This is a genomic window from Vibrio sp. J502 (assembly GCF_025397955.1).
GTDB lineage: Bacteria > Pseudomonadota > Gammaproteobacteria > Enterobacterales > Vibrionaceae > Vibrio > Vibrio anguillarum.
In genome coordinates, this window is the sequence record NZ_CP104554.1 from 2,018,501 (window position 1) to 2,133,843 (window position 115,343).

General features: G+C 44.9%; 96 protein-coding genes, 3 tRNA genes, 3 rRNA genes, 1 riboswitch and 1 other annotated feature (2 of these 104 running past the window's edge). Of the genes, 30 read left to right on the forward strand and 72 right to left on the reverse strand.

The features are described from left to right. On the forward strand, positions 1 to 674 hold the 3' portion of the coding sequence (locus N5E84_RS09335; protein WP_019282099.1) for a D-amino acid dehydrogenase. The gene continues 586 nt to the left of window position 1, outside the view; only the last 674 of its 1,260 coding nucleotides appear in the window; the start codon falls outside the window, past its left edge; the stop codon is at positions 672 to 674. 298 nt (positions 675 to 972) lie between these two features. Beyond that, positions 973 to 2,517: an alanine/glycine:cation symporter family protein gene (locus N5E84_RS09340; protein WP_017043180.1), complete on the forward strand. Its 1,545-nt coding sequence runs from the start codon at positions 973 to 975 to the stop codon at positions 2,515 to 2,517. A gap of 92 nt (positions 2,518 to 2,609) precedes the next feature. Here the strand turns inward: N5E84_RS09340 and N5E84_RS09345 are convergent, their stop codons facing one another. The 5 genes from N5E84_RS09345 to guaB form a co-directional block, all read right to left on the reverse strand. Beyond that, a complete protein-coding gene (locus tag N5E84_RS09345) occupies positions 2,610 to 3,218 on the reverse strand; it encodes an acetate uptake transporter (protein ID WP_010320388.1) in 609 nt (202 codons plus the stop codon). A 179-nt stretch (positions 3,219 to 3,397) separates the two neighbouring features. Beyond that, positions 3,398 to 5,086: a chitinase gene (locus tag N5E84_RS09350; protein WP_019282100.1), complete on the reverse strand. Its 1,689-nt coding sequence runs from the start codon at positions 5,084 to 5,086 to the stop codon at positions 3,398 to 3,400. A 280-nt stretch (positions 5,087 to 5,366) separates the two neighbouring features. Further along, positions 5,367 to 6,224 carry a bifunctional hydroxymethylpyrimidine kinase/phosphomethylpyrimidine kinase gene (thiD, locus tag N5E84_RS09355; RefSeq protein ID WP_019282101.1) on the reverse strand — a complete coding sequence of 286 codons (858 nt, stop codon included), beginning with the start codon at positions 6,222 to 6,224 and terminating at the stop codon, positions 5,367 to 5,369. A 100-nt stretch (positions 6,225 to 6,324) separates the two neighbouring features. Further along, a riboswitch (TPP riboswitch) is annotated at positions 6,325 to 6,435 on the reverse strand. 49 nt (positions 6,436 to 6,484) lie between these two features. Continuing rightward, positions 6,485 to 8,038: a glutamine-hydrolyzing GMP synthase gene (gene guaA, locus N5E84_RS09360; RefSeq protein WP_017044245.1), complete on the reverse strand. Its 1,554-nt coding sequence runs from the start codon at positions 8,036 to 8,038 to the stop codon at positions 6,485 to 6,487. A gap of 81 nt (positions 8,039 to 8,119) precedes the next feature. After that, positions 8,120 to 9,583: an IMP dehydrogenase gene (gene guaB, locus N5E84_RS09365; protein ID WP_029388205.1), complete on the reverse strand. Its 1,464-nt coding sequence runs from the start codon at positions 9,581 to 9,583 to the stop codon at positions 8,120 to 8,122. A gap of 230 nt (positions 9,584 to 9,813) precedes the next feature. On the opposite strand from guaB, the gene xseA reads away from it, so the two are divergent. Beyond that, positions 9,814 to 11,145, forward strand: a complete 1,332-nt coding sequence (gene xseA / locus N5E84_RS09370) for an exodeoxyribonuclease VII large subunit (protein WP_069212136.1) — start codon at positions 9,814 to 9,816, stop codon at positions 11,143 to 11,145. Positions 11,146 to 11,149: 4 nt separating this feature from the next. On the opposite strand, the gene N5E84_RS09375 is transcribed toward xseA, so the two are convergent. Further along, positions 11,150 to 11,404 carry a zinc ribbon domain-containing protein gene (locus N5E84_RS09375; RefSeq protein WP_019282103.1) on the reverse strand — a complete coding sequence of 85 codons (255 nt, stop codon included), beginning with the start codon at positions 11,402 to 11,404 and terminating at the stop codon, positions 11,150 to 11,152. A 380-nt stretch (positions 11,405 to 11,784) separates the two neighbouring features. Between N5E84_RS09375 and N5E84_RS09380 the strand changes: the two genes are divergently transcribed. Next, positions 11,785 to 11,919 carry a hypothetical protein gene (locus N5E84_RS09380; RefSeq protein WP_261676493.1) on the forward strand — a complete coding sequence of 45 codons (135 nt, stop codon included), beginning with the start codon at positions 11,785 to 11,787 and terminating at the stop codon, positions 11,917 to 11,919. Positions 11,920 to 11,995: 76 nt separating this feature from the next. Here the strand turns inward: N5E84_RS09380 and der are convergent, their stop codons facing one another. The 18 genes from der to trmJ all read right to left on the reverse strand — a co-directional run bounded on the left by der (position 11,996) and on the right by trmJ (position 28,925). Further along, on the reverse strand, positions 11,996 to 13,483 hold the full coding sequence (gene der / locus N5E84_RS09385; RefSeq protein ID WP_029388206.1) for a ribosome biogenesis GTPase Der: 1,488 nt from the start codon (positions 13,481 to 13,483) through the stop codon (positions 11,996 to 11,998). Between the two features lie 149 nt (positions 13,484 to 13,632). Then, positions 13,633 to 14,793, reverse strand: coding sequence for an outer membrane protein assembly factor BamB (gene bamB / locus N5E84_RS09390; RefSeq protein WP_026027694.1), 1,161 nt, complete (start codon positions 14,791 to 14,793; stop codon positions 13,633 to 13,635). Between the two features lie 12 nt (positions 14,794 to 14,805). Next, positions 14,806 to 15,420, reverse strand: a complete 615-nt coding sequence (locus N5E84_RS09395; RefSeq protein ID WP_013857490.1) for a YfgM family protein — start codon at positions 15,418 to 15,420, stop codon at positions 14,806 to 14,808. A 38-nt stretch (positions 15,421 to 15,458) separates the two neighbouring features. Continuing rightward, entirely contained in the window at positions 15,459 to 16,727 is a 1,269-nt protein-coding gene (gene hisS / locus N5E84_RS09400; RefSeq protein WP_019282105.1) for a histidine--tRNA ligase, read from the reverse strand. Between the two features lie 25 nt (positions 16,728 to 16,752). Then, positions 16,753 to 17,877: a flavodoxin-dependent (E)-4-hydroxy-3-methylbut-2-enyl-diphosphate synthase gene (gene ispG, locus N5E84_RS09405; protein WP_010320399.1), complete on the reverse strand. Its 1,125-nt coding sequence runs from the start codon at positions 17,875 to 17,877 to the stop codon at positions 16,753 to 16,755. A gap of 8 nt (positions 17,878 to 17,885) precedes the next feature. Further along, on the reverse strand, positions 17,886 to 18,830 hold the full coding sequence (rodZ, locus tag N5E84_RS09410; RefSeq protein WP_081245283.1) for a cytoskeleton protein RodZ: 945 nt from the start codon (positions 18,828 to 18,830) through the stop codon (positions 17,886 to 17,888). Positions 18,831 to 19,131: 301 nt separating this feature from the next. Next, entirely contained in the window at positions 19,132 to 20,253 is a 1,122-nt protein-coding gene (locus N5E84_RS09415; RefSeq protein WP_026028096.1) for a bifunctional tRNA (adenosine(37)-C2)-methyltransferase TrmG/ribosomal RNA large subunit methyltransferase RlmN, read from the reverse strand. Positions 20,254 to 20,462: 209 nt separating this feature from the next. Next, positions 20,463 to 20,888 (reverse strand): nucleoside-diphosphate kinase, encoded by a 426-nt coding sequence (gene ndk, locus N5E84_RS09420; RefSeq protein ID WP_013857494.1) that lies wholly within the window; start codon positions 20,886 to 20,888, stop codon positions 20,463 to 20,465. 72 nt (positions 20,889 to 20,960) lie between these two features. Continuing rightward, the gene (pepB, locus tag N5E84_RS09425; protein WP_026028095.1) at positions 20,961 to 22,256 is read right to left on the reverse strand and encodes an aminopeptidase PepB; all 1,296 of its coding nucleotides are present in this window, start codon (positions 22,254 to 22,256) and stop codon (positions 20,961 to 20,963) included. Positions 22,257 to 22,440: 184 nt separating this feature from the next. Continuing rightward, positions 22,441 to 22,635, reverse strand: a complete 195-nt coding sequence (iscX, locus tag N5E84_RS09430) for a Fe-S cluster assembly protein IscX (protein ID WP_010320404.1) — start codon at positions 22,633 to 22,635, stop codon at positions 22,441 to 22,443. Between the two features lie 50 nt (positions 22,636 to 22,685). After that, on the reverse strand, positions 22,686 to 23,024 hold the full coding sequence (gene fdx / locus N5E84_RS09435; protein ID WP_010320405.1) for an ISC system 2Fe-2S type ferredoxin: 339 nt from the start codon (positions 23,022 to 23,024) through the stop codon (positions 22,686 to 22,688). 11 nt (positions 23,025 to 23,035) lie between these two features. Continuing rightward, positions 23,036 to 24,889 (reverse strand): Fe-S protein assembly chaperone HscA, encoded by a 1,854-nt coding sequence (gene hscA, locus N5E84_RS09440; protein ID WP_019282106.1) that lies wholly within the window; start codon positions 24,887 to 24,889, stop codon positions 23,036 to 23,038. A gap of 21 nt (positions 24,890 to 24,910) precedes the next feature. Beyond that, positions 24,911 to 25,426: a co-chaperone HscB gene (gene hscB / locus N5E84_RS09445; protein WP_026028094.1), complete on the reverse strand. Its 516-nt coding sequence runs from the start codon at positions 25,424 to 25,426 to the stop codon at positions 24,911 to 24,913. 66 nt (positions 25,427 to 25,492) lie between these two features. Beyond that, a complete protein-coding gene (gene iscA, locus N5E84_RS09450; RefSeq protein ID WP_010320408.1) occupies positions 25,493 to 25,816 on the reverse strand; it encodes an iron-sulfur cluster assembly protein IscA in 324 nt (107 codons plus the stop codon). 62 nt (positions 25,817 to 25,878) lie between these two features. Further along, positions 25,879 to 26,262 carry a Fe-S cluster assembly scaffold IscU gene (iscU, locus tag N5E84_RS09455; protein ID WP_010320409.1) on the reverse strand — a complete coding sequence of 128 codons (384 nt, stop codon included), beginning with the start codon at positions 26,260 to 26,262 and terminating at the stop codon, positions 25,879 to 25,881. Positions 26,263 to 26,318: 56 nt separating this feature from the next. Further along, on the reverse strand, positions 26,319 to 27,533 hold the full coding sequence (locus N5E84_RS09460; RefSeq protein WP_013857499.1) for an IscS subfamily cysteine desulfurase: 1,215 nt from the start codon (positions 27,531 to 27,533) through the stop codon (positions 26,319 to 26,321). Between the two features lie 26 nt (positions 27,534 to 27,559). After that, positions 27,560 to 28,081, reverse strand: a complete 522-nt coding sequence (gene iscR / locus N5E84_RS09465; RefSeq protein WP_026027698.1) for a Fe-S cluster assembly transcriptional regulator IscR — start codon at positions 28,079 to 28,081, stop codon at positions 27,560 to 27,562. Positions 28,082 to 28,196: 115 nt separating this feature from the next. Further along, on the reverse strand, positions 28,197 to 28,925 hold the full coding sequence (gene trmJ, locus N5E84_RS09470; RefSeq protein ID WP_029388207.1) for a tRNA (cytosine(32)/uridine(32)-2'-O)-methyltransferase TrmJ: 729 nt from the start codon (positions 28,923 to 28,925) through the stop codon (positions 28,197 to 28,199). Between the two features lie 177 nt (positions 28,926 to 29,102). Between trmJ and suhB the strand changes: the two genes are divergently transcribed. After that, a complete protein-coding gene (gene suhB, locus N5E84_RS09475; RefSeq protein WP_013857502.1) occupies positions 29,103 to 29,906 on the forward strand; it encodes an inositol-1-monophosphatase in 804 nt (267 codons plus the stop codon). A 174-nt stretch (positions 29,907 to 30,080) separates the two neighbouring features. On the opposite strand, the gene secF is transcribed toward suhB, so the two are convergent. The 5 genes from secF to queA form a co-directional block, all read right to left on the reverse strand. Then, positions 30,081 to 31,028 (reverse strand): protein translocase subunit SecF, encoded by a 948-nt coding sequence (gene secF, locus N5E84_RS09480; RefSeq protein WP_013857503.1) that lies wholly within the window; start codon positions 31,026 to 31,028, stop codon positions 30,081 to 30,083. Positions 31,029 to 31,042: 14 nt separating this feature from the next. Next, a complete protein-coding gene (secD, locus tag N5E84_RS09485) occupies positions 31,043 to 32,899 on the reverse strand; it encodes a protein translocase subunit SecD (protein WP_017044259.1) in 1,857 nt (618 codons plus the stop codon). A gap of 19 nt (positions 32,900 to 32,918) precedes the next feature. Further along, positions 32,919 to 33,251: a preprotein translocase subunit YajC gene (gene yajC / locus N5E84_RS09490; protein WP_013857505.1), complete on the reverse strand. Its 333-nt coding sequence runs from the start codon at positions 33,249 to 33,251 to the stop codon at positions 32,919 to 32,921. 107 nt (positions 33,252 to 33,358) lie between these two features. Then, a complete protein-coding gene (gene tgt, locus N5E84_RS09495; protein WP_026027700.1) occupies positions 33,359 to 34,489 on the reverse strand; it encodes a tRNA guanosine(34) transglycosylase Tgt in 1,131 nt (376 codons plus the stop codon). A gap of 128 nt (positions 34,490 to 34,617) precedes the next feature. Further along, the gene (queA, locus tag N5E84_RS09500; RefSeq protein ID WP_029388208.1) at positions 34,618 to 35,670 is read right to left on the reverse strand and encodes a tRNA preQ1(34) S-adenosylmethionine ribosyltransferase-isomerase QueA; all 1,053 of its coding nucleotides are present in this window, start codon (positions 35,668 to 35,670) and stop codon (positions 34,618 to 34,620) included. 228 nt (positions 35,671 to 35,898) lie between these two features. Here queA and N5E84_RS09505 point away from each other — a divergent pair, with 228 nt between their 5' ends. Beyond that, positions 35,899 to 36,345, forward strand: a complete 447-nt coding sequence (locus N5E84_RS09505; protein ID WP_043004349.1) for a CBS domain-containing protein — start codon at positions 35,899 to 35,901, stop codon at positions 36,343 to 36,345. Between the two features lie 93 nt (positions 36,346 to 36,438). Here N5E84_RS09505 and aceA read toward each other — a convergent pair whose 3' ends face one another. The 3 genes from aceA to N5E84_RS09520 all read right to left on the reverse strand — a co-directional run bounded on the left by aceA (position 36,439) and on the right by N5E84_RS09520 (position 41,014). Beyond that, entirely contained in the window at positions 36,439 to 37,749 is a 1,311-nt protein-coding gene (gene aceA / locus N5E84_RS09510; RefSeq protein WP_013857509.1) for an isocitrate lyase, read from the reverse strand. A 135-nt stretch (positions 37,750 to 37,884) separates the two neighbouring features. After that, on the reverse strand, positions 37,885 to 39,519 hold the full coding sequence (gene aceB / locus N5E84_RS09515) for a malate synthase A (RefSeq protein ID WP_029388209.1): 1,635 nt from the start codon (positions 39,517 to 39,519) through the stop codon (positions 37,885 to 37,887). A gap of 592 nt (positions 39,520 to 40,111) precedes the next feature. Further along, entirely contained in the window at positions 40,112 to 41,014 is a 903-nt protein-coding gene (locus N5E84_RS09520; RefSeq protein ID WP_013857512.1) for a hydrogen peroxide-inducible genes activator, read from the reverse strand. Between the two features lie 196 nt (positions 41,015 to 41,210). On the opposite strand from N5E84_RS09520, the gene N5E84_RS09525 reads away from it, so the two are divergent. Together N5E84_RS09525 and N5E84_RS09530 are read left to right on the forward strand one after the other, a co-directional pair. Beyond that, entirely contained in the window at positions 41,211 to 41,822 is a 612-nt protein-coding gene (locus N5E84_RS09525; protein WP_010320425.1) for a peroxiredoxin C, read from the forward strand. A gap of 256 nt (positions 41,823 to 42,078) precedes the next feature. Continuing rightward, positions 42,079 to 42,816, forward strand: coding sequence for a copper homeostasis protein CutC (locus tag N5E84_RS09530; RefSeq protein ID WP_029388210.1), 738 nt, complete (start codon positions 42,079 to 42,081; stop codon positions 42,814 to 42,816). Between the two features lie 66 nt (positions 42,817 to 42,882). On the opposite strand, the gene phoU is transcribed toward N5E84_RS09530, so the two are convergent. From phoU to N5E84_RS09550, 4 genes are read right to left on the reverse strand one after another with little or no spacing between them, the layout of a single operon-like run. Beyond that, complete coding sequence (phoU, locus tag N5E84_RS09535; protein WP_010320427.1) at positions 42,883 to 43,581, reverse strand: phosphate signaling complex protein PhoU; 699 nt, start codon at positions 43,579 to 43,581, stop codon at positions 42,883 to 42,885. A gap of 36 nt (positions 43,582 to 43,617) precedes the next feature. Continuing rightward, positions 43,618 to 44,436 (reverse strand): phosphate ABC transporter ATP-binding protein PstB, encoded by an 819-nt coding sequence (gene pstB / locus N5E84_RS09540; RefSeq protein ID WP_010320428.1) that lies wholly within the window; start codon positions 44,434 to 44,436, stop codon positions 43,618 to 43,620. Positions 44,437 to 44,438: 2 nt separating this feature from the next. Then, a complete protein-coding gene (gene pstA / locus N5E84_RS09545; protein WP_019282111.1) occupies positions 44,439 to 46,085 on the reverse strand; it encodes a phosphate ABC transporter permease PstA in 1,647 nt (548 codons plus the stop codon). A 39-nt stretch (positions 46,086 to 46,124) separates the two neighbouring features. After that, complete coding sequence (locus N5E84_RS09550; protein WP_019282112.1) at positions 46,125 to 48,326, reverse strand: ABC transporter permease subunit; 2,202 nt, start codon at positions 48,324 to 48,326, stop codon at positions 46,125 to 46,127. Positions 48,327 to 48,575: 249 nt separating this feature from the next. Between N5E84_RS09550 and ppk1 the strand changes: the two genes are divergently transcribed. Both ppk1 and ppx read left to right on the forward strand, forming a co-directional pair. Further along, complete coding sequence (gene ppk1, locus N5E84_RS09555; protein WP_013857518.1) at positions 48,576 to 50,675, forward strand: polyphosphate kinase 1; 2,100 nt, start codon at positions 48,576 to 48,578, stop codon at positions 50,673 to 50,675. Next, entirely contained in the window at positions 50,656 to 52,161 is a 1,506-nt protein-coding gene (gene ppx, locus N5E84_RS09560) for an exopolyphosphatase (protein ID WP_019282113.1), read from the forward strand. The genes ppk1 and ppx overlap by 20 nt, the downstream gene beginning before the upstream one ends. Positions 52,162 to 52,205: 44 nt before the next feature. On the opposite strand, the gene N5E84_RS09565 is transcribed toward ppx, so the two are convergent. From N5E84_RS09565 to phoB, 3 genes are read right to left on the reverse strand one after another with little or no spacing between them, the layout of a single operon-like run. Continuing rightward, positions 52,206 to 53,165: a PstS family phosphate ABC transporter substrate-binding protein gene (locus N5E84_RS09565; protein ID WP_010320433.1), complete on the reverse strand. Its 960-nt coding sequence runs from the start codon at positions 53,163 to 53,165 to the stop codon at positions 52,206 to 52,208. After that, the gene (phoR, locus tag N5E84_RS09570) at positions 53,162 to 54,463 is read right to left on the reverse strand and encodes a phosphate regulon sensor histidine kinase PhoR (protein WP_019282114.1); all 1,302 of its coding nucleotides are present in this window, start codon (positions 54,461 to 54,463) and stop codon (positions 53,162 to 53,164) included. Before phoR ends, N5E84_RS09565 begins: the two co-directional genes overlap by 4 nt. Before the next feature lie 20 nt (positions 54,464 to 54,483). After that, positions 54,484 to 55,173 carry a phosphate regulon transcriptional regulator PhoB gene (gene phoB, locus N5E84_RS09575; RefSeq protein WP_019282115.1) on the reverse strand — a complete coding sequence of 230 codons (690 nt, stop codon included), beginning with the start codon at positions 55,171 to 55,173 and terminating at the stop codon, positions 54,484 to 54,486. A 190-nt stretch (positions 55,174 to 55,363) separates the two neighbouring features. On the opposite strand from phoB, the gene rdgC reads away from it, so the two are divergent. The 3 genes from rdgC to N5E84_RS09590 all read left to right on the forward strand — a co-directional run bounded on the left by rdgC (position 55,364) and on the right by N5E84_RS09590 (position 58,098). Next, on the forward strand, positions 55,364 to 56,278 hold the full coding sequence (gene rdgC / locus N5E84_RS09580; RefSeq protein ID WP_019282116.1) for a recombination-associated protein RdgC: 915 nt from the start codon (positions 55,364 to 55,366) through the stop codon (positions 56,276 to 56,278). Between the two features lie 162 nt (positions 56,279 to 56,440). Next, positions 56,441 to 57,841, forward strand: coding sequence for a tRNA 5-hydroxyuridine modification protein YegQ (gene yegQ, locus N5E84_RS09585; RefSeq protein WP_019282117.1), 1,401 nt, complete (start codon positions 56,441 to 56,443; stop codon positions 57,839 to 57,841). 2 nt (positions 57,842 to 57,843) lie between these two features. After that, positions 57,844 to 58,098, forward strand: a complete 255-nt coding sequence (locus tag N5E84_RS09590; protein WP_019282118.1) for a YfhL family 4Fe-4S dicluster ferredoxin — start codon at positions 57,844 to 57,846, stop codon at positions 58,096 to 58,098. Between the two features lie 40 nt (positions 58,099 to 58,138). Here the strand turns inward: N5E84_RS09590 and nfsA are convergent, their stop codons facing one another. From nfsA to rluD, 10 genes are all read right to left on the reverse strand, one after another. Further along, entirely contained in the window at positions 58,139 to 58,861 is a 723-nt protein-coding gene (gene nfsA, locus N5E84_RS09595) for an oxygen-insensitive NADPH nitroreductase (protein ID WP_019282119.1), read from the reverse strand. A gap of 221 nt (positions 58,862 to 59,082) precedes the next feature. Further along, a tRNA-Trp gene (locus N5E84_RS09600) sits at positions 59,083 to 59,159 on the reverse strand. Positions 59,160 to 59,219: 60 nt separating this feature from the next. After that, positions 59,220 to 59,296: transfer RNA gene (locus N5E84_RS09605), tRNA-Asp, on the reverse strand. A 29-nt stretch (positions 59,297 to 59,325) separates the two neighbouring features. Next, positions 59,326 to 59,441, reverse strand: a 5S ribosomal RNA gene (gene rrf / locus N5E84_RS09610). 87 nt (positions 59,442 to 59,528) lie between these two features. Beyond that, a 23S ribosomal RNA gene (locus N5E84_RS09615) occupies positions 59,529 to 62,419 on the reverse strand. A 298-nt stretch (positions 62,420 to 62,717) separates the two neighbouring features. Beyond that, positions 62,718 to 62,793: transfer RNA gene (locus N5E84_RS09620), tRNA-Ala, on the reverse strand. A 64-nt stretch (positions 62,794 to 62,857) separates the two neighbouring features. After that, a 16S ribosomal RNA gene (locus tag N5E84_RS09625) occupies positions 62,858 to 64,402 on the reverse strand. Together the 16S, 23S and 5S rRNA genes with 3 tRNA genes alongside form the textbook arrangement of a ribosomal RNA operon. 522 nt (positions 64,403 to 64,924) lie before the next feature. Next, positions 64,925 to 67,501 (reverse strand): ATP-dependent chaperone ClpB, encoded by a 2,577-nt coding sequence (gene clpB / locus N5E84_RS09630; protein WP_026027339.1) that lies wholly within the window; start codon positions 67,499 to 67,501, stop codon positions 64,925 to 64,927. A 107-nt stretch (positions 67,502 to 67,608) separates the two neighbouring features. Next, positions 67,609 to 68,334, reverse strand: a complete 726-nt coding sequence (gene pgeF, locus N5E84_RS09635; RefSeq protein ID WP_029388326.1) for a peptidoglycan editing factor PgeF — start codon at positions 68,332 to 68,334, stop codon at positions 67,609 to 67,611. Continuing rightward, the gene (gene rluD / locus N5E84_RS09640; protein WP_013857530.1) at positions 68,334 to 69,308 is read right to left on the reverse strand and encodes a 23S rRNA pseudouridine(1911/1915/1917) synthase RluD; all 975 of its coding nucleotides are present in this window, start codon (positions 69,306 to 69,308) and stop codon (positions 68,334 to 68,336) included. Before rluD ends, pgeF begins: the two co-directional genes overlap by 1 nt. 155 nt (positions 69,309 to 69,463) lie before the next feature. On the opposite strand from rluD, the gene bamD reads away from it, so the two are divergent. The 6 genes from bamD to yjjX all read left to right on the forward strand — a co-directional run bounded on the left by bamD (position 69,464) and on the right by yjjX (position 76,492). Continuing rightward, entirely contained in the window at positions 69,464 to 70,189 is a 726-nt protein-coding gene (bamD, locus tag N5E84_RS09645; RefSeq protein WP_013857531.1) for an outer membrane protein assembly factor BamD, read from the forward strand. 461 nt (positions 70,190 to 70,650) lie between these two features. Beyond that, entirely contained in the window at positions 70,651 to 70,977 is a 327-nt protein-coding gene (hpf, locus tag N5E84_RS09650) for a ribosome hibernation-promoting factor, HPF/YfiA family (protein WP_029388327.1), read from the forward strand. A gap of 108 nt (positions 70,978 to 71,085) precedes the next feature. Then, positions 71,086 to 71,205 (forward strand) — a sequence feature (Phe leader region). 12 nt (positions 71,206 to 71,217) lie between these two features. Beyond that, the gene (gene pheA / locus N5E84_RS09655; RefSeq protein ID WP_026028348.1) at positions 71,218 to 72,396 is read left to right on the forward strand and encodes a prephenate dehydratase; all 1,179 of its coding nucleotides are present in this window, start codon (positions 71,218 to 71,220) and stop codon (positions 72,394 to 72,396) included. Between the two features lie 215 nt (positions 72,397 to 72,611). After that, the gene (locus tag N5E84_RS09660) at positions 72,612 to 73,658 is read left to right on the forward strand and encodes a spermidine/putrescine ABC transporter substrate-binding protein (protein WP_019282722.1); all 1,047 of its coding nucleotides are present in this window, start codon (positions 72,612 to 72,614) and stop codon (positions 73,656 to 73,658) included. After that, complete coding sequence (locus N5E84_RS09665; protein WP_019282723.1) at positions 73,642 to 75,993, forward strand: putative bifunctional diguanylate cyclase/phosphodiesterase; 2,352 nt, start codon at positions 73,642 to 73,644, stop codon at positions 75,991 to 75,993. Before N5E84_RS09660 ends, N5E84_RS09665 begins: the two co-directional genes overlap by 17 nt. Then, positions 75,965 to 76,492, forward strand: a complete 528-nt coding sequence (gene yjjX, locus N5E84_RS09670) for an inosine/xanthosine triphosphatase (protein ID WP_019282724.1) — start codon at positions 75,965 to 75,967, stop codon at positions 76,490 to 76,492. Before N5E84_RS09665 ends, yjjX begins: the two co-directional genes overlap by 29 nt. Positions 76,493 to 76,516: 24 nt before the next feature. Here the strand turns inward: yjjX and trpR are convergent, their stop codons facing one another. Together trpR and N5E84_RS09680 are read right to left on the reverse strand one after the other, a co-directional pair. Continuing rightward, entirely contained in the window at positions 76,517 to 76,816 is a 300-nt protein-coding gene (gene trpR / locus N5E84_RS09675; protein WP_013857539.1) for a trp operon repressor, read from the reverse strand. Between the two features lie 58 nt (positions 76,817 to 76,874). Then, the gene (locus N5E84_RS09680) at positions 76,875 to 78,824 is read right to left on the reverse strand and encodes a transglycosylase SLT domain-containing protein (RefSeq protein ID WP_043004629.1); all 1,950 of its coding nucleotides are present in this window, start codon (positions 78,822 to 78,824) and stop codon (positions 76,875 to 76,877) included. A 259-nt stretch (positions 78,825 to 79,083) separates the two neighbouring features. On the opposite strand from N5E84_RS09680, the gene ettA reads away from it, so the two are divergent. Together ettA and N5E84_RS09690 are read left to right on the forward strand one after the other, a co-directional pair. After that, positions 79,084 to 80,751, forward strand: a complete 1,668-nt coding sequence (gene ettA / locus N5E84_RS09685; RefSeq protein WP_010319161.1) for an energy-dependent translational throttle protein EttA — start codon at positions 79,084 to 79,086, stop codon at positions 80,749 to 80,751. Positions 80,752 to 80,941: 190 nt separating this feature from the next. Further along, the gene (locus N5E84_RS09690) at positions 80,942 to 81,319 is read left to right on the forward strand and encodes a PilZ domain-containing protein (RefSeq protein ID WP_019282726.1); all 378 of its coding nucleotides are present in this window, start codon (positions 80,942 to 80,944) and stop codon (positions 81,317 to 81,319) included. Between the two features lie 45 nt (positions 81,320 to 81,364). On the opposite strand, the gene tyrA is transcribed toward N5E84_RS09690, so the two are convergent. Together tyrA and N5E84_RS09700 are read right to left on the reverse strand one after the other, a co-directional pair. Then, a complete protein-coding gene (gene tyrA, locus N5E84_RS09695; RefSeq protein WP_017043283.1) occupies positions 81,365 to 82,492 on the reverse strand; it encodes a bifunctional chorismate mutase/prephenate dehydrogenase in 1,128 nt (375 codons plus the stop codon). An 11-nt stretch (positions 82,493 to 82,503) separates the two neighbouring features. Further along, entirely contained in the window at positions 82,504 to 83,583 is a 1,080-nt protein-coding gene (locus N5E84_RS09700) for a 3-deoxy-7-phosphoheptulonate synthase (RefSeq protein ID WP_019282727.1), read from the reverse strand. 375 nt (positions 83,584 to 83,958) lie between these two features. Here N5E84_RS09700 and N5E84_RS09705 point away from each other — a divergent pair, with 375 nt between their 5' ends. Both N5E84_RS09705 and btsR read left to right on the forward strand, forming a co-directional pair. Further along, positions 83,959 to 85,638: a sensor histidine kinase gene (locus N5E84_RS09705; RefSeq protein ID WP_029388328.1), complete on the forward strand. Its 1,680-nt coding sequence runs from the start codon at positions 83,959 to 83,961 to the stop codon at positions 85,636 to 85,638. 9 nt (positions 85,639 to 85,647) lie between these two features. Further along, complete coding sequence (btsR, locus tag N5E84_RS09710) at positions 85,648 to 86,364, forward strand: two-component system response regulator BtsR (protein WP_017047891.1); 717 nt, start codon at positions 85,648 to 85,650, stop codon at positions 86,362 to 86,364. A 54-nt stretch (positions 86,365 to 86,418) separates the two neighbouring features. Here the strand turns inward: btsR and nagZ are convergent, their stop codons facing one another. Then, positions 86,419 to 87,405, reverse strand: coding sequence for a beta-N-acetylhexosaminidase (gene nagZ / locus N5E84_RS09715; RefSeq protein ID WP_043004631.1), 987 nt, complete (start codon positions 87,403 to 87,405; stop codon positions 86,419 to 86,421). Between the two features lie 98 nt (positions 87,406 to 87,503). Between nagZ and N5E84_RS09720 the strand changes: the two genes are divergently transcribed. Both N5E84_RS09720 and murQ read left to right on the forward strand, forming a co-directional pair. Then, positions 87,504 to 88,616, forward strand: a complete 1,113-nt coding sequence (locus N5E84_RS09720; protein ID WP_029388329.1) for an anhydro-N-acetylmuramic acid kinase — start codon at positions 87,504 to 87,506, stop codon at positions 88,614 to 88,616. 15 nt (positions 88,617 to 88,631) lie between these two features. After that, on the forward strand, positions 88,632 to 89,561 hold the full coding sequence (gene murQ, locus N5E84_RS09725; protein WP_019282731.1) for an N-acetylmuramic acid 6-phosphate etherase: 930 nt from the start codon (positions 88,632 to 88,634) through the stop codon (positions 89,559 to 89,561). On the opposite strand, the gene N5E84_RS09730 is transcribed toward murQ, so the two are convergent. Both N5E84_RS09730 and N5E84_RS09735 read right to left on the reverse strand, forming a co-directional pair. Beyond that, a complete protein-coding gene (locus N5E84_RS09730) occupies positions 89,558 to 91,354 on the reverse strand; it encodes a cation:proton antiporter (protein WP_019282732.1) in 1,797 nt (598 codons plus the stop codon). The two genes, murQ and N5E84_RS09730, sit on opposite strands and share 4 nt — an antisense overlap. A gap of 51 nt (positions 91,355 to 91,405) precedes the next feature. After that, a complete protein-coding gene (locus N5E84_RS09735; RefSeq protein WP_029388330.1) occupies positions 91,406 to 91,747 on the reverse strand; it encodes a DUF2799 domain-containing protein in 342 nt (113 codons plus the stop codon). A gap of 243 nt (positions 91,748 to 91,990) precedes the next feature. Here N5E84_RS09735 and N5E84_RS09740 point away from each other — a divergent pair, with 243 nt between their 5' ends. Further along, positions 91,991 to 93,475: a carbon starvation protein A gene (locus N5E84_RS09740; protein ID WP_019282734.1), complete on the forward strand. Its 1,485-nt coding sequence runs from the start codon at positions 91,991 to 91,993 to the stop codon at positions 93,473 to 93,475. A gap of 95 nt (positions 93,476 to 93,570) precedes the next feature. Here N5E84_RS09740 and ispH read toward each other — a convergent pair whose 3' ends face one another. The 6 genes from ispH to murJ all read right to left on the reverse strand — a co-directional run bounded on the left by ispH (position 93,571) and on the right by murJ (position 101,178). Beyond that, positions 93,571 to 94,533: a 4-hydroxy-3-methylbut-2-enyl diphosphate reductase gene (gene ispH / locus N5E84_RS09745; protein ID WP_013857553.1), complete on the reverse strand. Its 963-nt coding sequence runs from the start codon at positions 94,531 to 94,533 to the stop codon at positions 93,571 to 93,573. A gap of 26 nt (positions 94,534 to 94,559) precedes the next feature. Beyond that, the gene (gene fkpB, locus N5E84_RS09750; protein ID WP_013857554.1) at positions 94,560 to 94,991 is read right to left on the reverse strand and encodes an FKBP-type peptidyl-prolyl cis-trans isomerase; all 432 of its coding nucleotides are present in this window, start codon (positions 94,989 to 94,991) and stop codon (positions 94,560 to 94,562) included. Between the two features lie 168 nt (positions 94,992 to 95,159). After that, positions 95,160 to 95,669 carry a signal peptidase II gene (lspA, locus tag N5E84_RS09755; protein ID WP_026028078.1) on the reverse strand — a complete coding sequence of 170 codons (510 nt, stop codon included), beginning with the start codon at positions 95,667 to 95,669 and terminating at the stop codon, positions 95,160 to 95,162. 17 nt (positions 95,670 to 95,686) lie between these two features. Beyond that, positions 95,687 to 98,545, reverse strand: coding sequence for an isoleucine--tRNA ligase (gene ileS, locus N5E84_RS09760; protein ID WP_019282735.1), 2,859 nt, complete (start codon positions 98,543 to 98,545; stop codon positions 95,687 to 95,689). A gap of 63 nt (positions 98,546 to 98,608) precedes the next feature. Then, complete coding sequence (gene ribF, locus N5E84_RS09765; protein ID WP_026028079.1) at positions 98,609 to 99,544, reverse strand: bifunctional riboflavin kinase/FAD synthetase; 936 nt, start codon at positions 99,542 to 99,544, stop codon at positions 98,609 to 98,611. A 71-nt stretch (positions 99,545 to 99,615) separates the two neighbouring features. Beyond that, on the reverse strand, positions 99,616 to 101,178 hold the full coding sequence (gene murJ, locus N5E84_RS09770) for a murein biosynthesis integral membrane protein MurJ (protein ID WP_026028080.1): 1,563 nt from the start codon (positions 101,176 to 101,178) through the stop codon (positions 99,616 to 99,618). A 257-nt stretch (positions 101,179 to 101,435) separates the two neighbouring features. On the opposite strand from murJ, the gene rpsT reads away from it, so the two are divergent. Continuing rightward, positions 101,436 to 101,696, forward strand: a complete 261-nt coding sequence (gene rpsT / locus N5E84_RS09775; protein ID WP_026027444.1) for a 30S ribosomal protein S20 — start codon at positions 101,436 to 101,438, stop codon at positions 101,694 to 101,696. Between the two features lie 152 nt (positions 101,697 to 101,848). Here rpsT and N5E84_RS09780 read toward each other — a convergent pair whose 3' ends face one another. Both N5E84_RS09780 and nhaR read right to left on the reverse strand, forming a co-directional pair. Then, a complete protein-coding gene (locus N5E84_RS09780) occupies positions 101,849 to 102,142 on the reverse strand; it encodes an ArsR/SmtB family transcription factor (protein WP_026028082.1) in 294 nt (97 codons plus the stop codon). 274 nt (positions 102,143 to 102,416) lie between these two features. Then, the gene (gene nhaR / locus N5E84_RS09785) at positions 102,417 to 103,307 is read right to left on the reverse strand and encodes a transcriptional activator NhaR (RefSeq protein ID WP_026027442.1); all 891 of its coding nucleotides are present in this window, start codon (positions 103,305 to 103,307) and stop codon (positions 102,417 to 102,419) included. Positions 103,308 to 103,678: 371 nt separating this feature from the next. Here nhaR and N5E84_RS09790 point away from each other — a divergent pair, with 371 nt between their 5' ends. Further along, complete coding sequence (locus N5E84_RS09790; RefSeq protein ID WP_019282736.1) at positions 103,679 to 104,824, forward strand: Na/Pi symporter; 1,146 nt, start codon at positions 103,679 to 103,681, stop codon at positions 104,822 to 104,824. A gap of 102 nt (positions 104,825 to 104,926) precedes the next feature. Here the strand turns inward: N5E84_RS09790 and N5E84_RS09795 are convergent, their stop codons facing one another. From N5E84_RS09795 to rppH, 5 genes are read right to left on the reverse strand one after another with little or no spacing between them, the layout of a single operon-like run. Next, complete coding sequence (locus tag N5E84_RS09795; RefSeq protein WP_017043268.1) at positions 104,927 to 105,778, reverse strand: thymidylate synthase; 852 nt, start codon at positions 105,776 to 105,778, stop codon at positions 104,927 to 104,929. Positions 105,779 to 105,793: 15 nt separating this feature from the next. Then, positions 105,794 to 106,597, reverse strand: coding sequence for a prolipoprotein diacylglyceryl transferase (lgt, locus tag N5E84_RS09800; protein WP_013857591.1), 804 nt, complete (start codon positions 106,595 to 106,597; stop codon positions 105,794 to 105,796). Between the two features lie 43 nt (positions 106,598 to 106,640). After that, positions 106,641 to 107,432: a sulfite exporter TauE/SafE family protein gene (locus tag N5E84_RS09805; RefSeq protein WP_069211891.1), complete on the reverse strand. Its 792-nt coding sequence runs from the start codon at positions 107,430 to 107,432 to the stop codon at positions 106,641 to 106,643. Between the two features lie 8 nt (positions 107,433 to 107,440). Further along, entirely contained in the window at positions 107,441 to 109,687 is a 2,247-nt protein-coding gene (gene ptsP, locus N5E84_RS09810) for a phosphoenolpyruvate--protein phosphotransferase (RefSeq protein WP_069211892.1), read from the reverse strand. A gap of 2 nt (positions 109,688 to 109,689) precedes the next feature. After that, positions 109,690 to 110,208 (reverse strand): RNA pyrophosphohydrolase, encoded by a 519-nt coding sequence (gene rppH, locus N5E84_RS09815; RefSeq protein WP_010319133.1) that lies wholly within the window; start codon positions 110,206 to 110,208, stop codon positions 109,690 to 109,692. Positions 110,209 to 110,812: 604 nt separating this feature from the next. Here rppH and mutH point away from each other — a divergent pair. Next, positions 110,813 to 111,478 (forward strand): DNA mismatch repair endonuclease MutH, encoded by a 666-nt coding sequence (gene mutH, locus N5E84_RS09820; protein WP_010319132.1) that lies wholly within the window; start codon positions 110,813 to 110,815, stop codon positions 111,476 to 111,478. Between the two features lie 134 nt (positions 111,479 to 111,612). Continuing rightward, entirely contained in the window at positions 111,613 to 112,647 is a 1,035-nt protein-coding gene (locus tag N5E84_RS09825) for an NADP(H)-dependent aldo-keto reductase (protein ID WP_013857595.1), read from the forward strand. Between the two features lie 37 nt (positions 112,648 to 112,684). On the opposite strand, the gene N5E84_RS09830 is transcribed toward N5E84_RS09825, so the two are convergent. From N5E84_RS09830 to lysS, 3 genes are all read right to left on the reverse strand, one after another. Further along, on the reverse strand, positions 112,685 to 112,936 hold the full coding sequence (locus N5E84_RS09830) for a hypothetical protein (RefSeq protein ID WP_010319130.1): 252 nt from the start codon (positions 112,934 to 112,936) through the stop codon (positions 112,685 to 112,687). A gap of 500 nt (positions 112,937 to 113,436) precedes the next feature. Then, the gene (gene vpsR, locus N5E84_RS09835) at positions 113,437 to 114,771 is read right to left on the reverse strand and encodes a cyclic-di-GMP-binding transcriptional regulator VpsR (RefSeq protein WP_017043264.1); all 1,335 of its coding nucleotides are present in this window, start codon (positions 114,769 to 114,771) and stop codon (positions 113,437 to 113,439) included. 262 nt (positions 114,772 to 115,033) lie between these two features. After that, on the reverse strand, positions 115,034 to 115,343 hold the final stretch of the coding sequence (gene lysS / locus N5E84_RS09840) for a lysine--tRNA ligase (protein ID WP_013857598.1). The gene runs 1,223 nt beyond the window's last position; the window shows 310 of its 1,533 coding nt (coding positions 1,224-1,533); its start codon lies off the right edge, out of view; the stop codon is at positions 115,034 to 115,036.

The window sequence follows — 115,343 nt, forward strand, 5'->3', positions numbered from 1 at the left end:
AAACCGGGGACTGCTATCTGTTTTGCCAACAATTAACAGAGCTCGCGAAAAGCCGTGGGGTGCAATTTCTGTTTGATACACAAATAAAAACATTAACCACTGAAGGCAAAAAGATCATCGCTGTCCAAACCGATAAAGGTGAACTGAAAGCAGACAAATATGTCGTCGCACTCGGCAGTTACTCTACCGCTTTACTGGCGACATTGGGTATCTCCATTCCTGTTTATCCAGTGAAAGGGTACTCACTAACGCTGCCGATTGTCGACGCCGAATTGTCCCCGCGTTCAACGGTAATGGACGAAACATATAAAGTGGCCATCACTCGTTTTGAGGATCGAATTCGTGTCGCGGGCACGGCAGAGTTAGCCGGGTTTGATCCTGCCTTGCCTGATGCGCGCAAAGCAACCATTGCAAAAGTCGTGACCGATCTCTTTCCTCAAGGCGGTGATTTAGCACAAGCTAAATTCTGGACAGGCTTTAGACCAATGACGCCTGACGGGACCCCGATTATAGGCTCCACTCCATTTGAAAACCTCTACACCAATACCGGACATGGAACCTTAGGGTGGACGATGGCTTGCGGATCTGGACAGCTTCTTGCCGACATTGTCAGTGAGCAAACTTGTGCTTTACCAATTCATGAGTTGAATCTCTCTCGCTACCTCATCAACTAGCCACAATAGAAAATGCTTATTATTAGCTAAACCTTAGTGGAAAGTTATTATGCATAATGATTCACCCGAGAGAATTTAATTTCCAACCTTTCGGGTGACCAACCCATATGCGCTGAAATTTTAGCCAATTCTAATTAACCCACCTATTATTTAACATTTCGTTAGCATTTTGTGTTCCTCATCACGCTAACGATTATTCACAGACAAATAAATTAACATCTAAGTTACAAAAAGATTAATATGTTGCCCACAAAGCAAACACAACACTCACCAAAACTACTAAAACAGGGAAATGCATATGCAGTCATTTGTTGATTTTCTGAATGGAATAATCTGGAGCCCGGCGCTAATTTATTTATGCCTTGGTGCGGGTTTATTCTACTCAATTGTGACCCGATTCGTTCAGGTCCGTCACTTTTTTGAAATGTGGCGACTTCTTCTTTCCGGAAAAAGCTCAACCAAAGGGATATCCTCTTTCCAAGCTTTGGCCGTTTCACTTTCGGGACGCGTCGGTACGGGTAATATTGCAGGCGTAGCCGCAGCAATTGGTTTTGGTGGCCCTGGTGCTATTTTCTGGATGTGGGTAGTGGCCTTTTTTGGTGCCGCGACTGCTTATGCTGAGTCAACTCTGGCACAAATTTATAAAGAAGAAGATGAAGGTGAATTCCGTGGTGGTCCCGCTTATTACATCGAAAAAGCGATGGGACAAAAATGGTATGCATGGATCTTCGCCATTTCCACCATCTTTGCTTGTGGTGTTCTTTTACCTGGCGTGCAATCCAACAGCATTGGTAATGCCGTAGAAGCGGCTTTTGGGGCTGGCCCAATCATTGAAACCACTATCGGTAGCTTCACTTTTGCTAAGATTTTTACTGGTACCGTAGTGTCAATTATTTTAGCTTTCATCATCTTTGGTGGTGTTAAGCGTATCGCTAACTTCACACAGGTCGTGGTGCCATTTATGGCTTTGGCCTATGTGATTACTGCGTTTGTTATCATCCTGCTTAACATCAGTGAAGTACCACGTATTTTTGCCATGATCATTGGTGATGCGTTCACACCAATGGCAGGTATTGGTGCTGCGATTGGTTGGGGGGTAAAACGAGGTGTTTACTCAAACGAAGCAGGCCAAGGTACTGGACCGCACGCTGCGGCTGCCGCGAGTGTTGATCACCCAGCGCAGCAAGGTTTAGTGCAAGCATTTTCTATCTATATTGATACTCTGCTGGTCTGTTCCGCAACCGCGTTCATGATTCTGATCACTGGTGCTTATAACGTACACGGCGGCGCAGAAGGTGCATTTTTAGTACAGAACATCGCGGCGGATATTAGTGCCAATGGCCCAGTATTTACCCAAATGGCGATTGAGAGCGCACTACCGGGCGTGGGTAAACCTTTTGTTGCGTTTGCTCTGTTCTTCTTCGCCTTTACCACGATCTTGGCATACTACTATATTGCTGAAACGAACATTGCTTACATTCGCCGCACCTTTAAAGTCGATGGCCTGATGTTCCTTCTTAAAGTAGTGATCATCGCAACGGTATTCTACGGCACAGTGAGAACCGCGAACCTTGCTTGGGCAATGGGTGATGTGGGCGTGGGTTTGATGGCGTGGCTAAACATAGTCGGGATTTTGATCATCTTCTTTATGGCTAAACCAGCTATTGCAGCACTCAAAGATTATGAAGAGCAACAAAAACAAGGTGTCGATGAGTATCTTTTCAACCCAGTAAAACTCGGCATTAAGAATGCGACATATTGGGAAGGAAAATATAAACGCAAAACGGGACAAGAACCAACCGTAGAAGAGAGCTCCGTGGGTGTTGAACAACCATCATCCTAACGGATTAGCTAAACTCATCAGCAAAAAGCATTCAAGGTAAACGCAAAAAGGGTTAGCAAACGCTAACCCTTTTTCTTTTTCATCAACCCGTATTAGGCTGCGATTTCTTGTGTCGTCAACTTTTCGACAACAGCGTTTTGCGCTTTCTTTTCACCAATCGGCAAAATAACACGGCCGTATTCGTTATTCAGAACTTGAGCCATTGCAAAATAAATCGCACTTGCGCCACAGAAGATACCTTCAAAGCCGGCAATCGTGCCGATAAGCTCGCTACCAGTGAAATCACGCGCCGCTAGCAAAGCAAATAGAATGGTCAGTGAGCCGAATACCACTTGTTTAGCTCGTGGGTAGCACAATGAACCGATAAACATGAAACCAGTGAAAATACCCCACAACGCTAAGTACCAACCCATAAAATGAGCAGGGCTTGCTGGTAGTCCCATGTATGGCATGACAATCAGTCCAACCAATGTGAGCCAAAATAGACCGTAAGAGGTAAACGCTGTGGTGCCAAAAGTGTCACCACGTTTGAAACACATGATACCCACGATGACTTGACTTAAACCACCGTAGAAAATACCCATCGCCAAAATCATAGAGTCGATAGGGAAAAAGCCTGCGTTATGGATATTAAGCAGGATAGTCGTCATGCCAAAACCCATTAGGCCTAGCGGCGCTGGATTGGCCAATTTAGTAGACATTCGCGAGTACCTTAAAAAATGTTGATAAAAATTACGCGCGGATTTTAGTGGAGTAGCACACAAAATGGAAAGAACGTTAACGAAAACTAAGATTGTAAATTTAACCACTTGATTATTCAAAAAGAGAGCAGAACAACCGAATTCGATCGTGCTGCTCTCCTTTTGCTAAATGTTACTCTCTATTGACAGTTTATTTCATCCCAAAACCAGTTACTTTGCGTGGGTGATTCCCATACTCCGGGGTTATTTTTAGCCATAAAACACTTTCCATTATGCGTAATTTTATCGCCATTTTTTGCAACAGTAACCCCTGCAACCCAGCTTGAAAAATCACTGCTTGGTGGCGTAGGCTCTGGCGTGACGGGCGGTTCTGGCTCGGTGACCACTGGTGGTGGCTCAACAGGGTCAGGTGTTATGGGCGCTGTTGGTTCACCCGTAATAAGCTTCCAAGGATCACCTTGAGTGGGTTCATTACCTTGTGACCACCACTTAGCTTCATAAGTAGCGCCTTTATAGCTCACTTTATCGCCCGTGTTATATACCTTTGTTGCTTCCCAGCCGACGATGCCATCCACTGGTGGCTCTGGTGGCGTACCGGGATCAATCGCATCCACAACACGCACTTGGGGCCAGCTAGAATGTGAACCATAAAAGTTAGTCACACATTTTTCGTAATCACCAGCAACAAGGGCTGAATACGCGGTTTGGAAACCAACCAGTTCACATTCAAACGAGTAGCCACCTGGGCGATCAGAGTAATATTTCCAGTTGCCATCCCAATTGGTGTACAGCACGTCAGTCGCACCGTTCAAATTTAAGCTACCGTAAGGCGTTTGCTGCCAACAGGTATTCTTTTCATCAGACTCAATCGGTATTTGATAATGATCGGCTAGCCCTTCCCAGTAGCGAATACGATTAACCGGTTGACCTTTATCTTTGTTCTGTTCACCGCACTCAATGCCACCATTGATAACGTTAATTGTGGTGCCAAAACCATAACCAATACCAGCATCGCTTTCACGCTGCGAAGGTGTCCATGTACGGTCAATTACGTGCAACATTGCCGGTTTCGGTGCTTGAGGTGTTAAAAAAAACCAAATCGCTGAAGCTAAGTTCAACCAAGAATCAGCGACTAATCCGGGGTTATTGAGCAGTACTTTGGCATCACCATCAAACATCACTTCAGAAAAAGCGCCATAGTTGAAATGATAAGAGAGCTGCTTCGCGCCTCGACCAAAATACCCTTGCCCGGCGGCGCACGGCCAACGAGCATTTTGCCAATCATTTTGGCCACAACCGGTTGTATAGCCACTTTGCCCTTCAGACCACCCCATTTCACGTACATGAACCAGTGCTTGCTGCCACTCTTCAAGCCCATTAGGGTTATCAGATACGTTGTCTTTCGCAATGTGGCCACCCGTTTCTTGTGAGAAATGAGCAAAAGCCGTCACGATGGATTTTTTACAAATTGCGTCTGAATCTCGGCCATCCGTATATTCGCCACAAAACGCGGGGAATTTGCCTATTGCCCGTAAGAAGCGCGTATAGGTGTATTCGGGAGCCGCCATTTGAGTTAAGAAATCCCACTCGTACTGTGGAAATACCCGTTCAACACGCTTGACGTTTTCAGGGTTAGAACTTAACCCCAGTACTATTGCTTCAACAATCGCATTCGAACGCGTTTCTAGTGCTTCCGACCAAATAGCATACATAGGATCCGCTGTTTTGGCTTTTTCTGCCGCTTGTAGCTCTACTTTAGAGACAATATAACCCGCGGAATTTTCAGGGTCAGGTAAGATATTTAACGCGTAACTGTTTGCGGCTAAGACACTGCTAATCAGCACGGCTAAATGCTTTGTTTTCAACATATCAATCCCTTATTTTTTGCTTAGTGGGTACGGTGAAAATAGTATGGATAGCCGAGCCATTGTTGACAGTGAAACTTATTAATTAAATGTCAAAATGCGAGTGGTTTCATCATGATGTAAACCAATTATCGTACGGCGACATCGCCCTTTGAAGGCAAGTCGATAAATATGAAAAAGCCTCAAAAAAGCTTGAGGCTTTTAGAGTTCAATCTATTTTTCATCAGGTTAAGTGAACAACCAATGCCTCAAATTTCTCAAGCATCATCGCACCGGCAATGGCTTAGCGCACATGAGTGTGGCCAGTAAAAAAGTGATGAACTGGGCCGCGACCTTGGCCAACATCCAGTTCATCGGCATAGCCAATGGCTTGCGATATGTACTGCTTAGCCAAATACACGGATTTGTGCAGGTTATTTCCTTGAGCAAGATAAGAAGCGATCGCAGAAGAGAGCGTGCAACCCGTCCCATGGGTATTTGGGGTTGGAAAACGCTTCGCACTGAGTAATTCTGACGAATATTTCATGATCAAAAGATCATTGCTGTTTTCAGCGTGTTCTAAATGCCCACCTTTTAGCAACACCGCCTTTGCACCCAACGCTCGTAAGTCAGCCACCATGTCGTTCATTTCTGCTTCAGACTGAGGAACCGGCTTGCCAGTAAGCACTGCTCCTTCAAATAAATTGGGGGTAATGATGTCAGCCAAAGGGATCAACGTTTCTTTTAATGTGCTGATTGCCGATTGCTCAAGTAATAAATCACCACTGGTCGCCACCATCACGGGGTCTATCACAAGGCTCTTGGGTTGGTATTGCTGCATTTTTTTGGCAACGATCTTGATGATACCGGCATCGGCTAGCATGCCAATTTTAACGGCCACGATCTTCAAGTCGCTAAAGACAGCATCTAACTGGCTTTCAATATGATCAAGTGGAATGGGGAAAATGGCAGAAACGCCTTGAGTATTTTGTGAGGTAATGGCGGTAATAACGGAACACGCGAAACTGCCGGTTGCCGATATCGCTTTGATGTCGGCTTGAATGCCTGCCCCTCCACCGCTGTCAGACCCTGCGATAGTGAGTACAACAGGTATGTTTAATAGCGTCGTTTCTTGTGTGTGTTTCTGTATTGGTTGTGCCATGGTCGCTCCTATGACAAGACATACAGGAACTGACTTTGACCGTGGTTTGGAAAGTTCGGTAATCGAATTTACAAAGGTTAGCCGTTGTTATTCGGCTCGTGACAAAGTGCTCATAGTTCCCTACGTCAGTATTAACTGAATCAGGTTCGACGGGTCTCGAATTTCGATCTCAGCCTATGCAGAATCTGCATCGGCTCCCCGACTATTTCGCAGCAATCATAACAGGGCACTCACCGAAGGAGTACGCTTTTTTAGAGGAATTATTCCCACTCAATGGTGGCTGGTGGCTTACCTGAAATATCGTAAACCACACGAGAAATACCATTCACTTCATTGATGATACGGTTAGAAACCTTACCCAAGAACTCATAAGGCAGGTGCGCCCAATGTGCTGTCATAAAGTCAATGGTTTCCACAGCGCGTAGCGATACAACCCAATCGTATTTACGTCCATCACCCATAACGCCTACTGAACGAACAGGTAAGAAAACCGTGAAAGCTTGTGACACTTTGTTATACAGATCAGCGGCATGCAGCTCTTCAATGAAAATAGCATCGGCGCGGCGCAGCAAATCACAGTACTCTTTCTTCACTTCGCCCAACACGCGTACGCCAAGGCCAGGACCAGGGAACGGATGGCGGTAAAGCATGTTGTAAGGCAGGCCAAGCTCTAGGCCAATCTTGCGTACTTCATCTTTGAAAAGCTCACGCAGTGGTTCAACCAATCCCATTTCCATATCATCAGGCAAACCGCCAACGTTATGGTGAGATTTAATCACGTGCGCTTTACCTGTTTTAGAGGCAGCCGATTCAATCACATCTGGGTAAATCGTGCCTTGCGCAAGCCATTTCGCATTTTTCAATTTCTTTGATTCTTCATCGAAGATATCAACAAACACATGGCCGATGATTTTGCGTTTCGCTTCCGGATCAGACTCACCTTGCAGTGCGTTGAGGAAACGATCTTCTGCATTAACATGAATGATGTTTAAACCAAACTTGTTGCCAAACATATCCATTACTTGCTGAGCTTCATTCAGACGCAATAGGCCGTTATCAACGAATACGCAGGTTAATTTATCGCCAATCGCTCGGTGAGCCAGCATCGCCACAACTGACGAATCTACACCACCCGATAGGCCAAGGATCACCTCATCGTCGCCGACTTGCTCTTTAATACGAGCAACTGCATCTTCGATGATAGACTCAGCCGTCCATAGACGCTCACAACCACAAACGTTGAGAACGAAATTCTCAAGCATTTTTAGACCGTTTTTGGTGTGCGTGACTTCTGGGTGAAACTGCACGCCATAATATTTTTTCTCTTCATTCGCCATTGCCGCATAAGGACAAGTTTCCGTTTGCGCTGTTTTAACAAAATCAGCCGGAATTTGCACCACTTTATCACCATGGCTCATCCAAACATCTTGCGTTAGCTCAAGGTCGCTAAACAGGGCCGATTCACCCATTAGCTGTACAGCTGCATAACCAAATTCACGTTCCTCAGAACTGGCCACTTTTCCGCCCAACTGTTCAGCCATGGTTTGCATGCCATAGCAAACACCAAACACAGGTACGCCAGAATCAAACACATATTGTGGCGCACGCGGAGAGTTGGCTTCAGTCACACTTTCAGGACCACCAGAAAGAATAATGCCATCTGGGTTGAATTCACGGATGTCTGCTTCTTCAACATCCCAGCTCCACAGCTCACAATAAACACCGATTTCGCGAACACGGCGGGCAACCAGTTGTGTGTACTGAGAGCCGAAATCTAAGATCAGAATACGTTGGTCATGGATATCTTTAGTCATTTAAGGTCAATCTCAATCATTAATGTAGTGGATGGGGAGCATCGCGCTCCCCATAAGCTTCAAGCTATTCGTGGTTCGTCATTAACCCAAGCGGTAGTTTGGCGCTTCTTTGGTAATTTGAACGTCGTGCACGTGTGACTCTTTCATACCTGCACCAGAGATACGAACAAACTCGGCTTTAGTGCGCAGATCTTCGATAGTGGCCGAGCCAGTTAAGCCCATGCTTGAGCGTAAACCACCCATTTGTTGATGAACGATCTCTTTTAGACGGCCTCGATAAGCGATACGACCTTCGATCCCTTCAGGTACAAGCTTGTCAGCTGCATTGTCAGATTGGAAATAACGATCAGAAGAGCCTTGAGACATTGCACCCAGCGAACCCATACCGCGGTAAGCTTTATATGAACGGCCTTGGAACAAAATAACTTCACCCGGAGCTTCTTCAGTACCCGCAAACATGGAGCCGACCATCACACAAGATGCACCAGCAGCAATCGCTTTACAAATATCGCCAGAAAAGCGAATACCGCCATCAGCAATCACAGGAATACCGTATTGATCAGCCACTTCAACTGCATCAGAAATCGCCGTAATTTGAGGAACACCAACACCCGTTACAATACGCGTTGTACAGATTGAACCCGGGCCAATACCGACTTTGACCGCGCTTACGCCCGCGTCAATTAGAGCTTTCGCACCGGCACCCGTTGCAACATTGCCGCCGATAATATCGAGATCAGGATAAGCGGCGCGCGTTTCACGAATACGGTTAAGTACACCTTCTGAATGGCCATGAGAAGAGTCAATCAGTAGAACATCCACTCCCGCTTCCACTAATGCTTTTACGCGCTCTTCATTGCCAGCACCGGCACCAACAGCCGCACCAACACGTAAACGCCCTTGTTCATCTTTACAAGCATTCGGTTTGCGTTCTGCTTTATGGAAATCTTTCGCGGTGATCATACCAGTCAGTTTGAATTCATCATTCACTACCAAGACTTTTTCAACACGCGCTTTGTGCATGCGCTCTTGTACATCCTGACGAGATGCACCCTCTTTAACTGTGGCTAAGCGATCTTTTGGTGTCATGACTGCTTCAACTTTTTTTGTTAAATCAGTAACAAAGCGAATATCGCGGCCGGTGATGATACCGACAAGCTCATTGTGATCGCTCACCACAGGGAAACCGGCAAAACCATGTTTCTCTGTCAAAGCAATCACATCTTGAATGGTTGCATCAGGGCGAACTGTTACTGGCGCAGTGACTACACCCGCTTCAAAAATTTTGACAAGACGGACTTGTTCAGCCTGCTCTTCAATGGGCATATTTTTGTGGATAAAACCAATACCACCCTCTTGGGCAAGAGCGATCGCAAGGCGAGCCTCTGTCACTGTATCCATAGAAGCTGAGATCATCGGAATGTTCAGTGTGATATTTTTGGTCAGCTGAGTATGGAGATCGGCTGTGTTTGGGAGAACGGTGGAGTGTGCTGGTACGAGAAGAACATCATCGAATGTCAGCGCTTCTTTGGCAATTCTTAGCATTTGCAATATCTCACAATTAAGAGGAGTGAATAAAAGGTAAATCCAAGTTGTCTCAATTTGCCCTAATACACAATGAACAGGATAAATCGATTTGGATTTGATATTGCGGTCGGATTATACGCCCGAGGCAATCGCTTGACCACTCATTTTTTAATTTTTAATTTGCATTCCAACCCTTGATATGTATTATATTGCCGCTAATTTCCATACCCTCGTCTAGGGGATTAGCCTTGCCTTCTTTGACCAACGAAAACATCTACACTGTCTCTCGTCTCAATGCTGAAGTACGCCTGTTACTTGAAAATGAAATGGGCATTGTGTGGCTCGTTGGTGAAATATCGAACTTCTCCGCTCCGGTTTCTGGCCATTGGTATCTCTCACTCAAAGATTCTCGCGCGCAGGTAAAATGTGCGATGTTCAAAGGCAATAATCGCTTTGTGAGCTTCAAACCTAAAAATGGCCAGCAGGTACTTGTTAAAGCGCGTCTTTCTCTTTATGAACCCAGAGGTGACTACCAAGTCATTATCGAGAGTATGCAACCCGAAGGGGATGGTCGTCTCCAGCAAGAGTTTGAAAAGCTGAAGATGCAGTTGGCCGCGGAAGGGCTGTTTGCACAATCCAATAAGTGCCCCTTGCCGGAAAATCCTCAATGCGTCGGAGTTATTACTTCAAAAACTGGCGCAGCCCTGTTTGATATTCTTGATGTGCTCAAGCGGCGCGATCCAAGCTTGCCCGTCATCATTTATCCTACACTGGTTCAAGGCGAACAAGCGGCCATTCAAATTGCTCAAGCAATTGGTAGAGCAAATGCGAGGCAAGAGTGTGACGTATTGATTGTGGGTCGCGGTGGCGGTTCTTTAGAGGACTTATGGTGTTTTAACCACGAGATCGTAGCGCGCACAATTGCCGCGAGTCAAATCCCAATTATCAGTGCCGTCGGGCATGAAATCGATGTGACGATTGCTGATTTTGTGGCTGACGTACGTGCCCCAACCCCCTCCGCTGCTGCAGAATTAGTCAGCCGAGACAACAGTAATAAGCGGCAAGCTTTCGCCTCATACCAGCACAAGCTACAAAGTGCGATGCGCTATTACACCAGTCAACAAGCGCATCATTTACGCGCTTTGGTTCACGCGCTAGAGAAACAGCACCCCACTTATCGCTTGCAGCGTCAAAGCCAACAACTTGATGACACAGAAATGCGCCTACAGCGGGCGATACAGCGCTATATTTCGACTCAGCGCGAGCACATTGGCCAGCAATACCATCAACTGCAGTTGCATTCTCCCGTACAAACCTTGGCGAAGCAGCAGCATCGACTAGCCAAAAGCGAGCAACGATTACTGGACGTAATGGAGAAAAAACTCCTGCGCACAGCACACCGTTTAACGCTAGCCGCAGAGAAGCTTGACGCAGTAAGCCCATTAGCGACACTAAAACGAGGCTATTCGATCACGCGAGATAGCTCAGGCAAAGTGATTCACCGCGCTCGTGATCTAAAAACCGGCGATCAATTGATCACGCGAGTGGCGGATGGCGAAGTTTTCTCTACCGTCAATTAATCACTTAATCCTGTGCTTGAAACTCAAATCGAATCTTAGATTTTGATTTGAGCTCATTGCATGAATTACAGAAAAAATTTGCCGCGCCACACGCCTGCAATTTCTCCAGCTCCGAATCACACTCAGGGCAAAAACCAATTTTGTTAAAGTGATGTTTGCACTGAGTACAATGGTAACGCCCATCCCATGCCAGTGGATTTTGGCAACAAGGGCAAAGATTTTCCTGCATATTGATCCCATCTCTCTTTGTGTCTTTCACATAACATCTTTCACATAGTGTGATTTTGGTAGATGTTTTATATCGTTCGTTTTAATAGATAGCTCGTTTGCGTAGATAGATCGTGCATGTGATAGCCGACACTTCATCAAACGGCACGTATGGTCTCGGATTATCGAGAGTTCAGCTTTGATCTCTATCACAATACCTTCAGGCTCACCAACCACCTCATACACATTAGGCTATGATCGATAAAAGATCTCAGCCTGATCATTTGCTTTATCTGCTCCGTTCAGCGATCTACTCTCAAAAGAACATTTATATAACCACGCACCGAAAGCATAAGTTACATATTCTGTATATGGATTTATAACGATACAAAGCTCTACGTAATAACTAAAAAATCAAAGGAATCAGGATATATGGAAATGATCTTTTGGCGAAATATTCTACTCATTTTGTTTGATAGTTATACAAAGCAGCAACGTTGCCATGCTCTGTTTTTCTCTCAATCATTTTGGTACTGCACTTCATTTCCAGACCGCCACGTTAAGTGAGGCTCTATCGCCAATGATAAATTTTAGGCAAAAAAATACCCAAGTCTAAGCTTGGGTATTTCAGTTATGAGGAAGGCTACTTGCTGCGTCCTTTCATCATCGTCATTAAGCGTTTACGTTTACGCTCTTGAGATAAGGTCAGCTTATTCACTTTTCCTTCAAATGGGTTATCACTGCTTTGGAACTGGATACGAATAGGCGTACCCATGATTTCTAAAGACTTACGGTAATAGTTCATCAAATAACGTTTGTAAGAATCTGGCAGCTCATTCACCAAGTTACCGTGTACAACGATAATCGGCGGGTTATAACCACCTGCGTGAGCGTATTTAAGTTTTACGCGGCGGCTACGAACCATAGGCGGTTGGTGATCATCGGTTGCCATTTTAAGAATGCGAGTCAATACCGATGTGCCGACACGTGTTGTCGCCGATTTGTATGCTTCTTGAACCGACTCAAATAGATGACCAACACCTGTACCATGCAGTGCAGAGATAAAGTGGATACGAGCAAAATCGACAAAACCTAAACGGCGATCGAGCTCTTTCTTGACACGTTCTTTGACGTCGTTATCGAGCCCATCCCACTTATTGACTGCAAGCACTATCGAACGTCCGGCGTTTAGTGCAAAACCTAGCAGGCTAAGATCTTGATCTGAGATATTCTCACGAGCGTCAATGACTAACAGAACAACGTTTGCATCTTCAACGGCTTTTAAGGTTTTGACGACCGAGAATTTTTCAACCGTTTCGTTAATGCGAGTACGACGACGCACGCCAGCAGTATCAATCAATACATACTCGCGCTCATCACGCATCATCGGGATGTAGATGGAGTCTCGCGTCGTTCCGGGCATGTCGTAAACCACAACACGCTCTTCACCGAGAATGCGGTTGGTGAGTGTCGATTTACCGACATTCGGACGGCCAATGATCGCCAGTTTTATCGGCTGATCTTGCAGACGTTTGTATTCAGCTTCGGCTTCTTCTTCGGTGTAATCTAACTTTTCTTCTTCGGCATCTTCAAAGTCGGTTAGATCTTCGATTTCGCCTTCAGCCTGCTCGATCATTTCTTCAGCAAGTGGATTCAAAGCTCGGTCGATAAGGATCCCAACACCACGGCCATGAGCGGCAGCAATTTGGTACATTTGATCGACGCCCAATTGCCAAAACTCAGCACTTGCAGCATCAGCGTCAATGCCATCCACTTTATTCACGACTAAAATAGCGCGCTTTTCAATCTTACGCAGATGTTGGGCGATCACTTCATCAGCCGCCGTTAAACCAGCGCGACCATCAACCATAAATAGCACAACATCAGCTTCATCAATCGCGGCCAATGACTGTTGAGCCATTTTCGTTTCTACACCCTCTTCACTACCATCAATACCGCCGGTATCGATAACAATGAAGTCGTGCTCACCCAATTTAGCTTGGCCATATTTACGGTCACGCGTTAAACCGGGGAAATCCGCCACCAACGCATCGCGAGTGCGAGTTAATCGGTTAAACAACGTAGATTTACCGACATTGGGACGCCCAACAAGAGCAACAACAGGAACCATACTAACCTCTACAATATTTTCTCTTATGTAGTTATAGGTAAACACTTGCTAGCAAGCATTAAATTTTTACCTATAACCACATCTACTTATTCAATAAAACGGCCCCTAACTGTTACCAGCCAGGAGCCGAATGTGAATTATATCACGATTTATTTTTTAATCGTCAGTTTCTTTACATTGCCATTACGGGTCATGCTGACATAACCATCATCTACAGCGAGAGGACTCACCGCAAAACCGCTCTTATCAACCAACTGTTGGGCAACGAATTCACCACTGCTGCGATCAATCCAATGTAGATACCCTTCACTGTCACCTAGCACAAGGTAGCCATTGATAATCGCTGGTGCAGTTAGCAAACGGTGTTCAAGCTGTTTGTTGCTCCAAAGTTCGGTACCGCTTCTTGTATCCACAGCCACCACATGATCTTTGTCGGTCACCACAAATAATCGGCCACCATCGCTAGCCATGTCTGTTGCTGAAGAGTAATTCCGCTTCCAAGCTGGTTTGCCCGAACGCAGATCAATGGCGATCAACTGGCCATTAAAACCAACCGCATACAGCATGCCGCCAATCACGATAGGTGAGGCATCAACATCGACTAGACGGTCAATTTCAGTGGCACCTTTAGGCATACCAATCGGTTGTTGCCAAATCAACTGTCCACGCTCAACGATAGCGGCAGCAAGACGGCCACCTGAGGTTCCCCAAAAAACACCGCCCGATACCGCAACAGGTTTGCTGTCACCTCTCAACGTTAAATTAGGAACTTCAGTACTGATGGTCCATTTTTGCTCACCCGTCGCTTGGTCTAAACTCACCAAAGTGCCACGACTGGTATTAACAATGATCATGTTCGCATCTGCAGCCGGAGCTGCTAGCACTTCACCGTCGACTTTAACTTGCCATACAAGCTCACCCGTAGCTTCATTAAGCGCAGTGACTAAACCGTTTTCACTACCAATGTAAATTTGGCTATAGGCCGCCGCTATACCGCCGGATAAACGCATGGTGCCATCTTGTTCAAGATCGGTTTTCCACAGCTCTTTACCCGTTTTAGGGTTTAAGGCTTTCACCAAACCATCACGGCTAGCAATAAATACTTTGTCGTAAGCGTATTCTGGAGATAACTTTGAGAAGTAATGCCCTACGCCATCACCGATCGATGTGCTCCACTGAGTTGTGGGCGTAAATTCACTCGTTACCATTGGCACAGGAGCCATAATAATGGTGTCTTCTTCACTAGCACACCCTGCAAGTGCTCCAAGCACAACGGCAGAAACGAGCACTTTGTTGAACAACTTTTTCATCAACTTGTGCCCTTATTTGGCAAGATCGTCCAGTTTCATCTGTAGCGTTTGGCTTGCATCGTCAGCTTGTTGTGCTTCCGTGTATGCCGCATAAGCCGCGTCCGTGTCGCCTTTACGCAGTGAGATATCACCACGCAGTTCCGCAATGCGTCCCGCCCACCCTTTCTCTGTGATGGTCGTAAGATCAGCTAAGGCGGCATCAAACTGGCCTTGTTCCGCTTTAATACGGGCCACGCGATAGGTCGCTAACGGTAGAATAGCATCATCTTTGGTGTTTGCTTTTGCCCATTCAAGCTGCGCTAAAGCTTCATCAATTTGACCCGCTTCTACTTGAACTTTTGCAAGTTGTAGTGCGGCTAAGACGGCATATTCTGTACCTTTATTACTATCAATAAAGCTCTCAACAACCATCTCTGCTTCTGCGCCTTTTGCAGCTAACTGAGTTACCGCTTTGCTATAACTTTCAGAAGCGGCTTCTTGCGCAGCAATAACGCTATCTTGGTAGTAACGCCAACCAAACAAGCCACCAAGGCCAATTACAGCACCAAAGATCACGGCTTTACCGTTCTCTTTCCACCAATCTTTTATCGCTTCAACTTGTTGTTCTTCAGTATCGTAGAGTTCCACTTCCTGTCCTCTTTAATAGATGTCTCAAATGCGCTTGCTTACACAAGATGCGTCAGTTTGCTCGCGACTTCAGTTTGAGAAATCGTAATTTGTTCACCACCGATAAGATCTTTGAGAACTACTGTGCTTTCTGCGACTTCATCTTCGCCTAATACCAAAGCCACCGCAGCGCCCACTTTATCAGCACGTTTAAATTGTTTTTTGAAGTTACCACCACCAAAATGGTTCATAACACGCAGCCCCGGAACCTGTTCACGCAACTGCTCAGCAAGTTTCATTGCTGCCATCATAGTGCCTTCACCCGCACTGACCATGTACACATCGACACTGCGACGCACGTCGGTCAGTTCCAGTGTTTCCATCATCAGCACTAAGCGCTCTAACCCCATGGCAAAACCCACTGCCGGTGTCGCTTTGCCACCCAGTTGTTCTACCAAGCCATCATAACGTCCACCGCCACAAACCGTACCCTGAGCACCTAAGCTTTCAGTGATCCACTCAAATACGGTGCGGTTGTAGTAGTCTAGGCCGCGCACCAAGCGCTCGTTAACTTGATATTCGATACCCGCAGCAGTAAGAAGTTCACATAAGCCTGCAAAATGTTGCTTGGATTCTTCATCTAGATACTCAGACAATTTGGGTGCGTCACCTAAAATCGCTTGAATATCTGGATTTTTAGTATCGAGTACTCGCAGTGGGTTGGTGTACATGCGACGTTTGGCATCGTCATCCAACACCTCTTGATGCTGCTCTAAATAGTCAATCAAAGCGGTGCGGTAATTGGCACGCGCTTCAAGAGAACCAATTGAGTTCAGTTCCAAACGAACATGTTTGTCGATGCCCAATTCACGCCACAAACGCGCGGTCATCATAATCAGCTCGGCATCAACATCAGGGCCATCCAGGCCAAACACTTCAACCCCACATTGGTGGAATTGACGGTAGCGCCCTTTTTGCGGACGTTCATGACGGAACATCGGCCCCATGTACCATAAACGTTGCTCTTGGTTGTAGAGCAAACCATTTTCGATACCAGAACGGACACAACCTGCGGTACCCTCAGGGCGAAGCGATAAACTGTCACCATTGCGATCTTCAAAAGAATACATCTCTTTTTCAACCACATCGGTCACTTCACCGATCGCACGGCTAAATAGATGTGTCATCTCAACGATAGGCATACGTACTTCATTGTAGCCATATGCACTAATCACGTTTTTCACTGTGCCTTCCACTTTTTGCCAAAGTGGAGACTGAGTTGGGAGGCAGTCGTTCATGCCTCGAATTGCTTGAATTGTTTTTGCCACAATACTTACCGTAAGGTCGTTGAGATTAATTTTGTTCGATTTGAGTCACGTTGATTCGGTTCTTCTCATCGAGAATAGAGGCCTTCGCGCGAATTTTCGCTTCGAGTTGGCTGACCAGATCATCGTTATCAAAACGCTCTTTCTGGCGGACGCCGTCTTCGTAGAATGCACTTTTCTTGTTGCTGCCAGCCAAACCAAGATGAGAAGCTTCAGCTTCACCTGGGCCATTAACCACGCAACCGATGATCGAGACATCCATAGGTGTCAAAATATCTTCCAGACGTTGCTCTAACGCATTGACTGTGGCGATCACATCAAACTCTTGACGTGAACAACTTGGACAAGCGATGAAGTTAATGCCTCGCGAACGAATACGCAGCGATTTAAGAATATCAAAGCCGACTTTGATCTCTTCGATCGGATCCGCAGCCAGTGAAATACGCAGCGTATCACCGATGCCTTCGGCAAGCAGCATACCTAAGCCCACTGCCGATTTAACTGCACCGGCTCTTGCGCCTCCTGCTTCCGTAATACCAAGATGCAGAGGTTGGGCAATCTGTTTAGCCAGTAAACGGTAGGAATCAACGGCGAGAAAAACATCCGATGCTTTAACGCTGACTTTGAATTGATCAAAGTTGAGTCTTTCAAGAATATCGACATGACGCATCGCTGACTCGACTAAAGCGGCCGGTGTTGGCTCACCATATTTCATTTGGATCTCTTTTTCGAGCGACCCACCATTCACGCCAATCCGAATGGGTATGTTCTTGTCACGTGCGCAATCGACCACGGCGCGAATACGTTCTTCGTTGCCAATGTTACCAGGGTTGATACGCAAGCAATCAACGCCATATTCGGCGACTTTCAACGCAATGCGGTAATCAAAATGGATGTCAGCCACCAGCGGGATGGATACTTGCTGCTTGATCAACTTGAACGCTTCTGCCGCGTCCATTGTCGGTACAGAAACTCGTACGATATCAGCCCCGACTTTTTCTAACGCTTTAATTTGAGCGACCGTTGCCGCAACATCGGTAGTGCGCGTGTTGGTCATAGATTGAACAGCAATAGGAGCACCATCACCGATGGGCACATTACCGACATAAATACGCGTCGATGAACGACGCTTAATTGGAGATTCGTGTTGCATAGTATTTTCTAAGGTAAGGTGAATCGAGCGACTTTACCGGAAGTATACCCAGAAAGGTCTACAGGTTCACTTGCAAATGTCATTGAAACGCTTTCAGGCGCGCCAAGAATGATTTGAAACGGAGCTTCACCTTGCAAGGTTACGGTTTGCCCTGATTTTTTAATCCCAGTGGAAAGGGTTTTACCTGCTGCATCTTTCACCTGAATCCAACAATCTGCGCTGAATGTGAGTGTGAGAGGAGCGTATGGATTCGTTGCATCCTGCGGTGGCGTCTTCTCCAATACAGGATCGTCGCTCGCACTCAGGTCGGCTTCGGCTGTATCATCTTCAGGTGAAGGGATAAGTTCTGCAGCCTGAGTGTTGATTTCTACAGGGGCATCCACCGCTTCTGCTTCTACTTGAGATTCGTCAACCGTAGGCACTAATTCAGGAACGGTCGTGAAATCCTCATCTCGCAAACGCTCAACCGATGTCGACGTGATTGATGGTGAACTCTCAACCACAACATTCTCTTGTTCTTGGTTTTGCCACCACCATAATGAGGAAATACCAATAATGATGGCAAAAATACCCCATGTCAGCGTCATAATACGGCTATCGTGTTTCTCTCGCTTGGTTTTCTTTGAAAAACTTTGCATCGGTTGTTCAGCGACAACCGTAGGATAGCAATCATCAAAGGAAGCTAAAATAACTGACTCTTTGATCCCGACGGCCTTCGCATAGGAACGTAAATAACCGCGAGTAAACGTCGCCACTTGGTCCGAGGCGAAGTTATTCTCTTCTAAACTCTGAATGATAGAGAGACGTAACCGCAACCTATCGGCAACTTGCTTTTGCGTTAATCCCAACGCTTCACGCTTTGCCTTTAATAAAGTACCGGGTTGCACCGTGTCTGTTTTTACATCTGCAATAATCTGTTCTTGTTCAGTAGTCATCCGTTTTGTACATCTCATTATGTTATGGCTCGAATGGCACCGTCATCACTTTTATTGTTATTAGTTCGTAGTAATAAAATGGTGCATTCCAACACGGTGAAAAATTTGCATTCATTGATGCAGGCGACAGTTCAAATTTAACATTACGTCAGTTAGCAATTCTAATGGATATTTGACGTTAAACAACATGGCTTTAGGAAAGAAATTACAGCTAGGTCAATATTTTTCATAAAATTGACGTCAAAATCGCGGAAAATTATTTCAAATGGTAAAAATGCACAAAGCCAGAGGAATCTCTGGCTTTGCTTTATCATCCGATTTAGACCGATTTGACAGGAATGACATCGCCACCCATTTGTTTCATTTTGGTCCGTTTGGTTCTATCAATCACATCACCCACTAGCTGCCCACAAGCGGCATCAATATCATCACCACGAGTTTTACGCACCGTCACTGTGTGTTCATACTGCATCAGTGTTTTTTGAAAACGGTCAATACGTGAATTACTCGGTTTTTTATAAGGTGAACCGGGATAAGGGTTAAATGGGATCAGGTTAATTTTGCACGGCGTGCCTTTCATCAACTTAGCCAATTCGTGCGCGTGGTCCATATCGTCATTGACGTGATCCAGCAACACATATTCCACCGTAACCTTGCCACGGTTTGCATTTGAAGTGGCGATATAACGACGCACTGAGGCCAAGAAATCTTGAATATCCCAGCGATCATTGATCGGCATAATTTCGCTGCGTAATTTGTCATTGGGTGCATGCAATGAAATCGCTAATGCAACATCGATTTGCCCTGTCATTTGATCAAGACCAGAAACCACGCCCGAAGTCGACACGGTGACACGACGTTTTGACAAGCCAAAACCTAAATCATCCAGCATGATCTCTAACGCTGGGATCAAGTTTTTCATGTTGAGCAAAGGCTCGCCCATCCCCATCATTACTACGTTAGTAATCGGACGACGACCCGTCTCTTTCTCAAGGCCAATTTCTCTCGCTGCGCGCCAAACTTGCCCGATAATTTCAGACACTTTGAGGTTACGGTTAAAACCTTGCTGAGCCGTTGAACAGAATTTGCATTCCAGAGCACAGCCAACTTGGGAAGAGACGCACAAAGTCGCTCGGTCTTCCTCTGGGATGTAAACCGTTTCAACATCTTGATCTCCTACACGCATCGCCCACTTAATCGTACCATCAGACGAATGTTGTGCTTGTGAAACGATCGGCGCGCGAATTTCACAGCGTTGCTGCAGTTGCTCACGCAGTTTCTTGTTGATATTGGTCATTTGTTCGAAGTCATCACAACCAAAATGGTAGATCCACTTCATGACCTGATCAGCGCGGAACGCTTTTTCACTGAGCTCTTCAGCAAAAAATTTACGCAGACCTTGGCGATCAAAATCAAGCAGATTGACTTTTTCAATAGTCATGTGGCCTCTCAACGACGGAAACAATAAATAAGGGCGCGAATTGTACAGCCTTTATGCAGTAACAACAAGAGTTGTACAACCCTTCAATTACTAAGTCATTCAATGCTTGGCGGATTGTTTTTACTCTACAGCTCCCAATCATACGAGTATAAAAAAGCCTCACAACGTGAGGCCTTAATCGAAATAATTTGGCATAGAAAACGCCAAGATTAACGAGAGAAAATCTCTGATTCTGGGAAGAAAAAAGCGATTTCACGTGCCGCCGATTCAGGACTATCACTGCCATGAACTGAGTTATGGCGCATGCTTAATGCGTAATCAGCACGAATGGTTCCACATGCCGCTTCTTCTGGGTTAGTTTTACCCATTAATTCGCGGTAACGAGCAATAGCATCTTCACCTTCAAGCACTTGAGCCATGATAGGCCCAGAGGTCATAAATTCTTTTAGTGCTGGAAAAAACGCTTTGCCTTCATGCTCAGCATAAAAGCCGCTCGCTTGCTCTTCGTTCAAATGTACCATTTTCGCAGCGATAATACGCAAACCTGATTTTTCGATACGGTGATAGATTTCACCAATCAAGTTACGTTCTACCGCATCGGGTTTAATGATAGAAAATGTTCTTTCTAGAGCCATAAGGTTATCCTTTTTCTTTTGTTTTTTTAGTTATAGTGAACCGCCCAAAACAGAGAGTTGAGCAGTTTTTCATTATTGAGCTTGGTCGGTCAAAATGCGTGCTAATGTACGCACCCCCATCGCCGTTGCACCTGCGGCCCATTTATCGCTTGCTGATTTGCGGTAAGTACCAGCGCAATCAAAGTGCAGCCACCCTTTTTTGTAATCTTCAACAAAGTAAGAGAGGAAGGCCGCTGCGGTACTTGCTCCCGGAGAATAGTCACCTGAGCTGATGTTAGAGAGATCCGCAAAGCTTGAAGGTAACATAGAGCGATGAAACTCAGCCAAAGGCAGAGGCCATAAGCCTTCTTTCTCTTGGTGAGCTGCCACCAATGCCTGCTGGGATAAGCTCTCATCAAAGCTGAGTAGTGCATGGTAATCATTGCCGAGTGCATTTTTAGCGGCACCCGTTAATGTCGCGCAATCAATAATAAGCTGCGGTTTTTGCTCGTTGGCATAAATCAAGCCATCGGCCAATACTAGGCGGCCTTCTGCATCGGTGTTCATTATTTCAACTGTGGTGCCGTTTTTATAAGTGATGATATCACCCAGTTTCAAGGCGCGTCCGGAAACCATATTTTCTGCACAACACAAAATGAGTTTCACACGTTTATTAAAACCACGCATGATAGCCAAACCAAGACCACCGGTGATCGTTGCAGCGCCCCCCATATCCGCTTTCATCGCCGACATAAAGTTGGACGTTTTTAAACTGTAACCACCAGAATCAAAAGTAATGCCTTTGCCAATTAAGCAAGCAAAAACAGGAGCACTCTCTTTTCCTGTCGGATTGTAATCGAGTTGCAGCATAGCTGATGTGCGCTCGGAGCCACGCCCAACCGCATAAATACCTTCCCAACCTTCGGTGAGTAGATCTTTATCTTTGACAATGCGGTAGCTGACATGCTCAGGCGCTAGCGATTTGATGAACTCAGCCGCCATGGTCGCTAACTGACGCGGCGCGACTTCTTCGGCGCTTTTATTGATGATATCGCGCGTCCATTCCGTCGCTTTAATACGATATTCTAACTCGGCTTGATCTGACTCACTCAGCGGTTGCCATTCTAGTGTGTTGAGTTTTTTCGCTTCACGATAACCTTGGTAGAAAGCCCAAATATTTTCTAAGTGCCAACCGTCACCTTGTAGGCTGATAGCTCTGATAGCTTGCCCATCAAGCTTACGAGCCGCGCGCTGAACCGCGCTGAGTTCATGCTCACTCTCAATAGCATGAATTGTGGCACCATTTTCTGAAAACGAAACAATCGCCTTTTCTCCCCACTGAGGCTGGGCAGCTTGTTGGCTGATAAATACGGACATCTTTGTAGACATGGTTTCTCCTTGCCTGAATATGGCCTCACCTGTGCCATTACGATTAAATAACCAAGGGATGTTAGCATTTTGTAGGGTCAAAATGTCAACTTGATAAAAAAACGGACCATTCGGTCCGCTCTTTTTAGTTAAAATTGTTAACTCTGTGATGTTTTACTGAATAACCATCATGTTAGCAATAGTCTTAGTCGATCTCTTCCATCCAACATAGAATAATCGCTTCGAGAATTTTTTCGTTGGAACGGTTTGGCTCATCATCAAACTCTTCCAGTTCCATCACCCACTGGTGTAGATCCGTAAAACGTACATTTTTAGGATCTACGTCTGGGTATTGCTCACAAAGCTCGATCGCAATGTCACGAGAATCGGTCCATTTCATTTTGCTTTCCTTTTACAAACAGTCAACGGGCGTTAATACGCTCAATAGGATTAATGATCTTCAGAAGCCAGATTGAGTGTATACTTTGGAATTTCAACCACTAAATCTTCGTTAGCGACTCTAGCTTGGCAGCCAAGGCGAGATTCAGGTTCAAGACCCCACGCTTTATCAAGCATGTCATCTTCCAACTCATCACTCTCATCAAGTGAGTCAAACCCTTCGCGAACGATAATATGGCAAGTCGTGCATGCGCAGGATTTTTCACACGCATGTTCAATAGCGATACCATTTTTCAGCGCCACATCCAGTACGGTTTCTCCTGCTTGCGCTTCCAGAACGGCACCTTCAGGACAAAGCTCTTGGTGAGGTAACACAATAATCTTAGGCATAATTTTTCTCTTTAAATATCATCTACCGATTGACCAGCAAGTGCACTGCGAATGGATTTATCCATACGGCGTGAAGCAAAATCTTGGCTGGCTTTGTCTGTCTCTTTAATTCCTTGCTCGATGGCATCGGCGCTATCACCATTACGCAGCACAATTAAATCTTCTATTGCATTCAGAAGGATCTGCTTTTCTGACTCAGATAACAATTCATCACCATCGGCCTGTAAGGCAGAGATCAAACCTTCGATAACACGATCGGCTTCTACACGTTGCTCTGCCAGAGCGCGAGTCTGCATATCTTGTTTGGCAAACGTCATCGAATCTCGCAGCATATTTGCTACTTCATTATCACTCAGTCCATACGAGGGCTTAACTTGAATTTCCGCCTGAACTCCCGTACTTTTTTCCATCGCTGTCACGGAGAGTAAACCATCTGCATCAACTTGATAAGTTACGCGGATATGCGCGGCACCCGCCGTCATTGGTGGAATACCTTTTAGTGAAAAACGAGCCAATGAGCGGCAATCGTCTACCATCTCACGTTCGCCCTGCACCGTATGGATGCTCATGGCTGTTTGACCATCTTTGAAGGTGGTGAATTCTTGAGCTTTCGCAACAGGAATGGTGGTGTTACGTGGGATGATTTTTTCCACTAAGCCACCCATGGTTTCAATACCCAGCGACAGGGGAATGACATCCAGCAGTAACATTTCTGAATCGGGTTTATTACCCACCAAAATGTCGGCTTGAATTGCTGCACCAATCGCGACAACTTCATCAGGGTTGATGCTAGTTAGTGGTGTGCGACCAAAAAATTCACCAACTAAATCTCGAACCAATGGCGTACGAGTTGAACCGCCGACCATCACCACTTCCAACACTTCATCTGCAGTAATCTCGGCATCTTTGAGTGCTCGACGACACGATAGTAAGGTTCTTTTTACTAGTGGCGTGATGAGTTGGTTAAACTCATCGCGAGTTAAACGCCCTTGCCAACCCAGCACAGAAACCTCGATACTATCAGTATCAGATAAGGCAATTTTCGCTTCGGTGGCCGCATCAAGCAATGCTCGTTGCTGCTCAGCAGTGAGCGGTTCAGCTAAGCCGATTTGGCTCAAAAAATGGTCAGCAATCAAATGGTCAAAATCATCACCACCGAGCGCGGAATCGCCACCAGTCGCGAGTACCTCAAACACGCCTTTCGACAGACGTAAGATAGAGATATCAAACGTACCGCCACCTAAATCATAAACCGCAATCACACCTTCTTGCGCTGAGTCTAAGCCATAGGCAATCGCTGCTGCGGTAGGTTCATTGAGTAAACGCAGTACGTGCAAGCCGGCAAATTGAGCGGCATCTTTGGTGCCCACGCGTTGCGCATCATCAAAATAAGCAGGTACGGTAATCACCACGCCCGCTAATTCACCACCTAACGACGCTTCGGCACGCTGAGCAAGAGATTGAAGAATATCGGCGGAAACTTGAATCGGGTTCTTATCACCTTGCGCCGTTTGCAAAATAGGCAAACCGTTGTCACTGGCTTTGAAGCGATAAGGCAATGTGGGATAACGCGCCTGAATGTCAGCCAGTGAACGGCCGATCAAACGCTTCACAGAAATGATGGTATTGGCAGGATCAACTTGCGCGTGTGCTCTGGCATCAAAGCCTACGCAACGCTCTTGAGCCGAATAGTGGACCACCGAAGGGAGGATCGAGCGTCCTTGTTCATCAGCAAGCGTCGTCGCATTACCGCTTCGAACCGATGCGACTAATGAGTTGGTTGTCCCCAAGTCGATACCCGCTGCGAGTTTATGCTGATGCGGCGCTGAGCTTTGACCGGGTTCTGCAATTTGAAGTAATGCCATGGGTTGGTCCTTATTATCGAACTAGCCGAGTAACTGTTCTTCGACTCTTTCTATTTCATTTTTGAGCTTGGCAATAAATTTAAGCTTGCGAACCGTATCAGCCGCAAGGTTCCATTGAGCCTGATTAAGTTGTTGCTCAACCAAGGTAAGATGCTGTTTATACATCTTGCTAACTCTGTTTTCAAAATCGAATAACGCACTTTCAACATCAGACTGTGAGGCGATGGCTTCAAGCTCTTCTCGCAGCTCCATTTGCTCCATTAAAAACAGCGGATCTTGCATGGTTTGGTGTTCTGCGCGTAACTCTATGCCTTGTTCAAGCAACAAGTATTCTGCGCGACTGATCGGCGATTTTAATGTTTGATAAGCATCATTGATTTGTGAGGCGTTTTGCACAGCAAGCAGGCGATCTCGCTCAGACGCAGTGGCAAAATTGTCGGGATGAAACCGTTTTTGCAGCGCACGAAACTGAGAAGAAAGAAGGCTACCATCCAGTGCAAACTGACTTGGTAGCCCAAATAATTCAAAATAGTTCATTAACACATTGCTCCTAGTGCTCGACACTAGGCTCAAGTGAGCCTAGTCACGCCGAAAGCCAATCCGTTACACGTTGAAGCTTTCACCACAACCACATTCGCTTTTTGCATTCGGGTTGTTGAACTCAAAACCTTCGTTTAGCCCTTCTTTGACATAGTCAAGCTGTGTGCCATCAAGGTAGACGAGGCTTTTCGAATCGATAATCACTTTGACACCATGATCTTCAAACACTTCGTCTTCTTCGTTAACGTCATCAACGAATTCAAGCACGTAAGCCATACCCGAGCAGCCTGTTGTTTTCACTCCAAGACGTAAACCTACGCCTTTGCCTCGGTTATCTAGGAATGCTCGAACGCGATGCGCTGCTGTTTCAGTTAAGGTAATGGCCATACTACAACCTTAGATTCTTAGTTTGAACTTATGGGAGTGAACCATCATTCACTCCCTTAATATTATTGTTGGTGTTTCTTTTTATAATCGGCAACGGCAGCTTTGATCGCATCTTCCGCCAAAATCGAACAGTGAACTTTCACTGGTGGAAGCTCTAGCTCTTCCGCGATTTCAGAGTTCTTAATGGCTGCCGCTTCGTCAATGCTCTTGCCTTTCACCCATTCAGTAACCAGTGAGCTCGAAGCAATCGCGCTACCACAACCGTAGGTTTTAAATTTTGCATCTTCAATGATGCCTTCTGGCGTCACTTTAATTTGTAGCTTCATTACATCGCCACAAGCTGGAGCGCCAACCATACCACTACCAATGGTTGGATCTTCTTTATCAAAAGAGCCAACATTACGTGGGTTTTCATAGTGATCAATTACTTTTTCGCTGTATGCCATGATAGTTACCTCTAATCCTCTATTTCCTTGGGAATAAACCAGTGCCTTTTAAAGGACTAGTGATGTGCCCATTCAACGGTGTTTAAATCCACACCCTCTTGATACATATCCCATAGAGGAGACATGTCACGTAATTTGCTTACGGCTACGCGGATTTGTTCAACGGCGTAGTCCACTTCTTCTTCGGTCGTAAAACGGCCAAATGAGAAACGAATCGAGCTGTGCGCCATTTCATCGTTCAAACCAAGCGCACGCAATACATATGACGGCTCTAAGCTGGCCGACGTACAAGCACTACCTGATGATACCGCTAAGTCTTTTAAAGACATCAGTAGCGATTCGCCTTCAACAAAGGCAAAACTAATATTCAGGTTGTGCGGAACACGCTGATCTAAATCGCCATTCACACTCACGGCTTCCATGTCTTGTACACCAGCGAGTAGACGGTCACGCAATGCTTTTGCGTGGTCAAAATCTTTTTGCATGTCTTGCTTAGCAATACGGAATGCTTCACCCATACCTACGATTTGGTGCGTTGGTAATGTGCCTGAACGGAAACCACGTTCATGGCCGCCACCGTGCATTTGCGCTTCAAGACGGATACGAGGTTTACGGCGAACATATAATGCGCCAATCCCTTTAGGTCCATACGCTTTATGCGCTGAAAGGGAGATAAGATCCACTTTCATTTCTTGCACATCAAGGGGAATTTTACCGGCAGATTGCGCTGCATCTACGTGGAAAATTATCTTGCGTTCACGGCAAAGCTCACCGATCGCCATGATGTCCTGAATTACGCCAATTTCGTTATTCACGTGCATGATCGACACCAAAATTGTGTCATCACGCATTGCCGCTTCTAATTTTTTTAGATCAATCAAGCCATTCGATTCTGGCTCAAGATAGGTCACTTCATAGCCTTCACGCTCAAGCTGACGACATGGATCAAGCACCGCTTTATGCTCGGTTTTACAGGTAATGATATGCTTACCTTGCTTGGCATAGAAATGCGCCACACCTTTGATCGCGAGGTTGTCTGACTCTGTCGCACCGGATGTGAATACGATTTCGCGAGGATCAGCATTAAGCAGTTCAGCAATTTGCTCACGCGCAGTGTCTACGGCTTCTTCTGCCTGCCAGCCATAACGGTGCGATCGCGATGCTGGATTACCAAAAACACCATCCATCGTCATGTACTGAACCATCTTTTCAGCCACGCGAGGGTCAACTGGACAGGTAGCTGAATAGTCAAAATAAATAGGCAGTTTCATTTTCTACTCCAATGTAAACATTGCCGCTATGAGCGGGCATTAAGACCTACGGGCACCGAGCCGATAATCACGGTATTGGTATTTTTATTGGTTAACCCGTGGTTCACCGTCAGGCCCAAGCCTTGGCGGTCAGAAATTTCTAGTACTTCATTATCAATCATTAACTCGCCAAGAGTAATGTTGTTCAGAAAGTCACTAATGCGAGAGCTAAGATCTCGCCATAACGTATGTGTTAAGCAGCGAGTGCCACCTTGGCAGTCGGCTCTTCCATTACATTTTGTTGCATCAACTGATTCATCAACAGCGGCAATCACAGTACCAATCGAAATTGAGCAGGCATCTGCACCTAAGCGGTATCCACCACCTGGACCACGCACACTAGCAACTAGCCCCGCTTTACGCAGTTTAGAAAACAGCTGCTCAAGGTAAGAGAGCGAAATGCCTTGCCGTTCGGAAATATCCGCCAGCGGCACTGGGGTTTGTTGCGAATGCAGAGCCACATCTAACATGGCTGTAACCGCATATCTTCCTTTAGATGTAAGTCTCATATCACCGTATCCACATTGATTATGTGGTTGGAATTTTTCCATACCCGATTAAATAGGTCAAGTATTTATTTGACTAATTTAGTCAGGTATTTAACCCTATTATTAATCTGGATAATTATTGATTGTTGCGATGCTTCTCAATTGAGGTCAACACACCACGTAATATATTGATTTCTTGAGACTCTGGACGCGAACGAGAAAATAGCCGACGGAGTTTATTCATGATCTGTCCCGGCTGTTCCTTTGAAATAAACTGTGTCTGTATCATTACCTTTTCAAGATGCTGATAGAACATTTCTAATTCGTGATGCAGAGGATACGCTTCTTCTGGCTGGGCTTGATAACCTTTTTTTTCATTATTTAGATAGGCAACACGCACCTCATAACTCAATATTTGTACGGCCATAGCAAGGTTTAACGAACTGTATTCAGGATTAGCCGGAATGCACACATGAAAATGGCATTTTTGCAGTTCATCGTTGGTCAGCCCGGTTTTTTCTCGGCCAAATACTAAAGCAACCGGGTATTGCTGCCCCTCTTGCGCCAATTTTTCCCCACATTCACGCGGTTCAAGCATTGGCCATTCTAAAGTTCGTGAGCGAGCACTTGACCCAACCACCAGGCCACAATCTGCGACAGCCTGCTCTAGCGTATCCACGACCTCCGCATTTAAAGCGATGTCGCTTGCTCCAGCAGCTAGAGCGATCGCTTGAGCGTCTACCTCGCATTGAGGCGAAACCAAAATCATTTTACTTAGGCCCATGACCTTCATCGCTCGGGCAGCAGAACCAATATTTCCTGAATGAGATGTCCCTACTAAAATGATTTTTACATTGTCTAGCATTACGTTGTACGCCACTCTATTTTAAACGACAGAATACTAACATAAACCTGACTAAAATGGTCAGGTCCTTTAGCTACACATAAACAACCGAGCAAAAAATAGCCACTTCCTTTTTAATAAAACTTTGTTATACTGCTGCCCGCTTTTTCGTTCTTTAACATCCGTTGGGAAAACTGTATGCATCCAATGCTAAACATTGCTATTCGCGCTGCGCGAAAAGCTGGTAACCATATTGCTAAATCACTAGAAAATACTGAGAAAATCGAAACAACTCAGAAAGGGACTAATGACTTTGTTACTAACGTAGACAAAGAAGCAGAAACTATGATCATCGATACAATCAAAAGTTCTTACCCAGAACACAGTATCGTTGCTGAAGAAAACGGGCTTATCGACGGTAAAGATAAGGACGTTCAATGGATCATCGACCCACTGGATGGCACAACAAACTTCGTCAAAGGTTTACCCCACTTCGCCGTTTCCATCGCGGTTCGCATTAAAGGCAAAACAGAAGTTGCTTGTGTTTATGACCCAATGCGCAATGAGCTGTTTACCGCTCAACGTGGTGCTGGTGCGCAATTAAACAACTCACGCCTTCGTGTTAAACAGTTAAAAGATCTTCAAGGCACTATTCTCGCTACTGGTTTCCCATACAAACAAAAGCAACATGCCGAATCTTTCATGAAAATCATGTCTGCACTGTTTGTTGAATGTGCTGATTTCCGTCGTACCGGTTCTCCTGCGCTTGATTTATGTTACCTAGCTTCAAACCGTGTCGATGGTTACTTTGAACTGGGTTTAAGACCTTGGAATTTAGCCGCTGGCGAGCTGATCGCTCGTGAAGCAGGCGTTATTCTTACCGATTTCTCTGGCGGTACTGAATACATGAAATCGGGCAACATTGTAGGTTCAAGTGCCCGTGGTGTTAAAGCGATTCTGAAACACATTCGTGATAACGGTAACAGCGCTATTCTTAAATAGGTTGCACTAAATACCATCAACACCGTCAAAATTGATTCAAGCCTCGTATAGCAATATACGAGGCTTTTTTAGTTTCGTTTTATACTTTGCTACTTAGAGTGACAGCGGTGAGATGGTTAGAAAAAAGCCGCAGAATATTCTGCGGCTTTGGCTATTTAAGAAACTTTCAGTCTGCTAAGGAAGTTCGTCGAACTCCGCACCCTCTTTTTCCACTTGAGGTGGAAGTAGGTGCTCACGGGTAATTCCTAATTTCAATGCCAACGCTGATGCGACATAGATAGATGAATAAGTACCCACGGTGATACCGAGCAGTAAAGCGGTGGCAAAACCATGTATGTTCGCCCCACCTTGCACAAAGAGTGCGATCACCACCAGCAAGGTGGTTCCCGATGTAATCAAAGTCCGGCTCAAGGTTTGGGTAATTGAGCTGTTCATGATCTCGGCTGAATCACCTTTACGCAATTTACGGAAGTTTTCACGGATACGGTCAAATACCACAATCGTATCGTTGAGCGAGTAACCGACAACGGTCAGCAAAGCGGCAACAATCGTTAAATCAACCTCAATTTGCATGATAGAGAAGATGCCAAGCGTGATGATCACATCATGTGCCAGTGACATCACCGCGCCCGCAGCGAGCCGCCATTCAAAACGAACGGAGACATAAAGCAAAATACAGATGAGCGAAGCCAAAATCGCTAAGCCTCCGGCTTCAGCTAATTCATCGCCCACATTCGGGCCAACGAACTCAATGCGGCGCATCTCGACACTTTTTCCTGTCCCCTCTTTAATAGCAGAAAGAATTTGGTTGCCTAACGTCTCGCCAACCATGTCAGCACGTGGACGAAGACGGACCATCACTTCGCGCGCGGAACCGAAATTCTGCACCGTCGCATCGCCAAACCCTTTCGCTTCCAAAGCACTGCGGATATCTTCAAGATTAGCTGGGTGTTCAAACCCAACTTCAATCAAAGTACCGCCGGTGAAGTCCAGTCCCCAGTTCAACCACTTGGTTGATAAAGTGAAAATAGACGCACCAATCATTAAAAGAGAGAATAAAAACGCAAATTTAGACCAACGCATAAAGTCGATCGTTTTATCTGCTTTTAGAATCTGAAACATAGTAATTCCTAGCCTTAGATCGACAATTTTTTAATGCGTTTACCACCATATAACAGGTTCACAATACAGCGAGTCCCGATAATAGCGGTAAACATTGAGGTTAAAATACCGATAGAAAGTGTGACGGCAAACCCTTTGATGGCTCCAGTACCCACAGCAAATAGAATGATTGCCGTAATCAACGTAGTGATGTTGGCATCAGCAATGGTACTGAACGCGTTAGCATAGCCTTGGTGGATAGCTTGTTGTGGGTTTCGTCCATCACGGAGCTCTTCACGAATACGCTCGAAGATCAGAACGTTAGCATCCACGGCCATACCGACCGTCAATACGATGCCCGCAATACCCGGCAAGGTCATTGTCGCCCCTGGGATCATCGACATCACACCAATAATGAGCACAAGGTTCGCCATCAATGCAATATTGGCAATCAAGCCAAAACCACGGTAGTAAAGCAGCGTAAAGAGCATCACCGCAACCATACCCCAGATGCAGGCTTGAATGCCCATATCGATATTTTGCTGCCCCATTGATGGACCAATGGTACGCTCTTCAACAATAGAGATTGGCGCAATTAACGCACCTGCACGCAGTAAAAGTGCAAGGTTTTGAGCTTCTGCAGCAGAGTCAATTCCCGTGATACGGAAGTTACGCCCAAGAGCCGACTGAATCGTTGCTTGGTTGATCACTTCTTCATGCTTATCCAGAATCACTTTGCCATCAGGTGTCCGACGGCCGCTGTCTTTGTACTCTGCAAATACCGTTGCCATAAGCTTGCCAATGTTCTTTTTAGAGAACGCCGACATCTTATTTCCGCCTTCGCTATCTAACGAAATGTTCACTTGCGGGCGACCATATTCATCCATGCTAGAGCTGGCATCCGTGATACTTTGACCACCTAGAATCACGCGTTTTTTCAAGACAACCGGGCGACCATTACGATCAGATTTGATTTCACTCCCAGCAGGAGCGCGACCAGAAGCCGCGGCGGCTAAATCAGCCTTGTCATCAACTTCACGAAACTCAAGAGTCGCGGTTGCACCAAGAATTTCTTTAGCACGAGCGGTATCTTGAACCCCCGGTAACTCAACCACAATGCGGCTGGCACCTTGGCGCTGCACTAAGGGTTCAGCGACCCCTAATTCGTTAACACGGTTACGCAAAATCGTGATGTTCTGCTCAACGGCGTAATTTCGAACTTCCTGCAAACGCTGCTCAGTAAATTGAGCAATCAGCGCAAAGCGACCGTCAGCCTTAGACGTAGTAAAAGTCATATCAGGATGTTTCGACGTTAATGCTTGCTGTGCTTGCTCTAATTGCTCATCGTCACGCAAAGTGACTTCCACTCGGTCGTTGCCCACTGAGCGAATAGCACGGTAGCGAATTTTGTCATCACGCAGTTCGCTGCGAAACGCTTCTTCTTGCTGACCAATCAATTTTTCCATTGCGGCATCCATATCCACTTCCATTAAGAAGTGAACACCACCACGCAGATCAAGGCCAAGCTTCATCGGTGCCGCGCCAATCGATTCCAACCAAGAAGGCGTTGAAGGAGCAAGGTTAAGTGCAACAATTGTATCTTTGCCTAACGCTTCACTCACCACATCACGCGCACTGATTTGAGTATCGGTATCGTTAAATCGAACAAGAATTGATCCATTCTCTAGAGCAATGGATTTATGAGAAAGGCTCTCTTTATCAAGAGCTTTGGTGACAGCATCCAGCGTTGACATATCAACAGAGGCGCCACGCGCCCCTGTAATTTGAATTGCCGGATCTTCACCGTAAATATTTGGAAGTGCATATAAAGCAGAGAGAGTGATGGCGAACACCACTAACAAATACTTCCATAACGGATAACGGTTTAGCACAGCAAGGATCCTTTAGCTGTTATAAAGACTTAAGCGTACCTTTTGGTAGCACCGCTGTAATGAAATCTTTTTTGATCACAATTTCATTGTTCACATTCAGTTCGATAGAGATGTAATCGCTGTCTTCTGCGATTTTAGTGATTTTACCCACTAAACCGCCACTGGTTAACACTTCATCACCTTTAGTCATGGCGGCCATCAAACTTTTATGCTCTTTAACACGTTTGGCTTGTGGGCGGTAAATCATGAAGTAGAAAATAACCGCAAACATACCAAGCATGATCAGCATTTCATAACCGCCACCTTGTGATGCACCTTCACCTGCTGCGTGTGCTACAGAAATTAAACTCATTGAAAACGTCCTCTAAAATATTGTTGTGTAATGTAATTCTAATTGGGCTGCGTTGGCTTAATTTCAAGTTTATCACTTCACAAATTAAGCAAAACGCAGCAAAACCGTTATTGGCCCATTGGTGGAACTTCACGATTGCGACGAGCATAAAACTCCTCAACAAACGCGTCGAAGCGATCTTCTTCAATCGCTAAACGAATGCTTGCCATCAGGCGTTGGTAATAACGTAAGTTATGAATAGTATTTAAACGCGCACCCAGAATTTCGTTACAACGATCCAGATGGTGTAAATACGACTTCGAATAATTTTTGCAAGTGTAACAGTCACAATGCGGATCCAGCGCAGTTGTATCGGTTTTATGTACTGCATTACGGATCTTGATCACACCACCCGTCACAAATAGATGGCCATTACGTGCATTTCGCGTTGGCATCACACAGTCAAACATATCGATACCGCGACGTACCCCTTCCACTAAGTCTTCAGGTTTACCGACACCCATCAGGTAGCGTGGTTTGTCTTCTGGCAATTGTGGACAGGTGTGCTCAAGTACACGGTGCATGTCTTCTTTAGGTTCACCCACCGCTAAGCCACCAACCGCGTAGCCATCAAATCCGATCTCGGTTAAGCCTTTCACGGAAACATCACGCAAATCTTCGTAAACACTGCCTTGCACGATACCAAATAGCGAGTTGGTGTTCTCTAATTTGTCGAAATGGTCACGTGAACGCTGCGCCCAACGTAAAGACATCTCCATTGATTTTTTCGCTTCGTCGTGCGTCGCAGGGTACGGCGTACACTCATCGAAAATCATCACAATGTCAGAGCCCAGATCTTTTTGAATTTCCATCGACTTTTCTGCGTCCATGAAAATCTTGTCACCATTTACTGGGTTACGAAAATGCACTCCTTCTTCCGTGATTTTGCGAATATCACCCAAGCTAAACACTTGGAAACCACCTGAATCGGTGAGGATCGGGCCTTGCCAGTTCATAAAATCATGCAAGTCACCGTGCATTTTCATCACTTCTTGGCCAGGGCGCAGCCACAGGTGAAAAGTATTACCGAGCAAAATTTCTGCGCCCGTCTCTTTTACTTCTTCCGGTGTCATGCCCTTTACTGTGCCGTAAGTACCTACAGGCATGAATGCCGGTGTTTGCACAGTGCCACGTTCAAAGGTTAATTGCCCACGGCGAGCATTTCCGTTTTTCTTTTTAAGTTCGTATGTTAACTTCACGAAGCCTCCAATGTCAGAGAAACAGTCTGACGTATCATGATTAGGTGCAAGCACCCCTCTAGAGCGGTCGCCAATTCCTAGCGAAAAACGAAGCGGAGCTTCTTCTCCTAGCGTAATGCTAGCACTCGTTAATTGGTGTTCTTGGTGATAAACATCGCATCACCATAACTAAAGAAACGATATTGATGTTTCACGGCATGCGCGTACGCGGCCATAGTATGCTCATAACCTGCAAAAGCGCTGACGAGCATAATCAGTGTCGACTCTGGCAAGTGGAAGTTAGTGATTAAACAATCCACCAACTGATACTCATAACCAGGGAAGATAAAAATTTCAGTATCACCAAAAAAAGGAACCAGCTCAGTGCCCTTTTTAAGCGCATCTTGCGCGGCACTTTCCAGTGAGCGCACCGACGTAGTTCCAACAGCGATCACTCGACCACCACGCGCTTTAGTCGCGTTGACGGCATCGACTACCTCTTGTGGCACTTCAACATATTCTGCATGCATATGGTGATCGTGAATATTGTCGACTCGTACTGGCTGGAAGGTTCCAGCGCCAACATGCAAGGTTACATAAGCAAATTCGACGCCTTTCGCTTTGATTTGCTCAAGCAGAGCCTCATCGAAATGCAAACCGGCGGTCGGTGCAGCGACAGCTCCCGGTTTTTGGTTGTATACGGTTTGATAACGCTCTTTATCAGCATCTTCATCAGGGCGGTCAATGTAAGGCGGCAACGGCATATGGCCAATCTCGTTTAAGATCTCCAGTACCGTCTTTGACGCTGTAAAACGAATCTCGAACAGCGCGTCATGGCGAGCCACCATCTGTGCATGATATTCGTCATGCTCTCCTAAATACAACTCACTGCCCGGTTTTGGCGGCTTAGATGAGCGAACATGAGCTAAAATCGTCTGTTCATCCAACATTCGTTCGACCAATACTTCCAGTTTGCCGCCTGAAGCTTTGCGCCCAAACATGCGAGCCGGGATGACACGTGTATTGTTAAAAACCAATAAATCGCCGGGCTGAACTCGGTCAAGAACGTCTTTAAATGAGCCATCCGCCAGTTCACCGCTGTTACCGTCTAATTGCAGTAAGCGACTCGCCGTACGTTCAGCCGTTGGGTAACGAGCAATCAGCTCATCGGGAAGTTCAAAGTGAAAGTCTGAAACTTGCATAGTTCTTATCTTGTTCGTTTTGAGTGGATGACGTAATTTTTTTAAGCGCCGTAGTATATACGTAAACACCTTCGCTCGTCAGACCCAGATCTAAATTTAATGTAATTAAACATGAAAATGGCACCCAATCTTTACGCATCAATCAAAGTAAAAATAGCGGGAGCTCTCAGATATTTTGCGCAGAAAAAACTATAGTTGAATCAGGTCAATAATAAAAAGGAGCTCGTTATGATCAAAATTGAAGACATGATGACTCGCAACCCCCATACCCTGTTGCGTACACACACGTTAGCCGATGCTAAGCACACTATGGAAGCGTTGGATATTCGCCATATCCCTATCGTCGATCCACACAAAAAACTACTCGGTATCATTACTCATCGAGATATTCTTGCCGCGCAAGAGTCGAGCTTAAAAAACATCCCTGAAGATCAATCATATACACTGACAACGCCGTTATATGAGGTGATGCATACTAAAATTATGACGGTTGACCCGCGAGCGGGGTTAAAAGAGAGTGCTATCTACATGCAAAAACATAAAGTAGGCTGCTTACCCGTTGTAGATAAAGGCCAACTAGTGGGCATTATTACTGACACGGACTTTATTGGGGTAGCTGTTACCTTACTTGAGCTACAAGAAGAGAGTGAACCGGACGAAGTCGATATTGAATAACGCTCACTCCCTAATATAAGTGCCTCACATAAAAAAGAGCGGCTTACGCCGCTCAAAGGTGTTACACAGATAATGATTGGGAAGTATCGCTAATTAAAATTGGTCTTCTTCGGTAGAGCCCGTTAACGCGGTCACGGAAGAGCTGCCACCTTGGATGGTATTGGTCATCCGGTCAAAGTAACCCGTTCCCACCTCTTGTTGGTGTGCAACAAAGGTATAACCTCTTGATGCTGCTTCAAACTCTGGACGCTGAACTTTCTCAACGTAATGACGCATACCTTCGCCTTGCGCGTAAGCATGTGCTAACTCAAACATGTTGTACCACATGTTATGAATGCCCGCTAAAGTAATGAATTGATATTTGTATCCCATGTCCGACAACTCTTGCTGGAAACGAGCAATGGTGTCTGCGTCCAAGTTTTTCTCCCAGTTGAAAGAGGGAGAACAGTTATAAGCCAGCAGTTGATCTGGGTATTGCGCTAGAATTGCTTCGGCAAATTGGCGGGCTTCATCCAAATCAGGCTTAGCGGTTTCACACCACACGAGATCAGCATACGGCGCGTAAGCGAGACCGCGTGAAATCGCTTGCTCAATCCCAGCATTCACGCGATAGAAACCTTCTTGAGTACGCTCGCCTTGGATAAAATCACGATCGTATGCGTCGCAATCCGAGGTCAGTAGATCCGCCGCGTTTGCATCAGTACGAGCAATGACCAAAGTGGTTGTCCCTGATACGTCAGCGGCCAAACGTGCCGCAATCAATTTTTGAACCGCTTCTTGAGTCGGAACCAGAACCTTGCCGCCCATGTGTCCGCATTTTTTTACTGACGCCAACTGATCTTCAAAGTGCACACCGGCCGCCCCTGCTTCAATCATCGACTTCATCAACTCGTAAGCATTGAGTACGCCACCAAATCCGGCTTCAGCATCGGCAACAATCGGTAAGAAGTAATCAATACCACCTTCATCTTCCGGTGATTTTCCGGCCGCCCACTGAATTTGATCAGCACGACGAAACGAGTTGTTGATGCGCTTGACCACCGATGGAACAGAATCGACTGGATAGAGCGATTGGTCTGGGTACATGGTGGAAGCGGTGTTGTTATCTGCCGCTACTTGCCAGCCGGAGAGATAAATCGCCTCAATTCCCGCTTTGGCTTGTTGTACCGCTTGACCACCTGTCAATGCACCCAAACAGTTCACATAACCTTTTTTGGCACTGCCGTTAACCAGTGACCACAATTTATCAGCGCCACGTTGGGCCAAGGTGTTGGCTGGAGTGATTGAACCGCGCAGATCAACCACTTCAGCAGCAGTATAAGTACGCTTTACATTTTTCCAGCGTGGGTTGGTTGCCCAATCTTTTTCTAGAGCTTCGATTTGTTGGCGGCGAGTTAATGTCATGGTCTATCCCTCTTATTTTGATGCGCAAGCGCACTGTCATCCTTTTCTCAGCAGTACGACCTATTCTGCTTTTGAAAACAGCTTCACGTTATTGGTTGTCAGTAATTGGTTATTAGTTATTGGTTTTAAATCTCATCAATCTAGGTAGTCATAACCCGGAACGGTGAGAAAATGAGTCAGCTCATCGCTGGTAGTTAAGCGAGCCATCAATTGTGCCGCTTCGCTAAAGCGTCCTTGTGCAAATCGCTGCGTGCCGATTTCCTGTTTCACAACTTCAATTTCTTGCGCAAGATACTGCTCAAAAAGCGCTTTGGTAACAATCTGACCGTTATCCAAGGCTTTTCCATGCTTGATCCATTGCCATATTGACGCTCGAGAAATCTCTGCAGTCGCCGCATCTTCCATCAAACCATAAATGGGGACACAGCCATTGCCGGAGATCCATGCTTCGATGTACTGAAGTGCAACTCGAATATTATGACGCATGCCCTGTTCGGTACGTTCCCCTTCACATGGGGTCAACAGCTCATTGGCATGAATCGGCGCATCAGACAGACGCGTAACATCTAATTGGTTACAACGCTCGCCCAGTACTTGGTCAAAGACCGCTTTTGCCGTATCCGCTAAACCGGGATGGGCAACCCAAGTACCGTCATGACCATTATTGGCTTCGAGTAATTTATCGTGATGAATTTTATCGAGAACCAACTGATTTTCTTGGGGATCTTTAGCTGGAATGAACGCGGCCATACCGCCCATCGCAAATGCGCCACGCTTATGACAGGTGTAGATCAGTAAGCGTGAATAGGCGTTAAGAAACGGCTTTTCCATTGTGACAACTTGGCGATCTGGTAGCACCCGATCCGGATAATTTTTCAATGTCTTGATATAACTGAAAATGTAATCCCAGCGGCCACAATTTAAGCCGACAATGTGTTCTTTAAGCGAGAACAATATTTCGTCCATCTCGAACACGGCGGGTAAGGTTTCAATCAATACGGTGGCTTTAATGGTGCCAGTTTCTAACCCAAAATACTCTTCGGTAAAATGGAAAACGTCACTCCACCACTTTGCTTCTTGATAGGCCTGAAGTTTTGGAAGATAAAAATAAGGGCCACTGCCTTTTTTAAGCAATGATTTATAGTTGTTGTAAAAGTAGAGTGCAAAATCAAACAGCGAACCCGGAATACTTTGCCCTGCATATTTAATATGCTTTTCTTTAAGGTGCAGACCGCGTACCCGACAAATGAGCACCGCTGGGTTATCTTTAAGCTGGTAGCACTTACCATTGTCAGGATTGGTATAGCTAATGGTTCCTTCAATGGCATCACGCAAATTGACTTGCCCATCCAGCACTTTATCCCATGCTGGTGACATCGAATCCTCAAAATCCGCCATGAACACTTTGACGTTAGCATTCAATGCATTGATCACCATTTTTCGGTCGGTTGGCCCCGTAATCTCCACTCGACGATCTTGTAAATCGTGTGGGATACCGAGAATTTTCCAGCTTCCTTCGCGAATATCTTGCGTATCCTTGAGAAAATCCGGCAGTTCTCCGTTATCAATACGTGTTTGTCGCTCTTCTCGTGCATCCAGCAGCGAATCAACACGGCTTGCAAATTTAGCACACAGAGTGGACAAGAAGATTTGGGCTTCTGAAGGGAAAATAGCTTGGTGATGTGGGCCAACGGCACCAACAACCTCAAGCTTGGCTTCGTGGTGTTCTTTGCTGAGTGCTAACTCTGTTTCTGGGGTCTGTGCAAACATAACGCTCTTCCTTAAAACCATTCCAACTACATTTGTAATTTAAAAACCACAAATTCAAATGCTCATTTTTTGCTATCCACTGACTTATCTCTACCGACACTTTCTCTCAGTCAATCCAATATTTCAAGCCTAACCAAGCTAGACATAAGTCTTACAAAACCTTATTAAACCTTACATCAACTCATCATTCAGCAAAAGAGACAAAGTTAATAAAAGGTTAAAAACAAAGTTTTATCCCGTTTCAAACCTATGTTTGATTTCCTTGTTAAATATGAAAGTTATTACGTTATTTTATTACACAACTCAAAAAGGCAGATTTTAGTTTTAAACAGACGTTCGAAATGATGTGAGACGCAGTAAGGCTTGAATTTACGACTAACCGAGCGAGACAGATGGCTTCTTTTTAAACGCAAGAGAAAATAGGATGTGTAAAATTGTGGCTGTAAAGATTTTTGATTTTATGAAAACTTCATCAAGAATTGTTTGTAAAATTTTACAAGTTTAAAAACACTAACAGAATAAAAAACTGAAAAAAGCCACATTAAAAGTGACTTTTTGATTTTTTAGGCAAAGGAAAGAGTAAGACTAATCGCTAAAGTAAACCAGAAACCACATCCGCTAACTGCTTAAAAGTGTGAGTTCGCGATGAACTTGGCCGCCAGACTAAACCAATCTCTCGATACGCTTGCTGGCCAGGAGGCTCGATGACCACTAAATTTTGGTTTTCAACTAAGCCATGATTGATTGCCATTTGTGGAATGAAAGTCGTCCCTAAACCATTGGCGACCATCTGCACTAAGGTATGTAAACTGGTTGCGGTAAATGGATTAATTTTCTCTTTGGCGGTCAACTTGCAAGCCGACACAGCATGATCCGTTAAACAGTGCACATTTTCGAGCAAAAACACCGATTCATCAGGCAGGTCAGCATACTTGATTGGCACACGGATGCTATCCATTTGATGACGGCTGATCACCATTTTGAATGGATCAATCCCCACGACTCGACTCTCCATTTTGCCGATATCGACAGGCAAAGCCAAAATCAACACATCAAGCTCTCCATGACGCAGTGCAGCCAAAAGGTTCGTCGTCGTATCTTCTCGTAATAATAAGTTCAACTTCGGAAAGCGGACATTCACTTCTTGCACTAAATCACACAGTAAAAATGGAGCAATGGTTGGAATACAACCCAGCTTAAGCTGACCTTGCATCTCATCGCCTTGGCAAACCTTGCCGAGTTCCACTAAATCTTGTCCTTTGGCAAGTAACTCTCTTCCTTGGCTAACAACCAGCTCTCCTGCTTGAGTAAACACTAACGGAGCTTTCTTATCCTTTTCATAAAGCGGGCAACCTATTAATTCCTCTAAATTTTGGATCCCTTTACTTAGGGTAGATTGACTAACAAAACAACGTTCAGCGGCATCACTAAAGTGCCGTGTTTCGTAGAGTGTTACTAAATAGTGCAACTGCTTCAAACTGGGCCATTTATTCATCGTTCTACTACTATCTTATTTGAGTGCCGTTTCTGATTCCGTCATTAGAGCTCATCGCTTTTTTCGATGAGACTAATCTATTTATTTCGCTTTTTACTATCCTACAATCTGTACTATAGTTTGTCTCGTTCAAAAACGGACTGGACCAGTGCTCATCACTGGTTTGGAACTAAACCTTATTCTTAGGAGCAAAAAAATGGTACTAGTTGGTCGTAAAGCCCCTGATTTTACTGCAGCAGCTGTTCTTGGTAACGGTGAAATCGTTGATAGCTTCAACTTCGCAGAATTTACTAAAGGTAAGAAAGCGGTTGTTTTCTTCTACCCACTAGACTTCACTTTCGTTTGCCCATCAGAGCTTATCGCTTTTGACAAACGCTTCGAAGATTTCCAAGCGAAAGGCGTTGAAGTAATCGGTGTATCTATCGATTCTCAATTCTCTCACAACGCATGGCGTAATACCGCTATCGAAAACGGTGGCATTGGCCAAGTAAAATACCCGCTAATCGCTGACGTGAAGCACGAAATCTGTAAAGCGTACGATGTTGAACACCCAGAAGCAGGCGTTGCTTTCCGTGGTTCTTTCCTCATCGACGAAGATGGTCTTGTACGTCACCAAGTTGTGAACGACCTACCACTAGGCCGTAACATCGACGAAATGCTACGTATGGTTGATGCGCTTAACTTCCACCAAAAGAATGGTGAAGTGTGCCCAGCACAGTGGGAAGAAGGCAAAGCCGGTATGGATGCATCTCCAAAAGGTGTTGCAGCATTCCTAGCTGAGCACTCAGACGACCTAGGCAAAAAATAATTCTCCTTAGCCCGCGCTCAACTCGGGTCAATGGTTGGACATATAATAAAGCGTAAAACGCATCGCCAATCAGTTAAGAAGTAAAGTCCTTATCCAAGCCCAAAGCTAACGCTTTGGGCTTTTTCGTTGTCGTTCATTTAGCGAAAATGAGGCAGCATTGGTTGGTAAACTTTACCCCTATTTCTCACCTCAATCACACAGACGTCACTACTCTAACTTGCTAACATTAACCAAATTTTTCCAGTAGGATTTTACTATGAATATTCAAGTTGAAGTGTGTATTGATAATATTGAATCGCTACACAACGCCATTAAAGGCGGGGCTACTCGCATTGAATTGTGTTCGTCGCTCGCATTGGGTGGACTGACGCCCAGCTTTGGTTTAATGAAAAAGGCCGCACAAATATCGAGCGTTCCTGTTTACGCGATGATTCGTCCACGTCAAGGCGACTTTCTTTATGATCAGGATGATCTCGATTCGATGTTGATCGATATCGAGATGGCAAAACAGGCGGGACTAGACGGCATCGTCTTTGGTATTTTGAATCCGAATCGCACCATCAACCTTGAAGCAAGCTTACTGATGATGCAAGCTGCGCAAGGGTTGGGTACCACTTTCCACCGTGCGATTGATCAATGCCACAGCTATGAACAAGCGATTGAAGACATTGCAAAATTAGGGTGTGAGCGTGTACTTACTTCAGGGTTAGCGCCAGATGCCTATGCAGGACGAGCCGTAATTTCACACATGGTGAAACTGGCGAATGGCCGATTCTCTATTATGGCTGGGGCTGGCTTAAACGCATCAAACGTGGCTGACATTATCCGTGAAACGGGCATCACTGAAGTGCATTTGTCCGGCAAAACCACGCGTGCAAGTAGCATGGATATGATCGCCAATGCGGTGAGAATGGGCCAAGAGTCTGTCGATGACACCCTCATCCCAATTACCGATCCGGCTAAAATCCAAGAGGTATTACGCCAGCTTTCTTAACTTCGGCGACCGTTATGTCTTGATGTAAGGTGAATAACTTTCCTTCACCTTACTTTATCCAAAAGGCTATTTGAGGATGTCATCAATCGATTGTTTACCTAAGTGGCGCACATCCTTACCTTTGACAAAATAGATGATGTATTCGCAGATATTCTGGCAGCGATCGCCCACGCGTTCGATGGCTCGTGCAGACCACATGACTTGTAATATATGTGGGATATTTTTAGGGTCTTCCATCATATAGGTCATCAGTTGGCGGATCACTGCTTCGTATTCGGCATCCAGCTTGTCATCCAAGCGGTACACTTCAGCAGCCGATTCAAGATCCATCCGCGCAAAAGCATCCAACACTTGGTGCAACATTGCAATGGCTTGTCGGCATAGAGGTTCAAGAGAAACTCGAAATTTGCTCTCTTTAGGTGAAGGGCTTTCGATAGTGACGTAGGCAATTTTGGTGGCAACATCACCAATTCGTTCAAGGTCGGTGATGGTTTTGATGATCGCCATGATCAAGCGCAGATCCTTAGCTGTCGGTTGTCGCTTAGCGATAATACGCGTGCAAGCCTCATCAATAGAGACTTCCATCGCATTCACTTTGTGATCATCCCGAACGACTTTTCTGGCCAGATCGGCATCATCTTTATGCAATGCTTGCATCGCAAAAGAGAGTTGTTGCTCCACCAGCCCGCCCATCGTCAATACATGAGTGCGAATCGATTCAAGTTCAACATTGAACTGTCCTGAAATGTGGCGACCTAGATGCATCATCGTTCCTTTTGAATATCGCTATTGACGAAAGTATTAACCATATCGACCAGTAATATAGTCTTCCGTCTGTTTTTTCAATGGGGAGGTGAAAATAGAGTCAGTATCCGCATACTCAATCAATTTCCCCATATGGATAAAAGCCGTATGATCGCTCACTCTTGCCGCTTGTTGCATGTTGTGCGTCACAATCACCACTGTGTATTTGGTTTTGAGATCGTTAATCAACTCTTCGATGGTCAACGTAGAAATAGGATCTAACGCGGACGTTGGCTCATCAAGCAACAGCACTTCTGGCTCAATAGCAATCGCTCTGGCGATCACTAAGCGTTGCTGCTGCCCACCCGAAAGGCCAAATGCATTTTCATGTAGGCGATGCTTCACTTCATCCCATAACGCAGCGGCTCTTAAAGCTCGCTCAACTGAGTCATCTAAAGTACGGCTATTTTTAATTCCTTGTAGACGAAGCCCATACACCACGTTTTCATAAATGGATTTCGGAAATGGGTTGGGGCGTTGGAATACCATCCCCACTCGGCGGCGCAACGTGGCAACATCCACATCTGGATGATAGACATTTCTACCATGCAATTTGACTTCACCTTCAACTCGACACCCTTCGACCAGATCGTTCATCCGGTTAATACAGCGCAGTAAGGTTGACTTACCACAACCGGAAGGGCCGATAAACGCCGTTACTTGTCCTTTGGGAATACGCATTGAGATATGGCTCAGCGCACAAGTCTGTTTATAGAACAGATTCAGATCTTCAATCGCAATCGCCGTTTGTTGATCGCTCAGATTATTGACATCTAACGGGGCGTGATAACCCAAAGTTTGATTGATGGAAAACATAATTAATCTTGCCCTAACGTTCGATATTTCTCACGCAAGTTATTGCGGATACTGATGGCCGTTAAATTCAGTGCCACAATCACTGTCACCAATAAAAATGAAGTGGCGTACACCAGTGGCCTAGCCGCTTCGATGTTGGTCGTTTGGAAACCAACATCGTAAATATGAAAACCTAAGTGCATGAATTTTCGCTCAAGATGTACAAAGGGAAACTCGCCATCCACAGGCAAACTTGACGCCAGTTTGACCACACCCACCAGCATCAAAGGGGCAACCTCACCCGCGGCTCGCGCAATGGCGAGGATAAGCCCAGTAATAATCGCAGGGCTTGCCATTGGCAATACTATGCGCCAAATCGTCTCAAAATGGGTAGCGCCCAATGCTAACGAGCCATGGCGTACTGCGCTGGGAATCCGTGTTAACCCTTCTTCCGTCGTCACAATCACTACGGGTAGAGTTAACACCGCTAATGTGAGCGCCGACCACAGTAAGCCAGGCGTACCAAAAGTGGGGGCTGGTAACCTTTCGCTATAGAGTAGCGTATCAATCGATGAGCCTATGGTGTAAACAAAAAAACCAAGACCAAATACCCCATAAACAATCGATGGCACACCAGCAAGGTTGATAACCGCAACACGAATGATACGAGTAAATAGATTCTCTTTTGCGTATTCGTGCAGATAAATAGCCGCCACAACACCAAGTGGCATGACAATAACCGACATCAACAACACCAATAGCACTGTACCAAAGATGGCTGGAAATACGCCGCCTTCAGAGTTCGATTCTCGGGGATCTTCTGATAGGAAGAGCCACACCTGCTTTCCCCACTGGACCAATTTTTGCCCCAAAGTCATATCATTGGGATACCAAATATCGAGAATTTGACTAAGTGGAATCGCCACTCGTTGCCCACTCATCTCTTCAACAATCAACGACGGTCCATTCATTTGCTGGCGCAGCGCATCTAGCTTTTGTTCGGCAATAGCTAATTGGCTATCCAAATCCTGCTTTTTATGAAAATAGTGATCTAAATAGGTTCGTTCTAGCTTTCCATTGAGTTCTTTACGACGCTTCTCTAAACGTAATTTTTCGGCGGCAAAGCCAATGACTCGGATCTCTTGGTCAATCACATCGTCAATTTGCTCTCTCAATAACGCGACATCCTGCATCCCTGCAGCGAGCATGGTCTGAACATCCGAACTCTCGCTTCCATCGGTTTGCACATAAGCAATCGGCTTGCCATAAAACTGTCCGTTACTCTTACGTTCTATTACCGCCCACCCGCTAGGCATTTGTTTATCCGACAGTTTAACATCCAGTATCGAAACAAAGTCCGCATGATTTCGCTCTCGGTTAGCGACTTTGATACTGAGCCGCTTCACTTCCCCAGCATCCAGTATGGCTTTGGGCCATGTAATATCTAACGCTCTTAAGTGTGTTAATGGCACATTTTCCTCAGAGTAGAGCTGACCAACCAGTGCTTGCCCCTCTTGAGTTTGCCATTGATAAAGTGGCGTCGGCCAAAAATAGGTTAATCCTTTCCAACCAATAAACAGGAGCAAGCCCAATACCGAAATCAGGCTGATGCTGACAGCACCGCCTGTTAACCATATCCAAGGTGAACCTGATTGAAACCACTTAAACATTTGTGATGATTTTTCCCAATTGATTACAAAGCACCTTGATTACAAAGCGCGATATTTGGCACGCAACCTTTGTCTGACCCATTCAGCAATCGAGTTCACACAAAAGGTGAACATGAGTAGCAATAGTGCCGCTAAAAAAAGCAACCGATAATGGGAGTTCCCCACTTCCGACTCTGGTAACTCAACCGCAATCGTTGCCGATAAGGTGCGCATCCCTTCTAAAATATTCCAATCTAAAATGGGTGTATTACCCGTCGCCATAAGAACGATCATTGTTTCTCCGACGGCTCGCCCCAAGCCCATCATGATCGCCGAGAATATGCCAGGACTTGCCGTTAACAACACGACTTTGGTTAATGTCTGCCAAGGTGTTGCGCCTAATGCTAATGACCCATCAGAAAGATGTTTAGGTACGGAAAAGATCGCATCTTCCGCAATAGTGAAAATGGTTGGAATGACGGCAAAGCCCATAGCAAAACCAACCACCAGCGCATTGCGCTGATCAAAATCGATGCCGTTTTGCGCGAGATAAATCTGAATATCGCCATCAAATAGCCAAACTTCAATTTGGCTGCTATACGAAAAGATAACCACTGCACTAACGACTAATACGGGGATTAGTATCAATGCGTGCCACCCATTTGAAAAATTTCGCACCCATGCTCTCGGTAACAGGTGCCAACCTAGCCCAACGAGTAACATCACAATGGGTAAAAATAGCAGCAGCGCTCCGACCGCCGCGAGATGGCTTTCAATTAATGGTGCAAACCACAACCCCGCTAAAAAACCAATAATGACGGTTGGTAACGCTTCCATCAATTCAATCGACGGCTTCACCACTCGGCGCATTCTCGGTGACATAAAATAAGCCGTGTAAATCGCGCCAAACACCGCAATCGGTATTGCAAATAACATTGCGTATGCTGCGGCCTTAAGAGTGCCAAAGGCTATCGGTACTAGGCTAAACTTAGGCTCAAATTCATCGTTCGCTGACGTCGATTGCCACACATATTGAGGCTCTGGATAACTTTCGTACCACACTTTTTGCCACAATGATGAGAGTGATATTTCAGGATAATCATTATCCACTTTTGCCACGCTGATCTTCTGCTCGCTTAACGTAGCGAGATAAAGCTCATTATTGGACATGGCGGCCAATTGAGGGGCTTTGTTGTACATCCTCTCAAACAACACCAGTTTTTCACTGGTCGTATAATGACTTTGGATTGTGCCATTAGGGTAGAAACTGTAAAAACCTTTGCGATAAGTATCCGGCAGTAACAGCGTCACCTGCGGCGCTAATTTAAACTTACGAATCTGAGTCAGTTGACGTTCTTCATTTTGCAGCACATCAAACCATTGTGACACTAAGCCGTTACGGTGAGTCACCAGTAGCGAATAAGCACCGGACAATAAGTTGATTTGTGTCACGGCTCGATCGGAATTACCTTGGCTTAAATCAACCACTTCTCGCACGAAATAACCTTGACGACTCTTAACTGCAACAACCAATTCGGACCCTGAGCGAAGATAAAGCGTTTTACCATCTGGCGTAAAAAGCAATTGGTCCAAAGAAGGAAATGAGCCTTGAAACACAAAGCGCTGAATTGGCTCGACGTTATCACTCGTTAAGGTTTGTACTATCACCTCATCATTATCGAGATAAGAAGCGAAGAAAAGTACCTCATCAGTAACGGCGAAGGCAAACTGGCGTAACGTTTGCGTTTTATGAGCCAGCCGAAAGGTAGAGGGTAAACTGACGCGCTCAAGATAAGGAGAAAACTGGCGACCTTCCATGCTATGCAGATAACTGAATTTAGGGCGAGCAATAAAGACCTCTCCCGCCGCATTGCTAGCGGCAAACCATCCATCCAGCGGGGGAGCTTGGCTAAAAAGATCAACGCGAATAGGGAGACTATCCGACCACAATGCGTGTTCCGTTTTGCCGTCCAAGGGCCAAAAGTTCATGCTGCCGTCAAGGTCAACAACAAAGGCATTCTCGCCGTATTCATCTATGGCCAAAAATTGAGGATTGGAAGTGGTTATACTCACTTGCGCCACGTTCCTTTCAATTTTTGCGCTACCAAAAAGAGGGAAAACAACCATCGCAAGATAGACAAAAATCAGCACTAAAGCGCCAAGTACACTCACGCCACCAAAACTCACTGCAAGGCGAACCAAACGGTCTTTTATCAACCGTTTTCTGTCACGTTCCTTCAATGAAAATTCACTTGGTGCCATTGCTCTCTCTACCCTTTTTCTTGTCTGCGTATAATATGTAATTTTCGTGACAAGTATATTACAACTCGCAATAAACGACTGAAAATAAAACAACTATACTCAACTTGCCTACTTGAAATAAAAATGTCACATAAAAGGCATAGTTTGCATAATCATCAATACCCGAATTGATTGCTGTGCAGAATCGCACAATCAGCACACAGAGGGTGAGTCAGTAAAAAACGTCAATTGAGTTAAAAGGTAACATGAATGAGTACGGACAAGTTGTATATCGACAAGGAATTGAGCTGGCTTTCGTTTAATGAACGCGTATTGCAAGAAGCCGCAGATAAAACCGTGCCTTTAATCGAGAGAATACGGTTTTTAGGTATTTTTTCTAACAATCTGGATGAGTTCTATAAAGTTCGCTTTTCCGATGTAAAACGGCAAATTTTGATCAACCGAGAACGTGGTGGTAACGATACTACCAAGCATTTGCTGACACGAATGCAAAGTAAGGCGTTCAAACTCAACCAAGATTTCGACAATCTCTATAATGAGCTTATTTTAGAAATGGCACGTCGCCGTATCTTCTTGGTTAATGAAACGCAGTTGGACGAGACTCAGAAAAAATGGATCACTAAGTATTTCCATAAAGAAGTGCGCCCGCATATTACACCGCTGCTCATGACTGACGACATTGATGTCATGCAATTTTTGAAAGATGAATACGCCTATATTGCCGTTGATCTCAAACACAATGACCGCAGCCAATATGCGCTGATTGAAATCCCGACAGACCACCTACCGCGCTTTGTCATGGTGCCGGAGCAAAAGGGCAAACGCCGCAAAACCATCATCTTATTGGACAACATCATTCGCCACTGCCTTGATGAGATTTTCCGCGGATTTTTTGACTATGAAGAGCTCACGGGTTACGCGATGAAAATGACACGTGATGCGGAATATGACTTGCGACGGGAAGTCGAATACAGTTTGTTAGAACAGATGTCAGAAGGGTTGAATCAACGCTTAAGTGCTATGCCCGTACGCTTTGTTTATGAACGAGAAATGCCGACAAAAATGCTTAAATTTTTGTGCGAAAAACTCAAAATATCGCACTATGATAGCCTTCTTCCTGGTGGTCGTTACCATAACTTTAAAGATTTTATTGGGTTCCCAAACGTGGGGCGTGACTATTTAGAAAACAAGCCGCTACCACCCATGCAATGTGCTGACTTTGAAGGTTTTGCCAATGCATTTGATGCGATTCGCGCTCAGGATATTCTACTTCACTACCCTTACCACTCATTTGAACACATTACCGAGTTGGTAAGACAAGCCTCGTTTGATCCCAAAGTGATCAGCATCAAAATTAATATTTATCGTGTTGCCAAAGATTCTCGCCTAATGAACTCGCTCGTCGATGCAGTACACAATGGCAAACGAGTGGTGGTAGTGGTTGAGTTACAAGCACGGTTTGATGAAGAAGCCAACATTGAATGGTCACGTATTTTAACCGAAGCGGGGGTCCAAGTAATTTTCGGTGCTCCCGGATTAAAAATTCACTCTAAATTGCTGCTCATTAGCCGCAAAGAACAGGACAACATCGTTCGCTACGCACACATAGGCACGGGCAACTTCCATGAAAAAACCGCCCGTATCTATACGGACTTTTCACTCCTGACCGCCGACAATGAAATTGCTACCGAAGTACGAAACGTGTTTGGCTATATTGAAAACCCTTACCGCCCAGTTAAATTTAGCCATCTCATTGTGTCGCCAAGAAACTCTCGTATTCAGCTTTATCGATTAATCGACAGTGAAATCGCCAATGTGAAACTTGGTAAAAAAGCCGCAATCACTTTAAAGTTAAATAACTTAGTGGATAAAGGGTTGATCAATAAACTGTATGGTGCGAGTAGCGCGGGCGTACAAATTAAGATGATCGTCCGGGGCATGTGTTCACTGGTTCCGGGAATTGAGGGCGTGAGTGACAATATCAAAATCATCAGCATCGTTGATCGCTTTTTGGAACACCCTCGTGTCATTATTACGCACAATGATGGCAACCCGCTGGTGTATATCTCCTCTGCCGACTGGATGACGCGCAATATCGATCATCGTATCGAAGTAACGACACCAATTCGTGACCCACGTTTGAAACAGCGTATGATTGACATAATGAATTTACAATTTACCGATACAGTGAAAGCGCGCTGGATAGACAAAGAGATGAGCAATAATTATGTAGAACGTGGTAACCGTAAAAAAGTGCGTTCGCAATTTGCCATCTACGACTATCTTAAGAATGTAGAAAGACAGACCAGAAAGAGCAAAGAACCCTTACATGACAATCAACCCAACTAATACTATTCGCGATATTGCGGCCATCGATTTAGGCTCTAACAGCTTTCATATGGTGGTGGCCAAAGTCGTCGATCAAGACCTGCAACTGGTGAGCCGTCATAAGCAACGTGTACGCTTGGCGGCTGGGTTAGATGAACAAAAAAATTTGGATGCCGATGCCATAGAGCGAGGACTTGAATGCTTAGCAATGTTTGCCGAGCGGCTACAAGGTTTTGAACCTGAAAACGTTCGCATCGCGGCCACGCATACGCTGCGTCAAGCCAATAATGCTCATACATTCTTGCAACGAGCCAAACAGGTACTGCCTTTCCCTATTGAAATCATTCCCGGGGCTGAGGAAGCACGCTTAATTTATTTAGGCGTGGCACATACTCAACCTCAAGCAGCGTCTATGTTGGTGGTGGATATCGGTGGCGGTAGTACCGAGATGGTGATTGGCCAAGGGTTTGATCCAGACCTAATCAACAGCAAGCAAATGGGATGCGTCAGCTATACTGACCGTTACTTCGCTGATGGTAGGCTTTCAAGCAGAAACTTCGCTCATGCGATATTATCCGCCGAGCAAAAAATCGAATCTATTGCGGCGAAATATCGCAAAAAAGGGTGGGAAGTCGCCTTCGGCTCGTCAGGAACCATCAAAGCCATTCACGAAGTACTGATTGGTTTGGGCTTTGATGATGGCATCATCACGCTTGAGCGGGTCAATAAACTCATTGAAAAACTCTGTGAATGGCAAAGTATTGATGAGATCGAACTCAGCGCATTGACTGACGATAGAAAACCCGTTTTTGCTGCGGGAGTTGCCATTTTAAGCGCGGTTTTAAAATCGCTGCGTGTGAAAGAGATGCATTTTTCTGATGGTGCATTACGAGAAGGCTTGCTTTATGAGATGGAAGATCGGTTCAAGTATTCCGATATCCGTTTACGCACCACTGAAAACCTCGCGATGAAGCATCTAGTCGACTTAGAGCATGCCGCTAAAGTCAAAGGCCATGCAAAAGAGTTTCTACAGAATGTGACCCCAGAGCTAGGATTGAAAAAAGGCAGCGAACTGTTTGATCTTTTGGAATGGGGAGCGTTATTGCATGAGGTGGGATTGAGCATCAACTTACAAGGCTTTCACCGACACTCTGCTTATATTCTGCGTCACACCAACATGCCCGGTTTTAACAGCGAACAGCAACAGGTACTGTCGACCTTAGCGCGCTTTCAACGCAAATCCCTCAAGCTGCAAGAAATGAATGATTTTACGCTGTTTAAGAAAAAGCACATCATTGGCCTCATCCGTGTGTTGCGTTTAGCGATTGTTGTCAATAGCCAACGTAATGATGATCCTCTTCCTGAGCTGACGCTCAGCGCAAAAGATGATGAGTGGAAACTAGAATGTGAAGACGCCAATTGGTTAGAAAATAATAAATTATTACATGCGGATCTGATGTGCGAACAACAGTATTGGCGAAGTGTCGGTTGGCAACTCAATTTTTGATTTGAGCAGTTGGATTTGATAAAAAATAGCGAGCGTTCAGCTCGTTATTTTATGCCCACTTTGGCTAGTTCTTGCAAAGCAAACTCGGCACTGACAGGCACATAACCATCTTTCCCAACGATCGCTTGTCCTTGCTTAGAAAAAATGAAACGAATAAATTCTCGCTGCATGGGTGGCAGATCCTGATTAGGGTGTTTATTCACATACACATACAAATAGCGAGATAACGGATAAGCACCTGATAGAATATTTTCATAACTTGCGGCAATAAACTGATCGCCTTGTTTGGCTATCGGAATCAATTTCACACCAGAAACCTGATAACCAACACCAGAATAACCGATAGTATTGATCGATGAAGCAACCGATTGTACAACCGATGCCGATCCCGGCTGCTCGTTTACTCCCTTTTTGAAATCGCCACCACACAGTGCGTTTTGTTTGAAATAGCCATAAGTTCCCGACACCGAATTTCGGCCAAACAGTTGAATTCCCCGCTTGGCCCAATCCTCATCAATGCCCAATTGCGCCCAAGTATTAGTCGGTTGTGTTGCACCGCAGCGTAACGTGGATGAGAAAATACTGTCTAATTGAGTAAAATTAAGCCCTTTGATTGAATTATCTCGATGTACAAAAATACCAATGGCATCTATCGCAACCCGCAATGCCGTCGGCTTATAACCGTGAGCGCGTTCAAATGCTTCAATCTCACGACCACGCATCGGGCGACTCATTGGGCCAAATTGCGCCGTTCCTTCAGTTAAAGCAGGAGGCGCAGTGGAAGAACCTGAGGCTTGTACTTGAGCATTGATATTTGGGTAAATCGTCTTAAACTCTTCAACCCACAGCGTCGTCATTCCTGCCAGTGTGTCTGACCCCACCGATAGCAGGCTACCTACAACACCGTTAGTTTTTGAGTAATCCACGAGTGGCTGAGCGCTCACGGCGTTCGTGGTAACCAGCAAATAAAAACAGAGAAAGGCTGTAAATATGCGATGTCTCATGACGGCACAACCAAACGTTTAGGCAAAATAAAAGAGAATTTGCTGCCAACGCCCACTTCACTGTGAATCTGCAAATGCGTGTCATGATGTGACAATGCATGCTTAACAATCGCGAGCCCAAGCCCACTTCCTCCGGTATCTCGCGAACGAGCTTTATCGACACGATAAAAACGTTCCGTTAAACGATGTAAATGCTGTGGCTCGATCCCTTCCCCTTTATCCACCACGTCTAAACAAGCACCTTGCGCGTTTTGATACCAACGCACATTAATTTCCGCTCCTGGAGGCGTATATTTGACAGCGTTATAAACAAGGTTTGATATAGCACTGCGTAGTTGATCTTCATCGGCCAATACTTTAAGTCGCTTATCGACATCAAAATGCAGTCGGTGATGATGATCACCACTTAAACTGATCGCTTCTTTTTCAAGTACTTCCAACATAGCCGGAACATCAACCATTTCATCCAGCTCATGCATCGGCGCCGCTTCAATTTTTGACAACGTCAGCAGTTGATTGACTAAACTGTTCATGCGGTTTAACTGTTCAGTCATCACTCCATGTGCCTTGGGCCACATCGGCCCTACCAGCATGTCAGGGTCTTCTGTCATCTCAAGATACCCTTGCAGCACCGTCATTGGGGTTCTCAGTTCATGAGAAACGTTAGCAAAGAAATTTCGGCGCATGCCTTCTAACTGTTTCAACTGAGTGACATCACGCACAACCATCAAATGCTCACCTTCTGTGTAAGGCACAATACGCAGCTCTAACATACGCTCAACATTAAGTGGAGAGCGCATTTCAAGTGGTTCTGTGAAATCATCTTTTTGCAGATATTTGATAAAATCAGGGGTGCGCAATAAATTTGAGATAGGTTGACCTGCATCGTCTGGCCAGCGAAAACCGAGTAGGTGCTGTGCAAGTCGGTTACACCAAACAATGTTCCCTTCATCACGAAACACCACCACCGCATCGGGTAGCGACTCAGCCCCGTTACGAAAGCGGCGGATCAAATTGGTCAGTTCTTTGCGTTTTTTACGTTGGCGTTGCTGTAAACGATAAATCCCATTAAACAGGTATTCCCAATTTCCAGTCCCAGAAGGCGGCGTTAAACGTTTTTCATCCCACAACCAAGCCGACAAGCGCATTTGGTTATGCAAATGCCAAATTAATTGCAACGCCGTAGCCGCTAGCAGCAGCCAAGCCATATGGCCAAAGATCCAGCCAACGACAATCCAAGGAGAGTAAAAAAAAGCCAGCTCCCAAGCCAGCCTTTTCCACGTTAAACGTTCAACCATTTCGTACCTTAATTAATCCTTTATGTTCTGGATGAAAAGCGATAGCCGGCACCACGCACTGTTTGAATTAATTTATCATGGCCAGCCTCTTCTAACGCTTTTCTCAGACGGCGTATATGAACATCGACAGTGCGGTCTTCAACATAAACGTTGGTACCCCACACATTGTTCAATAACTGTTCACGGCTATAGACGCGTTCTTGATGCGTCATAAAAAAGTGTAGCATTTTGAATTCCGTCGGCCCCATCTCTAAGGCATTATCATTAGCCATTACTCGATGAGAGACAGGATCTAACTTCAATCCTTGCACGTCGATCGCATCTTCCAGTGCTGTCGGTGTGACGCGCCGGATAACTGCTTTCAAACGAGCGACCAACTCTTTAGGCGAAAAAGGTTTGGTTATGTAATCATCCGCACCCACTTCAAGGCCGCGAACTTTATCTTCTTCTTCACCACGGGCGGTTAACATCACAACCGGAATGTTGCGTGTTAATTCTTCACGCTTCATATGCTTAATAAAGTTGATACCACTCCCGCCGGGCAACATCCAATCTAATAACACAAGATCGGGAAAGGGTTCAGCCAGTTTACTCACCGCCGTGTCGTAATCTTCCGCTTCAACAGCTTGATAACCTTTTTGCTCAAGCACGAAACACAACATTTCGCGAATGGGTGCTTCGTCTTCAACAACCAGAATCCTTCTAGACATTTGAATAACCTTTCTATGTAATCAACGCTATGCATTATGGGAAACAATTATGACACTTTTGTGACCTTTGCAAACAATTTTTCATATAAGTTTCTTATCAAGTTCATGATTATATTTTGAAATTGATTTAAGACTTTAGCTTTCAAATCCCCTATCATGTTGCGTCTTCTAATTAAGTAAGAGAAAGAATATGTGGTTTAAAAACTGTATGGTTTATCGTGTTAATCGCGATGTAGAATTCAACGCCGATCAGCTCGAAAAACAACTGGCCGAATTTCGTTTTACGCCATGCGGCAGCCAAGATAAGCAAAAATTTGGTTGGGTTAACGCAATGGGTAAACACGGCGACATGATGACCCACGTTTCTGAAGACCGTATTCTGATCTGCGCGAAAAAAGAAGAAAAGATGTTACCTGCTTCGGTCATTAAAGATTCTTTGAATGCCAAAGTTGAAGCGATGGAAGTGGAAGAAGGGCGACCTCTCAAGAAAAAGGAGAAGGAAAGCCTCAAGGAAGATATTGTCATCGATCTCCTACCTAGAGCATTTAGCCGCAGCAATCTCACCTTTGTGCTTATCCTACCCAAGCAAGGCTTCATTTTAGTCGATGCAGCAAGCTACAAAAAAGCTGAAGACGTTTTATCGCTGCTACGCAAAACCATGGGTAGCCTATCCGTAGTACCTGCGATCCCAGAACAAGCGGTAGAAACAACACTTACTCAGTGGGTTAAAAGTGGTGAACTGCCACCAGGGTTTAGCTTGTTGGATGAAGCTGAATTAAAGTCATTATTAGAAGATGGTGCAGTGATCCGTTGTAAGAAACAAGAACTGACAAGCGATGAGATCTTAAGCCATATTGAAGCCAATAAAGTTGTCACTAAACTGGCATTGAACTGGCAAGATCGCCTGAGTTTTATTCTGGCTGAAGATTGTAGCATTAAGCGTTTGGCATTTAGCGATGAACTCAAAGAACAAAATGAAGATATTCCACGAGAAGAGCAAGCGGCTCGCTTTGATGCCGATTTCTCATTAATGTGTGGTGAAATGTCGGCATTTTTGCCTAACTTATTTGACGTTCTCGGCGGCCTTCCTCACCCGAACGCTTAACAAAAGCCTCATGCAAAAGCCCAATACCCTTAAAAGTATTGGGCTTTTTTGTATCACTTACGATCCCTACTAGGCATAAGGTTATTTTTAACGTAAAATTTGCGCCCCTCCAATACCATCAGGTGGTATTGGCCTGACTTGAGATCAGATTAGAGAAAAACGATGAGCACACATACCCCTTTTGTCCCCGAGCTACTATCACCGGCGGGCAGCCTAAAAAACATGCGTTATGCGTTTGCTTACGGTGCAGATGCCGTTTATGCCGGCCAACCTCGTTATAGCCTTCGTGTACGCAATAACGAATTTAACCATGAAAACCTACAAATCGGCATCGATGAAGCACATGCTTTGGGTAAAAAATTGTACGTGGTTTGTAATATTCAACCCCACAACTCAAAACTTAAGACATTCATCCGAGATCTAAAGCCTGTGGTTGAAATGGGACCTGATGCGCTCATTATGTCTGACCCAGGGCTTATCATGATGGTTCGTGAAGCATTTCCTGAAATGCCTATTCACCTTTCAGTTCAAGCCAATGCTGTTAACTGGGCAACGGTTAAGTTCTGGGCATCTCAAGGCGTTGAACGAGTGATCCTATCACGCGAACTTTCGTTGGAAGAAATTGAAGAAATTCGTGAGCAATGTCCAACGACCGAACTCGAAATTTTTGTTCATGGCGCATTATGCATGGCTTATTCAGGTCGCTGTCTATTGTCTGGCTACATTAATAAACGTGATCCAAACCAAGGAACATGCACTAATGCATGTCGTTGGGAATACAAAGTTGAATCAGCCAAAGAAGACGAAACAGGTCAAATTGTCGAGAAATTTGATCCGGCAGCAGTTCAAACTATCGAGATACAAGAAGAGCGCCCTGATAATACACTTGGTTTAGGCAAACCGATTGATGATGTGGTTTTGCTTTCAGAAAGCCATCGTCCAGAAGAGAAGATGGCCGCTTTTGAAGACGAACATGGCACCTACATTATGAACTCAAAAGATCTACGAGCCGTACAGCATGTAGAACGATTGACGAAAATGGGCGTGCATTCATTAAAAATAGAAGGCCGTACTAAATCTTTCTATTATTGCGCTCGTACAGCTCAAGTGTACCGCAAAGCAATTGATGACGCAGTTGCAGGTAAACCATTTGATGAAAGCCTGATGGGCACTTTAGAAAGCCTTGCACACCGTGGCTATACCGAAGGTTTCTTGCGACGCCATACACACGATACTTATCAAAACTACGACTATGGCTATTCAGTCTCAGATTCACAGCAATTTGTTGGCGAATTTACGGGTAAACGTCGTGGTGAAATGGCTGAAGTTGAAGTTAAAAACAAGTTTATCTTAGGTGATAGTTTAGAGCTGATGACCCCAAGAGGGAATATTGTCTTCAGACTTGAAGCAATGGAAAACCGCAAAGGTGAAATTGTTGATGACGCAAAAGGAAACGGTCACTTTGTTTATATCCCGGTTCCTGAAGAGTTGGATTTAAACTTTGCTCTGTTAATGCGTAACTTGAATGCTGGCCAAGATACTCGTAACCCCGTAGGCAAGTAGTTATGGCATTATTGATCACCAGTAAATGCATTAACTGTGATATGTGTGATCCGGAATGCCCAAATGGCGCGATCTCTATGGGCAACCGGATCTATGAAATTAATCCTAATCTATGTACTGAATGCAAAGGACATTACGACAAGCCCACCTGTCAATCCGTATGTCCGATAACAAACTGCATCATTACCGATCCAGAACACATAGAAACTGAACATCAACTACTTGAAAAATTCGTCGTTATTCAAGGTTTAGCCTAATCATTGTAAAAGAGCCCAATCGTTAAGATTGGGCTCTTTTTTATCGGTGTGCTAAGCCTTTACTGTTGAGATAGTTCAACATATGAGGTCGAGATTCTTGTGCTAATTTAGCCGTTACCTCTGTAGACCAAGCCGCTTGCTTGGTATTGGAAGAACGCGTCTGATAATAAGCCCTCATCGTCTCATCATATTGCTCTATTTCAGCATAACTCAAAGCATGGTAGGTATTCTCATGAACAATTACCTCAGGAGATAAACGAGGTTTTAGTTGTGGATTCTGAGCCGGACACCCCAAACACATACCAAATAACACTGCGCAATATGGAGGAAGCTCTAATAACTCATCCACTTCTTTAGGTGAATTTCTTAAGCCGCCAATATAAACACCACCCAATCCCATCGATTCTGCCGCCAATAAACAGTTTTGTGCCATGATCCCAGCGTCTACAGCGCCAATCAAAGTGAGTTCAATCAGCTCTGGTTTTACCTCAGGATTAATGGCGTAATGACGTTGGTAGTCAATGCAGAACACTAAAAACTCAGCAGCGCTTGCAACATAAGCTTGGTTGCCCGCCAGTATAGCCAACTGCTCGCGTTTATCTTTATCCGTAACACGAATGATTGAATTAACCTGTAATAGGCTCGATGATGATGCCGCAATACCAGCAGAAATAATTGTACTCAGCTGATCTGGAGTTATCTTCTGATCGGTAAAAGATCGGATAGAACGATGTGCAAGAATAGTTTCAATGACTGGATTCATCTTATATTTTTCCCTACGAGGATATTGCCATTATCTTAGCAAGCATTACCTACGGACGCCGTAAAAATGCAAACTTAAAATTAGCACAGAAAAGATCGTTTTAATGCAGTATGGGGGCGATACTTTTATTGAAGTTATTGAAGAACAGGAATGTTCTAAAAAAATAATAAGGAGATGAAAAACAGTAAAAAGCCTCAGCATTTCTGCGGAGGCTTGATAGATGGCAGGGGTGGAGAGATTCGAACTCCCAACACGCGGATTTGGAATCCGCTGCTCTGCCAGTTGGAGCTACACCCCTAAATAATTTATGCTTCTCATTGAAGAAAACCTCAACATAACTGCTGAGGCTCTTAATAAGTGGCGGAGCGGACGGGACTCGAACCCGCGACCCCCGGCGTGACAGGCCGGTATTCTAACCAACTGAACTACCGCTCCGCAGCGTGTCTGGTTAGACAATATTCAAAGCCTGGCGATGTCCTACTCTCACATGGGGAGACCCCACACTACCATCGGCGCTGTTGTGTTTCACTTCTGAGTTCGGCATGGAATCAGGTGGGTCCACAACGCTATGGTCGCCAAGCAAATTTCTTAATTCGGAAAGCTGTTTCGTTCTCATTCACACATTCAATGTTCTTCCATTGAGCCCACAAAACCCCTTCGGTGTTGTATGGTTAAGCCTCACGGGCAATTAGTATTGGTTAGCTCAACGCCTCGCAGCGCTTACACACCCAACCTATCAACGTTCTAGTCTCGAACAACCCTTTAGGACACTTAAAGTGCCAGGGAAGACTCATCTCAGGGCTCGCTTCGCGCTTAGATGCTTTCAGCGCTTATCAATTCCGAACTTAGCTACCGGGCAATGCCATTGGCATGACAACCCGAACACCAGCGGTTCGTCCACTCCGGTCCTCTCGTACTAGGAGCAGCCCCCTTCAATCTTCCAACGCCCACGGCAGATAGGGACCGAACTGTCTCACGACGTTCTAAACCCAGCTCGCGTACCACTTTAAATGGCGAACAGCCATACCCTTGGGACCGACTTCAGCCCCAGGATGTGATGAGCCGACATCGAGGTGCCAAACACCGCCGTCGATATGAACTCTTGGGCGGTATCAGCCTGTTATCCCCGGAGTACCTTTTATCCGTTGAGCGATGGCCCTTCCATTCAGAACCACCGGATCACTATGACCTACTTTCGTACCTGCTCGAACCGTCATTCTCGCAGTTAAGCGGGCTTATGCCATTGCACTAACCTCACGATGTCCAACCGTGATTAGCCCACCTTCGTGCTCCTCCGTTACTCTTTGGGAGGAGACCGCCCCAGTCAAACTACCCACCAGGCACTGTCCGCAACCCCGATGAGGGGCCTACGTTAGAACATCAAAACGACAAGGGTGGTATTTCAAGGTCGACTCCACGCAATCTAGCGACTGCGCTTCTAAGTCTCCCACCTATCCTACACATGTAGGTTCAATGTTCAGTGCCAAGCTGTAGTAAAGGTTCACGGGGTCTTTCCGTCTAGCCGCGGGTACACTGCATCTTCACAGCGATTTCAATTTCACTGAGTCTCGGGTGGAGACAGCGTGGCCATCATTACGCCATTCGTGCAGGTCGGAACTTACCCGACAAGGAATTTCGCTACCTTAGGACCGTTATAGTTACGGCCGCCGTTTACCGGGGCTTCGATCAAGAGCTTCGACCTAAGTCTAACCCCATCAATTAACCTTCCGGCACCGGGCAGGCGTCACACCGTATACGTCATCTTGCGATTTTGCACAGTGCTGTGTTTTTAATAAACAGTTGCAGCCACCTGGTATCTGCGACTCTCGTCAGCTCCATCCGCGAGGGACTTCACCAATAAGAGCGTACCTTCTCCCGAAGTTACGGTACCATTTTGCCTAGTTCCTTCACCCGAGTTCTCTCAAGCGCCTTGGTATTCTCTACCCGACCACCTGTGTCGGTTTGGGGTACGATTGCTTATAATCTGAAGCTTAGAGGCTTTTCCTGGAAGCAGGGCATCAATGACTTCACTGCCGTAGCAGCTCGACGTCGTGTCTCAGCCTAACAAGAAACCGGATTTACCTAGTCTCTTAGCCTACGCACTTGAACCAGGACAACCGTCGCCTGGCCCACCTAGCCTTCTCCGTCCCCCCATCGCAATTATAAGCAGTACGGGAATATTAACCCGTTTCCCATCGACTACGCTTTTCAGCCTCGCCTTAGGGGTCGACTTACCCTGCCCCGATTAACGTTGGACAGGAACCCTTGGTCTTCCGGCGGGGAGGTTTTTCACCCCCCTTATCGTTACTCATGTCAGCATTCGCACTTCTGATACCTCCAGCATGCTTTACAACACACCTTCAACGGCTTACAGAACGCTCCCCTACCCAATACAGTAAACTGTATTGCCGCAGCTTCGGTTTACTACTTAGCCCCGTTACATCTTCCGCGCAGGCCGACTCGACCAGTGAGCTATTACGCTTTCTTTAAATGATGGCTGCTTCTAAGCCAACATCCTGGCTGTCTGAGCCTTCCCACATCGTTTCCCACTTAGTAGTAATTTGGGACCTTAGCTGGCGGTCTGGGTTGTTTCCCTCTCCACGACGGACGTTAGCACCCGCCGTGTGTCTCCCGGATAGTACTTACTGGTATTCGGAGTTTGCAAAGGGTTGGTAAGTCGGGATGACCCCCTAGCCTTAACAGTGCTCTACCCCCAGTAGTATTCGTCCGAGGCGCTACCTAAATAGCTTTCGGGGAGAACCAGCTATCTCCGAGTTTGATTGGCCTTTCACCCCTAGCCACAAGTCATCCGCTAATTTTTCAACATTAGTCGGTTCGGTCCTCCAGTTGATGTTACTCAACCTTCAACCTGCCCATGGCTAGATCACCCGGTTTCGGGTCTATATCCAGAGACTGAAGCGCCCAGTTAAGACTCGGTTTCCCTACGGCTCCCCTATTCGGTTAACCTTGCCACTGAATATAAGTCGCTGACCCATTATACAAAAGGTACGCAGTCACACCACGAAGGTGCTCCTACTGCTTGTACGTACACGGTTTCAGGTTCTATTTCACTCCCCTCACAGGGGTTCTTTTCGCCTTTCCCTCACGGTACTGGTTCACTATCGGTCAGTCAGTAGTATTTAGCCTTGGAGGATGGTCCCCCCATGTTCAGACAGGATAACACGTGTCCCGCCTTACTCGATTTCACTTATAATGATGGAACAGTTACGGGGCTATCACCCTTTATTGCGCCACTTTCCAGAGGCTTCACCTGCATCATTAAAAGCTTAAGGGCTAGTCCAATTTCGCTCGCCGCTACTTTCGGAATCTCTGTTGATTTCTTCTCCTCGGGGTACTTAGATGTTTCAGTTCCCCCGGTTTGCCTCCTTACCCTATGTATTCAGGTAAGGATACGTGCTTATGCACGTGGGTTTCCCCATTCGGAAATCGTAGACTCAAGTGGCTGTTACTGCCTAATCTACGCTTATCGCAAGTTACTACGTCCTTCATCGCCTCTGACTGCCAAGGCATCCACCGTGTACGCTTAGTCACTTAACCATACAACCCGAAGAAGTTTCGTGTTGTAGACAAGTCACCAAGGTTGTCTCTCATTATTTGAATGAGCGAGAGACGTTTGATTTTGCCGGACTCAATTTTGAAAACTTACCGAAGTAAGCTTTCCCAAGAACACTTGAATGTGTTTGGTATCAATACGTTAAACGCATTGATGTTGAGAACTTTTATTTGATAACAACAAACACGTTCGTTGTTATCAGTCAGCTTTCCAAATTGTTAAAGAGCACGATTTTCTAATGAAAACCATTTTTAAAAACACTATTACTAGTGCGCTTAAAGATGGTGGAGCTATGCGGGATCGAACCGCAGACCTCTTGCATGCCATGCAAGCGCTCTCCCAGCTGAGCTATAGCCCCTTAATCTCTCTTAAACTGTATAAACCATCAATCTGTGTGGACACTCATCGGTGTAATCATCGTATAAGGAGGTGATCCAGCGCCAGGTTCCCCTAGCGCTACCTTGTTACGACTTCACCCCAGTCATGAACCACAAAGTGGTGAGCGTCCTCCCCGAAAGGTTAAACTACCCACTTCTTTTGCAGCCCACTCCCATGGTGTGACGGGCGGTGTGTACAAGGCCCGGGAACGTATTCACCGTAGCATTCTGATCTACGATTACTAGCGATTCCGACTTCATGGAGTCGAGTTGCAGACTCCAATCCGGACTACGACGCACTTTTTGGGATTCGCTCACTATCGCTAGCTTGCTGCCCTCTGTATGCGCCATTGTAGCACGTGTGTAGCCCTACTCGTAAGGGCCATGATGACTTGACGTCGTCCCCACCTTCCTCCGGTTTATCACCGGCAGTCTCCCTGGAGTTCCCGACATTACTCGCTGGCAAACAAGGATAAGGGTTGCGCTCGTTGCGGGACTTAACCCAACATTTCACAACACGAGCTGACGACAGCCATGCAGCACCTGTCTTACAGTTCCCGAAGGCACTCCCGCGTCTCCGCAGGATCCTGTAGATGTCAAGAGTAGGTAAGGTTCTTCGCGTTGCATCGAATTAAACCACATGCTCCACCGCTTGTGCGGGCCCCCGTCAATTCATTTGAGTTTTAATCTTGCGACCGTACTCCCCAGGCGGTCTACTTAACGCGTTAGCTCCGAAAGCCACGGCTCAAGGCCACAACCTCCAAGTAGACATCGTTTACGGCGTGGACTACCAGGGTATCTAATCCTGTTTGCTCCCCACGCTTTCGCATCTGAGTGTCAGTATCTGTCCAGGGGGCCGCCTTCGCCACCGGTATTCCTTCAGATCTCTACGCATTTCACCGCTACACCTGAAATTCTACCCCCCTCTACAGTACTCTAGTGAACCAGTTTCAAATGCGGTTCCGAGGTTGAGCCCCGGGCTTTCACATCTGACTTAATCCACCACCTGCATGCGCTTTACGCCCAGTAATTCCGATTAACGCTCGCACCCTCCGTATTACCGCGGCTGCTGGCACGGAGTTAGCCGGTGCTTCTTCTGTCGCTAACGTCAAATGATGCTGCTATTAACAACACCACCTTCCTCACGACTGAAAGTACTTTACAACCCGAAGGCCTTCTTCATACACGCGGCATGGCTGCATCAGGCTTGCGCCCATTGTGCAATATTCCCCACTGCTGCCTCCCGTAGGAGTCTGGACCGTGTCTCAGTTCCAGTGTGGCTGATCATCCTCTCAGACCAGCTAGGGATCGTCGCCTTGGTGAGCCATTACCTCACCAACTAGCTAATCCCACCTAGGCATATCCTGACGCGAGAGGCCCGAAGGTCCCCCTCTTTGGCCCGTAGGCATCATGCGGTATTAGCCATCGTTTCCAATGGTTATCCCCCACATCAGGGCAATTTCCTAGGCATTACTCACCCGTCCGCCGCTCGCCACCTAAGGAACAAGTTCCTCTGTGCTGCCGCTCTACTTGCATGTGTTAGGCCTGCCGCCAGCGTTCAATCTGAGCCATGATCAAACTCTTCAATTAAAGTTTTGTTGGTCCTAAGACCGGCTCAATGAATACTGACTTCAAAACTGCTCTTACTCGAAAGTAAAACGTAATTTTAAAGCTATTGTTGTTCCAACAGAACAACAATGAATTGACTGTGCCAAAATCAAGTAAACTTGATTCTGATTGGTCACTCAGTTCATTGATAAATCTTTTTTGATTATCATCAACGAGTGCCCACACAGATTGATAGGTTTATATTGTTAAAGAGCTTGCTTGGATGCTTATCTAAAAGCATTCAAAGCGGACGAACATTCTAGCGATATAACCTTAAGTGTCAAACACTTTATCGATTATTTCTTTTAAACAAGTGTTCATCTATTATCAGCAGAAGTAACTAGCACTGCCCTGACAACGAGGCGCATTATAGGTAGTTTAGAGAAGGACACAAGTCTTAAAATGAAACTTTCTCATAAAAACGAACTGACAGCTCACAAAAGAACCAATGAGAGTGATTTTCAAACAAAAAGGGCCATTTCTGGCCCTTTTGAATGTAAATGTTTAGTCTTGATGAGCAATAATTTGGTCATTGCTAACAACTAGCTTAACTTTTTTATCCGGTAGGATTCTTCCTGCCAAGATTTCTTTCGCTAATGGATTTTCAACGCTTTGTTGAATAGCGCGTTTCAATGGTCTTGCTCCGTAAACAGGATCAAACCCAACTTGAGAAATCAGCTCTAACGCTTTTTCAGATACCTCAAGCTGATAACCTTTCTCTTCCATTCGTTTACCAAGACGGGCTAATTGAATAGAAGCGATCGATTTAATTTGTTCTTGCGCCAACGGATGGAATACTACACTTTCATCCACTCGGTTTAAGAACTCTGGTCTAAAATGTTTACCTACAATCTCCATTACCTCTTTTTTAATGCCTTCATAATCCAAGCTTGCGAATTTTTCTTGAATTTGCGAAGACCCTAAGTTTGAGGTCATAATTACCACTGTATTACGAAAATCAACTGTGCGTCCTTGTCCATCAGTTAAGCGCCCATCATCTAATACCTGTAGTAGGATATTAAAGACATCAGGGTGTGCTTTCTCAACTTCATCCAACAAGATAACCGAGTACGGTTTACGACGAATAGCCTCGGTCAAGTAGCCACCCTCTTCGTAGCCCACATAACCTGGAGGCGCGCCGACTAATCGCGCTACTGAGTGTTTTTCCATAAACTCAGACATGTCGATTCGCACCATGGCATCTTCACTATCAAACATAAAGTTTGCGAGTGTTTTACACAATTCAGTTTTACCCACACCAGTTGGCCCTAAGAATAAGAAGGAACCAATCGGTCTATTTGGATCAGATAACCCAGCTCGGCTACGGCGAATCGCATTTGATACCACTTCGACGGCTTCAACTTGTCCGATAACTCGTTGATGCAGCGCATCCTCCATTTGCAGCAGTTTTTCTTTCTCAGCTTCCAGCATTTTAGAAACTGGAATACCAGTTTGCTTTGAAAGCACTTCCGCAATTTCTACATCAGTTACTTTGTTGCGCAGTAAAGTCATCTCTTGCATTTCAGCTTGAGTTGCAAGGTCGAGCTGCTTTTCAAGTTCAGGAATTCGGCCATATTGAAGTTCTGACATGCGGTTCAAGTCACCAGCTCTACGTGCGAAATCCATATCCATACGCGCTTGCTCTAATTCGGACTTAATATGCTGAGTACCCGAAAGAGCTGCTTTTTCCGCATTCCAAACTTCTTCCAGCTCGGCAAACTCACGCTCTTTCACTTTTAATTCTTCGTTTAACACCTGTAAGCGTTTTTCACTCGCTTCATCGTGTTCATTCGTTAGCGCTTGTTGCTCAATTTTCAGCTGAATAATTTTGCGCTCAAGCTTATCTAAAGATTCTGGCTTTGAATCTATTTGCATTCGAATACTTGAAGCGGCTTCATCGATCAAGTCAATCGCTTTATCGGGCAACTGGCGATCAGAAATATAACGGTGCGATAAGCTCGCAGCAGCAACAATAGCGGGATCAGTGATCTCCACATGGTGATGGAGCTCATAACGCTCTTTCAAACCACGCAAAATAGCTACTGTGTCTTCTACGCTAGGTTCATCAACCAGTACCTTTTGGAAACGTCGCTCAAGTGCCGGATCTTTCTCTATATATTGACGATACTCGTCTAAAGTGGTCGCACCGACGCAGTGTAGATCTCCTCGAGCCAGAGCGGGCTTAAGCATATTCCCCGCATCCATTGCGCCTTCGCCTCGACCTGCACCGACCATAGTGTGCAACTCATCAATAAAGAGGATGACATTACCCTCTTCTTTCGCTAGCTCGTTAAGCACCGATTTTAAGCGTTCTTCAAATTCACCACGATACTTAGCCCCTGCGACCAAAGACCCCATGTCTAATGACAATACTCGACGACCACGTAGACCTTCTGGTACTTCATTATTAATAATGCGCTGCGCTAACCCTTCCACAATCGCCGTTTTACCTACACCGGGCTCACCAATAATCACGGGGTTGTTTTTGGTCCGGCGTTGCAATACTTGAATGGTGCGACGAATTTCATCATCACGCCCGATGACAGGATCAAGTTTGCCTTGTTCCGCTCGTTCAGTTAGATCTATTGTGAATTTCTCAAGCGCTTGTCTTAGCTCTTCTGCATTTGGATCATTCACTTTCTGACCTCCACGCACTTTTTCTATTGCTTCAGAAACTTTTTTCTCGGTAAGCCCTATTTCTTTGAGTAATTGACCAAGCGCGCCCTTATCTTCTAGTGCGGCTAGCAAAAATACTTCCGAAGAAATGTAGGAATCTTGCCGTTTTTGCGCGAGTTTATCGCACAAATTGAACATAGTACCCATGGCGCTAGAAAGCTGAACATCACCACCGATACCGCTAACTTTTGGCAAACGGTCTAATATCTCACTGAGCTTCGATCTCAATTGCATAACGTCCACACTTAACATAGTAAGAAGTGGACGAATTGGACTGCCATTTTGATCGAGCAATGCCACCATCAAATGAACAGGCTCGATATATTGATGATCACGGCCTAATGCCAATGATTGAGCATCAGAAATGGCAATTTGAAATTTGCTTGTAAATCGATCAAGACGCATACCAACTTTCCTCACCTTAATTGAGAAACTAATCTTACGTAGCTAAAGATGGCTACGCACTAGTGCTTTTTCAAGGAGCAAGTTAAGGAAGATTGATCTTGCGTAAGTTACTCTTCGATCCAAATAAATGAAGCTTGGCGACCTGTGATTCCGTCGCGTCGATAGGAATAAAACTGATGAGAATTATGGAAGGTACAAAGGCCGCTATCTGATATTTCTGAAACACCGCATTGATGCAACCTTAACGTGGCTAACTGTGCAATATTTGCTAGCCATTTTCCATTCTCTTGAAGAGAAAATGCGACCTTTGCTTTGGTATTTTGATCAACAAAGGCATGGTATACATCATCACCGACTTCAAATGCCGTAGGACCGATAGCAGGACCGAGCCAAGCAAGGATATCACTAGAAAATTTGGCGAGCGTATTTTCGAGTATCCCATTAGCTAAACCGCGCCAACCAGCATGAACTGCAGCCACTTCGCTGCCTTGGTGATTAGTGAGTAGAACAGGTAAGCAATCAGCGGTCATTACAGAACAAACCACATTATGCTGATGGGTAAAAACACCATCGGCACTCAGAATCTGCTGAGTAGGTTGAGTAACCTCTAGCACTTGTGTTGAATGCGTTTGTTCAAGCCAAATAGGTTCAGAGGGCATCGCCGCTTGCTGCGTTAGCCATTGGCGATTTTTTTCAACGGATAAAGGATCATCTCCAACATGCATGCCTAAATTCAGCCCTTGATAAGGAGCTAACGAAAAGCCACCGACTCTAGTCGAGGAGAAAGCTTTTACATGTTTAGGTGCATTCCAGTTAGGGATGATCTTCTGCATTAGAACTCGTCTTTTTTATTCAACTTAGTATCTACGCGTAAAGCTTCCGCCATAATGATCATATCGTCAGGTACTGGCGCATGAAATTCTAGCATTTCACCAGTCACAGGATGCTCAAGTCGAAGCATAACGGCATGCAAAGCCTGACGATCAAAACCACGGATCATATCGGTCAGCTCTTGCGTTGCCCCTTTCGGAATCCTAGCGCGGCCACCATAGGCGGTATCCCCAAGCAAAGGATGCTGTAAATATGACATATGCACACGAATTTGGTGAGTACGGCCCGTTTCTAAACGCAACCGAAGCCGAGTATGTTCACGGAAATGCTCGGCCACACGATAGTGAGTTACCGCTGGTTTACCCATCGGGCTTACCGCCATCAATGTACGTTTTGTTGAGTGGCGGCCAATCGGCTTATCGATCATCCCACCAGCAGTCATAGTACCGATCACAATCGCTTCATATTCACGCGTAATCTTACGCTTTTGCAACGCTCGAACTAAGTGTGTTTGTGCAGGAACCGTTTTAGCGACCACCATTAGACCAGTCGTATCTTTATCCAAACGATGCACAATCCCCGCACGAGGTACTTCTGCAATAGCTGGATAGTGGAACAACAGTGCATTTAACACTGTGCCATCTGGAGTACCCGCGCCTGGATGAACGACAAAATCTCGTGGTTTGTTGATGACCATAATATCGTCATCTTCATACACGATATTTAAAGGTATATCTTGCGCTTCCCAACGCTCTTCATCTTCAAGCTCGGCTTGGACCGTAATGATTTCTCCCCCCATGACTTTCGTTCTTGGTTTAGTGATCACCTCACCATTGACCTGAACTTTGCCTTCTAAAAGCCACTCTTTTAGACGTGAACGAGAGAAATCTGCGAATAATTCAGCGACAGCTTGGTCTAAACGTTGACCTAACTGGCTATCTTTTACTGTATTTGTTAATTCAATCTGCTGAGCCATATCGAACTTTTTTAAAAACCGTGAGACTAATAGCGTCTAGTATGGATAAAATATGGCGTCATTGTATCTGTTACTGCTAAGAAAGTAACGAAACGATTTGTAAAGCGATTACGCACTCAATTAAGAAGCATTAATTCAAGGAAACGACTCCTGTCATGAAACACCACACTTTATCAGGCTTACTCGCATTATCACTGTTATTTGGCTGTTCAAGCAGCGAAGAGATTGTCCCTGATGTGCCGCCTTCTGAATTATACTCAGAAGCACAAACCTCACTGCAAAGTGGTAACTGGTTAACGGCCATTCAAAAACTTGAGGCGTTAGATTCACGTTATCCCTTCGGCGCGTATTCAGAACAAGTTCAACTTGACCTTATTTACGCTTACTACAAAAACGATGATCTTGCGTTAGGTTTAGCGACCATTGAACGCTTTACCCGTTTGAATCCAACCCATGAAAAAATGGATTGGGTACTCTACATGCGTGGTTTGACGCATATGGCGCAAGATCGCAACTTCATGCATGACCTATTTAATGTCGATCGCGCAGATCGTGATCCAGAACCGGTAAAAGCTGCGTTTGCTGATTTTAAGAAACTGCTGCAACGCTACCCAACAAGCCCTTATGCAGAAGATGCTCATAAACGCTTATTCGCGTTAAAAAATAGACTGGCTGAATATGACCTTGCCACAGCTGATTTTTACTTACGCCGTGAATCTTGGATTGCGGCTATCAACCGTGCTCAGGAGCTACAAAAAACGTATCCAGACACTGAAGCGGCTCGCAAATCATTACACATTCAGTTGGAAGCGTATAAACAGCTCAAACTGAACGATGCCATTGCCAGAACTCAAAAGTTAATTGCACTCAATCCACAATAGTTTGCAATAAGCTTAGGTACGCCATGAAAACCACTCACGCTTTGAGTGGTTTTTTTATTTGGAGTCGATGGGAATAATAACACGCCAGCAAAAGACGGCAGACGGCTGGAAAATGAGTGGAGTGGTGCAGGGAAAACTGAAATAAAAAGGGAGGTGTTCAAAACATCGTTAGAATAAAAATCACAAAAAACACTTGAATAAGAAATGAGCAGCGCTCTTTCTTAGGCCGCAAAAACACCCTAAAAATGGGAAATTCTTAGCTTGATCTTTTAACCAATCTATCCAGATTGATAGGAATCACAAGCTTTTTCTTTACTCTTTGTCAGCACTCTTTGCGTGAGATCACGTTTAAACTCGCCCTTTGAAATCACATTCAATAAAGTGATCTATATCACATTACTTTAGTGTTAAATCAGTAATCTGAAGTTAACCCATGAGGGATGCAACAGAGGAAAACATCTATGAAAGTAACTATCACTGGTAAAAATATCGACATCACCTCTGCAATCCGCACTCACATTGAGAGCAAATTTAAAAAACTAGAAAAATGGCAAGTGGATATCATAGGATGCCAAGCTAACTTTAGTGAAGAGCCCAATAAACAAAAAAGATTCGAAGCTATTATCACGGTACCCAAAGGACAATTAGTCGCTTCTGCAACCCACGAAGATCTTTACGCAGCTATCAATGAGGTAGAACAAAAATTAGAACGCCAACTCAACAAACTGCGCCATAAACCGGAAGCTCGTCGTACCGACAAACCGGAAGTAGAAGAAGAAGTTGAATAAAATTTAATATGATGAAAAATAGCGCTTTCAAGCGCTATTTTTTTGCTTGACGCTCTACGGTTGCTTGCTTATTGTGTCTTTACATTCAAAGAGAAATCACCTTCTTATGCACTTAACCTCACTGTTCTTTTTTGACTTCTTTTTTCTCCAATAACCTTGGAGGCATGGTCGTTGACAGAAGATAAGTCAAAAACGAACAGGAAGCCTCCCACTGGGAGGCTTTTTTACAAGGACATTTTTATGACTGAAAAGCACTATTCACTTGAAGAGATCCGCTTGCGACTGAACGAGCTTGATGATCAACTGCTAAACCTACTGGCAGAACGTCGAAAGTTCAGCATTGAAGTCGCTAAAAGCAAAGTGGAAACCGCAAAACCAGTGAGAGATGCAATACGTGAACAGCAACTTTTAGTCAAATTGATTAATACTGGTAAAGAAAAATACAATTTAGATGCTCAGTACATTACTAAACTATTTCATACCATCATTGAAGACTCCGTCTTGCTACAGCAAGCATACTTGCAGAATCTAGCCAATCCGCAACTAAGCCGTAAACCGCTGGCAAGGGTTGCTTTTTTAGGTGCTAAAGGTTCTTACTCCCATCTTGCAACCCGTGAGTACTTCAGTCGTAAAAATACAGAGTTGATCGAACTCAATTGCGATCAGTTTAAAGAAGTCACTAAAACAGTTGAATCAGGTCATGCTGACTATGGGGTATTGCCGATTGAAAATACCAGTTCAGGTTCAATTAACGAGGTGTATGATTTGCTACAACATACTACCTTGTACATTGTCGGTGAGCTCACTTTACCGATTGAGCACTGCTTGGTCGCCACCTCTGAATTACGTTTGGAAGAGCTCAAAATTCTTTATTCACACCCGCAGCCCCACCAGCAGTGCAGCGAATTTTTAAGCCGCCTAAAAGGCGTTACACTTGAAACCTGTGCGAGCACCGCTGATGCGATGCAAAAAGTACAGCAGCTTAATCGCAACGATGTTGCCGCAATTGGCAATGCCTCCAGCGGTAAACTGTACGGCTTACAATCGATCAAATCTAATATCGCCAATCAAACAGAAAACCAGACTCGCTTTATTGTTGTTGCGCGAAAACCCGTAGAAGTCTCTACTCAAATTCCAGCGAAGACGACATTAATCATGTCGACATCACAACAAGCTGGTTCACTTGTTGAAAGCTTGTTAGTGCTGCAACGCTACGGCATCAATATGACCAAATTGGAATCGAGACCTATTATGGGTAATCCTTGGGAAGAAATGTTCTATGTTGATCTTGAATCACATCTTGATTCCATTGAAATGCAGCAAGCATTGAATGAGCTAACAAAAATCACTAAGCATTTAAAAGTATTAGGTTGCTACCCAAGCGAAAATGTTAAACCGACCCAAGTAAAACTTCAATAATCACATTTAAGTCAAATATTTGACAGAAGTCAGCTGACAGACATCAACATAGTTCATATAATGCCCAATCATTTCACACATAATTAATTACTATGTTTTGGGCTGTCAGCCTACTTTGAATTCACGGAATATATTCCGCACGTCATAAGATATCTTTGACACTTTCATTGTGAACGATGCCCTTTTCCAATAAATAAGGTTCATCTACTTATATCATGATGAAAATCCATCCTTTGGCTTTAATGCTATTTCTGCCAGGCATTTCAGCGCACATTCGAAGCTCAGAGCTCAATATTTATTTGTGGGAAGACACTATATCACCGCAAATCGTTGATCAATGGCGGCAAAGTAGCGGCATCGATATTAATCTATATCATTTTGATAATGACGATGAACGCAGTCTATTGGTGGTCAAAAGTGTCCAGCTGCCTTTTGATATTGTAGTGTTAGATAACGTATCAGCTCTTATCTACTCTCGGCTCAACACCTTTGAAGACCTGAGTGCTCTGCCCAATAGAAAGCATAATGATACGAAATGGAATCAAGCATGCGGTAGCCACGCCGTTCCCTACTTTTGGGGAACCGTAGGCATTGTCTACAAAAAAAGTAAATTTCCAGCCAAACCCAAAAACTGGGCTGATCTCATCGACATGCCACCAGCACTCCAAGGCCATGTGGGGATGCTTCACGATACAGTTGAAACCCTGCTGCCAGCATTGTATGCCCAACAACAATCGCCAATTACAAATAACGATAATGCACTGAAACAGGCTTATCAAAAGATGCTATCCGTGAATCACAACATCTTAACCTATGAATATATATTGAGTTACGTCCGAAGCCATCCTGACAGTGATGGCTTAGATATGGCACTCGCATACAGCGGTGACCAATTTTCATTGAATAAGTATTTTGGCAGCAATGATTGGGATTTTGTCACCCCGCAAGGCCGACCCTATATTTGGGTGGATTGTTTAGCCATCAACAGCAATTCAAAAAATAAAGAGCATGCAAAAGAGTTTATAAACCACTTATTGAGCCCAGAAGTTGCCGCAATAAATGCAAAAGATATTAAAGCTGCGACACCAAACTTAAGTGCCCTAAATTTAATGCCAGATAGTTACCGAAATGATGCATCATTATTTCCAAACCCAGCTTTGTTAGAACAAGGCATTATTGATAGCGAATTGCTCCCTGCCGATATTAGTTTGAGAGCAAAAATCATTAACAGTATTTTGGAACAACATGAAGCTCAACAATAGAATTCTGTTGCTGATAACACCGGTTATTCTTCTCAGTGCAGTGGCATCTAGTTACATTATCTACTCCAATCAGAAAGATGCTTTGCTGAAAAGAGAAGAAAGCTATCTTCAACTGAGTATGGAAAAACTCGCGGGTCACTTTCGTCAGACCCAATACCTGGTGAATAGCTACGCTTACACCCTAACGAAAAGCGATATCATTCGTCACTACGTTGCACATGAGCGCAACCCTTATCGAGAGTTAGAACTGGTTGATAACTTTCAGCAAACATTGGAGATTCTCCAATCACAAGAGAATAATTTTATTGCGTTATCGATTTTGGATGGCAGCAAAAATGTTCTTTATTATGCCGAAAATAGTGGTGACCCCTTCGCTAAAATCGATACAAAAATTCTCAACCACATACAAGACACTTTCGATAGCACACAGAAAACCTCTTATGTTGACTATACGACAAATTCCAGCGGTGAAGGTATTCTAGTTCGGTATGATGTTTTAGATACTCAAACACTTACGACACCGCTTAGCTATAACCGCGATAAAATTTTCTTTGTTGTTGTTTTCGTCGTACTAGAACCCTTTAATCGACTGATGAAGAAAATAGAATTTGATAACCGAAGTACCATTTTTTTCACTGACGCAGCGGATATTAAAAAGGTAGGATTAACGCAAACTGTTGAATTAAAATCAGATCTTTATGCCACGCTTGATCCTGCACAGTATCTAATTAACGACAAACTTTATGCCATTAAAAAACGGTTAGCGTTGTCGTTTGGAATATCGACTCTAGTGACTGTGTTGCTGCTTTTGTATTTATTATACCGGCATGTAATCAAGCCCATATCCCAATTAGATCAACAATTGAAAGAAGTAGAGAATAAGCAGCGTGACAATATCGAAACTCTCAAGAGTAACGATGAAATTGGCCGGCTATCCTCTCGTTTTTACGATATGTATCAGGAACTTGATACCACATATAAGAAAACAAAAGCACTTGCCGAGTACGACCACTTAACAAAACTTGCCAATCGCCACCACTTTCAACAATCGGTAGAAAGAGTGCTAGCAAAAGCAAGACACACAGATAACATCTGGGTTTTGTATATTGATTTAGATAATTTCAAATACGTCAATGATAAATATGGACATCAGATTGGTGATGTATTGTTAGTCAATTTTGCACAACATATCGGCTCATTGCGCAACTTTTCCTTTGAAAAGTATCAAGTTAAAAGTTTAGCTGCTCGACTCTCTGGGGATGAGTTCTCAATTTTTATCTCTGCCCCTAGTACGTTTAAACAAGCCGCAAGCGAATTTGCAAGCCAGTTACTGGCTCCACTACAAAATCAGCACAATTCACCACTCGGGAACTTCCCAATCACAGCAAGTATCGGCATAGCCACCTACCCAACCGATGGCTATACCTTAGAAAAATTATTATCTAATGCTGATACGGCCATGTATCAAGCAAAAAATGCTGGGAAGAACCAAATAGCTTACTACTCGCCAGAGCTTAATAAGGGTGTTCTGCGAAGAGCCAATATTGAGCAAGCATTACGCCGAGGTGATTTTGATCAGGAATTTAGCTTGGTCTACCAACCTTATTTAAATCGTGCTGGCAATACAGTCTCAGGATTTGAAGTTTTACTTCGTTGGGAATCCAACCTGCTCGGTACGATTTCACCAAAAGAATTTATTCCGATAGCCGAACAAACCGGGTTATTTGGCAACATTGATCGCTGGGTCGTCCGTTCAGCTTTCGAGGAGTTCCATGCACTGCAAGCGATGTTTGAACACCCTGTTCAGTTATCAATTAACCTTTCATCAGCAGAATTAAACTCTTTACAGTTAGCTCATTACATTCATAAACATGCGCAGGAGAATGCAGTTCCTCCCCATTTGATTGATTTTGAAATTACAGAAACTTTTTCTGCCAATTCAAAAGGTTTTCCACTGCTTCACGAACTATCGCATTTAGGCTACGGATTGGCGATTGATGATTTCGGTTCTGGTTACACCTCCATTACTCAATTGGTGCAATATCCAGTACAAAAAATTAAGTTCGATCGGCTTTTTTTAGATACACTCATCACCACTGACAATCACAAGATCATTAAGCCTTTGATCGAACTTTGCCACTCTCAATCAATGCAAGTCACAGCTGAAGGGATTGAAAGTAAAGAAATGCATAGTTGGCTTGCTGATTACCAATGTGATTTCATGCAAGGCTATTATTTTGCCAAACCAATGCCATTAAATGCGTTGGTTTCATGGTATCAACAACAAAAAGAGTTAAACGCTGTTTATGAAAAATGTGATCATTGCCTCTCTTAACCCGGCCAAAATCAATGCAGTCAAAAGTGCATTTGAAAGTACCTTTCCACAGGACACTTTCTCATTTAAAGGGGTGAGTGTGCCCAGTGGTGTCGCGGATCAACCGATGACAGATGAAGAAACCCATCAAGGCGCACTTAACCGAGTACGAAATGCGAAAGAGCAAGCTCCCACGGCAGATTATTACGTCGGGTTAGAAGCGGGCATTGAGAATACAGTGACTTTTGCGTGGATGGTGATTGAATCCGCCACTCATCGAGGAGAATCGCGTTCAGCCAGCTTAATGCTACCACCTCAAGTATTAGAGCTATTAAGTCACGAAAATGAGCTAGGTGATGTGATGGATAAACTGTTTGACTGCGAAAATATCAAACAGAAAGGCGGTGCGATCAGCCTACTCACTCATAACCAGCTCACTCGCAGCTCGGTCTATCATCAAGCATTGATCCTCGCGTTAATCCCTTTTATCAACACAGAGCATTTCCCTGCTAATTTATAAAAAGTTAGCGAACTCAAGGGGTCACTAAGACACCTTGAGTAGCAGAGCGGCTAATTGCGACTTTTCTTGTTCTGATTTACTTTTGAGCTCATTTGAGCCACGCGTAATGGTCGCAATTCCCACTCCGAGCAATTGGCTAATCTGCCGCTGTGATAACTCCCCTTTAAGTAGCTCACATAAGATGTTCGCACGCGCCACGAGCGCATCTCGCTCATCTGGGGTCATCATCATGGTGAGTAGCATTGCGTGCTGCTCTTGCTCTGTGGCTGATTTAACCAATTCCATTAGCTGCTGCCAATCAGTGTACTCAGGTTGGTGTGGCATGAATGTACTCGTTAAGTGATACGTTCCACTATTGTAGAACTTTCACTTCGTATTGGAATTAATATTTTGTATTGAGCTCATCTTGGTTGAGAAATTCACCTTCAATCCCCATCAAATCTCGATAGTAAGTCTCAAACATCAAAATATTTTGCACATACCCGCGGGTTTCTCGAAAAGGAATCGCTTCAATAAAAGCGTAAGCATCTAACTTGCCTTGTGTTTTCTCTCGCCATTGATTGACGCGATTTGGCCCAGCGTTATAGGCAGCAAATGCAAAAATTCGATTGTCGCTGTATTGCTCTAATAATCCATTTAAGTAATGGCTGCCTATTTCGATATTTTTGCCCACCTCATATAACTCTTGCTCATCGTTATAGGTCAGCTGATATTTTTTAGCCGTATACTTAGCCGTGCTCGGCATAATCTGCATGATACCGCGAGCGCCAACGGGCGATTGAGCCTCAACATCCATTCCACTTTCTTGACGAGCAAGTGACATCAGCATAATTGGGTCAATGTCGTGTTTTTGGCCATAGAAGTTAAACCACCATTGATGGGCTAATGGAAAACGCAATTGCATGTTGTCCCACATCCGCGCCGAAATAGAGGCTGTCACAGTTAAACTATGCCAACGTTGGGAGTCGGCGTAGGCCGCTAGCATCTCTTTTTCTTTTGTATCTGCACGATCGAGTAACCATTTCCATTCACTTTTTGCAGCAGCGATTTTATCTCGTTCAATCAGCTCTTGGATCCGTACTAAGGCTTTTTTATACGGCGTCAATAAATTAGGATTAAGCTTAATCGATGTACTGGGATAATTTACTGACTGTTTCACCATATTAGCGGCCGCGACACTGTAGAAATTACGTTGCCCAATCATCGCATTTAAACGTTGTAATCCTTTGGCTTCATCACCCAACGCAATATCAGCGCGCCCAAGCCAATATTGCCAACGTAAGCTGGCTTTTTCATCAGCGGGGAGCTGCTCTGTCCAGAATTTAACTTCATCCCAACGACCAACGGTCAGTGCCTTGCGGATCCTCTGCTCGAGCAAAAGACTGTTTGAGCTTTGCGCTATCACACTATCTCGCCAGTTTGCGAGTGCTTGCTCCTCGGTATCGAGCAATATTCTGGCTATATATTCTGCAATAGGACGCTGATAAGCATCCGCCAGTATTTTCTGATCGAGAAGAGTTTGGTACACACTTTGCGCAAGCTTTGCATCTTGGCGTGCTAGCTTTTCTAACGCAAATTGAATCGACTGCTGATTAAAAGTGCCATCGGTGTATTGTTTAGCAAAAGTCAGCACATTTTCTGGCGAGCGGTAGAGATCGATCATCGCTTGCGCTGTCGCCTGTGATTTTGGCTTAACTAATTTTTTCTGTAAGTATTTCATTAGCGTTAAATTACGCCCATCAAACGCCAATAACATTCGTTTAAGCAACCAGTCATCGGTTAACCCGCCTTGCTCACTCCATGCGGTGAAGAGTGGATCACAAGCGTCAGAAATGCTACTGCCACTGAGCCATAGTTTTTGTGCGCCTTTGAACGCAATATCTCGCTGGCCTGTTTGGTAATACGCATTGTAGTAATGACAGCGATAAGGCTCATCATTCGGCTCCGCTTTTTGAAAATCAAGCAAGGTGGCCCATTTTCCTTTCGCCGCCAACGCATCTAAATACGGTGCTCGAATGCGGTTTGAAAACGGGAAATCTTGATGTGTATCGATAAAAACCTGAACCGCTAATGGCGGTTTATTACCAATATCGACCAGCAGAGATCGATAATCCAGATAAGGCGTCAATGGATAGTTTTTGATCTTATTTCTAATTTTTTTAGCTTCATCAACTTTATCTTCATCAAGCCACCTCTGAGCTTGATCGTACAGCTCTCGTTGACTATCCAAATCCTCTATTGCGCCTGAAAACGCGGTGCCGCACACCAAGGAGCTCAACGCTAATATTGATGATAACAATCGCTGCGGTCTTATAAAATGCATGAGCGCCATGTGCTCTCGTCCTATCCAAAGCAAGGGAATTTCCGTTTCATTACGCTGATTCTAGATAAAAAAGTAAAGGCCATAGATGTAAATAATATTAAATTCATAAAAGTGCGACATATGAACTTAGTAACTTAATGTTTCGTTACTTTTTTATCGATGAAAAACACCATCTAAGCTCTAAAAATTAGGTACCTAGTAACAAATGCGATCGCTTTGGTATAAAATGACCACTTTCTTCTGTTACTAAGATTAGGAACAATCGGCAATGGCTGAATACGTATATACCATGTCGCGGGTGAGTAAAATTGTCCCGCCTAAGCGTCAAATTCTCAAAGACATCTCTCTGAGCTTTTTCCCTGGAGCTAAAATCGGTGTTTTAGGTCTCAATGGTTCAGGTAAATCCACCCTGTTACGTATCATGGCTGGCATCGATACTGATATTGATGGGGAAGCACGCCCGCAAGCAGGATTGAAAGTCGGCTACTTGCCTCAAGAACCAGTACTGGATGAATCAAAAACCGTGCGTGAAGTGGTGGAAGAGGCCGTTTCTGATGTGGCTGGCGCACTAACTCGCCTCGATGCTGTTTATGCGGCATATGCAGAACCCGACGCCGATTTTGATGCGTTAGCCAAAGAGCAAGGTGAGCTCGAGGCTCTGATTCAAGCCAAAGATGGCCATAATTTAGAGAACGCTTTAGAACGTGCGGCCAATGCACTTCGTCTACCAGAATGGGATGCTAAAATCGCCGTTTTGTCTGGTGGTGAGCGCCGCCGTGTGGCGATCTGCCGTTTGCTACTTGAAAAGCCAGATATGCTGCTGCTTGACGAACCAACCAACCACTTAGACGCGGAATCTGTTGCTTGGCTAGAGCACTTCCTTGTCGACTATTCAGGCACAGTCGTCGCCATCACCCACGACCGTTACTTCCTTGATAATGCTGCTGGTTGGATTTTAGAACTTGACCGCGGTGAAGGCATTCCTTGGCAAGGTAACTACACCTCGTGGCTCGAACAGAAAGATGAACGCTTAAAGCAAGAATCATCTCAAGAGAGTGCTCGCCAAAAAACGATTGAAAAAGAGCTGGAATGGGTTCGTAAAAACCCGAAAGGCCGCCAAGCAAAATCCAAGGCACGTATGGCACGCTTTGAAGAACTTAATAATACTGAACATCAAAAACGTAATGAAACCAACGAACTCTTCATCCCGCCGGGCGAACGTTTAGGCGACAAAGTATTGGAAGTTCGCAACTTAACCAAATCGTTTGGTGATCGTGTACTGATTGATAATTTATCATTTAGCATGCCAAAAGGAGCGATTGTCGGCATCATCGGTGCTAACGGTGCGGGTAAATCAACGCTGTTTAAAATGCTAAGTGGCGTAGAACAACCAGATTCTGGTGAAATTGAATTGGGTGCAACCGTGAAATTGGCCTCGGTTGATCAGTTCCGTGATAGCATGAACGATAAAAATACCGTCTTCCAAGAGATCTCTGAAGGCGCGGATATTATCAAGATCAACAATTTTGAAATTCCTGCGCGTGCTTACTGCTCCCGCTTTAACTTCAAAGGCGTCGATCAACAAAAAGTGCTCGGTCAGCTATCGGGCGGTGAGCGCAACCGTGTTCACTTAGCCAAATTGCTTAAAGCTGGCGGCAACGTCCTATTACTCGACGAACCAACCAACGATCTGGATGTTGAAACGCTACGCGCATTGGAAGAGGCGCTGCTGGAGTTCCCTGGTTGCGCCATGGTTATCTCGCACGACCGCTGGTTCTTAGACCGTATCGCGACCCACATTCTGGACTACCGTGATGAAGGTGAAGTGAAATTCTATGAAGGCAACTACAGCGAATACACTGAGTGGTTAAAACAGACGTTGGGCGCTCAAGCGGCAGAACCACACCGCATTAAATACAAGCGTATGACCAAATAACTCTGTATTTGAAGTCTCTGGCCGCAATCTATTGCGGCCTTTTTGTTACTTGTACATCACCCATCACACAACAAGATGCAGGATTCGCGACACTGCCTTCAATTAGGTCTAAACTTAATGGGTATAATTTTTCAATGATCGATACAGAGCCGAAGCTGGCACAGGTCAACGCTCAACAAGAGAGAGTACCATGATTGAAAGACGTCGCTTTTCACGCATCATCTATCAGATGCCTGCCACCTTATTGCAAGGTCAACATACCGTCACCACAACGATTCAAGATTTGTCGCTGCATGGGTTATTGCTCTCATGCCCTGACGCGGACAAATTAGTGCTCAATGAAATGGCACAAGTCCATTTCACACTACCAGACAGCGATGTCACTATTAATCTAGTCGCCAAGTTGATCCACATTCAAAACAACATTATTCGTGTCAGCATCAATCACATTGATATTGAAAGTATTGGCCATTTGAAACGTTTAGTTGAATTGAACATGGGTGATGAAAGTTTGCTCCATCGCGAGCTGGAATACTTGTCTGATTTAGGGGATGAACCGGAAGAATGAGCGGCGGCCGTATTCACAACAACCGCACTCGCCGTTCAGACAGCCTTAAACACGATGAATGGCATCGTTCGCTTGTTTTAACAAGTTTTGACTTTCAAGCATAAATTGTTGTGAATAACTGCCAAACCAATCACTCACTTTGCTAAAGTTTTCCACAAAAGCTTGCTTCTCACGCCCGTCAAGTAAGGTTAACGCCTCACCAAAACAAGCATGAAAACGTTTTATCATCTCAACGTTCTCTTCCGATGAGAAAATGATATCGCCATACAAGTGAGGGTCTTGACCAAAAAGCCGTCCAACCATCGCCAGTTCTAAACGATAAATCGGTGAACTCAGCTGCAGTAATTTTTGGATATTCGGATTTTCTTTAGAAAGATGTAAACCGTATACAAATGAAGTGAAGTGACGCAGTGCTTGGATCAAGGTCATGCCGTGATCGTGTTCTGCGGCATCAATCTGGCACAAACTCGCTCCCCATATCGAAAACTGTTTTAGCAACCACTGATAACTCTCTTCTCCTCGCCCATCGCAATAGACGATCACTTGCTTGGCCATACTAGGGACATCGGGGCCAAACATTGGGTGTAATCCAACCACTGGGCCAGAGTGTGTTTTAAGCATCGCCTGTAGAGGCTTAGACTTAATCGATGTGAGGTCGCACAAAATACAATCGGCAGGCAAATGAGCAAGTTTTTCAATCACACCGACGGTTAAGTGGATAGGAACCGTCACCACAACCAAACCTGCATCATGCAGTATCTCATCGGCTTGATGCCAATCTTTACTGCCTAATACTTTCACCTGATAGCCCGACAGTTTGAACATACGGCCAAATAAGCCACCAAGTTGACCATGACCGCCAATAATCACCACAGAGCGCAGCTCTGGGTTTAAGCACTTAAAGCCAGAATCCTTTTCACTGGCATAAGATTCACGCATAGTACGGCGCAAAATATCTTCAATCAGTTGTGGCGGGACGCCTTTTCTTTCCGCTTCAGCGCGGCGAGAAGCCAGCATTGCCGCTTCTCGATCAGGAGCATAAATCGGTAGACCATGTCGGCTCTTGACTTCCCCCACCTTTTCAACCAAAGCTAATCGGCGTGCAAGCAGCTCGACCATTTGTTTATCGACAGCATCAATTTGATCACGTAATTCGTTAAGTTCAACAGCCATGGCACTTCCCTTTATTCACCTTTTTTTAGGCGATTTTCTAAGAACGGAACGAGCTCTTGATGAGCATGTCGTAATAGTGCCTCAGTTGATGGCCAATTAATACAGGCATCCGTAATCGATACACCGTATTCCATTTCGTTGCGAGGAAGGTCAGAAGATTGATTACCTTCATTGAGGTGACTTTCAATCATCAAACCAATAATAGACTGATTTCCTTCACGAATTTGATGAATCACATCTTCAGCGACTAACGGCTGACGACGGTAATCTTTACGTGAATTAGCATGGCTGCAATCCACCATTAACGACGCATCCAATTTATGTTTTGCCATCTCTTGCTCACACTCGGTGACCGACACTGAATCGTAGTTGGTTTGCTTACCGCCACGTAAAATGACATGTCCATTTGGGTTGCCTTGAGTGGTAAGTAAGGCCACTTGCCCTTCACTATTAATGCCCATAAAACGGTGGCTGGATGATGCCGCCTGCATCGCATTGATTGCCGTTGCTAAATTGCCATCGGTGCCGTTTTTAAACCCAATCGGCATCGACAAACCACTGGCCATTTCCCGGTGTGTTTGGGATTCCGTAGTGCGTGCACCAATCGCCGCCCAACTGAATGTATCGGCTAAATATTGAGGGCTGATCGGATCAAGCGCTTCAGTCGCCAGAGGGATCTCCATCTCCGCTAGCTCAACTAACAATTGACGACCAACGTGTAAACCATGTTCGATATCAAAACTGCCATCAAGATGAGGATCGTTAATCAGCCCTTTCCAACCAACCGTTGTACGCGGCTTTTCAAAGTAAACACGCATGACAATGTACAGTTGATTACTCAACTGCTCTGAGAGTGATTTCAAGCGCTTTGCGTACTCTTTTGCCGCATCAATATCATGAATAGAGCAAGGGCCGCACACCACCAGTAAACGGTGATCTTTTTTATGGATAATATTGGCAATTGTCTGACGAGAGTGTTGAATGAACTGGCGAGCTTGATGACTGAGCGGCAGCTTAGCTTTTAATTGTTCCGGAGTGATCAGCACTTGCTCATCACTGATATTAATATTACTTAGTTCACTTTTTTGCATCTCATCACCTGTAATTATTTGTTTACATAAAATCTTATTGCATACCTAAACACCAATAAAAGACAAATTAACAGGCTTTAAAAACATTTCAAGTGTAAATTTAAAAAAACATTATATGTAAAAATAAAATTACACTCGTATTTATCTTCTATTAAAGCAAAAAATATAAGCTGACGCGTATTTTATTCTCTCTATCTCACCTAAAATAGTGAGGATGAATCGTAAATCATACCCAAAGAGATTGGTGTTACAGTCTGGCCATCCGTACATAAATCCTAATGTATATAGAAAACTCTACGCTTAGGAAAATGAACAAAGCCAATACTACTGTAGCTTCAAGTGAAAAGGGGATCACCAAACCAACGGGTTTTTGACATGGATTTAATTCTTTCCTTACTGCAACAGATGTGTGTTTACCTCGTTCTCGCTTATATGTTTAGTAAAACACCCATTTTCTTGCCGCTGCTTAACATTTCCAGTCGAATTAGCCACAAAATCAGTACGTATGTTTTGTTTTCCCTCTTTTGCATCATGGGCACCTATTTTGGTTTGCAGATCAACGATGCGATTGCCAATACGCGGGCGATAGGTGCTGTCATGGGTGGGTTATTTGGTGGCCCCATTGTGGGGTTTGCGGTTGGATTTACTGGCGGTATGCATCGCTACACTTTAGGCGGTTTTACCGATGTGGCATGCGCCATTTCAACTACTGCAGAAGGTTTGATTGGTGGATTGCTGCACACCTATTTACTGAGAAAGGGCAAAGGGCGACTCCTGTTTAGCCCCAGCATTGTTTTTGCCGTAACACTGTTTGCTGAAATAGTGCAAATGTTGGTGATTTTGTTAGTCGCTAAACCGTTTGTTGATGCATACGCCTTAGTCTCGACTATCGCCGCGCCCATGATCATCGCTAACTCAGTCGGCGCAGCGCTGTTCATGAGCATTTTACAAGACAGAAAAACCATTTTTGAAGAATACTCCGCCACCTTTTCTCGTCGCGCACTGAATATTGCTGAGCGTTCAGTTGGCATTTTGGCCAACGGTTTTAATCCACACAATGCAGGCAAAGTGGCTCGAATTGTTTATGAAATGACCAACGTAGGCGCGGTATCCATTACCGATAGAGAAAAAATACTCGCGTTTATCGGTATTGGTGACGATCACCACAAACCCAATACACCGATCTCATCACAAAGCACACTCGATGCGATCACCAAAAACCGCATTATTTATCTCGACGGAAAAGATTCCCCTTATCAATGCTCACTCTCCAAAAGCTGTAAACTCGGTTCAGCGTTAATTATTCCACTTCGAGCAGGTGATCGCGTAATTGGAACCATAAAGCTGTACGAGCCGAAGCGTAAGCTTTTTTCAACCATTAACATGTCAATGGCGGAAGGGATTGCACAATTACTGTCGAGCCAAATTCTGTACGGCGAATACCAACAAAAGCAAATGCTGCTTTCCCGTGCCGAGATCAAACTACTGCATGCTCAAGTCAACCCTCACTTTCTGTTTAATGCTCTCAATACCATTAGTGCCATCACCCGCCGTGATCCCGACAAAGCGCGAGAACTTATCCAGCATCTTTCGCACTTCTTTCGTAGTAACCTCAAACAAAATATTGAGACAGTGACTCTTAAAGAAGAATTAGCACATGTCAAAGCCTACTTAACCATAGAACAAGCGCGTTTTGCCGATCGCCTTGAAGTGGATATCGCCATCGATGATGCATTACTGCTTGAACGCAACGTACCCAGTTTTACCCTACAACCACTGGTAGAAAATGCGATAAAGCACGGCACCTCTAACTTGTTAGAAGGGGGACGGGTACGAATCTACAGCCAAGCGCAAACGGAAGGATACAAAATTGTAGTGGAAGATAATGCGGGCAGTTACCAAGCTCCGAATGAAGATTACGATGGTTTAGGCATGCAAATTGTCAATAAACGCTTAACTAATAAATTTGGCGAACAAGCCGCACTAAAAACGGAAGTATTGGCTAATCAATACACACGAATGAGCTTTCTCATTCCTCATCAAGGATTTAACTAAGGGAATAACATGCTATCGGCACTGGTTATTGATGACGAACTGCTCGCTCGGGAAGAACTGACTGAGCTACTAGAAGAGACGGGCGATGTTGATGTGATTGGTCACGCCAGTAATGCGATCGAAGGGTTAAAAAAAATCAATCAGCTAAAGCCAGACGTGGTGTTTCTCGACATCCAAATGCCACAAGTTACTGGCATTGAGCTGCTAGGGATGCTTGACCCAGATACGATGCCCAATGTGGTGTTTGTCACCGCTTATGATCAGTATGCGCTGCAAGCGTTTGAGGAAAATGCGTTTGATTATCTACTCAAGCCCGTTGACCCTGAGCGCTTAAAGAAAACGCTGCAACGTTTAGTTCGCCAAGGGCAAAAAAAGCAGGATTTTTCGATTTTATCACCAGCAGGGTTAGATCAAGTTCCCTGCATTGGATTAAATCGAATTGTGATCATTGCCACCAAAGATGTCGAGTTTGCTTTGAGCGACATCAGTGGTGTTCATGTGCAAACCCATTTACAACGAGCCACCAGCCAACTAACGCTCAAAATTTTGGAAGAAAGAACGCCACTGGTTCGTTGTCACCGCCAGTATTTAATCAATACTAGGGCCATTAAAGAGATCAAATTATTGGACAATGGGCTGGCGGAAATCATCACCCTTAGTGATCACAAAGTGCCCGTCAGCCGACGTTATCTAAAAAATTTAAAAGAAGTTCTGGGTTTTCACTAACCGCAACGAATAGAAAATAACGGCGCTGAAGCTTTCACGCACAGCGCCATTTTTTTACTCACCAAGCAGTCGTTTCATCGCTTCTGAGGCTTGTTTCCACTGTTCAGTGCTTTGCAGTTGAGGAAGATTAAAAGCACGACGTTTGAGTAGAGACTCAGCCGCTGGCACGTCCAAAATCGGCAAATTATCCAATGCTTCAATTTGAGCTGCGCGTTGATTGCACACTAAAATCATGTCACATCCAGCGGCTAGCGATTGATGCGCGCGCTCGGCAGGACCGCCCATGACAGATGCCCCTTCCATTGTTAAATCATCAGAAAAGACTAATCCTTTGAACCTTAACTGCTGGCGAAGTACTTGCTTCAACCAAAACGCAGAACCGCTGGCAGGTTGATCATCATAGTGATGATAAATCACATGTGCAGGCATCATGGCATCGAGCACTCCAGCTTCAATCTGCGCTTTGAATATTGCCATGTCCTCTTCCATAACCGTGCTGCGCTCATCATAGGGCGTCTCAAGATGCGAGTCAGCGATTACCCCGCCGTGACCGGGAAAGTGTTTACCTGTTGTTGCCATGCCAGCCTCTTTCATGCCTTGCATATAGGCTGAACTGTGGCGAATGATGCTCTGTACATCATCACCAAAAGCACGATTACCAATCGCTTTACATGCATGACCTTTATCCAATACAGGAGCAAAGCTGAGATCAATATCATGAGCAATCAACTCCGCCGCCATCAGCCAGCCACCTTGGCGAGCTAATGCTTCACCATTATTCTGCTTGGCATACTGCTGCGCGGCAGGGATCAGCGAAAACCCATCACGAAAACGTTGTACTCGCCCACCTTCTTGATCGACACCAATCAAAATCGGACGTTTTGCTGCGTGGCGAATCGCTTTATTAAGCGCAAGCAACTGCGCGTTATCGTGATAATTACGCGCAAAAAGAATGACCCCGCCGACAGTGGGATGCTCAAGAATCTCTTTGTCTTCAGCGCTCAATTCACAGCCTGCCACATCTAGCCACAACGGTCCCATGCTCACTCCAAAAATTTACTTAAACAGTTAATTTAACGAGGTTATTCGCTTTGAATTTCTATTACAATGATTTTGTTTTTGAGTTGAAGGAGAAGCGAATGAAGAGCATTGAACGCTACATTGGTGTGATGTCTGGCACCAGCATGGATGGTGTCGATACAGCGCTGGTCGAAATGGATGGCAACCAAATTCGTTTATTGGCTCACGCTGATTTCCCAATGCCAGAAGATCTCAAACAGCGTTTGCTGAATGTCTGTATTGGGCAATCAACCAATGTGCAAGAGATTGGCGAGTTAGACCACTTGCTCGGCCATCTGTTTGCTGATGCAGTCATCGCTTTACTGGCTCAATCAGGCTATCAAGCGTGCGATATTCGCGCGATTGGCTGCCATGGCCAAACGGTTTTTCATCAACCCAACGGTAATACGCCTTTTACGATGCAACTCGGTGATGCCAATATCATCAGCAGCAAAACTGGCATCGACACAGTGGCTGATTTTCGTCGCAAAGATATGGCGCTCGGCGGCCAAGGAGCTCCATTAGTCCCTGCATTTCACGACACCATTTTCAAATCAACCGATTCGAGCGTTGTAGTACTCAATATTGGCGGCATCGCTAATATTTCGGTACTGCGGCCGCAGCAAAAAGTATTAGGCTACGATACGGGCCCGGGCAATATGTTGATGGATGCGTGGTGCTTTGAACAGACAGACCATAAGTTTGATGATAATGGCATGTGGGCGAGATCGGGAAAGGTACACCAACCACTACTCGAACGCCTCAATCAAGAGCCGTACCTTGCGTTGAATGCACCGAAAAGTACGGGTCGCGAGCTGTTTAATCTCCCTTGGCTTCAGCAGATATTGGCTGAGTTTTTGTTAGCAGCAGAAGATGTTCAACGTACACTCTGTGAATACACAGCACTCACCATCGCCACGCAAGTCGCACACTACCAATGTGGGCCAGCGCCGGAATTGCTGCTGTGTGGGGGCGGTGCCCGTAACCCGCTATTGGTTGAACGTTTGCAGGCCCATTTAGCACACTGGCGCATCATGCCCACCAGCGATAAAGGGGTGGATAGTGACTACATGGAAGCAATGGCTTTTGCTTGGCTTGCTCAACGTCGTCTGCATAATTTACCCAGCAATCTACCAGAAGTAACCGGAGCAAGCGCTCTCGCTTCGTTGGGTGTGGTCTATTTTACTCATTAATAAGTAAGGAATGGTATGACTAATGACGCGCTGCTCTCTGCGCTTTCTCACCTTATTTCCGAAGGTCGCAACCCTGACACAATGGATATTGACCTACTATCAGCACAAGAAATTGTAGAACGGCTCAATCAACAAGATAAGCACGTTCCGCTAGCCGTCGAAAAAGTCCTTCCGGAGATCGCCTTAGCCGTGGATCGAATTACCTATGCATTCAAACATGGTGGTCGATTAATCTACATTGGCGCAGGAACCAGTGGCCGATTAGGCGTTCTTGATGCGTCAGAGTGCCCTCCAACATTTGGAGTTAGCGATCAGATGGTGATTGGTTTGATTGCCGGTGGGAAAGAGGCCATGTTCAGTGCTAAAGAAGGGGCGGAAGATTGCGCAGAACTCGGCATTCAAGATCTCAAAAGTATTCATTTTACGGATCAAGATGTGGTTGTTGGCATTGCCGCTAGTGGGCGAACACCTTATGTCATCGGTGCCTTGGAGTATGCTAATGATTTGGGCGCGACAACCATTGCCCTATCATGTAACCCGGATTCCCCGATTGCAGAATTGGCGCAAATAGCCATTAGCCCTGTCGTTGGGCCAGAAGCTCTGACCGGTTCAACGCGCTTAAAATCCGGTACAGCGCAGAAGCTGGTACTCAACATGCTCACCACCGCTAGCATGATCCGTCTTGGTAAGAGTTACCAAAATTTAATGGTCGATGTTAAGGCCACTAACCGAAAACTCATCGCCAGAGCGGTGCGAATTGTGATGCAAGCAACCGACTGTGAACGCGCTGAGGCTGAATACTTATTAGCCCAAAGCAACAACAATGTAAAAGTAGCGATATTGATGCACTTGACGGGGTTAAGTTATGCAGAAGCTATGGATAAATTGACTGAGTCTGATGGTTTTCTTCGCCGGGCAATGGGAAGTGAACACGAGAGCCACTAGTGGCTCTGGCTCTGTTTGATCAACGAGACGACTATTTCACCTTCCGTAGGTAAAAACTCCTGAATAGAATGGTGCATCTGGATACGGCCTTTGACGTTCACCATAAACAGTGGCAAAACAAAATGTTCTTTGTTCTGCTGGAGATAATCTTGGTAGGTGAAACTTTCGCTCAGTTTTGTGTGCTTAATGTCTGCACCTTGGTTGATCAAACTGGCTAATTTTTTATAACTCACTTCACCATTAAAAAGTGATAAACCGTGATATTCCTGAGCCACTTTGTGTTTATCGCTACTATTGTCATTGGCATGATCGTTCAAACAAAATACGCGTTTTTCACCGAAATCACTGAGAAAATGCATGCAAGCCATAATATTGAAATGCTTATCAGGGCTAAGTGCAACCACATGACCAATACCAATCAAATCTAAATATTCATCGGCGTGGCTTGATATCGGATTACCATAATAATTGGCTAGCCCCGCCATTCGCGCCTGACTAATGTAGTCCCAGTTAGAATCGGTGAGCACAACGCGACAATCATATTTCGCAAACGCCTTTCCAAGCGCTCGAGCGACGTCATTCGCACCAATAATCAAAAAACCACGCGGAGCAGGTTCTGCCACCTTCAATGCCATTGCAATAGGACGCGCCGTCGCACTTTGTAAAATCACCGTTCCAATAATGACCATAAACGTTAAAGGCACTAATAGTGTCGCTCCCTCTACACCTGCCGCTGTCAGTTTGATAGCAAATAGAGAAGAAATAGAAGCAGCCACAATACCGCGAGGCGCCACCCAAGCCAAAAAAGCTTTCTCTTTGAAAGATAATGAGCTGCGCACGGTTGCAATAAAAATGGACATCGGACGGGAAACTAACTGCATTACCACCAACAACAGCAATGCACTCCACCCTAATGCTTGGAAATCAGCCAGCTCGATGCGTGCAGCCAAAAGGATAAAGAGGCCAGTGATTAGCAAAATAGTCAGGTTTTCTTTGAAATGAAGAATATGCTGAATATTGACGTTTTTAGCATTTGCCAGCCACATCCCCATCACCGTCACCGTCAGTAAGCCAGACTCTGACTCGATAGCGTTAGAAGCGGAAAAGACGCCAAGTACCACAGCCAATACAGCAAAAGGCTGTAAATATTCAGGCAACATGCCTCGCTTCAATATGACAGCGACGGCTTGGCCAGCAGCCGCTCCTATACTTAAACCAACACCAATAATTAAAGAGAAAACGTATAAGCTATGCGCTTCACTGCTAGAGATAATAAACTCATACACCATCACCACAAACAGTGCACCCAACGGGTCGATGAGTATTCCTTCCCAGCGCAATATATTGGAAAGTCGAGCATTTGGCCGCACGGTACGTAGCAGCGGTACTATGACGGTCGGCCCGGTAACTACGGTCAAACTGCCAAACAGCAGCGCAAGTGACCAATCAAAGTCCAATAAATAATACGACGCAACGCTGGTTATTCCCCATGAAACTAGGGCTCCAAGCGACACAATGCTCCACACAGTGTGGTTGACGCCGCGAATATCTTTGAAGTTGAGTGTGAGGCTACCCTCAAACAAAATCACCGCAACCGCAAGAGAAATCAAAGGGAATAATAATTCTCCCAATAGCTGCTGAGGTTCTAACCACCCAGTCAACGGACCAACGACAATGCCTGCAATTAATAAAAATAAAATAGCAGGAAGACGCAACTTCCATGCTAACCACTGGCACGTCAAACCAAGAACGCCAATGGCTGCAATAGCTAAAGCAATAAACTCTTCATGCATATATTTTCTCTAATAGCGATATCTTAAATGGATAACCCATCAATAGGTGGGTTAATTAGTGAACTCATTCCAACCCCGTTGCCATTCCATGCGAAAGCGCTGTGCTTGCTCGGTTCCTTCGCACGCACCTTCATAATATAGTCCTGACAATCCAATTTGATAGGCGAAATTGGGGTTACAATACTCGCTTAGCCCTTTAACGTATCCCGCTTCGTAATCGGCTTGTTGCACCGAACCCAGCTCAGAAAGCTTTTTATAGCTGCGCTGAGTATGACCTGTGACTCCATCTTGATAACCAATTTGTTGCCAATCTCCGTTTTGTGCTAATTCAGCATCAGAGGCCGCACACCCAACCATCAACACAGCAGCGCACAATACACTTAATTTTTTCATTGTTGTCCTTAAGTTCTTATTTTCATTCAATTAGCCTAGCAGATTGCTTGTAAGATGCCACTCATTGCCTCCCAGCAGCAAAGCATTATTGATCCAGATGATGAGACGAGCCCTAAACCACTTATTGTGTGAAATAGCCACTTAACTGGCTATAGTGCCGCTCACTGGAAAAGCAGATGTTTCTCGTCACAGAGCCCTTTATTATCCACAGTGAGCTTAATTCATTCATAAAGGACAATTGCTATGATGTGGTTTCTTACCTGTGTCGCAGCCCTACTGGCCGGATACTTTATCTACGGCGCTTTTGTAGAAAAAGTATTTGGTATTAACGAGAACCGTAAAACACCGGCCCACACCATGAGTGATGGCGTGGACTATGTTCCTATGTCGACCAAAAAAGTCTACTTGGTACAATTGCTTAATATTGCTGGCGTAGGCCCAATTTTCGGCCCAATCATGGGCGCACTCTATGGTCCTGCAGCAATGTTGTGGATTGTCGTTGGCTGTATTTTTGCAGGTGCGGTGCATGACTACTTTTCAGGCATGTTGTCGGTACGCAATGGCGGCGCTTCAGTGCCCACCATTACTGGCCGTTACCTAGGCAATGGCGCCAAACATTTTATGAACATTTTTGCCATTGTACTGCTACTGCTTGTGGGGGTTGTTTTCGTTTCTGCGCCTGCGGGGATGATCACCAATCTGATTAACGAGCAAACGAGTCTAACGGTGAGCATGACCTCAATGGTGGTGATCATTTTCGCTTACTACATTCTCGCCACCATCGTTCCTGTCGATAAAATCATCGGCCGTTTCTACCCACTGTTCGGCGCATTGTTAATCTTTATGTCGGTTGGCTTAATGACCGCGATTGCACTTTCCAGTGAACACACTGTGATGGGCGGTTTTGAAATGAGCGACATGTTCAGCAACATGAACCCGAACGACCTACCACTTTGGCCAGCGCTCTTTATCACGATTGCTTGCGGTGCTATCTCTGGTTTCCATGCAACTCAGTCGCCATTGATGGCTCGCTGTATGGAAAATGAAAAAAATGGCCGCTTCGTGTTTTACGGTGCCATGATTGGTGAAGGCATTATCGCACTTATCTGGTGTGCGATTGCACTCTCTTTCTTTGGTTCATTGGAAGGATTATCAGAAGCGGTGAAAAACGGCGGCCCGGGTAACGTTGTGTACAGCGCATCCTTTGGCTTATTAGGTGTGTTTGGCGGCATCATCGCCTTCTTGGGTGTGGTTATCCTACCCATCACCTCAGGCGATACTGCATTTCGCTCTAGTCGTTTGATCTTAGCTGAATATTTCAATATGGAACAAAAAACGCTGCGTAATCGCTTGTTCATGGCACTGCCGCTGTTTGTTTTGGGTGCCATTCTCACTCAAGTGGATTTCGGTATTATTTGGCGCTACTTCGGTTTTGCCAACCAAACCACAGCAGTAATGATGCTTTGGACCGCTTCCGCCTATTTACTACGCCATAACAAACTGCATTGGATTGCGACTATCCCCGCGATGTTTATGACCACGGTTTGTGCCACCTTCATTCTTAATAACAGTTCATTAGGCTTTGGCTTACCGATGCAAGCATCAACCATTGCCGGTATTTTGTTCTCACTGTCCGTAACCATATATGTAATTATAATCTCCAAAGGTAAAGGCGACATCGAACTTACCGATGAAGAAAAACCGAAAGCAGTCACAGAAACTGCATAGTGTGAATGACGCTTCGCTTGCGTTATAGAAAAGGGCTTCCATTTGGAAGCCCTTCTTCTTTTATTGGTACGTCTAATTCAAATACTTTTTATTGACTAGTCGATTTGCTTGATTTGCAGCTCTTTGGGCACTTCAAAAAACATGTTCTCTTCTCGTCCAAGCACTTCTTCAACCGATTGAGCACCAAGCTCTTTAATTCGATCTAGGATCTGATTCACTAATGCTTCGGGTGCCGATGCGCCGGCCGTGACGCCAACGGTTTTCTTACCATCGAACCACGTTGGATCAATATCTTCAGGGCAATCAATCAAGTAACCCGGCGTTCCGAGCTTTTCCGCCAATTCTTTTAAACGCGTAGAGTTTGATGAGTTTTTCGAGCCCACTACCACCACCAAATCAACATCCAATGCAAGTTGACGCACTGCATCTTGGCGGTTTTGTGTCGCGTAACAGATATCATCTTTACGTGGTCCCTGAATATCCGGAAACACTTCACGCAATTTATCAATCACATCGGCTGTTTCATCCACCGACAAGGTGGTTTGGCTAACATAATGTAAATTAGTCGGATCTTTAACGATAGCTTTTAGTGATTCAACATCTTCCGGTTTTTCAACCAAGTACATGCCGCCTTTTTTACTGGCGTATTGGCCCATGGTTCCTTCCACTTCAGGATGACCTGCATGGCCAATCAGCACTACTTCCATACTGCGGCGACTGGCTCGAGCCACTTCCATATGCACTTTAGTCACCAAAGGGCAAGTGGCATCAAACACGGTTAATGCACGCGCTTTCGCTTCAAGTCTCACTGCTTGCGAAACGCCATGAGCAGAAAAGATCACAATATTGTCATCAGGTACTTCGTGTAAGTCCTCAACAAAAATGGCCCCGCGCTGCTTCAGCCCTTCCACCACAAAGCGGTTATGCACCACTTCATGCCGTACATAAATCGGAGGCTGATACAGCTCAAGTGCGCGTTCAACAATGCTGATCGCACGATCAACACCGGCGCAAAAACCACGAGGGTTGGCTAACAATATTTTCATTTCATTGCTCATTGAATAGGGTTATCGCAAGTTGCCAATTATTCTACAGACAAAATTTCAACATCAAAAATGACATCTTGTCCTGCAAGTGGGTGGTTAAAATCAACCGTTACCGAATCGCCCGCAATAGCGGTGATAATGCCAGGAATTTCTAAGCCATCGCGGCCACTAAACGCCATAATCGTGCCAACTTCCACCTCAGTATTACCGGCAAATTTGGCGCGATCCATATGGTGGATGTTATCTGGGTTAGACAAACCAAACGCGTCTTCGGCTTTTAACTCAATGGTTTTGGATTCTCCGGCACTCAGACCGATTAAGCACAACTCAAAATTGTCGCTTAGACTGCCATCACCAATAACCAATTTCGCTGGTTTGCCCATATTATGAGTGCTATCCGCAATAGAGCCATCTTTTAATTTAATGGTGAAGTGTAGGGTTACCGCACTGTTTGCTTTTATTGTCGTCACGTGATTTCTCTTTATTTATTTTAGTGTGGAGACAAGGCATCCATAACGACATAAAAATGCCCGTTTTTAGTACGCCTATCGCCACCGTATTTTTAGAGATGAAGAGTAAACAAAAAGCGCCACCTGAATCAACAGACAGCGCTTAGGGTTATTCAACTATTTTAGCCATTATGAGTGCGCATCGTCTTTTTTACGAAAGCCATCAAGGATAATCATTGCTGCACCAAGGCAAATGGCACTGTCAGCCAAGTTAAACGCTGGCCAGTGATAATTGCCCCAGTAGAAATCAAGATAATCAACCACAAAACCGTGCACGATACGATCAAACACGTTGCCGATTGCGCCACCAATAATCATGGCATAAGCGATATTATGCCACTTCTCTTGCGCAGGCAGCTTACTCATCCAGTAAGTGAGGAGCCCCGTCACCGCAAAGGCAATAGCGGTAAACAACCAACGTTGCCAACCCGCTTGATCGCCTAAAAAGCTAAATGCCGCACCATAGTTATGTACATAAAGTAGGTTAAAAAAAGGCATTACTTCGATGCGATTTGCCCAACCATACCCCATGTTATCCATGACCATCAGCTTTATACCGACATCAAGGGTAAAGACCAGAAGCGCTAGCCATAGCCAGCGAACTCCTGATTGTTTCCAAGTAAGCGTCTGCTCTGCCATATTGAATCCCAATATTATTAAGCGAACTTACGAACTTCGCCTTCACCATCCACGTTCGACACACAACGGCCACAAATAGTTTCATGACCAGTGATAGTGCCAACGTCAGGAGTATGATGCCAACAGCGATCGCACTTCTCTGCTTCGGTTGCGCTGACCAACACAAACAAACCTGCAGTTTCCGTTGCTTGTGCCGCATCGCTTTTCTCAGCCAGAGGCTTCACTATCGCTTTTGATGTCAGCAGTACAAAACGCAGTTCATCTTCAAGCTTGTTTAACTGAGCCACTAAAGCGTCATCAGCAAACAGCACCACTTCAGCTTGTAATGAGCCACCAATGATTTTTTCACTGCGAGCAGTTTCAAGCAACTTGTTCACCGAGCTACGAACTTTTTGCATCTCTGCCCAAAATTCATTGTTCAACTCTTCGCCTTCAGTTAACCCAAACAGACCTTCAAACCACTCACCCGTGAAGACAAATTTTTCACGCGGCTCGCCATTAGCTTGCATCGCTGGCATTTCGTTCCAAATTTCATCAGCCGTAAATGACATAATCGGTGCCATCCAACGAACCAAAGCCTCAACGATGTAATACAGCGCCGTTTGACAGCTACGCTGTGCATGTGCACCTTGTTTAGCGGTGTATTGGCGATCTTTAATCACATCAAGGTAGAACGAACCCATTTCAATTGAGCAGAAGTGCATCAAACGTTGGATCACGCCATGCGTATTATACTCTTCATATGCTTTAACAATTTCTTGTTGCGCCGCAAAGGCACGGCCTACGGCCCAGCGATCCAGCGACACCATCTCGTCTGCTGCAACCATATCCGTTGCTGGGTTAAACCCATTGAGGTTGGCTAAGAAGAAACGTGCTGTATTACGGATACGGCGATAAGCATCCGCCGAACGTTTTAGAATTTCGTCAGAAACCGCCACTTCGCCAGTGTAATCAGTCGATGCAACCCATAGACGCAGGATGTCTGCACCCAGTTTATTGGTGACATCTTTTGGCGCAACCACGTTGCCGATTGATTTTGACATCTTGCGGCCATGACCATCGACCACAAAGCCATGCGTCAATACTTGTTTGTAAGGCGCAGCACCTTTCATTGCTACCGATGAAATCAATGAAGATTGGAACCAACCACGATGCTGATCTGAACCTTCAAGGTACAGATCTGCACCGTGACCATTGAACTCTTCGCGCTTATCAACAACGGCGTAGTGAGTCACACCAGAGTCGAACCACACATCCAGTGTATCGAGTACTTTTTCGTAATGCTTGGCATCTTCCTCGCCCAAGATCTCAGCAGTGTCGACATCCCACCACGCTTGAATCCCTTTTTGTTCTACCAATTGCGCCACTGTTTCAATCAGCGCAGGGCTATTAGGATGAAGTTCTGCCGTCTCTTTATGCACAAATAACGCAATCGGTACACCCCAAGTACGCTGACGAGAAATACACCATTCAGGACGACCTTCAATCATTGCTTCGATGCGGCTTTGACCCCATTCCGGCATCCATTGTACGCCTTTGATCGATTCTAGAGCTTGGGCGCGTAGACCGGCTTGCTCCATAGAGACAAACCATTGTGGTGTTGCACGGAAAATGATTGGAGTTTTATGACGCCAGCAGTGAGGATAGCTATGCTCGTAGGCATGGTGGTGCAACAAAGCACCTTTTTCTTTCAGTACTTCAAGTACAGAGTCATTCGCTTTAAACACATGTTGACCAGCAAATAGCTCGGTGTCTGCTAGATATACGCCGTTTGAACCGACAGGGTTGGCTACTTCAAGGCCGTATTGCTGACCGACCACGAAGTCTTCTTGACCATGACCAGGTGCAGTATGAACGACACCAGTACCCGATTCAGTAGTTACGTGCTCACCCAAAATCGCAGGCACAGTAAATGCGTAAAATGGATGATCAAAAGGCATTAGTTCAAGGTCTGCGCCTCGGCAAAAACCAAGGTTGTGGTAATGACTGATGCCAGCACGATCCATGACACTTTTTGCAAGTTCTGACGCAACGATAATGCGTTCAGCAGAGCGTTCACCGTCTGCTTCAATTTGCAGCAAAACATATTCAAGATCATCACGTAAGCAGACTGCGCGGTTAGCTGGCAAGGTCCAAGGTGTGGTTGTCCAAATGACAATCGACACTTCACCGTGGCCGACGTGATCAGCCGCGAGCGTGAACTTTTCAAGCAGCGCCGCTTCATCGGCTGCTTTGAATCGTACGTCAATCGAAGGTGACACTTTATCTTTGTACTCAACTTCCGCTTCAGCCAGTGCTGAACCACAATCAGTACACCAGTGAACAGGTTTGAAACCTTTCAGCAGGTGCCCTTTATCGGCAATTTTACCCAATGCGCGAATAATGTTCGCTTCGGTGGCGAAATCCATGGTGCGATAAGGTTTATCCCACTCACCCATGATGCCCAAACGCTTAAAGCTCTCTTTCTGGCCTTCCACTTGACCTGCTGCATATTCACGGCATTTTTCACGAAACTCAGCCGCGGTCACTTTCTGGCCCGGTTTGCCGACTTTTTTCTCTACCATCAATTCGATAGGTAGCCCGTGACAGTCCCAACCTGGGATGTAAGGCGCGTCAAAACCAGATAAGGTTTTCGATTTGATAATAATGTCTTTAAGAATCTTATTCAGTGCGTGACCAATATGAATATCACCGTTGGCATAAGGAGGGCCATCGTGCAATACGAAAGATTTTTTGCCTTTTTTGGCTTTACGGATTTCGCCGTAAAGATCTTCTTGATACCAACGCTTTAACATTTCTGGCTCACGTTTAGCCAGATCGCCACGCATTGGAAACCCTGTTTCAGGTAGGTTCAGGGTATCTTTATAATCACTCATCGATTCTTAATTCCGTTATATTGGGCGACGTTAGACATGATATTAATCGGTGGAATAATCCGACTAATTCTTTAGCTGATGCAACCACACCCTTGCCGCATCAGCATCCAATTCAATTTGTTGCTTTAACGCTCCAAAAGATTCAAATTTCTTTTCATCTCGAAGCTTATGTAAAAGTGCCACTTCTAGCTGTTTGCCATATAAATTGGCATGAAAGTCAAACAAGTGTACTTCAAGTTGTTGGCGAACCCCGTTGACTGTTGGCCTATTACCAATATTGGCAATTCCTCCGATGGGCGAGTTATCAAGGCCATAGACATTGACGACGTAAACACCAGAGACCGGTGAAACACAGCGCTTAAGCGGAATGTTCGCTGTAGGGAAACCAATGGTTCGCCCTAACTTTTGACCATGCGACACTCGACCACTGATACCGTAATCACGACCGAGCATCTGCTTAGCTAACACTAAGTCATCGCTTGCTAAAGCGTTACGAATAGCAGTACTACTCACCCGCTGTTGTTGCAAGCAAAAACTGTGGGTACTTACCACCTCAAAACCGAACTGTTGCCCAGCTTGCTGCAGCATACTGAAATTACCTTGGCGATTTTTACCAAAACAAAAATCATCACCAATCACCAGAAACTTAACACCCAACTGAGCGACCAACAAGTCACGAATAAAAGCTTCTGCCGTTAAATTAGCAAAGTGCTGGTTAAAATTCACACATAACAATCTGTCAACCGACTGCTTGTTCAATTGCACAAATTTATCACGTAATCGAGTTAACCGAGCTGGTGCATTGTGCTTGGCAAATAATTCTAATGGCTGCGGTTCAAACGTCATGACCACCGAAGGTAAACCCAATAATTGCGCTTTCTTGGATACTTGCTTCAAAACTTGCTGATGTCCTAAATGAACACCATCAAAGTTTCCGATGGTTAATACACAGCCATGATGCTGTGGCTTGATATTGTGAATGCCGCGAATCAATTCCATTAGAAAATGCTTAAAACCTATAGTTCTCAATTAGCAAGGTGCGAAACCGACGGATTATATACTAATCACCATTAATCTGTCGCCGCTTTTAAGTCTTTTAAACGCACGCCAAGCACGGCTAGGCAAAGCAAATAACTGACCGCACCGATACTGATCAGCATCACCAATGATGTAGCCCTCTGTGTCAGACTCCACTCTAGCCATGTTGACATTTCTTCCAATTGCCAAACAATGACCACAACCATCGCACTGCTGGCCACCATTAAGCGAATAATAAAACCAATAGTTTTACGGGTGATCTGATACACCCCTTGCACATGTAACCCTCGGTAAAGCAGTGCCATGTTGATAAAAGCAGATAATGACGTAGCTAACGCCAAACCAACATAACTTAAATGCCACGCTAAAAGCGCATTGAAGACCATATTAGAGATCATGGCGATAATGCCATAACGAACTGGCGTTTTGGTGTCTTGCCGAGAGTAGTACCCTGGTGCAAGCACTTTGATCAGCATAAAACTGATCAAGCCCAAACCAAATGCATAGAGTGACAACGCCGTTTGATTGACATCATTCGGGGTAAACTCACCTCGCATAAATAGCACCATAAGCATCGGTTTTGCCAACACAATCAGGCCTAACATCGCAGGAAAACCGAGCAGACAAACCATACGAATACCCCAATCCATGGTTTGCGAAAATCCTTCGCTGTGGGCATCAACATGTTTACGGGATAATGCAGGCAAAATAACGGTAGCGATCGCAATACCAAATAAGCCTAACGGAAATTCTAGCAAACGGTCTGAATAGTAAAGCCAGCTGATGGAGCCCGTTTGTAAGAAGCTGGCAATGAAGGTGTCCAGCAATAAGTTAATTTGACTGACCGATACCCCAAAAAGAGCGGGCAACATCAAGGTGCGAATTTTCACAACCCCCGGTTCATTCCAACCCCATTGAGGCCAAACCAATAAACCTGCTTTGAGCAAAAATGGAATTTGAAATAGAAACTGGACCAATCCTCCAAGAAGGACGCCAATCGCCAAGCCAATTTCCGGTTGTTGTAAGTGCGGCGACAAAAACCAAGCGCAACCGATGATCATCACATTCAAAAATACAGGGGTAAAAGAAGAGACGGCAAACTTGCCCAAGGTATTGAGAATCGCTCCTGATAAAGCAACAAAAGTGATGAACCATAAGTAAGGAAAAGTGATTTTTAATAATAAACTCGCAAGCTCAAACTTATGCGCATCAGGACCATCATTAAGCCAATCTAAAAACCAACCAGCCCCAAACAGTGCCGTGACCGCACCAGAGCATAAGATCCCCACAACAGTCACCAAAGTGACAATCACCCCCAATGTGCCAGATGCTTTAGCAATCAGCTCGCGTGTTTTATTGATATCTCCCGATGAATGGTATTCGGTCAGTACTGGAACAAACGCTTGAGAAAAAGCCCCTTCGGCAAATAGCCGACGTAAAAAGTTAGGAATTTTATTAGCAAAGAAAAAAACATCGGCACTCGCACCTGCCCCCATCAAATTCGCAACAACTACGTCACGAACTAGGCCCAACACACGAGAAATCAACGTCATAGCACTGACAATCAAGCCAGATTTGAGTAGGCGTTTGCTCACTATTACCTCGAAAAACAAGCCAAAACGTCATTATCCACAGCAACACATAAGGAATGTCAGTGCGAGATCAGATAAGTATTAGCATTGGAAAAAAAATACTGTTAGAATCCCCGCATCTTAACCGCGATGACCTTCCTATACCAAAATTTGTTTGGCCTAGAACGGTTTTTGCACAAATCATTTGACAATTGAGAGCAAATAAGGGATATTCCCCGCCCTTAAATTGTCACCGAACTAAGTTTTTGGGAGTTAGACCCTTGGCAAATAGTAAATCTGCTAAGAAGCGCGCTATCCAAGCTGAGAAACGTCGTCAGCATAATGCTAGCCGTCGTTCTATGATGCGCACTTACATGAAGAAAACCATCGCAGCTATCGCAGCTGGCGATAAAGAAGCTGCAACTGCTGCATTTGCTGCAGTTACACCAATCCTTGACCGTATGTCGACTAAAGGTCTTGTTCACAAGAACAAAGCTGCTCGCCATAAGTCTCGTTTCGCTGCAGCAATCAAAGCTCTATAATTTAGACTTGGTTCCACGCGAAAACAAAAACCGGCTAAGGCCGGTTTTTTTATATCTGCAATGTCAAGTAAAGTATTTACTCTAATTTTAATATAAAAAAATCCGAACTATGTTACTGAAACATAATTTCGGATTGTGTATTTTTCAAAACACTAGCGGCAGTATAAACCGTGTAACAACTCAATCATCGCCTTGATCTCATGGCTGCTGAGTGTGTAGTAAACCGTCTGAGCTTCTTTTCTTGTATCCACTAACCCATCTCTTCTTAACCAAGCAAGATGCTGCGAAAGTGCCGATTGACTCAATTCTAATTTCCCACATAGCTCACCAACCGACAGTTCTTGATTGTGTAATAAACACAATATTTGTAGGCGTCTTTCGTTAGCCATAGCCTTTAACAACACCACTGCTTTAGCGGAATTTTTTTCCATTTCTTGTAGGTTCATGAATAAGCTCCCTTGGAACAACTTCTTACATCAAACGCATCACAAGTTTGCATCTTCCTTAACCCAACATGTTATGAGTTTATAAGTAAGGTTAGTACCTTTTTCTACGTAGTTTAATTGTTATACCGTTTATGACGGCAACCATTCAATAGAGCGTCAATAACGGCATCAGAAGGCGTATAACCAGTTTAGATTAGTATTACTTGGCAAGCGATAATTAATAATATTGCTAGATAATGAGATAGTAATCTATTTATCGTTAGTAGTGAAAGCATCATACAAACAAATTATTAAAATCTGCATCGCAAACATTTTTCACTGCTGGGTGTTGGATCATCCTCTCAGCAAAAATGACGTAGTACTCTTCTTTTAAATCATCAATCTGACCGATAAGTTGCAAAGGAAGATCATCACCAACTTCAGTCACATAAATTGAGGGCGCTAAAAAAATTGCATCATGATGATAACGCGCAAAAGCTTTCATCAATGCCGCATCATCAAACTCCCCCAGAATATTCGGCTTCAGGCCTTGACGGTCAAACCATTGCAATAGATTACGCCCCATCGCGGTTCGGCTTCCCGGTATCAACAACTTTCTCTGCTCTAAAATGGCGGGAAAAGAGACATTTTCAACCTTGCCTGAACAAAAAAAACTCATGTGACTCTCACCCAGTTTTTTGCTGAACAGGCCCGGGCTTTGGCTGGAATCGACGGGATAATCAGAGAGAATCATATCCAATTTGTGTTGTGAAAGTTGCTCTAATAACATTTCATGGGTCGATTCAAAACAACGCAAGTGGATACTGCTATCGGCCGGGACCGTCGTCATCAGTATTTTACTGACAAGCCGTTTAGAGAGGGCATCCGCCACTCCTACATCAAACAGCAGATTAGAGCGCTGACTATAATTGACAATATCGAGCATCTCATAACTTAAGCCGAACATCCGGTCAGCATATTTAAAAACCAGTTGCCCAAGTTCTGTCGGTTCAATGCTACGACCATTACGCTTAGTAAGCTTACCATCCATGCGCTCTTCAAAAGCCTTAATTTGCCCAGTGACGGTTTGCGGAGTCAAGAAGAGTGCTTCTGCAGCTTTAGTGACCGATCCCTGCTTGCATACCATCCAGAAGTAGTAAAGATGATTGTAGTTGAGGTGAAACATGATAAGGACACTCAATTTTATCTGGTCGTTGTTTATAACAAACCCAAGCCAAATGAGCAATTAACTCGGAAAAACCGAACTTAAGAACGTTAGCTAATCTTAATACCGAGCAGTTAGAGTTCAAAAATGACAACTTCGTCATAAAATATCTAAAACTAGCGTCCCTCGCCCTCCTCCTCCACGCTGTTAAAATCGCATAACATCATGAAAATTCAATAAATAAAGAATTAAAAGTCACCGTGAAACTTGTTTTTATCAGAGTTATCAATGAGAAACCCACTGTCATATAAATGAAATAATTATTCTCTACTATCTCGCTCAGATTCAACAACAGACCGAACAACACTCAAAAGGTCAATGGAGAAAAGAAAATGAACCAAGCGACAACTACTGCTGCACCCATTGCGAGTACCACTCGTTGGCTGCGTTGGGCGAACTTGGCATTCATGCTCTACCTACTGCTACTTGCAGTGGCGATGGTAGGTAGTGGATTTAAATGGGCAACAGGTGATCAAGCTAAGGTACTGTTTGAGTTTGCCTCACACCCAATAGCGGGGTTGATGATAGGGTTAGCCGCCACAGCATTGATTCAATCTTCAAGCACCGTAACCTCTATCATTGTCGGTCTTGTGGCTGGCGGATTACCTGTTGAAATGGCGATCCCAATGGTTATGGGTGCCAATATTGGCACCACAGTAACCAACACGCTTGTTAGCCTTGGACACGTTCGTTGCCAAGTCGAATTTAAACGCGCTTTTGCAAGTGCAACAATTCACGACTTCTTTAATCTTTTGGCGGTACTGATTTTCCTACCGTTAGAGATGATGTTTGGTATTTTAGAGAAAATTTCTCATTGGCTTGTGTCACCTTTGCTCTCTACTGGTGATATGAGCATGAAAGGACTCGATTTTATCAAACCTATCACGAGCCCAATTATCACGGCACTAAAAGGCCAGCTGATCACTTTTGGTGAAGTTGTAGGTGGCGTGATGTTGATTGTACTTGGTATTGCGACCATTTTTGTGGCTATCACTGTCATGGGTAAGCTCATGAAGAGTTTGATGGTGGGCCGTGCGAAAGAGATACTCAAAGATGCCATTGGGCGCGGACCGCTGCACGGTATCCTTTCAGGTTCAATCGTCACTGTATTGGTTCAATCTTCTTCAACTACCACCAGTTTAATGGTTCCGCTGGTCGGCACTGGTGTATTGAAAGTACGCGATGTTTACCCATTCACTTTAGGGGCTAATATTGGCACTTGCATTACCGCCCTACTCGCGGCAACGGCCGTTTCTGGTGAGTTTGCGGTATTTGCCTTGCAAATTGCTTTAGTCCACTTAACCTTTAATGTATTAGCCACTGTGTTGATCTATGGGGTTCCATTTTTACGTGAACTGCCAATTAAAGGCGCAGAAATGATTGCTGAGATGGCAACAAAGAATAAAGCGGTCGTTGCGGGTTATTTACTATCGGTCTTTATCATTATGCCTGGCGGTATACTGGCACTAACGGCTTAAGTAACGAACAAACCACACGACAGATCAAAAAAATCCCCGAGCAACGCTTCGGGGATTTTTTACAACTAGAAAACAGTACTTTTTAATAATGCGAGAGAGCAACTAAACCGAAAACGGGTACTGGATGGCATCATGGCATTGGTAGCCTTCAATCCAGAAATCATCCAAGGTAACCCAAGTTTCAAGATCTTCTAGCGTTTTAATTTTCGGGTTAATATGAAACTTCGCCATAGGGAGCGGTTCACGCTTAAGTTGTACATCTTTCATCAACGCCAGTTGGTCTTCATAGATATGCGCATTGACGATCTTATGGTAGGCCACGCCAGCTTTTTTGCCGGTAATTTGCGCCATAATTGCGAGGAACACGTAGACCTGAACCATATTAAAATTCAAGCCAAGCGGGACATCACACGAGCGTTGCGTACTATTGAGATACAAAGTATCACCCAACAAAGAAAAGTGATGACTGTACATGCAGGGGCGCAAGCAACCCATATGAAACTCACCTGGGTTGTAAAAGTTTAGGATTTCGCCTCTATCATCAACGCCACGTGAAAGATCATCAACAATCTTACGCAGTTGATCAATCTGCCCACCATCCGCCTTGGCCCACGCACGTCCTTGAACTCCATACACGCGGCCCATATCATCTTCACCTTTGCGGTATGGATTGTTAAGCCAAGCTGCATTTAAATTCGCATTCGCATCCCACGTTTTGGTTCCTAAAGCGCGAAAATCGGCTGCATTATCGTAGCCACGAATATAACCAAGTAGCTCAGCAACTGCGGCTTTCCAGAAGCTTTTACGCGTTGTCACTAACGGGAATTGATTCTGACCTACATCGTAGGTGAGATCAGCGTTAACCACCGTTAGGCAGCGTTTGGCGGTACGTTCATTTTCGATCCAAACGCCCTCATCAACAATTCGCTGACAAAGTTCAAGATACTGTTTCACAAACTATCCTTAACACTATTGAGTCACTTTATGGTTAACCTTGTACGCCCATACCATCATCAGTGCACCGACAATGATCATCGGTAGCGACAGGATTTGCCCCATGGAGATAAATCCAGCGAACAATCCTAATTGTGCATCAGGTTCACGAACATATTCGACAAGGAAACGGAATGTTCCGTAGCCTATCAAAAATAGCCCTGAGACTGAACCAATTGGCCGATTTTTGCGGATAAACAGGTTCAATATAATAAACAGCACAATCCCTTCTAAGAAAAACTCATAAAGCTGTGATGGATGACGAGGCAAAGGCCCGCCGTTTGGAAAAATGATCGCCCATGGAACATCGGTTACTCGCCCCCACAATTCACTGTTCATGAAGTTGCCTAGTCGTCCCATGCCTAAACCAAATGGAACCAAAGGAGCCACAAAATCGGCGACACCAAAAAACGTCCGGTTATTTTTACGTGCATACCAAAACATTGCACTGATCACGCCAAGTAGACCACCATGGAAAGACATCCCGCCTGTCCACACTTTAAAGAGATAGAGCGGGTCTTGGAGAAACAGATCAAAATTGTAAAACAACACATAACCGACACGACCACCAATGACCACCCCTAAAAATCCAGCAAACAGCAAATCCGAGACTTGCTCACGAGTCCAGCCACTATTTGGTTTGTCCGCTCTGCGATTGGCAAGCCACATCGCAAAAACAAAACCAACTAAATACATTAAGCCGTACCAGCGAATGGATATAGGGCCAATCGCAATCAGCACGGGATCAATATTTGGGAACTGTATAAAACCCTGAGACATAAACGTGTTCTCTTACTAAAAATGAGGTGAAGATAATAAGTGATTAAAACAGCATAGTTGCCGCTATAACCATCAGAAAAACGGAGAATATTTTTTTCAATACCGCCGTCGGTAACTGAGTCGCGTAATGCACTCCTAATCGAGTAGTGAGAATTGAGGTCGAAGCAATGGCGACTAACGCAGGTAAATAGACATAGCCAATGCTGTAAGGTGGTAAATTCTCCACTTGATAACCGTGCAAAATAAAACCAATCATGCCAGAGATTGCGATCACACACCCACAGACAGAAGAAGAACCGACGGCTTTACGCATTTCAACGCCATGACGATTCAAAAAAGGAACGGAGAGCGAACCGCCACCAATTCCCGCTAAACTAGAGACAATACCAATACCACTGCCACACAGCATGGTCACCCACGCACCGGGCATCGTTCTTTGCATTTGCGCTTTTATCGATAAAAACATTTGAATCGCCAGGCAAAAAACAATCACGCCAAATACTTTCGGTAGATATTGAGTCGGGATCACATCTGCGATCATTGAGCCAACAAACCCACCGACGATAACGCCAGGCATGAGCCACTTGACGACAAACATATCCACATTACCCAATTTAAGGTGATTTAATGCCGAAGAAGCCGAAGTAACAATGATGGTCGCTAGCGATGTCGCTAACGCTAAATGCATACTAAGTTCGGCGGAAATACCCGCTTTGGGAAGCAAAAGAAGCAACGCCGGAACGACAATTAAACCACCACCAATGCCCAGTAAACCAGCCATAAAACCAACGACTGAGCCCAATAACACCAGCAACACCATCAACTCAAAATTCACATTGGTTCCTATTTTTTGCCTGCGCGGATAAAGCCAGCAAAGCCTTTATCTTCAAAGTATGAGTGCATCATATTATAAATGTCGTTGCCGTAAGGTTGCATCAACGCTTTGTCAGCAAGTTGCCGTAACTGTCCTAATTGAGAGTGCCTCACCAAATATTTGACCTTGGCTACGTTGGAGGTATTCATACTTAGCATGCGATAACCCAAACCAATTAATAACAGTGAACCGATAGGGTCTCCGGCCAACTCACCACACACGCAAACAGGTATACGATGAGACTGGCAAGTTTCTAAAATCTGTTTAAGCGCCATCACCACCGCTGGATGCATGGAGTCATAGACATCAGCAACATGTGCATTGTTCCGATCAACGGCCAACAAATATTGGGTTAAATCGTTGGTTCCAACCGAAACAAAGTCCACTTTGCTCGCAATCAATGGTAGAAGATAAATCATCGATGGTACTTCAATCATAATGCCAATCTTGGGCATTATGATCCGATCATCAACGCTAGACACTTCTCGATACGCTTGCTCAATCAACCGCATTGCGTCGTCCAACTCTTTCGTTCCTGAAATCATTGGCAATAAAATGCTGAGATTTTGGTTATCGCCGCTGGCACGCATCATCGCCCGCAGTTGAATCAAAAAGATATCGGGATGATCGAGCGTAAAACGAATGCCTCGCCAGCCAAGAAAGGGATTGTCTTCTTCAATGGGTAGATAAGGCAGTGCTTTATCGCCACCAATGTCTAACGTTCTCATCACCACCCGTTTATCAGGATAAGCGTTCAAAACGCTGCGATACTGCTGCACTTGTTCTTCTTCTGATGGAAAGCGATGTTGCAGCAAAAAGGAAATTTCGGTTCGATACAGCCCGACACCATCAACCCCTTGGTTAATTGCGATGTTGGTATCCGCACTTAATCCAGCATTGAGCATCACTTCAATACGAGTGCCATCTTGCGTAAAAGGAGCTTCTGCAATGGTTTCATTAACCATTTGAGAAAGTTCGCTTTCTTCATAAGCTAAAGCGCGATATTCCGCCAGAATTTGTCTATTTGGTGAGATAAAAACCTTGCCGCTATAACCATCGACAATGCCCTTTTTACCGTTGATCTCCTTGAGATTAAGTGAAATCCCCATCACTGCGGGAATGCCCAAGGCCCGTGACAATATTGCTGCGTGGGAATTGGCAGCACCTTCTAAAGAGACCACCGCCAGTAATTTATCTTTAGGAATAGCGGCGAGAATTGAAGCAGTAAGTTCGCGTACCACCAAAATGATCGGTTTATCAAGTTGCTGCTGCTCATGCTCAGTTTTGTGCAAAAAGAATAGCAGTCGCTGACCTAGCTCACGAATATCCTGTGCACGCTCACGTAAGTAAACATCTGACATCTTCGCAAAACGGTTGGAATAACTCTCCACAACTTGCCGTAATGCCCAATCTGCACGATCACCTTTTTGGATCTGGCTTTTCAGATCGTTGCGTAGCATCGGATCATTGAGTAGATGAGTAAAGAGATCGAAGATGGCTAACGCATCTTTATTAATATCACTATCGAGTTTTTTTCTTAAACGACGAAAATCGTTCAAGGCGCTTTCTACCGCCAGCACTAGCCACTCTTGTTCTCGTTCAATATCGAGCGTTGAGGCGGGGTAAACATCAGACAGTTGAGGCTGGGTGTCATCCCACCAAAACTCACCAATCGCGATGCCAGATGACGCAGCAATGCCACTGGTGGATAACTGCTTTTTCGAAAGCAGCCACTGCCCTTGTGTTTGAGCATGAGCAATAATCACGGCCACTTGCGCCGCCAGAGTGACAATAAAAGACTCTTCCATCTCACTAAATAAGCGAGGTGTTTTTTGCTGCACGACCAACACACCCAATACTCGCTTGCGATGAATAATCGGCGTACCAAGAAAGCTTTGATACACCTCTTCGCCAAGCTGTTTGAAGTATTTAAAATTAGGATGTTTCGACGCTTCAGCAATGTTGATTGGCTCAGCTGAACGTTTCACTAAGCCCACTAAACCTTCGTCAAAACCGATGTGGATTTTGTCGCCTTTGAACTTTAAGCCTTGCGTTGCCATCAGTTCTAGACGATGTTTTTCTTCGTTAGCAAGATAGACAGTGCAACACTCGGTACTCATCGCATTGCACGTTTGCTTAACCAAAATATCCAAGGCTTGGTGTACATCTTCTACCTTGGATACTTGTTCAACTATTTCCCTTAGCTGAGAGAGCATGTCTATCCTCTTTTATTTTTGCGCTTACCTTTGTTATTACGTTCTTTAAATGGCATCGCGAATGATGCAAACTCTTTCATCGCGCGACGGTAAACATCTCGCTTGAAAGAGACTACTTGTCTCACTGGATACCAATAACTGACCCAACGCCAACCATCAAATTCAGGGGTACTGCCACGCTGCATGTTGATTCTTGATTCATCACACTCTAAGCGCAGAAGAAACCATTTCTGTTTTTGCCCAATACAGACAGGTTGAGAATCCCAACGAACGAGCCGTTTTGGTAATTTATATCTTAACCAATGACGGCTTGTTGCTATGATTTTCACATCTTTCTTTGTAAGCCCAACCTCTTCGTAAAGCTCTCTAAACATCGCTTGTTCAGGAGTTTCATCGTCGTCAATTCCACCTTGTGGAAACTGCCAAGAGTGTTGTCCGTATCGTTTCGCCCAGAATACCTGACCATGGTTGTTACAAATCACAATACCAACATTGAGTCGGTAACCATCGCCATCGATCACTGGCCAACCTCTAGTAAAATCTTAATTGCTTTGATTTTTCCACATATCCCCAATAGGAGCAAACTTACTAGTGTGATTAACACGAGATTTATGTATTCCTAATCATTAATTGGATAACTTTTCATCAAATTTAAAGTTATCAACAAAATAATGCGACACCAGCCACATTTATTCACCTTTTCTGTGAGTAACTATGTGAAGAATCTCTAGATAGCGACTTACTTCCCCAAAAAGCAAAAGAATACGGACCAATATAAAAAAGATAATAATAAATTAAATACATTAAAAACAATGAATTAATTGGATTTTCCATTATTCACATTACGTTGCGATTAACAAAAAATTGATCCTTTCACAACATGCTCAAAGATCCACCAATTAGCTCGTTATCCACACCCCCACTCTAGTAGAAATAAGATTTACTGATTAAGAGGCCCACTCTCTCAAGCAAAACCCTGTAAATGCATACAGACAAACAAAAAATGGAATATTTTCCCGATCAACCTGTGGATAACTTGAATTGCGATGATCTTTTAAGCAAAAGAAACGACACACATTGTGTATAAGAATTTGCTACAATCGCGTTTTTATCATTCAAAGTATCATGAAACCTGCACCTAAAACTGAACATGAATTAATGCTTAGAGCCCAAGACATTGCAGGCTTAAGCTTTAGTCAACTGGCCGAAGAAGCCAAGATGGCCGTGCCCCCTGACTTAAAAAAAGATAAAGGATGGGTCGGTCAGCTATTAGAGTGGCATTTGGGTGCAACGGCAGGCAGCAAACCTCAGCAAGATTTCGAGCAATTAGGTATCGAGCTCAAAAGTATTCCAATCAGTTACACAGGAAAACCACTCGAAACAACCTTTGTGTGTGTAGCCCCACTCACCGGTGTCCATGGTTTAACATGGGAGCAAAGCCACGTGCGAAATAAACTCTCTCGGGTACTGTGGATCCCAATAGAGGGTGAGCGAGAGATCCCCCTAGCCCAGCGCCATGTCGGCTCGCCATTGCTATGGAGCCCTTCACCTGCACAAGAACAGCAGCTAAAAAATGATTGGGAAGAACTGATGGAGTTCATCGTTCTTGGCAAAGTTGAGCAGATCACCGCTAAGCACGGTGAAGTATTACAGCTCAGGCCAAAAGCGGCAAACGGGCGAGCATTAACCGAAGCCTACGGTGCTAATGGCAAACCTATCAAAACCCTGCCACGAGGCTTTTATCTTCGAACTCAATTTACCGCGAGCATTCTTGAGCAACACTTTATTTAAAAGTGCTCGTTATTCATCATGAAAAAACGTAACCGTTTGATCTTTCACTGCACAATTCGTTTCCGTTTCACTGCCATCTTCGCTTATAGTAAAAACGTCACACACTCCACCAGCGAGAGCATCAAGGAAGGAATATGCAATACACCAAACTGCCTCATTCCACACTGGAAGTGAGCAAGATCTGCTTAGGTACCATGACTTTTGGTGAACAAAATAGCCAACAACAAGCCTTTGAGCAGCTCGATTACGCCTTAGACCAAGGTGTGAATTTCATCGATACTGCGGAAATGTACCCAGTTCCCCCCAACGGTAAAACCCAAGGTCTGACCGAAAGCTATATTGGCAACTGGTTAGAAAAATCAGGTAAACGTGAAAAAGTGGTGTTAGCGACTAAAGTGGCAGGCCCGCGTAACGTGCCTCACATCCGCGAAAAGATGTCACTCGATAGACGCAACATTCATTTAGCGATTGATGATAGTTTAAGACGCTTAAAAACAGACTATGTCGATTTGTATCAATTACATTGGCCTCAACGCCAAACGAACATGTTCGGCCAACTTAACTACCCTTATCCTGATCAGCAAGAAGAAGTCACCTTAATCGAAACGCTCGAAGCGCTTAATGATCTCGTCAAGGCTGGAAAAGTGCGTTACATCGGTGTGTCAAATGATACCCCGTGGGGCGTGATGACGTTGCTAAAATTGGCAGAAAAACACGATCTAGCAAGAATTGTCTCTATCCAAAACCCTTATAATTTACTGAATCGCAGCTTTGAAATTGGCTTATCTGAGATTAGCCACTTCGAAGGTGTTCAACTGCTGGCTTACTCGCCACTGGCGTTTGGTTGCTTGAGTGGTAAATATTTAAATGGCGCAAGACCTGACGGTGCTCGGTGCAGCCTATTTGAACGCTTTTCTCGCTATTTTACGGCGCAAGGTGTACAAGCCACTCACGCTTATGTTGAGCTTGCTAACCAGTATGGCCTTGATCCAGCACAGATGGCGTTGGCGTTTGTCAATCAACGTCCGTTTGTCGCATCCAATATCATTGGCGCGACAAACCTAGAGCAGTTGAAAACAAATATCGATAGTTTAGATGTCGTACTCAGTAATGAATTGCTTCTTAAAATTCAAGAGATTGGGACGACTTACTCCAACCCTTGTCCGTAGATATCTTCGGGGCTAGCGAAGCCACTAGCCCCTCGTTTTACGTTGTTATTCGCATACTTAACACACGGCGAAGATGACGAATATGACGTTCAGCTTTAATTGAGTCAGGGACTGAAACGCCAATAGCGCGTCCATCACTTTCTAAGCCAATATCTTTAAGCAAATGTTGGCTATTAAAAGGCAGCTCAAAAGCATGACGGCGAACATTTCGTTGCCATTGACGCTCTTCACGGCGTAAATCAGCACGGACCAGTAAAGTAGCAAGTTGTAAATAAATTGAATGACGCATGAGTATTCTCCAGTAGTAAACTAAACGTTGACGGCTGGAAAAATGGGGGCAAACAAGGTGGATCAACACTTTGATAAGCTGCCATTTTTCCGCAGCCTATCTCAAGGTTACGGATTAACTAAAAATCGGTGCCTTTTTTATCATCAAACATACGACAGGCGTCTGTAGTAAGAGACGATTTAGGCGCAGTAAGATCGATAGAAACGCGAACAGTATGAACAAAAACGAAATGATTCATGTTGCGCCTCCAAGCAAATAGTTAATCCAAAGTGAAATGAGTGTGTGAGCACGGCTCACGGTTAAATTCTATGCAACTGAGGTGATTATTCAACTCTTAATTTTCAAACAATTAAAAAACAATGCATTAACCTAAAATGAAAGCCAATGACAGCAAATAAGTAACACATTCAGCTAGAGAATAACTTATTCGCAAAAGATATGATTATAAAAAATGGCCACATGGATTAAATGTGACCATTTTTACTTGAAGAATCATCAAGTTAATAGGTATTTTCAGTGATTAAGTTATGTTTATTAAGCAATCGATACATAGTAGCTCTAGATACACCTAGCTCTTTGGCGGCCATTGAGACTTGCCCTGAGTTGGATTCTAGAACCAGTAATAGCGCATCTCGCTCTGAACGCTCACGAATGCTTTTTAGGCTGCGCTTACCATCACTGCGTTTTGGTAAGTCGAGTTGCAATTCATCCAACATGACTGAATCGGACATCAGCACCACACGTTTGATCTGATTCATCAGCTCACGAACGTTACCCGGCCAGTGATAACGAGCCAATGAACGCGCCGCTTCTTCAGTAAAACTGCGCGCCTGCGCGTTAAACTCTTTTGAATACTCCTGCAAGAAGTGGCGTGCCAGTAAAGCAATATCACCCGCCCGCTCTTTTAAGCTCGGGACATTAATACGCAATACGTTGATATAGTGGTACAGCTCTTCGTTAAAATTGCCATCAATCAGCGCTTTTTCAATATCGGAAGAGTTGGCGGCCAAAATACGCACATCCACCTCTTTGACACCCATTGAAGTTTCTATCGTTCCTTCTTGCAGGAAGCGCAAGAGGTTAGCTTGTTGGCTTTTAGGTAGCGTGAGAATATCTTTGAGTAGGATCGTCCCACCATCTGCCCGCTCCAATAATGAAGTTTGAGATGAGTCTTCACAACCAATACCGAATAGCTCACATTCAAAGCGGCTCTCCGATAAAGCTCGGCAATTCACTGAAATAAAAGGTTTTTGTGCGCGAGACGAGGTTTTGTGTACCGCTCTCGCGACCGTCTCTTTGCCCGTTCCATTTTCCCCATAAATGAGGATACTGACATCTGTAGGGCCGATGCGTTTGATCTGATCACGCAAGCGCTTCATGGGAGTGGATTCACCAATTAAACCAATATCCCCTGTTGCTCCATAATGTGGCCATACTTTTTTCTCTAACTTAAGCATTCCAAGTTGGTGTCCAATGGTGCTCAGTAGCTGCGCATCGGGAATCGGCGCCGTAAAAAAGTCGATACAAAAGTTAACAATGAATTGGCAAATCGTATCCGAGCTCAACTGTGATTCGCGAATGAACGCCAACCAACGTACTTGTTTATGGTTGCTGACCAAATTTGCAATGCCATTGAGGCTGAATTCATCATGGCTCAAATCAACAATACCAATGCATGGGCCTGTTTCTGCAAACAAGGCATCCGCTTTACGTAAATCTGCGCATTGTGTACAACGCCAACCAACCTGTTCAAGTACAGATAACCAAGGCTCGTATGTCCCACCAACGACGACAAGCGAACCAGGGACAGAATCCATTCGGAATTGAGTGCCCATCTATTATTCCTTATCTTTAAATTTATATGCAGTGCTACTTTTGGCACATTAAACGGCTGTTACATTAACGAGACTTGGCGCTGTAGTCTGTCTCAATCATAAGACTAGACAACAAATAAGCGCTTTGCCATTTAATATAGGGAACTATTTCATAATCCTTTCGAAATTTTTGTCTGTTAGTCCACGCTAGTGAACAAAACTTTTCAGACTAATGCAAAAAAAAACCGCCTATTTAGGCGGTTTATCGGAACGAAAGTAGCAATTACTGCTGTGGGCGCATCGCAGGGAATAGGATAACGTCACGAATCGTATGGGTGTTGGTGAGTAACATCACCAAACGGTCAATACCAATGCCTTGACCCGCCGTTGGTGGGAGACCGTGCTCTAACGCAACAACATAATCAGCATCGTAGAACATCGCTTCATCGTCGCCAGCATCTTTGGCATTCACTTGCGCTAAGAAGCGCTCGTCTTGATCTTGAGCATCATTAAGCTCAGAGAAGCCATTGGCGACTTCACGACCACCGATGAAGAACTCAAAACGGTCAGTGAAGAATGGGTTGTTATCGCTA

Excerpts from the sequence above, each read along its gene's own strand:
- rdgC (WP_019282116.1), top strand. The coding sequence starts at position 55,364 with ATGTGGTTTAAAAACTGTATGGTTTATCGTGTTAATCGCGATGTAGAA.
- ndk (WP_013857494.1), bottom strand. The coding sequence starts at position 20,888 with ATGGCTCTAGAAAGAACATTTTCTATCATTAAACCCGATGCGGTAGAA.
- tyrA (WP_017043283.1), bottom strand. The coding sequence starts at position 82,492 with ATGGCTGTTGAACTTAACGAATTACGTGATCAAATTGATGCTGTCGAT.
- nhaR (WP_026027442.1), bottom strand. The coding sequence starts at position 103,307 with ATGTTTCACCTCAACTACAATCATCTTTACTACTTCTGGATGGTATGC.
- N5E84_RS09700 (WP_019282727.1), bottom strand. The coding sequence starts at position 83,583 with ATGCAAAAAAGTGAACTAAGTAATATTAATATCAGTGATGAGCAAGTG.
- murQ (WP_019282731.1), top strand. The coding sequence starts at position 88,632 with ATGACTAATGACGCGCTGCTCTCTGCGCTTTCTCACCTTATTTCCGAA.
- ispG (WP_010320399.1), bottom strand. The coding sequence starts at position 17,877 with ATGCAACACGAATCTCCAATTAAGCGTCGTTCATCGACGCGTATTTAT.
- ispH (WP_013857553.1), bottom strand. The coding sequence starts at position 94,533 with ATGAGCAATGAAATGAAAATATTGTTAGCCAACCCTCGTGGTTTTTGC.
- yegQ (WP_019282117.1), top strand. The coding sequence starts at position 56,441 with ATGAGCACACATACCCCTTTTGTCCCCGAGCTACTATCACCGGCGGGC.
- iscR (WP_026027698.1), bottom strand. The coding sequence starts at position 28,081 with ATGAGACTTACATCTAAAGGAAGATATGCGGTTACAGCCATGTTAGAT.
- yajC (WP_013857505.1), bottom strand. The coding sequence starts at position 33,251 with ATGAGTTTAATTTCTGTAGCACACGCAGCAGGTGAAGGTGCATCACAA.
- lspA (WP_026028078.1), bottom strand. The coding sequence starts at position 95,669 with ATGGCAGAGCAGACGCTTACTTGGAAACAATCAGGAGTTCGCTGGCTA.
- hpf (WP_029388327.1), top strand. The coding sequence starts at position 70,651 with ATGAAAGTAACTATCACTGGTAAAAATATCGACATCACCTCTGCAATC.
- trpR (WP_013857539.1), bottom strand. The coding sequence starts at position 76,816 with ATGCCACACCAACCTGAGTACACTGATTGGCAGCAGCTAATGGAATTG.
- N5E84_RS09740 (WP_019282734.1), top strand. The coding sequence starts at position 91,991 with ATGATGTGGTTTCTTACCTGTGTCGCAGCCCTACTGGCCGGATACTTT.
- phoR (WP_019282114.1), bottom strand. The coding sequence starts at position 54,463 with ATGGTTGAACGTTTAACGTGGAAAAGGCTGGCTTGGGAGCTGGCTTTT.
- mutH (WP_010319132.1), top strand. The coding sequence starts at position 110,813 with ATGAAACCTGCACCTAAAACTGAACATGAATTAATGCTTAGAGCCCAA.
- N5E84_RS09550 (WP_019282112.1), bottom strand. The coding sequence starts at position 48,326 with ATGGCACCAAGTGAATTTTCATTGAAGGAACGTGACAGAAAACGGTTG.
- vpsR (WP_017043264.1), bottom strand. The coding sequence starts at position 114,771 with ATGGGCACTCAATTCCGAATGGATTCTGTCCCTGGTTCGCTTGTCGTC.
- der (WP_029388206.1), bottom strand. The coding sequence starts at position 13,483 with ATGGTTCCTGTTGTTGCTCTTGTTGGGCGTCCCAATGTCGGTAAATCT.
- pstA (WP_019282111.1), bottom strand. The coding sequence starts at position 46,085 with ATGTTTAAGTGGTTTCAATCAGGTTCACCTTGGATATGGTTAACAGGC.
- N5E84_RS09345 (WP_010320388.1), bottom strand. The coding sequence starts at position 3,218 with ATGTCTACTAAATTGGCCAATCCAGCGCCGCTAGGCCTAATGGGTTTT.
- trmJ (WP_029388207.1), bottom strand. The coding sequence starts at position 28,925 with ATGCTAGACAATGTAAAAATCATTTTAGTAGGGACATCTCATTCAGGA.
- pstB (WP_010320428.1), bottom strand. The coding sequence starts at position 44,436 with ATGTTTTCCATCAATCAAACTTTGGGTTATCACGCCCCGTTAGATGTC.
- rluD (WP_013857530.1), bottom strand. The coding sequence starts at position 69,308 with ATGGCTCAGCAGATTGAATTAACAAATACAGTAAAAGATAGCCAGTTA.
- N5E84_RS09735 (WP_029388330.1), bottom strand. The coding sequence starts at position 91,747 with ATGAAAAAATTAAGTGTATTGTGCGCTGCTGTGTTGATGGTTGGGTGT.
- N5E84_RS09415 (WP_026028096.1), bottom strand. The coding sequence starts at position 20,253 with ATGACTATTGAAAAAGTCAATCTGCTTGATTTTGATCGCCAAGGTCTG.
- N5E84_RS09505 (WP_043004349.1), top strand. The coding sequence starts at position 35,899 with ATGATCAAAATTGAAGACATGATGACTCGCAACCCCCATACCCTGTTG.
- clpB (WP_026027339.1), bottom strand. The coding sequence starts at position 67,501 with ATGCGTCTTGATCGATTTACAAGCAAATTTCAAATTGCCATTTCTGAT.
- N5E84_RS09590 (WP_019282118.1), top strand. The coding sequence starts at position 57,844 with ATGGCATTATTGATCACCAGTAAATGCATTAACTGTGATATGTGTGAT.
- hscB (WP_026028094.1), bottom strand. The coding sequence starts at position 25,426 with ATGAACTATTTTGAATTATTTGGGCTACCAAGTCAGTTTGCACTGGAT.
- ileS (WP_019282735.1), bottom strand. The coding sequence starts at position 98,545 with ATGAGTGATTATAAAGATACCCTGAACCTACCTGAAACAGGGTTTCCA.
- N5E84_RS09520 (WP_013857512.1), bottom strand. The coding sequence starts at position 41,014 with ATGAATAAATGGCCCAGTTTGAAGCAGTTGCACTATTTAGTAACACTC.
- lgt (WP_013857591.1), bottom strand. The coding sequence starts at position 106,597 with ATGTCTCAGGGTTTTATACAGTTCCCAAATATTGATCCCGTGCTGATT.
- N5E84_RS09825 (WP_013857595.1), top strand. The coding sequence starts at position 111,613 with ATGCAATACACCAAACTGCCTCATTCCACACTGGAAGTGAGCAAGATC.
- bamB (WP_026027694.1), bottom strand. The coding sequence starts at position 14,793 with ATGAAAAAGTTGTTCAACAAAGTGCTCGTTTCTGCCGTTGTGCTTGGA.
- N5E84_RS09720 (WP_029388329.1), top strand. The coding sequence starts at position 87,504 with ATGAAGAGCATTGAACGCTACATTGGTGTGATGTCTGGCACCAGCATG.
- queA (WP_029388208.1), bottom strand. The coding sequence starts at position 35,670 with ATGCAAGTTTCAGACTTTCACTTTGAACTTCCCGATGAGCTGATTGCT.
- iscX (WP_010320404.1), bottom strand. The coding sequence starts at position 22,635 with ATGAAATGGACCGATTCTCGTGACATTGCGATCGAGCTTTGTGAGCAA.
- guaA (WP_017044245.1), bottom strand. The coding sequence starts at position 8,038 with ATGACTAAAGATATCCATGACCAACGTATTCTGATCTTAGATTTCGGC.
- N5E84_RS09780 (WP_026028082.1), bottom strand. The coding sequence starts at position 102,142 with ATGAACCTACAAGAAATGGAAAAAAATTCCGCTAAAGCAGTGGTGTTG.
- thiD (WP_019282101.1), bottom strand. The coding sequence starts at position 6,224 with ATGGCACAACCAATACAGAAACACACACAAGAAACGACGCTATTAAAC.
- N5E84_RS09680 (WP_043004629.1), bottom strand. The coding sequence starts at position 78,824 with ATGGCGCTCATGCATTTTATAAGACCGCAGCGATTGTTATCATCAATA.
- N5E84_RS09530 (WP_029388210.1), top strand. The coding sequence starts at position 42,079 with ATGAATATTCAAGTTGAAGTGTGTATTGATAATATTGAATCGCTACAC.
- nagZ (WP_043004631.1), bottom strand. The coding sequence starts at position 87,405 with ATGGGACCGTTGTGGCTAGATGTGGCAGGCTGTGAATTGAGCGCTGAA.
- secF (WP_013857503.1), bottom strand. The coding sequence starts at position 31,028 with ATGTTTCAGATTCTAAAAGCAGATAAAACGATCGACTTTATGCGTTGG.
- rodZ (WP_081245283.1), bottom strand. The coding sequence starts at position 18,830 with ATGAGATGTACAAAACGGATGACTACTGAACAAGAACAGATTATTGCA.
- ppx (WP_019282113.1), top strand. The coding sequence starts at position 50,656 with ATGACAATCAACCCAACTAATACTATTCGCGATATTGCGGCCATCGAT.
- pheA (WP_026028348.1), top strand. The coding sequence starts at position 71,218 with ATGACTGAAAAGCACTATTCACTTGAAGAGATCCGCTTGCGACTGAAC.
- iscU (WP_010320409.1), bottom strand. The coding sequence starts at position 26,262 with ATGGCATACAGCGAAAAAGTAATTGATCACTATGAAAACCCACGTAAT.
- N5E84_RS09460 (WP_013857499.1), bottom strand. The coding sequence starts at position 27,533 with ATGAAACTGCCTATTTATTTTGACTATTCAGCTACCTGTCCAGTTGAC.
- ptsP (WP_069211892.1), bottom strand. The coding sequence starts at position 109,687 with ATGCTCTCTCAGCTAAGGGAAATAGTTGAACAAGTATCCAAGGTAGAA.
- hscA (WP_019282106.1), bottom strand. The coding sequence starts at position 24,889 with ATGGCATTACTTCAAATTGCAGAACCCGGTCAAAGCTCAGCGCCGCAT.
- ppk1 (WP_013857518.1), top strand. The coding sequence starts at position 48,576 with ATGAGTACGGACAAGTTGTATATCGACAAGGAATTGAGCTGGCTTTCG.
- N5E84_RS09350 (WP_019282100.1), bottom strand. The coding sequence starts at position 5,086 with ATGTTGAAAACAAAGCATTTAGCCGTGCTGATTAGCAGTGTCTTAGCC.
- N5E84_RS09730 (WP_019282732.1), bottom strand. The coding sequence starts at position 91,354 with ATGCATGAAGAGTTTATTGCTTTAGCTATTGCAGCCATTGGCGTTCTT.
- bamD (WP_013857531.1), top strand. The coding sequence starts at position 69,464 with ATGAAACACCACACTTTATCAGGCTTACTCGCATTATCACTGTTATTT.
- pepB (WP_026028095.1), bottom strand. The coding sequence starts at position 22,256 with ATGTCTACAAAGATGTCCGTATTTATCAGCCAACAAGCTGCCCAGCCT.
- aceB (WP_029388209.1), bottom strand. The coding sequence starts at position 39,519 with ATGTTTGCACAGACCCCAGAAACAGAGTTAGCACTCAGCAAAGAACAC.
- N5E84_RS09665 (WP_019282723.1), top strand. The coding sequence starts at position 73,642 with ATGAAGCTCAACAATAGAATTCTGTTGCTGATAACACCGGTTATTCTT.
- N5E84_RS09790 (WP_019282736.1), top strand. The coding sequence starts at position 103,679 with ATGAACCAAGCGACAACTACTGCTGCACCCATTGCGAGTACCACTCGT.
- fdx (WP_010320405.1), bottom strand. The coding sequence starts at position 23,024 with ATGCCTAAGATTATTGTGTTACCTCACCAAGAGCTTTGTCCTGAAGGT.
- phoB (WP_019282115.1), bottom strand. The coding sequence starts at position 55,173 with ATGTCTAGAAGGATTCTGGTTGTTGAAGACGAAGCACCCATTCGCGAA.
- phoU (WP_010320427.1), bottom strand. The coding sequence starts at position 43,581 with ATGCATCTAGGTCGCCACATTTCAGGACAGTTCAATGTTGAACTTGAA.
- N5E84_RS09660 (WP_019282722.1), top strand. The coding sequence starts at position 72,612 with ATGATGAAAATCCATCCTTTGGCTTTAATGCTATTTCTGCCAGGCATT.
- N5E84_RS09830 (WP_010319130.1), bottom strand. The coding sequence starts at position 112,936 with ATGCGTCATTCAATTTATTTACAACTTGCTACTTTACTGGTCCGTGCT.
- aceA (WP_013857509.1), bottom strand. The coding sequence starts at position 37,749 with ATGACATTAACTCGCCGCCAACAAATCGAAGCTCTAGAAAAAGATTGG.
- iscA (WP_010320408.1), bottom strand. The coding sequence starts at position 25,816 with ATGGCCATTACCTTAACTGAAACAGCAGCGCATCGCGTTCGAGCATTC.
- ettA (WP_010319161.1), top strand. The coding sequence starts at position 79,084 with ATGGCTGAATACGTATATACCATGTCGCGGGTGAGTAAAATTGTCCCG.
- pgeF (WP_029388326.1), bottom strand. The coding sequence starts at position 68,334 with ATGCAGAAGATCATCCCTAACTGGAATGCACCTAAACATGTAAAAGCT.
- N5E84_RS09565 (WP_010320433.1), bottom strand. The coding sequence starts at position 53,165 with ATGAGACATCGCATATTTACAGCCTTTCTCTGTTTTTATTTGCTGGTT.
- N5E84_RS09525 (WP_010320425.1), top strand. The coding sequence starts at position 41,211 with ATGGTACTAGTTGGTCGTAAAGCCCCTGATTTTACTGCAGCAGCTGTT.
- ribF (WP_026028079.1), bottom strand. The coding sequence starts at position 99,544 with ATGGAATTGATTCGCGGCATTCACAATATCAAGCCACAGCATCATGGC.
- btsR (WP_017047891.1), top strand. The coding sequence starts at position 85,648 with ATGCTATCGGCACTGGTTATTGATGACGAACTGCTCGCTCGGGAAGAA.
- N5E84_RS09340 (WP_017043180.1), top strand. The coding sequence starts at position 973 with ATGCAGTCATTTGTTGATTTTCTGAATGGAATAATCTGGAGCCCGGCG.
- N5E84_RS09380 (WP_261676493.1), top strand. The coding sequence starts at position 11,785 with ATGGAAATGATCTTTTGGCGAAATATTCTACTCATTTTGTTTGATAGT.
- N5E84_RS09690 (WP_019282726.1), top strand. The coding sequence starts at position 80,942 with ATGATTGAAAGACGTCGCTTTTCACGCATCATCTATCAGATGCCTGCC.
- yjjX (WP_019282724.1), top strand. The coding sequence starts at position 75,965 with ATGAAAAATGTGATCATTGCCTCTCTTAACCCGGCCAAAATCAATGCA.
- nfsA (WP_019282119.1), bottom strand. The coding sequence starts at position 58,861 with ATGAATCCAGTCATTGAAACTATTCTTGCACATCGTTCTATCCGATCT.
- guaB (WP_029388205.1), bottom strand. The coding sequence starts at position 9,583 with ATGCTAAGAATTGCCAAAGAAGCGCTGACATTCGATGATGTTCTTCTC.
- suhB (WP_013857502.1), top strand. The coding sequence starts at position 29,103 with ATGCATCCAATGCTAAACATTGCTATTCGCGCTGCGCGAAAAGCTGGT.
- N5E84_RS09705 (WP_029388328.1), top strand. The coding sequence starts at position 83,959 with ATGGATTTAATTCTTTCCTTACTGCAACAGATGTGTGTTTACCTCGTT.